This is a genomic window from Neisseria oralis, assembly GCF_045062685.1.
GTDB classification, from domain to species: Bacteria; Pseudomonadota; Gammaproteobacteria; order Burkholderiales; family Neisseriaceae; genus Neisseria; species Neisseria oralis.
Map to the genome: position 1 here is coordinate 115344 of NZ_JBJGEB010000002.1, position 115343 is coordinate 230686.

At 52.1% G+C, this 115343-nt stretch carries 109 protein-coding genes and 1 other RNA gene (2 of these 110 cut by a window edge); 58 read left to right on the forward strand and 52 right to left on the reverse strand.

All coding sequences use genetic code 11. The features are described from left to right. Positions 1-25, reverse strand: the 5' end (the start) of a protein-coding gene (locus tag ACI43T_RS02480) for an HP0495 family protein (RefSeq protein WP_293278577.1). 245 nt of this gene lie to the left of the window's left edge; the window shows 25 of its 270 coding nt (coding positions 1-25); the start codon lies at positions 23-25; its stop codon lies off the left edge, out of view. Positions 26-264: 239 nt separating this feature from the next. Between ACI43T_RS02480 and lon the strand changes: the two genes are divergently transcribed. The 4 genes from lon (at position 265) to ACI43T_RS02500 (ending at position 4855) form a co-directional block, all read left to right on the forward strand. Continuing rightward, on the forward strand, positions 265-2718 hold the full coding sequence (gene lon / locus ACI43T_RS02485) for an endopeptidase La (protein WP_377080348.1): 2454 nt from the start codon (positions 265-267) through the stop codon (positions 2716-2718). Between the two features lie 190 nt (positions 2719-2908). Beyond that, positions 2909-3178, forward strand: coding sequence for an HU family DNA-binding protein (locus ACI43T_RS02490; RefSeq protein WP_009173542.1), 270 nt, complete (start codon positions 2909-2911; stop codon positions 3176-3178). Positions 3179-3345: 167 nt separating this feature from the next. Continuing rightward, positions 3346-3987, forward strand: a complete 642-nt coding sequence (locus tag ACI43T_RS02495; RefSeq protein ID WP_405385447.1) for a riboflavin synthase subunit alpha — start codon at positions 3346-3348, stop codon at positions 3985-3987. A 1-nt stretch (position 3988) separates the two neighbouring features. Beyond that, positions 3989-4855, forward strand: coding sequence for an ATP-binding protein (locus tag ACI43T_RS02500; protein WP_405385448.1), 867 nt, complete (start codon positions 3989-3991; stop codon positions 4853-4855). A gap of 48 nt (positions 4856-4903) precedes the next feature. Here ACI43T_RS02500 and ACI43T_RS02505 read toward each other — a convergent pair whose 3' ends face one another. Beyond that, entirely contained in the window at positions 4904-5347 is a 444-nt protein-coding gene (locus ACI43T_RS02505; protein WP_405385450.1) for a Spy/CpxP family protein refolding chaperone, read from the reverse strand. Between the two features lie 266 nt (positions 5348-5613). On the opposite strand from ACI43T_RS02505, the gene rpe reads away from it, so the two are divergent. Next, entirely contained in the window at positions 5614-6291 is a 678-nt protein-coding gene (gene rpe, locus ACI43T_RS02510; RefSeq protein ID WP_314105951.1) for a ribulose-phosphate 3-epimerase, read from the forward strand. A 77-nt stretch (positions 6292-6368) separates the two neighbouring features. On the opposite strand, the gene efp is transcribed toward rpe, so the two are convergent. Both efp and ACI43T_RS02520 read right to left on the reverse strand, forming a co-directional pair. After that, positions 6369-6929: an elongation factor P gene (efp, locus tag ACI43T_RS02515; RefSeq protein WP_009173537.1), complete on the reverse strand. Its 561-nt coding sequence runs from the start codon at positions 6927-6929 to the stop codon at positions 6369-6371. 37 nt (positions 6930-6966) lie between these two features. After that, complete coding sequence (locus ACI43T_RS02520) at positions 6967-8115, reverse strand: elongation factor P maturation arginine rhamnosyltransferase EarP (RefSeq protein WP_405385539.1); 1149 nt, start codon at positions 8113-8115, stop codon at positions 6967-6969. A gap of 160 nt (positions 8116-8275) precedes the next feature. Here ACI43T_RS02520 and grcA point away from each other — a divergent pair, with 160 nt between their 5' ends. Beyond that, positions 8276-8665, forward strand: a complete 390-nt coding sequence (gene grcA / locus ACI43T_RS02525; RefSeq protein WP_009173535.1) for an autonomous glycyl radical cofactor GrcA — start codon at positions 8276-8278, stop codon at positions 8663-8665. A 162-nt stretch (positions 8666-8827) separates the two neighbouring features. On the opposite strand, the gene ACI43T_RS02530 is transcribed toward grcA, so the two are convergent. Together ACI43T_RS02530 and ACI43T_RS02535 are read right to left on the reverse strand one after the other, a co-directional pair. Further along, positions 8828-10291: a surface lipoprotein assembly modifier gene (locus ACI43T_RS02530; RefSeq protein ID WP_405385451.1), complete on the reverse strand. Its 1464-nt coding sequence runs from the start codon at positions 10289-10291 to the stop codon at positions 8828-8830. Between the two features lie 126 nt (positions 10292-10417). After that, positions 10418-12379, reverse strand: coding sequence for a hypothetical protein (locus ACI43T_RS02535; RefSeq protein ID WP_405385452.1), 1962 nt, complete (start codon positions 12377-12379; stop codon positions 10418-10420). A 496-nt stretch (positions 12380-12875) separates the two neighbouring features. Between ACI43T_RS02535 and ACI43T_RS02540 the strand changes: the two genes are divergently transcribed. Further along, complete coding sequence (locus ACI43T_RS02540) at positions 12876-13184, forward strand: hypothetical protein (protein ID WP_009173532.1); 309 nt, start codon at positions 12876-12878, stop codon at positions 13182-13184. A gap of 18 nt (positions 13185-13202) precedes the next feature. Beyond that, entirely contained in the window at positions 13203-14234 is a 1032-nt protein-coding gene (ruvB, locus tag ACI43T_RS02545) for a Holliday junction branch migration DNA helicase RuvB (protein ID WP_377081889.1), read from the forward strand. A 79-nt stretch (positions 14235-14313) separates the two neighbouring features. Here the strand turns inward: ruvB and ACI43T_RS02550 are convergent, their stop codons facing one another. Continuing rightward, a complete protein-coding gene (locus ACI43T_RS02550) occupies positions 14314-16545 on the reverse strand; it encodes a TonB-dependent receptor (RefSeq protein ID WP_405385453.1) in 2232 nt (743 codons plus the stop codon). Between the two features lie 252 nt (positions 16546-16797). Here ACI43T_RS02550 and ACI43T_RS02555 point away from each other — a divergent pair, with 252 nt between their 5' ends. From ACI43T_RS02555 to ACI43T_RS02565, 3 genes are all read left to right on the forward strand, one after another. After that, positions 16798-18567 (forward strand): ABC transporter ATP-binding protein/permease, encoded by a 1770-nt coding sequence (locus tag ACI43T_RS02555; RefSeq protein WP_405385454.1) that lies wholly within the window; start codon positions 16798-16800, stop codon positions 18565-18567. 235 nt (positions 18568-18802) lie between these two features. Beyond that, positions 18803-20113 carry a DUF2130 domain-containing protein gene (locus tag ACI43T_RS02560; RefSeq protein WP_405385455.1) on the forward strand — a complete coding sequence of 437 codons (1311 nt, stop codon included), beginning with the start codon at positions 18803-18805 and terminating at the stop codon, positions 20111-20113. 57 nt (positions 20114-20170) lie between these two features. After that, on the forward strand, positions 20171-21421 hold the full coding sequence (locus tag ACI43T_RS02565; RefSeq protein WP_405385456.1) for a multifunctional CCA addition/repair protein: 1251 nt from the start codon (positions 20171-20173) through the stop codon (positions 21419-21421). A gap of 63 nt (positions 21422-21484) precedes the next feature. On the opposite strand, the gene ACI43T_RS02570 is transcribed toward ACI43T_RS02565, so the two are convergent. After that, positions 21485-22084, reverse strand: coding sequence for an MlaC/ttg2D family ABC transporter substrate-binding protein (locus ACI43T_RS02570; RefSeq protein ID WP_405385457.1), 600 nt, complete (start codon positions 22082-22084; stop codon positions 21485-21487). A 187-nt stretch (positions 22085-22271) separates the two neighbouring features. Here ACI43T_RS02570 and ACI43T_RS02575 point away from each other — a divergent pair, with 187 nt between their 5' ends. Then, complete coding sequence (locus ACI43T_RS02575) at positions 22272-22475, forward strand: tautomerase family protein (RefSeq protein ID WP_293277890.1); 204 nt, start codon at positions 22272-22274, stop codon at positions 22473-22475. Between the two features lie 15 nt (positions 22476-22490). Here the strand turns inward: ACI43T_RS02575 and ACI43T_RS02580 are convergent, their stop codons facing one another. Together ACI43T_RS02580 and ssrA are read right to left on the reverse strand one after the other, a co-directional pair. Next, a complete protein-coding gene (locus ACI43T_RS02580) occupies positions 22491-23495 on the reverse strand; it encodes an adenosine deaminase (RefSeq protein WP_377081468.1) in 1005 nt (334 codons plus the stop codon). 109 nt (positions 23496-23604) lie between these two features. Beyond that, positions 23605-23968: a transfer-messenger RNA gene (ssrA, locus tag ACI43T_RS02585) on the reverse strand. A 159-nt stretch (positions 23969-24127) separates the two neighbouring features. Here ssrA and ACI43T_RS02590 point away from each other — a divergent pair. Continuing rightward, positions 24128-24616, forward strand: a complete 489-nt coding sequence (locus ACI43T_RS02590; protein WP_293277892.1) for a DUF1841 family protein — start codon at positions 24128-24130, stop codon at positions 24614-24616. 85 nt (positions 24617-24701) lie between these two features. Here ACI43T_RS02590 and metW read toward each other — a convergent pair whose 3' ends face one another. Both metW and metX read right to left on the reverse strand, forming a co-directional pair. After that, complete coding sequence (gene metW / locus ACI43T_RS02595) at positions 24702-25283, reverse strand: methionine biosynthesis protein MetW (RefSeq protein ID WP_009173522.1); 582 nt, start codon at positions 25281-25283, stop codon at positions 24702-24704. After that, the gene (gene metX / locus ACI43T_RS02600; protein ID WP_405385458.1) at positions 25280-26419 is read right to left on the reverse strand and encodes a homoserine O-succinyltransferase MetX; all 1140 of its coding nucleotides are present in this window, start codon (positions 26417-26419) and stop codon (positions 25280-25282) included. Before metX ends, metW begins: the two co-directional genes overlap by 4 nt. A gap of 121 nt (positions 26420-26540) precedes the next feature. On the opposite strand from metX, the gene ACI43T_RS02605 reads away from it, so the two are divergent. Continuing rightward, positions 26541-26741: a protein MIGRI gene (locus tag ACI43T_RS02605; RefSeq protein ID WP_308025152.1), complete on the forward strand. Its 201-nt coding sequence runs from the start codon at positions 26541-26543 to the stop codon at positions 26739-26741. A gap of 58 nt (positions 26742-26799) precedes the next feature. Here ACI43T_RS02605 and prfH read toward each other — a convergent pair whose 3' ends face one another. From prfH to ilvA, 3 genes are all read right to left on the reverse strand, one after another. Then, complete coding sequence (prfH, locus tag ACI43T_RS02610; protein WP_405385459.1) at positions 26800-27423, reverse strand: peptide chain release factor H; 624 nt, start codon at positions 27421-27423, stop codon at positions 26800-26802. A gap of 14 nt (positions 27424-27437) precedes the next feature. After that, the gene (locus ACI43T_RS02615; RefSeq protein ID WP_405385460.1) at positions 27438-28577 is read right to left on the reverse strand and encodes an RNA ligase RtcB family protein; all 1140 of its coding nucleotides are present in this window, start codon (positions 28575-28577) and stop codon (positions 27438-27440) included. A gap of 423 nt (positions 28578-29000) precedes the next feature. Then, a complete protein-coding gene (gene ilvA, locus ACI43T_RS02620) occupies positions 29001-30527 on the reverse strand; it encodes a threonine ammonia-lyase, biosynthetic (RefSeq protein WP_405385540.1) in 1527 nt (508 codons plus the stop codon). Between the two features lie 252 nt (positions 30528-30779). Here ilvA and ACI43T_RS02625 point away from each other — a divergent pair, with 252 nt between their 5' ends. Next, positions 30780-32138, forward strand: a complete 1359-nt coding sequence (locus tag ACI43T_RS02625; RefSeq protein WP_405385461.1) for a D-alanyl-D-alanine carboxypeptidase family protein — start codon at positions 30780-30782, stop codon at positions 32136-32138. A 96-nt stretch (positions 32139-32234) separates the two neighbouring features. Here ACI43T_RS02625 and ACI43T_RS02630 read toward each other — a convergent pair whose 3' ends face one another. Beyond that, positions 32235-33944, reverse strand: coding sequence for a proline--tRNA ligase (locus tag ACI43T_RS02630; protein WP_405385541.1), 1710 nt, complete (start codon positions 33942-33944; stop codon positions 32235-32237). 249 nt (positions 33945-34193) lie between these two features. Here ACI43T_RS02630 and ACI43T_RS02635 point away from each other — a divergent pair, with 249 nt between their 5' ends. The 4 genes from ACI43T_RS02635 to ACI43T_RS02650 all read left to right on the forward strand — a co-directional run bounded on the left by ACI43T_RS02635 (position 34194) and on the right by ACI43T_RS02650 (position 38301). Further along, positions 34194-34613: a hypothetical protein gene (locus tag ACI43T_RS02635; RefSeq protein WP_405385462.1), complete on the forward strand. Its 420-nt coding sequence runs from the start codon at positions 34194-34196 to the stop codon at positions 34611-34613. A gap of 208 nt (positions 34614-34821) precedes the next feature. Continuing rightward, positions 34822-35661 (forward strand): S-formylglutathione hydrolase, encoded by an 840-nt coding sequence (gene fghA, locus ACI43T_RS02640; RefSeq protein ID WP_405385463.1) that lies wholly within the window; start codon positions 34822-34824, stop codon positions 35659-35661. 114 nt (positions 35662-35775) lie between these two features. After that, complete coding sequence (gene mutL, locus ACI43T_RS02645; protein WP_405385464.1) at positions 35776-37770, forward strand: DNA mismatch repair endonuclease MutL; 1995 nt, start codon at positions 35776-35778, stop codon at positions 37768-37770. 6 nt (positions 37771-37776) lie between these two features. After that, the gene (locus ACI43T_RS02650; protein WP_405385465.1) at positions 37777-38301 is read left to right on the forward strand and encodes a hypothetical protein; all 525 of its coding nucleotides are present in this window, start codon (positions 37777-37779) and stop codon (positions 38299-38301) included. 79 nt (positions 38302-38380) lie between these two features. Here ACI43T_RS02650 and argB read toward each other — a convergent pair whose 3' ends face one another. After that, entirely contained in the window at positions 38381-39268 is an 888-nt protein-coding gene (gene argB / locus ACI43T_RS02655; RefSeq protein WP_377081558.1) for an acetylglutamate kinase, read from the reverse strand. Positions 39269-39451: 183 nt separating this feature from the next. Here argB and ACI43T_RS02660 point away from each other — a divergent pair, with 183 nt between their 5' ends. The 5 genes from ACI43T_RS02660 to ACI43T_RS02680 all read left to right on the forward strand — a co-directional run bounded on the left by ACI43T_RS02660 (position 39452) and on the right by ACI43T_RS02680 (position 43641). Then, on the forward strand, positions 39452-39922 hold the full coding sequence (locus ACI43T_RS02660) for a macro domain-containing protein (RefSeq protein WP_405385466.1): 471 nt from the start codon (positions 39452-39454) through the stop codon (positions 39920-39922). A gap of 36 nt (positions 39923-39958) precedes the next feature. Beyond that, entirely contained in the window at positions 39959-41089 is a 1131-nt protein-coding gene (locus ACI43T_RS02665) for a M14 family metallopeptidase (RefSeq protein ID WP_405385467.1), read from the forward strand. A gap of 89 nt (positions 41090-41178) precedes the next feature. Further along, a complete protein-coding gene (gene lgt, locus ACI43T_RS02670; RefSeq protein WP_405385468.1) occupies positions 41179-42033 on the forward strand; it encodes a prolipoprotein diacylglyceryl transferase in 855 nt (284 codons plus the stop codon). A 126-nt stretch (positions 42034-42159) separates the two neighbouring features. Next, the gene (ttcA, locus tag ACI43T_RS02675) at positions 42160-43119 is read left to right on the forward strand and encodes a tRNA 2-thiocytidine(32) synthetase TtcA (protein WP_405385469.1); all 960 of its coding nucleotides are present in this window, start codon (positions 42160-42162) and stop codon (positions 43117-43119) included. 30 nt (positions 43120-43149) lie between these two features. Next, entirely contained in the window at positions 43150-43641 is a 492-nt protein-coding gene (locus ACI43T_RS02680; RefSeq protein ID WP_293277906.1) for a DUF456 domain-containing protein, read from the forward strand. A 65-nt stretch (positions 43642-43706) separates the two neighbouring features. On the opposite strand, the gene ACI43T_RS02685 is transcribed toward ACI43T_RS02680, so the two are convergent. From ACI43T_RS02685 to ACI43T_RS02710, 6 genes are all read right to left on the reverse strand, one after another. Further along, the gene (locus tag ACI43T_RS02685; protein WP_405385470.1) at positions 43707-44369 is read right to left on the reverse strand and encodes a UPF0149 family protein; all 663 of its coding nucleotides are present in this window, start codon (positions 44367-44369) and stop codon (positions 43707-43709) included. A gap of 53 nt (positions 44370-44422) precedes the next feature. Then, on the reverse strand, positions 44423-45217 hold the full coding sequence (locus tag ACI43T_RS02690; protein ID WP_405385542.1) for a TrmH family RNA methyltransferase: 795 nt from the start codon (positions 45215-45217) through the stop codon (positions 44423-44425). A gap of 128 nt (positions 45218-45345) precedes the next feature. After that, positions 45346-45942, reverse strand: coding sequence for an RseA family anti-sigma factor (locus tag ACI43T_RS02695; protein WP_405385471.1), 597 nt, complete (start codon positions 45940-45942; stop codon positions 45346-45348). 2 nt (positions 45943-45944) lie between these two features. Beyond that, on the reverse strand, positions 45945-46544 hold the full coding sequence (gene rpoE / locus ACI43T_RS02700) for an RNA polymerase sigma factor RpoE (protein ID WP_009173504.1): 600 nt from the start codon (positions 46542-46544) through the stop codon (positions 45945-45947). Between the two features lie 70 nt (positions 46545-46614). Further along, positions 46615-47931: a tRNA lysidine(34) synthetase TilS gene (gene tilS / locus ACI43T_RS02705; RefSeq protein WP_405385472.1), complete on the reverse strand. Its 1317-nt coding sequence runs from the start codon at positions 47929-47931 to the stop codon at positions 46615-46617. An 81-nt stretch (positions 47932-48012) separates the two neighbouring features. Further along, positions 48013-48972, reverse strand: coding sequence for an acetyl-CoA carboxylase carboxyltransferase subunit alpha (locus tag ACI43T_RS02710; RefSeq protein ID WP_009173502.1), 960 nt, complete (start codon positions 48970-48972; stop codon positions 48013-48015). A gap of 200 nt (positions 48973-49172) precedes the next feature. On the opposite strand from ACI43T_RS02710, the gene ACI43T_RS02715 reads away from it, so the two are divergent. Further along, positions 49173-49574 (forward strand): RNA-binding S4 domain-containing protein, encoded by a 402-nt coding sequence (locus tag ACI43T_RS02715; protein ID WP_297956454.1) that lies wholly within the window; start codon positions 49173-49175, stop codon positions 49572-49574. An 83-nt stretch (positions 49575-49657) separates the two neighbouring features. Here the strand turns inward: ACI43T_RS02715 and ACI43T_RS02720 are convergent, their stop codons facing one another. The 4 genes from ACI43T_RS02720 to ACI43T_RS02735 form a co-directional block, all read right to left on the reverse strand. After that, positions 49658-50779 carry a hypothetical protein gene (locus ACI43T_RS02720; protein WP_405385473.1) on the reverse strand — a complete coding sequence of 374 codons (1122 nt, stop codon included), beginning with the start codon at positions 50777-50779 and terminating at the stop codon, positions 49658-49660. 352 nt (positions 50780-51131) lie between these two features. Next, positions 51132-52880, reverse strand: coding sequence for an exodeoxyribonuclease V subunit alpha (recD, locus tag ACI43T_RS02725; protein WP_405385474.1), 1749 nt, complete (start codon positions 52878-52880; stop codon positions 51132-51134). Between the two features lie 103 nt (positions 52881-52983). Then, positions 52984-53673, reverse strand: coding sequence for a lipoprotein-releasing ABC transporter ATP-binding protein LolD (gene lolD / locus ACI43T_RS02730; protein WP_377081023.1), 690 nt, complete (start codon positions 53671-53673; stop codon positions 52984-52986). Then, positions 53666-54916, reverse strand: a complete 1251-nt coding sequence (locus ACI43T_RS02735) for a lipoprotein-releasing ABC transporter permease subunit (RefSeq protein ID WP_009173497.1) — start codon at positions 54914-54916, stop codon at positions 53666-53668. Before ACI43T_RS02735 ends, lolD begins: the two co-directional genes overlap by 8 nt. Before the next feature lie 209 nt (positions 54917-55125). On the opposite strand from ACI43T_RS02735, the gene ACI43T_RS02740 reads away from it, so the two are divergent. Beyond that, positions 55126-55410, forward strand: a complete 285-nt coding sequence (locus ACI43T_RS02740; RefSeq protein WP_009173496.1) for a hypothetical protein — start codon at positions 55126-55128, stop codon at positions 55408-55410. Positions 55411-55572: 162 nt separating this feature from the next. Here the strand turns inward: ACI43T_RS02740 and recR are convergent, their stop codons facing one another. The 3 genes from recR to ACI43T_RS02755 all read right to left on the reverse strand — a co-directional run bounded on the left by recR (position 55573) and on the right by ACI43T_RS02755 (position 58561). After that, positions 55573-56178, reverse strand: coding sequence for a recombination mediator RecR (recR, locus tag ACI43T_RS02745; protein WP_308022226.1), 606 nt, complete (start codon positions 56176-56178; stop codon positions 55573-55575). 78 nt (positions 56179-56256) lie between these two features. Beyond that, positions 56257-58089, reverse strand: a complete 1833-nt coding sequence (locus tag ACI43T_RS02750; RefSeq protein WP_405385475.1) for a SurA N-terminal domain-containing protein — start codon at positions 58087-58089, stop codon at positions 56257-56259. Positions 58090-58210: 121 nt separating this feature from the next. After that, positions 58211-58561, reverse strand: coding sequence for an arsenate reductase (locus tag ACI43T_RS02755; RefSeq protein ID WP_009173493.1), 351 nt, complete (start codon positions 58559-58561; stop codon positions 58211-58213). A 158-nt stretch (positions 58562-58719) separates the two neighbouring features. Between ACI43T_RS02755 and ACI43T_RS02760 the strand changes: the two genes are divergently transcribed. From ACI43T_RS02760 to htpX, 4 genes are all read left to right on the forward strand, one after another. Continuing rightward, the gene (locus ACI43T_RS02760) at positions 58720-59364 is read left to right on the forward strand and encodes a hypothetical protein (protein ID WP_405385476.1); all 645 of its coding nucleotides are present in this window, start codon (positions 58720-58722) and stop codon (positions 59362-59364) included. A 115-nt stretch (positions 59365-59479) separates the two neighbouring features. Continuing rightward, complete coding sequence (locus ACI43T_RS02765) at positions 59480-60388, forward strand: Dyp-type peroxidase (RefSeq protein WP_405385477.1); 909 nt, start codon at positions 59480-59482, stop codon at positions 60386-60388. Positions 60389-60473: 85 nt separating this feature from the next. Further along, on the forward strand, positions 60474-64109 hold the full coding sequence (gene recB / locus ACI43T_RS02770; protein ID WP_405385478.1) for an exodeoxyribonuclease V subunit beta: 3636 nt from the start codon (positions 60474-60476) through the stop codon (positions 64107-64109). Positions 64110-64343: 234 nt separating this feature from the next. Next, a complete protein-coding gene (htpX, locus tag ACI43T_RS02775) occupies positions 64344-65183 on the forward strand; it encodes a protease HtpX (protein ID WP_009173489.1) in 840 nt (279 codons plus the stop codon). Between the two features lie 84 nt (positions 65184-65267). On the opposite strand, the gene ACI43T_RS02780 is transcribed toward htpX, so the two are convergent. The 7 genes from ACI43T_RS02780 to ACI43T_RS02810 all read right to left on the reverse strand — a co-directional run bounded on the left by ACI43T_RS02780 (position 65268) and on the right by ACI43T_RS02810 (position 73076). Then, entirely contained in the window at positions 65268-66611 is a 1344-nt protein-coding gene (locus ACI43T_RS02780) for an aldehyde dehydrogenase family protein (protein ID WP_405385479.1), read from the reverse strand. A gap of 195 nt (positions 66612-66806) precedes the next feature. After that, positions 66807-67472: a MarC family protein gene (locus tag ACI43T_RS02785; protein ID WP_009173487.1), complete on the reverse strand. Its 666-nt coding sequence runs from the start codon at positions 67470-67472 to the stop codon at positions 66807-66809. Between the two features lie 2 nt (positions 67473-67474). Next, positions 67475-68593 (reverse strand): rod shape-determining protein RodA, encoded by a 1119-nt coding sequence (gene rodA, locus ACI43T_RS02790; RefSeq protein ID WP_377080520.1) that lies wholly within the window; start codon positions 68591-68593, stop codon positions 67475-67477. A 1-nt stretch (position 68594) separates the two neighbouring features. After that, on the reverse strand, positions 68595-70652 hold the full coding sequence (gene mrdA / locus ACI43T_RS02795; RefSeq protein ID WP_405385543.1) for a penicillin-binding protein 2: 2058 nt from the start codon (positions 70650-70652) through the stop codon (positions 68595-68597). A 5-nt stretch (positions 70653-70657) separates the two neighbouring features. Further along, positions 70658-71161, reverse strand: coding sequence for a rod shape-determining protein MreD (gene mreD, locus ACI43T_RS02800; protein WP_293277920.1), 504 nt, complete (start codon positions 71159-71161; stop codon positions 70658-70660). 4 nt (positions 71162-71165) lie between these two features. Beyond that, a complete protein-coding gene (gene mreC, locus ACI43T_RS02805) occupies positions 71166-72026 on the reverse strand; it encodes a rod shape-determining protein MreC (protein WP_293277921.1) in 861 nt (286 codons plus the stop codon). A 12-nt stretch (positions 72027-72038) separates the two neighbouring features. Beyond that, positions 72039-73076 (reverse strand): rod shape-determining protein, encoded by a 1038-nt coding sequence (locus ACI43T_RS02810; protein WP_009173482.1) that lies wholly within the window; start codon positions 73074-73076, stop codon positions 72039-72041. Positions 73077-73304: 228 nt separating this feature from the next. Between ACI43T_RS02810 and gatC the strand changes: the two genes are divergently transcribed. From gatC to ACI43T_RS02835, 5 genes are all read left to right on the forward strand, one after another. Beyond that, on the forward strand, positions 73305-73595 hold the full coding sequence (gene gatC, locus ACI43T_RS02815; protein WP_405385480.1) for an Asp-tRNA(Asn)/Glu-tRNA(Gln) amidotransferase subunit GatC: 291 nt from the start codon (positions 73305-73307) through the stop codon (positions 73593-73595). 152 nt (positions 73596-73747) lie between these two features. Next, positions 73748-75205 (forward strand): Asp-tRNA(Asn)/Glu-tRNA(Gln) amidotransferase subunit GatA, encoded by a 1458-nt coding sequence (gatA, locus tag ACI43T_RS02820; RefSeq protein ID WP_405385481.1) that lies wholly within the window; start codon positions 73748-73750, stop codon positions 75203-75205. After that, a complete protein-coding gene (locus ACI43T_RS02825; protein ID WP_377080529.1) occupies positions 75205-76077 on the forward strand; it encodes a VirK/YbjX family protein in 873 nt (290 codons plus the stop codon). Before gatA ends, ACI43T_RS02825 begins: the two co-directional genes overlap by 1 nt. Before the next feature lie 100 nt (positions 76078-76177). Continuing rightward, positions 76178-77608, forward strand: a complete 1431-nt coding sequence (gatB, locus tag ACI43T_RS02830) for an Asp-tRNA(Asn)/Glu-tRNA(Gln) amidotransferase subunit GatB (RefSeq protein ID WP_377080531.1) — start codon at positions 76178-76180, stop codon at positions 77606-77608. Between the two features lie 137 nt (positions 77609-77745). Beyond that, entirely contained in the window at positions 77746-78384 is a 639-nt protein-coding gene (locus ACI43T_RS02835) for a DedA family protein (protein WP_405385482.1), read from the forward strand. Between the two features lie 66 nt (positions 78385-78450). Here ACI43T_RS02835 and ruvX read toward each other — a convergent pair whose 3' ends face one another. From ruvX to ACI43T_RS02850, 3 genes are read right to left on the reverse strand one after another with little or no spacing between them, the layout of a single operon-like run. Beyond that, positions 78451-78912 carry a Holliday junction resolvase RuvX gene (ruvX, locus tag ACI43T_RS02840; RefSeq protein WP_405385483.1) on the reverse strand — a complete coding sequence of 154 codons (462 nt, stop codon included), beginning with the start codon at positions 78910-78912 and terminating at the stop codon, positions 78451-78453. Continuing rightward, entirely contained in the window at positions 78905-79453 is a 549-nt protein-coding gene (locus tag ACI43T_RS02845) for a YqgE/AlgH family protein (RefSeq protein ID WP_009173475.1), read from the reverse strand. The genes ruvX and ACI43T_RS02845 overlap by 8 nt, the downstream gene beginning before the upstream one ends. Before the next feature lie 9 nt (positions 79454-79462). Beyond that, positions 79463-80017: a CreA family protein gene (locus ACI43T_RS02850; protein ID WP_405385484.1), complete on the reverse strand. Its 555-nt coding sequence runs from the start codon at positions 80015-80017 to the stop codon at positions 79463-79465. A 211-nt stretch (positions 80018-80228) separates the two neighbouring features. Between ACI43T_RS02850 and ACI43T_RS02855 the strand changes: the two genes are divergently transcribed. From ACI43T_RS02855 to radA, 3 genes are all read left to right on the forward strand, one after another. Continuing rightward, positions 80229-81995 carry a peptidoglycan DD-metalloendopeptidase family protein gene (locus ACI43T_RS02855; protein ID WP_405385544.1) on the forward strand — a complete coding sequence of 589 codons (1767 nt, stop codon included), beginning with the start codon at positions 80229-80231 and terminating at the stop codon, positions 81993-81995. 198 nt (positions 81996-82193) lie between these two features. Then, positions 82194-83672, forward strand: coding sequence for a S41 family peptidase (locus ACI43T_RS02860; protein WP_293277929.1), 1479 nt, complete (start codon positions 82194-82196; stop codon positions 83670-83672). A 128-nt stretch (positions 83673-83800) separates the two neighbouring features. Beyond that, positions 83801-85180, forward strand: coding sequence for a DNA repair protein RadA (radA, locus tag ACI43T_RS02865; protein ID WP_405385485.1), 1380 nt, complete (start codon positions 83801-83803; stop codon positions 85178-85180). A 76-nt stretch (positions 85181-85256) separates the two neighbouring features. Here radA and ACI43T_RS02870 read toward each other — a convergent pair whose 3' ends face one another. Then, a complete protein-coding gene (locus tag ACI43T_RS02870) occupies positions 85257-86036 on the reverse strand; it encodes a ferredoxin--NADP reductase (protein WP_405385486.1) in 780 nt (259 codons plus the stop codon). Between the two features lie 91 nt (positions 86037-86127). Beyond that, the gene (locus ACI43T_RS02875) at positions 86128-87285 is read right to left on the reverse strand and encodes a trans-sulfuration enzyme family protein (protein WP_405385487.1); all 1158 of its coding nucleotides are present in this window, start codon (positions 87283-87285) and stop codon (positions 86128-86130) included. Between the two features lie 181 nt (positions 87286-87466). Between ACI43T_RS02875 and folE2 the strand changes: the two genes are divergently transcribed. From folE2 to ACI43T_RS02900, 5 genes are all read left to right on the forward strand, one after another. Further along, complete coding sequence (gene folE2, locus ACI43T_RS02880; RefSeq protein ID WP_040668752.1) at positions 87467-88240, forward strand: GTP cyclohydrolase FolE2; 774 nt, start codon at positions 87467-87469, stop codon at positions 88238-88240. A 396-nt stretch (positions 88241-88636) separates the two neighbouring features. Continuing rightward, positions 88637-89407, forward strand: a complete 771-nt coding sequence (locus tag ACI43T_RS02885; RefSeq protein ID WP_009173467.1) for an endonuclease/exonuclease/phosphatase family protein — start codon at positions 88637-88639, stop codon at positions 89405-89407. 103 nt (positions 89408-89510) lie between these two features. Next, complete coding sequence (locus tag ACI43T_RS02890; protein WP_254654888.1) at positions 89511-89846, forward strand: hypothetical protein; 336 nt, start codon at positions 89511-89513, stop codon at positions 89844-89846. A 41-nt stretch (positions 89847-89887) separates the two neighbouring features. Further along, complete coding sequence (locus ACI43T_RS02895) at positions 89888-90472, forward strand: aminodeoxychorismate/anthranilate synthase component II (protein WP_405385488.1); 585 nt, start codon at positions 89888-89890, stop codon at positions 90470-90472. Positions 90473-90565: 93 nt separating this feature from the next. After that, on the forward strand, positions 90566-91099 hold the full coding sequence (locus ACI43T_RS02900) for an inorganic diphosphatase (RefSeq protein WP_405385489.1): 534 nt from the start codon (positions 90566-90568) through the stop codon (positions 91097-91099). 320 nt (positions 91100-91419) lie between these two features. Here the strand turns inward: ACI43T_RS02900 and aroA are convergent, their stop codons facing one another. Next, positions 91420-92715: a 3-phosphoshikimate 1-carboxyvinyltransferase gene (gene aroA, locus ACI43T_RS02905; RefSeq protein ID WP_405385490.1), complete on the reverse strand. Its 1296-nt coding sequence runs from the start codon at positions 92713-92715 to the stop codon at positions 91420-91422. A 120-nt stretch (positions 92716-92835) separates the two neighbouring features. Here aroA and ACI43T_RS02910 point away from each other — a divergent pair, with 120 nt between their 5' ends. The 3 genes from ACI43T_RS02910 to ACI43T_RS02920 all read left to right on the forward strand — a co-directional run bounded on the left by ACI43T_RS02910 (position 92836) and on the right by ACI43T_RS02920 (position 96689). After that, entirely contained in the window at positions 92836-93492 is a 657-nt protein-coding gene (locus ACI43T_RS02910) for a TIGR02117 family protein (RefSeq protein ID WP_405385491.1), read from the forward strand. A 154-nt stretch (positions 93493-93646) separates the two neighbouring features. Continuing rightward, positions 93647-94882 (forward strand): MFS transporter, encoded by a 1236-nt coding sequence (locus tag ACI43T_RS02915; protein WP_009173461.1) that lies wholly within the window; start codon positions 93647-93649, stop codon positions 94880-94882. Beyond that, positions 94863-96689 carry a trehalase family glycosidase gene (locus tag ACI43T_RS02920; RefSeq protein ID WP_405385492.1) on the forward strand — a complete coding sequence of 609 codons (1827 nt, stop codon included), beginning with the start codon at positions 94863-94865 and terminating at the stop codon, positions 96687-96689. Before ACI43T_RS02915 ends, ACI43T_RS02920 begins: the two co-directional genes overlap by 20 nt. Positions 96690-96820: 131 nt before the next feature. Here ACI43T_RS02920 and ACI43T_RS02925 read toward each other — a convergent pair whose 3' ends face one another. The 3 genes from ACI43T_RS02925 to purM all read right to left on the reverse strand — a co-directional run bounded on the left by ACI43T_RS02925 (position 96821) and on the right by purM (position 99641). After that, positions 96821-97465 (reverse strand): acetyltransferase, encoded by a 645-nt coding sequence (locus ACI43T_RS02925; protein ID WP_009173459.1) that lies wholly within the window; start codon positions 97463-97465, stop codon positions 96821-96823. 179 nt (positions 97466-97644) lie between these two features. Further along, complete coding sequence (locus ACI43T_RS02930) at positions 97645-98415, reverse strand: DUF6796 family protein (RefSeq protein ID WP_405385493.1); 771 nt, start codon at positions 98413-98415, stop codon at positions 97645-97647. 191 nt (positions 98416-98606) lie between these two features. Beyond that, a complete protein-coding gene (gene purM / locus ACI43T_RS02935) occupies positions 98607-99641 on the reverse strand; it encodes a phosphoribosylformylglycinamidine cyclo-ligase (RefSeq protein WP_405385494.1) in 1035 nt (344 codons plus the stop codon). A 241-nt stretch (positions 99642-99882) separates the two neighbouring features. Here purM and ACI43T_RS02940 point away from each other — a divergent pair, with 241 nt between their 5' ends. Genes ACI43T_RS02940 through mog form a run of 4 tightly spaced genes read left to right on the forward strand, consistent with a single transcriptional unit; the run spans position 99883 to position 102511 of the window. Further along, the gene (locus ACI43T_RS02940; protein WP_308023616.1) at positions 99883-100953 is read left to right on the forward strand and encodes an AI-2E family transporter; all 1071 of its coding nucleotides are present in this window, start codon (positions 99883-99885) and stop codon (positions 100951-100953) included. Between the two features lie 58 nt (positions 100954-101011). Next, positions 101012-101185 carry a hypothetical protein gene (locus ACI43T_RS02945; protein WP_009173455.1) on the forward strand — a complete coding sequence of 58 codons (174 nt, stop codon included), beginning with the start codon at positions 101012-101014 and terminating at the stop codon, positions 101183-101185. A gap of 22 nt (positions 101186-101207) precedes the next feature. Further along, complete coding sequence (locus ACI43T_RS02950; protein WP_009173454.1) at positions 101208-101930, forward strand: S-methyl-5'-thioinosine phosphorylase; 723 nt, start codon at positions 101208-101210, stop codon at positions 101928-101930. A gap of 8 nt (positions 101931-101938) precedes the next feature. Further along, entirely contained in the window at positions 101939-102511 is a 573-nt protein-coding gene (gene mog, locus ACI43T_RS02955; protein ID WP_405385495.1) for a molybdopterin adenylyltransferase, read from the forward strand. A gap of 62 nt (positions 102512-102573) precedes the next feature. Here mog and pip read toward each other — a convergent pair whose 3' ends face one another. Further along, on the reverse strand, positions 102574-103512 hold the full coding sequence (gene pip, locus ACI43T_RS02960; RefSeq protein ID WP_405385496.1) for a prolyl aminopeptidase: 939 nt from the start codon (positions 103510-103512) through the stop codon (positions 102574-102576). 105 nt (positions 103513-103617) lie between these two features. Here pip and yciA point away from each other — a divergent pair, with 105 nt between their 5' ends. Then, on the forward strand, positions 103618-104055 hold the full coding sequence (gene yciA / locus ACI43T_RS02965) for an acyl-CoA thioester hydrolase YciA (RefSeq protein WP_293277943.1): 438 nt from the start codon (positions 103618-103620) through the stop codon (positions 104053-104055). Positions 104056-104195: 140 nt separating this feature from the next. On the opposite strand, the gene bfr (ACI43T_RS02970) is transcribed toward yciA, so the two are convergent. Then, positions 104196-104669: a bacterioferritin gene (gene bfr, locus ACI43T_RS02970; RefSeq protein WP_377079837.1), complete on the reverse strand. Its 474-nt coding sequence runs from the start codon at positions 104667-104669 to the stop codon at positions 104196-104198. A 28-nt stretch (positions 104670-104697) separates the two neighbouring features. Then, positions 104698-105162 (reverse strand): bacterioferritin, encoded by a 465-nt coding sequence (gene bfr, locus ACI43T_RS02975; protein ID WP_009173449.1) that lies wholly within the window; start codon positions 105160-105162, stop codon positions 104698-104700. Positions 105163-105636: 474 nt separating this feature from the next. Between bfr (ACI43T_RS02975) and typA the strand changes: the two genes are divergently transcribed. The 3 genes from typA (at position 105637) to ACI43T_RS02990 (ending at position 109452) form a co-directional block, all read left to right on the forward strand. Continuing rightward, complete coding sequence (typA, locus tag ACI43T_RS02980) at positions 105637-107448, forward strand: translational GTPase TypA (RefSeq protein ID WP_405385497.1); 1812 nt, start codon at positions 105637-105639, stop codon at positions 107446-107448. 372 nt (positions 107449-107820) lie between these two features. Next, positions 107821-108891 carry a magnesium/cobalt transporter CorA gene (gene corA / locus ACI43T_RS02985; RefSeq protein ID WP_405385498.1) on the forward strand — a complete coding sequence of 357 codons (1071 nt, stop codon included), beginning with the start codon at positions 107821-107823 and terminating at the stop codon, positions 108889-108891. Between the two features lie 75 nt (positions 108892-108966). After that, positions 108967-109452: an acyl-CoA thioesterase gene (locus ACI43T_RS02990; RefSeq protein WP_009173445.1), complete on the forward strand. Its 486-nt coding sequence runs from the start codon at positions 108967-108969 to the stop codon at positions 109450-109452. A gap of 88 nt (positions 109453-109540) precedes the next feature. Here the strand turns inward: ACI43T_RS02990 and ACI43T_RS02995 are convergent, their stop codons facing one another. Further along, complete coding sequence (locus ACI43T_RS02995; protein ID WP_405385499.1) at positions 109541-111085, reverse strand: L-lactate MFS transporter; 1545 nt, start codon at positions 111083-111085, stop codon at positions 109541-109543. Positions 111086-111354: 269 nt separating this feature from the next. Here ACI43T_RS02995 and nadE point away from each other — a divergent pair, with 269 nt between their 5' ends. After that, positions 111355-112146, forward strand: a complete 792-nt coding sequence (nadE, locus tag ACI43T_RS03000) for an NAD(+) synthase (protein WP_405385500.1) — start codon at positions 111355-111357, stop codon at positions 112144-112146. 87 nt (positions 112147-112233) lie between these two features. Here the strand turns inward: nadE and ACI43T_RS03005 are convergent, their stop codons facing one another. Next, positions 112234-112605 carry an Mth938-like domain-containing protein gene (locus ACI43T_RS03005; RefSeq protein WP_405385501.1) on the reverse strand — a complete coding sequence of 124 codons (372 nt, stop codon included), beginning with the start codon at positions 112603-112605 and terminating at the stop codon, positions 112234-112236. A 27-nt stretch (positions 112606-112632) separates the two neighbouring features. Here ACI43T_RS03005 and ACI43T_RS03010 point away from each other — a divergent pair, with 27 nt between their 5' ends. Genes ACI43T_RS03010 through ACI43T_RS03020 form a run of 3 tightly spaced genes read left to right on the forward strand, consistent with a single transcriptional unit; the run spans position 112633 to position 114519 of the window. After that, on the forward strand, positions 112633-112788 hold the full coding sequence (locus ACI43T_RS03010; protein ID WP_293277951.1) for a hypothetical protein: 156 nt from the start codon (positions 112633-112635) through the stop codon (positions 112786-112788). After that, positions 112785-114092, forward strand: coding sequence for a homoserine dehydrogenase (locus ACI43T_RS03015; RefSeq protein WP_314105503.1), 1308 nt, complete (start codon positions 112785-112787; stop codon positions 114090-114092). Before ACI43T_RS03010 ends, ACI43T_RS03015 begins: the two co-directional genes overlap by 4 nt. Continuing rightward, positions 114085-114519: a hypothetical protein gene (locus tag ACI43T_RS03020; RefSeq protein WP_314764208.1), complete on the forward strand. Its 435-nt coding sequence runs from the start codon at positions 114085-114087 to the stop codon at positions 114517-114519. The genes ACI43T_RS03015 and ACI43T_RS03020 overlap by 8 nt, the downstream gene beginning before the upstream one ends. Before the next feature lie 92 nt (positions 114520-114611). Here ACI43T_RS03020 and ACI43T_RS03025 read toward each other — a convergent pair whose 3' ends face one another. Continuing rightward, positions 114612-115343: the 3' portion of a sugar transporter gene (locus tag ACI43T_RS03025; protein WP_405385502.1), read on the reverse strand. Its footprint extends 462 nt past the window's final position; only the last 732 of its 1194 coding nucleotides appear in the window; its start codon lies off the right edge, out of view; the stop codon is at positions 114612-114614.

A 115343-nucleotide genomic window follows, 5' to 3' on the forward strand; every position in this document is an offset into this window, starting at 1 on the left:
TAAGTACGGAACGGTCGGTCGGCATATTGATTATTCCTTTATCCGAGGCCGTCTGAAAACCGATTTCCCAAGTTTCCCGAGATGGCCTCCGATTGTTAACATATGTGGCGCGTATTTTAACGCAAAAATATGGCATGGGCCATAAAAACGGCCAGTTGTAAAATGGGCTTGCGAAAGCCGTTTATCAAGCCTTGAAATACTTGAAATAAAATACTTCAGCCCAACTTACACGACAAACCGATTTTGAACCGATAGAGATTGAATATGGCAACAACAGACAAACATTTTGAGGAATACAGCGCACTGGCCACCTTACCCCTGCGGGACGTCGTGGTATATCCGCACATGGTGCTGCCGCTGTTTGTAGGCCGCCCCAAATCGATTGCCGCACTTGAAGCGGCAATGGGTAACGACGAACCCGTATTTTTGCTGGCACAGCTTAACCCCGATACGGAGGAACCGGAGCCTAAAGACCTGCATGCGATGGGTACGGTTGCCCAAGTATTGCAGGTATTGAAACTGCCCGACGGCACGGTAAAAGTGTTGGTTGAAGGCATACGTCGCGCCCGCGCCCTGACCGTTGAAGACACCGGACAGCTTTTCTTGGCTCATATCGAAGCAGTCAACGAATCCGTCGACGAACACCATCCGGATATGGAAGCATTGCGGCGGACGTTGCTTTCCCAGTTCGAGCAATATGCCAAGTTAAACAAGAAAATTCCTGCCGAAGTCGTATCCACTATCAACAGTATTTCCGAAAACAGCCGTCTAGTCGATACTATCGCCGCGCACCTACAATTAAAGTTGGAGCAGCGTCAGGAAATTTTAGAAACACCTGGCATTTCTGACCGTATGGAATTTCTACTCGGTCAGTTGGAGTCGGAACTCGACATTATGCAGGTCGAAAAACGCATCCGCGGCCGCGTGAAACGCCAAATGGAAAAGTCCCAACGCGAATACTATCTAAACGAACAGGTCAAAGCGATTCAAAGGGAATTGGGAGAGGAAGACGAACGCGGCGAACTGGATGCGTTGGAAGCAAAAATCAAAGAAGCGGGCATGACCAAAGAAGCTGAAGAAAAATGCCTGTCCGAATTGAAAAAGCTGAAAATGATGCCGCCTATGTCTGCGGAGTCTACCGTCGTACGCAACTATATTGACACTTTGCTCGAACTGCCGTGGAAGAAAAAATCCCGCGTCAGCAAGGACATTGCCAAAGCTGATTTGGTTTTGAACGCCGACCACTACGGTTTGGAAAAAGTCAAAGAGCGGATTTTGGAATACCTCGCCGTCCAAAAACGTATGGACAAACTCAAAGGTCCGATTCTGTGTTTGGTCGGACCTCCGGGGGTGGGTAAAACCTCATTGGGCGAGTCCATTGCGAAAGCCACAGGCCGACAATATGTCCGCATGGCTTTGGGTGGTGTGCGTGATGAAAGCGAAATCCGCGGCCACCGCCGCACCTATATCGGTTCCATGCCTGGAAAAATTCTGCAAAACATGGCTAAGGCAGGCGTAAAAAACCCATTGTTCCTACTCGACGAAATCGACAAATTGGGCAATGATTTCCGAGGTGATCCGGCCAGTGCGCTGCTTGAGGTGCTCGATCCCGAACAAAACAACAAGTTCGCCGACCACTATGCCGAAGTGGATTACGATTTGAGCGACGTGATGTTTATCGCCACATCCAACAGCCTGAACATCCCCACGCCTTTGCTCGATCGCATGGAAATTATCCGTCTGTCCGGCTATACGGAAGATGAAAAAATCAATATCGCCATGCAATACCTTGTGCCGAAACAAATGAAGCGCAACGGTGTTAAGGAAGGAGAACTGGCTGTCGAAGAAAGTGCAGTGCGCGACATTATCCGTTATTACACCCGTGAAGCAGGCGTGCGCTCGCTTGACCGTGAAATCGCCAAAATCTGTCGAAAAGTAGTGATGCAAATTACTTTGGCTGAAGACAAGAAAAAAGCATCCAAAACCGGAACGGCAAGCAAAGCAAAACCGAAGGTAATCAAAGTCAATGAGAAAAACTTACATGACTATTTAGGAGTGCGCCGTTTTGATTACGGCGTCGCCGAAAGTGAAAACCGTATCGGTCAAGTTACAGGTTTGGCTTGGACGGAAGTCGGTGGTGAGTTGTTGACGATTGAAGCGGTTGCTTTGCCTGGCAAAGGCACGATTCAATGTACAGGGCAGTTGGGCGATGTTATGAAGGAGTCCGTCTCGGCGGCGTGGTCCGTGGTACGTTCTCGTGCCGAGTCAGTGGGTTTGCCTCCCGATTTCTACGAGAAAAAAGATATCCATGTCCATGTGCCTGAAGGCGCAACTCCGAAAGACGGCCCAAGTGCAGGCATTGCCATGACTTTAGCGATGGTTTCCGCTTTCACCAAAATCCCGGTGCGTGCCGATGTGGCAATGACAGGTGAAATCACACTGCGCGGTGAGGTGTTGCCAATCGGCGGCTTGAAAGAGAAACTGCTGGCAGCATTGCGCGGTGGCATCAAACATGTTCTGATTCCCCACGATAATGTTAAAGACCTGGAGGAAATTCCCGATAATGTCAAAACCGGCTTGACCATTCATCCCGTCAAATGGATTGACGAAGTCTTGGCACTGGGTTTGCAATACCAGCCGGAACCGTGGAAAGAACCCGTTGCTACTGATTTATCGAAACCGAAGCCGAAATCAAGGACGAAAGCGACCCAACATTGATTTTGTAGGAATGTGTTGTAAAAGATGTCGGTTTGGCTTGAAAGCCTATAAAACTGAAGGATTCCGCATCTTTTTACTTGACACGGTAATTTCGTAATTGCTATAAAGCACAAAGGTACTCAAAGTACGGAAAAGCCCGAATATTCGGGATTCTTAATTATTATTTGTCAATGATAGGAAGGGACTGATTGTGAACAAGTCTGAATTAATCGAAGCAATTGCTCAGGAAGCCGGCATTTCCAAAGCTGCCGCCGCTAAAGCTCTGGATGCTACAACCAACGCCGTAACCAACGCATTGAAAAACGGAGACACTGTAACTCTGGTAGGTTTCGGTACCTTCTATGTGGGCGAACGCGCCGAACGTCAAGGCCGCAACCCCAAAACCGGTGCTCCCCTGACTATCGCTGCTGCTAAAACTCCTAAATTCCGTGCAGGTAAAGCCTTGAAAGATGCTTTGTAATTTTACGGAAACAATTAATTGATTAAGGCTGAAAATCCATTGCGGTATCTTCGGCCTTACATTTGAGAGACAAGGCCGTCTGAAACATTTTTCAGACGGCCTTGTCAGTATTTAAAAATGTTACAATTAAATCCTTCAGCCAAGATAGGATTAGTAGGGATAAATATATGTTTACCGGCATCGTACAAGGGATGGGACAAATTGTCCGTATTCAGGAGCCTTCTGCAGATTTCCGTACACATATAGTGGATTTGCCGCCGGAAATAGCAGATGATTTGCAAATCGGTGCTTCTGTAGCCAATAACGGCTGTTGCCTGACTATTACTGAGATTGATGGAAACAGGGTAAGTTTCGACTTAATGGGAGAGACATTGTCCAAAACCAATTTAGGCCGTCTGAAAGAAGGAGATATGGTGAACTTAGAGCGTGCGGCCAAATTTGGGGATGAAATCGGCGGACATTTGATGAGCGGTCATATCATAACCACCACACGGATTACTCGCATCAAAGAAAACGATTTTAACCGTACTGTCTGGTTTACTCTGCCTGATTTATTAAAACCATATATCCTGACCAAAGGTTTTGTCGGCCTAGACGGATGCAGTCTGACCATAGGCGATGTAACCGAAACAGAATTCAATGTACATTTAATTCCTGAAACCTTAAAGCGCACATTATTCGGCGGCCGTCGGGTAGGGGATACGGTTAATGTTGAAATTGATCCGCAAACTCAAACTGTTGTCGACACGGTTAAACGTTTTATGAAACAACAACGGCAGATGATAGATATAGGCCGTCTAGAGAATTAATATGAAAATATCTAAATTATTAAAGAAAATAAATTCTGTTATTGACCAGTTGGATGTCCTCCTACCTCCCGAACAGAACAGAATCGACTGGTCGGCGTTAGCTTACCGCTGGCAGAGTATAGGCAAACAAGGGATTCTTGAAAGTCTGCCAAACCCGCATACCTTCCCTTTGAACCGGCTGGCGGCTGTTAATTCTCAGACTGAACGGCTCAAACGAAATACCGAGCAATTTCTAGCCGGGCGTCCCGCAAACAATGTTTTAATGAGCGGTGCCCGTGGTACAGGTAAATCTTCATTGGTCAAAGCATTGCTGCACGAATATTCGGAACAAGGTTTGCGACTGATTGAAGTCGACAAGAGTGATTTGGTCAGCTTGCCTGCATTATTAACCTTGTTGGAAAAGCGCAAAGAAAAATTTATTGTATTTTGTGACGATTTATCGTTCGAGTCAGGTGATGAAACCTATAAAGCATTGAAAACTGCTTTGGATGGCGGTCTATCGCAAAGGTGCAATAATGTTTTGGTCTACGCCACATCCAACCGCCGCCACCTGATGCCGGAATATATGGATGAAAATGTAGGGACGACGGGAATACGGGGAGAAATCCATCAAAAAGAAGCCGTTGAAGAAAAAGTATCGTTATCCGACCGTTTTGGTTTATGGTTGAGCTTTTATCCGTTCGACCAAAATGACTATTTGCTGGCAGTAGAAAACTGGTTGAACGATTTTGAGGTTCCGTTTGACGAAACCGCTAAAAAAGCGGCACTTATGTGGGCACAAATGCGAGGCAACCGTTCAGGCCGTTCTGCTTGGCAATTTGCTTGTGATTGGGCGGGGCGCCTGCCTGAACAACGCATATTGGATTGACAAAGGGCACTTTACGTAAACCGTAAAGTGCCCTTTGTCAATCATTGGTTATCTCAGGCAAGTAGCAAGCCATTGCTGGCGTTGGCGGTCGTTTAATAATTGATAAAACCGGTATTGGATTGCCAATTCGTCCACCGCAAAATCCATATTGGGCAGATAACGGTTTTCCACATAATCGCGGGCGGCATTTTGGTCAAACATATTGCCTGAAAGAATTTTAATAATAGTCTGACGACGGGTTCTGTCGGAACGTACGGTTTTACGGTAAGCTTTATCAGCAGCCTGACGGTATTCTGAACGGATTTTGCGTAGTGAGTTTTGTTGTGATTGAGTCAGCCCCAATTGGCGGACGTCGCAATTCGGATAAAAATCATCCAGTTGCATTGAAGAAACAGGCGCTGCATAAATCAGACTGCTGTAAACCAGCAGAAAAACGGAGAGGAAGTGAGGGACGAAATAAGGTTTTAACACAGCAAACACGGCATTTTCCAAATTTTCAGTATGGCGTGGAATATAACGGATAAGCGTGTGAAAAGCGGTATCAACAGGGTTAACTTTAGTTAATGCGTTATGATTTTAATAAAAAATTCAGATAATGAATGCTTTTATTTCAAATATTTATAAACAAGGTTATTATCATTACATTTCAGACGGCCTTTGGAAAAGCATTACAAAAATACTTAAAACATTTGCGGTTTGGGATAGAATGAAGTCTAAAACTGATTGCGCATCACAAACATTTTGAATGGAGAAAAGTTATGAATACATTTCGTATCGCACCCAGTATTTTATCGGCCGACTTTGCCAAATTGGGAGAGGAAGTCAGCAAGGTAATCGATGCAGGAGCGGATTTGATTCATTTTGACGTTATGGATAACCATTATGTGCCCAATTTGACCATCGGGCCGATGGTCTGTTCCGCCATCAAGCCTTATGCAACCGTACCTGTTGACGTTCATTTGATGGTGGAACCGGTTGATGATTTGATTCAGTCATTCGGTAAAGCAGGGGCGGACATTATCACTTTTCATCCCGAAGCCAGCAAACACATCGACCGTAGCTTGAGTTTGGTTAAAAGCATGGGTTGTCAGGCCGGTTTGGTATTGAATCCTGCAACACCTGTTAATCTGATTGAAAATGTATTGGACAAGCTGGACATGGTTTTATTAATGTCGGTCAACCCGGGATTTGGCGGTCAGAGTTTTATCCCTCATACGCTGATTAAAATCAGGCAGGTAAGGGGAATGCTCGACAACTACGAATCTCAAACCGGACGACGTATTGCTTTGGAAGTGGACGGTGGTATTAAAACTGGAAATATTGCCGAGGTAGCAGCAGCAGGTGCAGATACTTTCGTAGCAGGGTCCGCTATTTTCAGTCAGCCGGACTATAAAGCAGTTATTGACGAAATGAGGAAAGAGTTGGCTAAGGTATAACTGTGTTCACTAGCCAAAAGGCCGAAGGCCGTCTGAAAATAATTTCAGACGGCCTTTGTTGCAAAAATCAGACTTTATCAAGCACGTTTGCGGAACTCACCGGTACGGGTGTCGATTTCTACCTTGTCGCCAGTTTCGATGTAAGACATCACTTGGATTTCAGTACCCCCGACCAGGCGCGCAGTTTTCATCACTTTGCCTGAAGTATCACCTTTAACTGCCGGCTCGGTATATTCCACTTCGCGCACGATAATAGTAGGTAGTTCTACGGAAATAGGATTACCTTCGTAGAAGGTTACTTCACATTGATCTTCCATGCCATCGACAATGAATTTCAGTGCATCGCCGATGTTTTCGGCTTCTATTTCGTACTGGTTGAACTCCTCGTCCATAAACACATACATAGGGTCGGCAAAGTAGCTATAAGTACAGTTTTTGCGGGCCAAAACGACAACATCAAATTTGTCGTCCGCTTTATAAATAGTCTCGGTAGCCGCGCCGGTCAGCAGGTTTTTCAGTTTCATGCTAACCTTGGCCGAGCTGCGGCCGCCTTTGATATATTCGCTTTTTTGTACGACCATAGGATCATTGCCAACCATGAATACATTGCCGGCACGCAATTCTTGTGCAGTTTTCATCGTGCTATTCCAATCAAATCAGTCAAAAAATAAACGGCTATTTTAACGTATTTGAAACAAATTTGGCTAGCTTTTCCAATGCGCTGGGCTGGTTGAACAGGAAATTCTGCCAGCCTTTGGCCGCCTGTTGCCATCTAAAAGATTGTTCCCGCAAAATCTGCCAAGCCTGCAAACGGTTTTTATCGGATAAAGTAATCGCACCGTTCAATTCATCAGAAAGCAGCCTGTGTGCGGCAAAAACATCTTTCGGATAAAAAACACCTGCTTTCTCCCAAAAAGCATGGAGTTTGTCCAGATGTACCATCTCATCTTGCGGATAAATATGCCAGAAGAAAGGCTTGGCCGAAAACTGGGCTCGGACGAAGCTGTCTTCCCCGCGTACGATTAGGCCGTCTGAAAGGTGCAACAGCTTGTCAAAATCATTCTGAGGAACAAATGGAATCTTTACTAGCTTTACACAGGCCGTCTGAAAAACATCGCCGTCCTTTGTTAAGACATCAATAGGAAGCACGCCGTCGGTTTTCAAACTGTCAATAATTTGGTGCCCTGCAAGCAATAAAGTGATGGGTCGATTATCCAACTGCCACATTTGCAGCCATTTAGACCAAACCGGACTGTAGTAGCCAAATAAAAACCATTCGGACGATGATTTTTCCGGTAAATTCAAATGCCGTCTGAATTGTATTTTGTTATAGAGACAGAGAGAATCGTAATCCCGTTCCCGAATTAGACCGCCACTACGTTCACCAAAGCCCATGAACCAAAAATACTTCCGCAATCCGTCTGCTTGTAATGACGGCATTGCGTGGAGCCGTTCGTTGCTGTCCTCTGCGCTCAAATATTCCCAGTTTAACCATAATGGCTTGTTTTTTCTTATAATACATAAAACGTTTTCAGAAAGATTACAGGCGAAAGTTTCAATGACGACCTGAGGAGGATTAATCGAAATAACATCTTGCGCACAACCAGCCTGCCATTGGTGAATATAGACATTTTCAAATAAACATGGAACAGAGGGCAGGGCAGGGCAGAGGGTATGTAACGCGTTTAAATCGTCAATCCATAAATGTACTTCCCAACCTAGCTCATGATACAAACATTGGGCCAGCCGCCATGAAACGCCTATATCTCCAAAATTATCAATGACATTACAAAACAGCCAGCAGTTTATTTTCTTAGATTCCATAGCCATTTTAACTCATAAAATAATTATTCATTTTAAAACAATATGTTATAGTTCATCGCGTAATTTTAGATAATTTGATTTTAGTCAAATAATATTCGCTGAGCAGGTATAGAATATTACATGAAAAATATTTTTTCCAAAGAAATCAGAAAGGTCTATGATGATTAAAGGTATCCAAATCACCGGTTCTACCAACAATGCTCTGTTAAATTCATTTTGGTTGCTTGACGACCAAACCAACGAAACACGTTGTTTAGTTGCCAAAGAAGAAAGCGGATTCGCGGCAGATGCAGTTGTCTCATTTTCTGAATTGGGTGAAGTGTCTTATAAAGAAATTCCAGTTGATGTTCACGCACGTCCGAAAGTTGAAGGCGGTCAGCATTTGAATGTTAATGTATTGACCCGAGAAACATTAGAGGATGCCGTAGCCAATCCTGATAAATATCCGCAGTTGACTATCCGTGTGTCGGGTTATGCGGTTCGCTTCAATTCGCTGACTCCAGAACAGCAACGTGATGTGATTACCCGGACATTTACCAATAGCCTGTAAGGAAATAAGATAGCCGGGCAGTAAGGCCATCTGAAAATTATTTTCAGATGGCCTATAAATTTGTACCAATAAAATTTAACATAATATACATTATGCGAATTTAAATAATCAGTTACTTAGTTTTCACATGTGTCCATCCAATCTTTCATCGCCAACTCATTTTCAGAACGTTTTCTCAAAATCTATAAACACACGATTTTTAGTATAACTATGAAGTTCGTTAATATTGCTGTTATTGTTTGTATATCGCCAATTTAATCTCGGCGTAATTCCTAGAAAACTAAGTTTATTGTGCCAGAGGCTTAAATTGGTAACCACTACATTATCTGTACGATGACGGTCGGTAAAGACGTAATGTTTTCCATCAAAGCGTTCATTGTAGTGATTGATGATAAGGCGGCTATTGAAATTTTCACCCCAAATTTGCCCCCAACCTAAGTAACCTCCTATCCGTTTGGAGCTGCTGCCTGCGAAATTTTCAACTTTGTCACGCGCATAATTCAAACCTCCTAAGAAATAGGTTTTATCATTCATCAGGTAGGTCGCCCCAAATCCAATCTGATAATCTTTCCCTTGTCGTTTGGTATATGCATAATCTTTTTGTGCAAAGGTTCCGTTGGCAGATAGACGTAAATTTGGTTTTATCCAACGTGAAACACCTAAATCTACACCTGTACGCGTGTAATAAGGATGATTTCCGTAGCGACGCTTTTCTAAAAATGGCATAACAAAACTATCTGTTTTAAAACTTTTATTTTTATAACCAAGACTGACCTTTGCTGTTTGATCATCATAATCATGATTATTCCAATAGCTAACACCATCGACATCGCCTGAAAGAGCAAAATAATGGTTGTTTTTAAGATTGATATCTCGATCAACGGATAGGGCGTAGGTAAAACCATGCCCTTTTTGTGGCAGATAATCAGAATTTTTTTCAAAAGCCAAGTTACCAAACTGAGGAAGATGAATTTCACGCTCAGCTGAAACGTTGTTGATATTGTTGTCTTGGGTGTAACTCAGACTGCCTGAAAATTGCCATTTATTTTGCCCCATAGCGTTTTCATAAAGGGCAATAGTAGGAAGGACATCTTCTGGTAAACCTTGCTTTTTGGCGGCATCAAATTCATGTTGTGAATTACGGGTTTGCTTATCCTCATAAAGCATAGCAGCTAAGTCTAGACGGACGGCAACAAGATTAGGATGTCGAACAAGAATATTACGGTAAAGTGTAATGGCTTTTTGATGTTTTCCTTGCGAACGCCAAATTGCGCCTTGCGCATAATCCAATAAAATTGGGTCATACCCATCCCATTTACGATATATAGGCAAGAGCTGCTCTGCAGCAATATAGTTTCGCGCTTGCAATGCTTGATTTAACAAAGGTTCGGCCAGCTCTGGTTGTTTGGCTAGATCATCTAATGTCAATGTTTGAGTATGCTCATTCAAAGAAGCCTTGACACCATTCAAAAGGGAGGTGCCTACCTCCGGTGGTTTAGGAATGGCCATTTCTTGGATTCTTTCCATCTGGCGATCGGCTTCAGTTTCAGGGTTAGCAATGGTTTCGGCAGTAACCATTATGGGAAATAATATGCCCGCAATAAAAATGAATTGATTAGATTTCATGAGTATATTTTTCAGAGAATTCAGGATATTTTAAGTTGCCCCTCCAATTGTGCTAGAGGGGTTTGCTTGGAAAATAATAAGCAGCAGATGCAAAGCTTCTGCTGCTTATTTCTTTGGGTAAGCGTCTTAGCGTTTGCCGATGAAACCGATATTGTTTTCGCCATGGCTGGTAGTGATTTTTAACAAACCACCAACTTCTTCAGCATTTGGACCGGCAAAACGTACGTTACCTTGACCATAAATTACTTTATTTTCACCTGGATTTTTTCCTTCCATCCAGACAGTAACATTTTGAGCAACTTGGCTTCTACCCACTAGAGAAACTTTTTGGCCTGCGCTTGCAGAAGGCATTCCACTCCCTGTTTTTACATTACCGCTGGCAAAATATACATTACGTTTGTCATCTAGGCGACGGTTGGTAATCTCGCCATTAAAGGTAACGTTATTGCTTAAAACAGTATTATTGTAAGCTATATCTGGTTCATGGAACTGCGCAGTCATGTTCATTATGCCGTCTTGTTTACCATCTCGGCTAGAATAGGCAACGCCTGTATATTTGGCAGATAAACCTTTTTTAGTCTTCATGTCATAGACATTGGCAACTATACCATTTTCAGTAGCAACTCGGTCGAAAATGCCGATGTTAAAAGGATTATTGAGTCCATAAGTGCCATCGCCATTTTTATAGCGCCATGCATTTAATGAGAGATATTGTTGATTGAAGCCATTAGCTTGTCCAACGTCATAGGTATAAATCGCACGAATTTCATTTGTCTTGCCATAGTTTAATGCACTGAACATTTCGGCAATTACACGTTTATTTTGGAATGCACCGAATGCTTTATTGTCATCAATACCGACATGGACTGAATATAAGGATACCTGCGTCATTTGTCCGTTATCGGCTACAATTTTTAGGCTGCCATCTTTTTGTGTAACCATAAAGTAGCTACCTGGTGCGAAGTGATATTGCTTGCCAGCAGACCATCCTAATGCTTTGAGTGCCTCTGCACGTTCCGGATGGGTTTTTGCTGATTCTGCACTAACTTCAAATGTAGTTGATTTTTTTAATGTAAAACGATATGCATATTCACCGTTTTGGTTAACATATAATTCATCGTCTGGATTATTGTTAAAATAACGATTTAAAGAATGTGCATATTGATAACCGCTGCTGGGTTCGGTAGTTACAGTCCATACAGGATTATTATTTGCATCTAATTTGTATTTCACGTCTGTTAATACACGGTGGCCTTTATCCAATTCAGTTTCATTATCGGCATTAGTAGCAAAATTATTAAACCATTTTGTATAACGGCTACCGCCTACACTATCTAATTCTAGCTTGCTGGCAGTTTGATCTAAGATGTTAACGCTCCTGCCATTTTTAACTAAGATGCCATTTTTATTGCGTTTATCTACACCAATCAGATTTTTTGCACTTAATGGCGTATCAATCTCATCATAACCGGCTCTCTTCGCAACATAACCATCTGTATAGTTAGTAAAGTAACGCGTTGCTACGCCCCCTAATATCACTGTTTGAGGGCGCAAAAGTTTAGTTTTATCTTTTCTATAAGCGGATGTCAAAAGATGAGAGGTAGGATAATCATGTGGACCTTTAGCTGTCTCTAATAATGGAGTCGCACCTAAGTTATTTGCAATGAAGCCGGTGTTCACTTCAGTTTGATTAAATTGTTCAGTTTTTATTACATCACTTAGTTTTAGTGTGGTCAGTTTATCCTGAATGCCTTTATTTAATAATGATGTTTCTTTGTTGATGTTAGTTTTATTACCCTTATCGGTATTACCCTTATCGGTATTACCCTTATCGGTATTACCCTTATCGGTATTACCCTTATCGGTATTACCCTTATCGGTATTACCCTTATCGGTATTACCCTTATCGGTATTGCCCTTATCGGTATTGCCCTTATCGGTATTGCCTGTATTGATATTATTGGATGCTATAGACAGATTTCTTGCTGAATCTGATACTTCATTCGAACTGCTACAAGCTGCCAAAACTGCAGCACAAATACCTGTTAATACAAAATGGATAATAGGCAATTTATTCTGAGTACGCATAAATAATCCTCATTTAGTTGAAATGATCTTTATTTAATTTAAAGTCTTTTTAAGTGATAAGACTAGATATAAACAGTATTTATAATAATGTATTATTATAAACGAATACAAATACACTTACTTAATTAAATTTTGTTAAATATGGTAAATATAATTACTGTTTCTTGAGTCTGCCAGATAGTTTTTAGTTTCCATAACGATCCCTTAGGAGCAGTTCCTGCAGGGTAAAAAGTACCTATAAATATATTAATGACTGATGTACTAATACATTAACCTTATGAATTTTGTAATTTTTCTTGACTAAAGTAAATAGACTAAACTATGATTCAAACGATATCATAAAATTTTGTATCCAAGTACATTTGCATATACCTAGATACACACTCTCCTCTTCTTCTAAATATTAATAACTATCTCAGGAAATTCATTTTTTGATGAATTTGTCGTTTAAATATGACTGGTTACGTTTATTAATATAATACACATTATATTTATCATGCTTCATATTGATATACTCCAACAAAAAATTTCCAACGAAGATTATCGACGCTTGATTATCGGTAACAGCAAAGATTTTAGTGAAAACGAATCAAATCTCTTGCATGAAATCCTAAACAAGTTTGAGTTTGATGTCATACAGGAACAAGCACTGGTCCAGGCTGTTATACAGCAGGTTCGGTTTGACCCTAATGCGTTTCATATCGACAGCGACGATGAGGATATAACTGGAATTTGCCCGCACTGCATTAATCCGCCCATGCCACCGCTGCGCGATTATTTAGCGTGGCGTGAGATGCGTGGATAACTTATTGAAAAGATTATTATGCTGCAAACAGACAACCTTAGCGCAGATCGGATGCAACGTATTATTACGGCGCAAAATCTCTCTTCCCAAGAAGAATTGTTAGAACGCGCCCTGCGTCCGAAAACTTTAAACGATTATATTGGGCAAACTAAGGCGAAAGACCAGTTGGCCATTTTTATTCAAGCGGCTAAAAAACGTGGCGAAGCTTTGGATCATACGCTTTTATTTGGTCCCCCCGGATTGGGTAAGACGACGTTGGCACATATTATTGCGAAGGAATTGGGCGTTAATCTGCGCCAAACCAGTGGTCCTGTTTTGGAACGTGCCGGCGATTTGGCCGCGCTGTTGACTAATCTTGAGCCACACGACGTTCTTTTTATTGATGAAATTCACCGTTTAAGTCCTGTTGTAGAAGAAATACTCTACCCTGCTCTCGAAGATTACCAACTCGATATAATGATAGGCGAAGGTCCTGCCGCAAGGTCGGTAAAAATCGATTTGCCACCGTTTACGCTGATTGGTGCCACTACCCGTGCAGGAATGCTTACTAATCCGTTGCGCGACCGTTTCGGTATTGTTTCACGGTTGGAGTTTTACGAAAACAAAGATTTGGCAACGATAGTCAGCCGTTCGGCACAATTGCTGCAACTGAACATGGGTAGCGACGGTGCAATGGAAGTAGCCAAGCGCAGCCGTGGAACGCCGCGCATTGCCAATCGCTTATTGCGTCGTGTGCGTGATTATGCAGATGTAAAAAACAATGGCGTTATTGATGCTGAAATTGCCGATGCTGCCTTAATTATGTTGGATGTTGATGCACAGGGACTGGATGTGATGGACAGAAAATTTTTGGAAGCTATCCTGCACAAATTCGGCGGCGGGCCGGTAGGATTGGATAACATAGCGGCTGCAATCGGAGAATCAACCGATACGATTGAAGACGTCATCGAACCTTATCTGATTCAACAGGGATTTTTGCAGCGTACGCCCCGCGGCCGTGTGGCAACCGAACGTTCGTATCTGCATTTCGGATTAAAAATTACGGAATAATGCGGGTTTATAAACATTTAAAATAAAAAAGGCCGTCTGAAAACAGTTTTCAGACGGCCTTTTAGATACTTGAAATAGATTAGAAATCCAATTCCGCTTTCAACCAGTAAGTACGCGGCATACCGACGACGGCGAAGCTGCGGTCGTATTGGCCGCGCTGTACCTGCCAGTAGTTTTTGTTGAACAGGTTTTCCACCGAACTGCTGACGGTCAGGGTATTTTTGCCCAGCTTGGTTTTGTAGCGCGCGCCTACGTCAACCAAGGTATAGGACGGGAAGGCGTATTGTTTTTGCGTGTCTTGGTATGACTTGCCGAAGTACGAAACGTTGCCGTTTAAGGTCAGACCTTTGGCAAACGGGGTATCCCATTCCACGCCCGCTTTGGCAATCACGCGCGGGTTGGCAACTTGTACGCCGTTAACAAGATTGTCGGCATAATTCGGATAATCTTTTACGGTTGATTGCAGATACATCAAACCAAAGCTCGGACGCAGGGTTTTATTCAACAAGTTGGCATAGGTATTGAACTCGATACCGCGGCTGCGTTCCATGCCTTGCTCGGAACCGCTATAAGCCAAGCCTGCATTTTTGCGCGCTGCGAAGTCAGTACCTGAAGTCGTTTTGCCGAGCCAGTAACCCGGGCGTTTGATTTGGAATGCGTTCAGCGTCGTTACGAAATTACCCCAGTTTTTGCGTACACCGACTTCAAATTGGCGGCTGACGCGCGGATCAGCCATCGTCACATGGCCATCGTCATCGGTACGGATGTCGGACGGCTCCAAATCTTCCATATAGTTGCCGTAAACCACCAAATCAGGCTGCGGAACCCATGCCGCCATCAACATCGGACTGAAACGGCTCGCATCTGCTTTGCGGCCGTTCAGTTTGTTTTTCTGTTCGACAGCTTGAAAACGTCCGCCCAAAGTGAGGCGGTATTTATTGTCGGCAAAACCAAGCGTGTCAGATACCGCCAAACTGTTTACTTTAATTACGGTATCTAGTGAAGGCGTTGCACTCCAAGCGCTGCCTAAGTTGGAATCCAATTTCGCCAATTGGGTCGGAATATCAAGGCGTGGATTGATTTCTTCGCTTTTCGTTTGACGTACACCTTGATAAGTGGTGCGTTTGCGGTCGATACGGTCAAATGCGGTACTCCAGTTGTGACTTACCGGACCGGTTTCAAATTCGCCGCGCGCAGTCAGATTCATACTGAGCGTTTTGAAACGCTGGTCGGTCAAACGCGCGCGACCTGAATTGTAGGTCAAACCGCTGCTTGTAACGGTAGGAGAGGCGAAATTACCGTAATAGCGCGCATCGTTGTAGCCTATGCCGCCTGTAATTTGAGCATTTTCAAACGCATCCCATTCGAAGGTCAGCATATTCGTTTGACCGCGCGTATTTTGAGCCTGCCAGCTCGGAGCGAGATTCACTTTACCTTTAGGTGCGTCAAACAAGCGGCCGTTGGCATTTTGAATATCTTGGATACGCGCGCGGCCGCCGTTGGTTTTACGTTTCGCATAGATGGAGTCGAACGCTACGCGCAGTTTTTCGCCGCGGTAGTCGGCATTCAAGGCAAATTCTTTGTTGTCTTCGCTGTAACCGTGGCGCGGGGTGTCGCCGTGGCGCAGTTTGCCGTTGGCGCGCACGCCGAATTCTTTGTTTTCGCCGAAGCGTTGGCCTAAATCGAATGTGCCTTGGGCGCGGTTGTTGCTGAACCAGCCCAAACCGATTTTGCGGTTGCCTTCGTCCGCGGCTTTTTTGGTTTCGATATTGACGGAACCGGATACCGCGCCTTCAGGGTCCATGCCGTTTACGGCGGTGGACGCGCCTTTAATCAGTTGCGCGGAGCCGACTTGCACGCTGGCCGTGCCTTGCGTGCCGTACATACCTGCCAAACCGTTGACGCTGAATTGGCGCGCATCAAGCTGATAACCGCGGAAATACAGGCCGGTCAGCGTGTTGCTTTCTCCGCCAAACTGCCAAACGGAAGCGTCTTTTTTCGCTACGGCATCCACCAAAGTACGCGCTTCGGTGTTGTTGAGGGCTTGTTCGTCGTAGTTGACGACGGTAATCGGCGCGGTAAAGGCGTTTGCTTTACCCAATACGCCCAAGTTCACGCGGTCGCGCAAGTCGCCGTCGCTGGCGATGGAGTAAGAACGGGCAGCTTTGACGCGTTTGGCGTCGGCGCGGACTTCCACTTGCTGCAATTCCGTCTGCTGCGCATTGGTAGCGGTGGTCGCGGCTGTTTCTTCTGCCGCATAAGAGAATGTGCTCATAATCAAGAGCGGCATCAAGGCTAATCTACTTTTCATATATTCCTTCGGATGTCTAAAATTTTGAGTTAAAAATCACAAAGTAATTTTGCTTCGGAATTATATTTGATAACATTCTGCTTTTCTATAACAATGAACAATAATTGTTTTTAAAAATAAAAAATGCAACACCAAGCAAAAAGGTTTTTAAGCAGATAATGCTAAAAATTGTACCTTATTCACTTAAATATATTCATATTTTATAAACTGCCTCTTTTCAGACGGCCTCACTGAAAACCGAAACATACCAATATGCAAAAATGGCAAACCGAGCTTTATTCCACGCCGTCTTGGCTGTTACAGACCTTATTGATGGTCGCCGCCGCCTCGGCGGTAATTCTGTTTTTGGCACGCGAAACGCGCTTCGGGCGCGAGTTTGCCTATATCCTGCGGCTGTGCCTAACGCCGAAAAGCGCGGTCAAAATCTTGTTGCTGATTACGGCGATGATTGCGCTGCTGCTGACCGAAGTGCGGCTGAATGTATTGAGTACCTTTATGTCCAAAGGGCTTTACGACTCGATGCAGGATTTGAACGCCTCCGCATTTTGGATGTTTGCAGCGATGAACGCGGGCGTGGTGCTGGTGCGGGCGTTTAACAACGTCGTCAACGACTTTCTCGATCAAGGCTTGGCGATTAAATGGTCGGAGCGGCTCAATGAAGTGCTGACAACGCGCTGGCTTGCCGACAAAAACTACTACCGCCTGCAAATGCGCCGCCATGCGCCGGACAATATCGACCAGCGTATCCAACAAGATGCGCAGGATTTCATCGCATCGACCATAGAATTTGTGCGTGGCATGGTCAATTCGGTCGTTACTTCGCTGGAATTTGCCGTTGTTTTGTGGGGCTTGGCGGGCATCCTGACCGTGTTCGGCTTCGACATTCCGCACGGCATCGTTTGGTTTGTCTATATGTTTGTGATTTTGGCGACCTTTATCGCCATGTGGATAGGCAACCCTCTGATTCGTTACAACTATGAAAACGAAAAACTCAACGGCGACTACCGTTACTCCCTCATCCGCGTGCGCGACCACGCCGAAAGCGTGGCGTTTTACAGCGGCGAACAACACGAACACGATCAGCTTGCCGACCGCTTCAAAGCCATCATCCGCAACCGTTGGCGCATCGCCCGCCAAAGCGTCTGCTTAAGCGGCTTTAACGACATGTTTACTAACGGAATCAAGCTCTTCCCCATTATTTTGCAAGCCCCGCGCCTGTTTGCCGGACAAATCAAAATCGGCGACATCCAGCAGACCGTCCAAGCCTTCTCCCGACTGCAAAACGCCCTCTCCTTCTTTCGGCTGTTCTACAACAAATTCACCGCCTACCGCGCCCGACTGGAGCGTCTGTACGGCTTTTTGCTGAGTACGGAAGAACAACACAGCGCGCAGCAACCCGACATTACCGAGGTTTCAGACGACCTCTCGCTGGAAAACGTCGCCCTGTTCCGCCACAACGGCGAAATCCTGTTGAGCGGCATCAACGTCAACCTCAAAAGCGGCGATTCCCTGCTGATACGCGGTCCGAGCGGTTGCGGCAAAACCTCGCTGCTGCGCGCGCTGGCGGGGCTTTGGCCGTTCGGCAGCAGCGGCAAAGTCCGCCGTCCGCCGCATCAAGACATCCTCTTCCTGCCGCAACGCCCCTACACGGCGCAAGGCAGCCTGCGCGACGCGATTTGTTATCCCGACATCGACAAACAGCATCCCGAACTAGCCGAAGCCATGAACACCTGTCGTTTAGGTTATCTCATTGATAAATTGGACAAAACCGACGACTGGCAACACAAACTCTCCCCCGGCGAACTGCAACGCGTCGCCTTCGTCCGCGCCCTGCTCTCGCAGCCCAAAGTCATCCTGCTCGACGAAGCCACCGCCGCCTTGGACGAACCGACCGAAGCCCTGCTCTACCGCGCTTTGAAACGTAAACTGCCGCAGAGCATCATCATCAGCATCGGCCACCGCAGCACGCTCAACGAGTTTCACGATTTTCAACTTGATGTCGGCAACGTAGCTTGCGATTGAATTTATAGTGGATTAACTTTAAACCAGTACGGCGTTGCCTCGCCTTGCCGTACTATCTGTACTGTCTGCGGCTTCGTCGCCTTGTCCTGATTTAAAGTTAATCCACTATAAAGCAACAGGGTCGTCTGAAAACCCGTAAGGGTTTCGCCAAAACGAGCGTAGCGAGTTTCGCTAAAACTTTTTCAGACGACCTTTCTGCTAAAATGACACGCTTCAAATACAAGGGAAACCCGCCATGCACGAAATCAAATGCCCGCACTGCCACACCGCGTTTACCGTCAACGAAGCCAGTTACGCCGACATCCTGAACCAAGTCCGCACCCAAGAATTTCAAACCGAAATCCACGAGCGTCTGCAACAGGCGCAGATGCAGTTTCAAAGCGACATGCAGCTTGCCCAAGCGCAGGCGCAAAATCAGTTCGACAAAATCCTGGCCGACAAAAACCACGAAATCGCCGCCCTATCCAACCAAATCAATGCCTACGAAAAAGACAGCAAACTCGCCGCCGCCGAAATCGAAGGTCGTCTGAAAGCGCAAATCGCCGAACAGGACAAATTGATTGCCGAGCTGAAAGCGCAGGCAAAATCGCTGGAAACGGCGAAAAACATGGAAAAAGAGCTGGAAATCACCAAAGCCGTTGCCGAAAAAGAGCGCGAATTGGGCAATTTGAACACGCAGCTCATGCTGCAATCCAAAGAAAACCAGCTGGAAAAACAAAGCCTGCGCGAAAAATACGAAGCCGAACTCAAACAAAAAGACGAAACCATCGCCTTCTACAAAGACTTCAAAGCCAGACAGTCCACCAAAATGATAGGTGAAAGCCTCGAGCAGCACTGCGAAACCGAATTCAACCGCATCCGCACCACTGCCTTTCCCCAAGCCATCTTCGGCAAGGACAACGACGCCAAAACCGGCAGCAAAGGCGACTACATCTACCGCGAAACCGACGAAGAAGGCAATGAAATCATCTCCATCATGTTCGAGATGAAAAACGAAAACGACGAAACCGCCACCAAAAAGAAAAACGAACACTTTTTCAAAGAGTTGGACAAAGACCGCAGAGAGAAAAACTGCGAATACGCCGTCCTCGTCTCACTCTTGGAAGCCGACAGCGACCTCTACAACAACGGCATCGTCGATGTGTCCTACGCCTACCCGAAAATGTACGTCGTGCGCCCGCAATTCTTCATCCCCATCGTCTCCCTGCTGCGCAACGCTGCGCTCAATTCATTGAAATACAAACAAGAATTAGCACAAATGCGCGCGCAAAACATCGACATCACACACTTTGAAGAAGACTTGGACAAGTTCAAAACCGATTTCGCCCGCAATTACGAACTCGCCAGCCGCAAGTTCCAAACCGCCATCGACGAAATCGACAAAACCATCAGCCATCTGCAAAAAACCAAAGAAGCCCTGCTTTCTTCGGAAAACAACCTGCGCCTTGCCAACAACAAAGCAACCGACCTGACCGTCAAAAAATTAGTGCGCAAAAACCCGACCATGAAGGCCGCCTTTGCCGAGCTGGAGAAAAAAGAGGATTGAGGCCGTCTGAAAACTGCCGAACCCAATCCATTATTTTTAATTCGGAATATACAAATCATGAAAACCTACCTCGTCGGCGGCGCCGTCCGCGATTATCTTTTAGGTTTGCCCGTCAAAGACCGCGACTGGGTGGTCGTCGGCGCCGACGCGCAAACCATGCTGGCGCAAGGCTTCCAGCCGGTCGGCAAAGATTTTCCCGTGTTCCTCCACCCTGACACCCACGAAGAATACGCCCTCGCCCGCACCGAACGCAAAACCGCCAAGGGCTATGCCGGTTTCAGTTTTCACGCCGACAAAGACGTTACGCTGGAGCAGGATTTGATGCGCCGCGACCTGACCATCAACGCGATGGCGCAGGATTCAGACGGCCTCATCGATCCCTTCGGCGGACAACAGGATTTGGCGGCGGGCATTTTGCGCCACGTTTCCCCCGCCTTTGCCGAAGACCCCGTCCGCATCCTGCGCACCGCCCGCTTTGCCGCGCGCTACGGTTTTGAAATCGCCAAAGAAACTATGAAACTGATGCGGCAGATGGTGGAAAACGGCGAAGCGGACGCTTTAGTCGCCGAGCGCGTCTGGCAGGAGTTGGCGAAAGGTCTGATGGAAAAAAATCCCCGAAGGATGATTGAAGTGTTACGCGAATGCGGCGCGCTCGAAGTCTTGCTGCCCGAAGTCGATGCCCTCTTCGGCGTGCCGCAACGCGCCGACTATCATCCCGAAATCGACAGCGGCATCCATACCCTGATGACGCTGCAACGCGCCGCCGATATGGGTCTGAGCCTGCCCGAACGCTACGCCGCCCTGCTGCACGATTTGGGCAAAGCCAAAACCCCGCCCGACATCCTGCCCAAACACCACGGACACGACCTCAACGGCGTTGAACCCGTGCGCGAAGTCAATCAGCGGCTGCGCGCGCCGAGACACTGCGCCGAGCTTGCCGAACTTGTCTGCCGCTGGCACATCATGTTCCACCAAGTGGGGCAGCTCAAAAGCAAAACCATTCTGAAGGTTTTGCAAAAAACCGACGCCTTCCGCCGCCCCGAACGTTTCGCCGCCGCCCTGAACGTCTGCATTGCCGATACGCAAGGCCGTCTGAACCGTGAACACACGCCCTACCCCCAGCGCGCGCACTGGCTCGCCCTGCTCGAAGCCGCCAATCAGGTGGATTCGGGCAAAATCGCCGCCGAATGCCGCGCGCAGGGAAAAGCCCACCTCATTGCCGAACAAATCGACCGCGCACGGCTGGAACGGATTACCCCGCTGCAAAAAGCGTATCAACTCGATTCGGCAGACCTTAGCCATTATTGATCCGCCGACAAATGCAAAAAGGCCGTCTGAAACAAGGTTTCAGACGGCCTGATATGATTGGATTTACTGTTTTTTCAAACCTTTAGCCTTCACCGTGGCAATCGTGCCGTCGATGCCTTTCTGTTTAATCAGTTCGGCAAACTGATTGCGGTAAATCGTTACCAGACTCGCACCGTCCAGGCGGATGTTGTAAACCTTGTAAACCGGACCGGATTGGTAAAGCTGATAGGCGACTTCGTATTTCACGCCGCTTTTGGTCTGGATTTCGGAAAACACGTCGAATTTGTTACCGTTGGCGGTCATTTTCGGCAGCAGCTTCACTTGCGCGTCGGCCGCGCCGACCAAGGCTGAATGCGAATACATGCCGATAATCATCTCTTTGAAGGCATTAATAAATTCGCTTTTCTGTTTGTCGGTAAACTCGCGCCACGGCGCGCCGACCGCCAGCGCGGAAATGCGCTCGTAATCCAGATAACGGTTGGCGTAATTTTCAATCTGTTTGATTTTCTGCTGCTCGCTCAGAGAGCTGTCGCGCGCGATTTTCAATACGGTATCGATATTCTGCTGCGCCTGCACTTGGGCGGGGTGGGACTGGGCGGCAGCATACGGAGCCACGACAGCCATCGGCGCCGCCAATATGAAGGCAGATAAATAACGGTTCATCGTTCATCCTCAAAAGGAAGTTAAAATACGCGCCATTGTAAGGTTTTCAGGATTAGGAAATTTTAACGGAATGTAAAACGAAGAAAGGCCGTCTGAAAACGGCGCATCCGGCCTTTACAGACACAACAGGGCTTTTATTTTCAGACGGCCTGAAATATCATGGCTGCCTGACTTACGGAGGACCATTATGCCTTATGTGAACATTAAAGTAACCGGCGGCAGCGAAGCGCCCACCGCCGAGCAGAAAGCCGAATTAATAGCGGGCGTTACCGAGCTGCTGGCGCGGGTATTGGGTAAAAATCCTGAAACGACGGTGGTCGTTATCGACGAAGTGGATATGGAAAACTGGGGGATAGGCGGCGAGAGCGTGGCAGTAAGACGGCGGAAATAACCGTCGCCCCTGCACTTAGGTGAGACACGAATCGACGGCGGCGCACCATGCGGCTTTTTCTTCGCTGCTCAGAAACGATGCGGCAAACGAGTTTTTACATAGCGTGCGGATGTCGTCTTCCGTCAGTCCGAGGGCAGCGGCAAGCGCGCTGAAATTCCGGTTGACGTAGCCGCCGAAGTAGGCCGGATCGTCGGAATTTACCGTAACCAGTACGCCGTTTTGCAACATACGGCGCAAGTTGTGTTCGGAAAGATTGCCGACGACTTTCAGCTTCAAATTGCTCAACGGGCACACCGTCAGCGGCATTTTTTCCCGAATCAGCCGCTGCATCAGCCCGGCGTCTTCTTCCGCACGCACACCGTGGTCGATGCGGGAGACTTTCAGCAAATCCAACGCCTCATAAACATATTCCGGCGGCCCTTCCTCGCCGGCATGTGCCACGGTCAGGAAACCGGCTTGCCGTGCGGCGGCAAATACGTTTTGAAATTTGGACGGCGGATGGCCGACTTCGCTCGAATCCAATCCGACGCCGATGATGTGTTCCCGATACGGCATGGCCTGCGCCAACGTTTCGAATGCGTCCTCTTCAGACAAATGGCGCAGGAAACACATAATCAGCGCGCTGCTTATGCCCCATTCCTTATGGGCATCGTCGCAGGCACGGCGGATGCCGTTCAGCACGGTTTCAAACGCCACCCCGCGCGCGGTATGCGTTTGCGGGTCGAAAAAAATTTCGGTGCGGACGACGTTGTCTTCGCGGCAGCGCAGCAGGTAGGCGCGGGTCAGGTCGTAAAAATCCTGTTCGTGCAGCAAAACGGCGGCGGCCGCATAGTAAATGTCGAGAAACGATTGCAGGTTGTGGAAATCATAGGCGGCGCGCACTTCGTCCACATCGGCATAGGGAATGCAGACGCCGTTGCGCCGGGCGATTTCAAACATAAGCTCCGGCTCGAACGTGCCCTCGATATGGACGTGCAGCTCGGCTTTGGGTAAGGCGCGGATTAAGGCGGAATGCGGCATGGGTCGGGTTCCTTGCATATCAGGCCGTCTGAAAAATCGTGTTCAAACGGTTTGGGATAATGAAACACCCCGAAACTGCCGTTTCGGGGTGCCGGTTCGGAATCGGTACTGGTGGAGGCGGGGGGAATCGAACCCCCGTCCGAAAGTCCTCTACAAAGCGTTCTACATACTTAGTCTTGCCTATTTGGAAATCTCACCTTCCTTGCGCCGACAGACAGGCTCTCGGAAGGCCAGTTACCTTAAATCTTATTCCCCGCCAAGTAACCCGACAGGAAACCAGTCAATGTAAAATGACGTTGCGGTAGCTTGCGCTACACAGCCCATTGACCAACTGCTGCAACGGCAGGCCTTAAGCGGCCAGTGCGTAAGTTTCGTCGTTTGCGACTATTTAAGTTCAGTGTTTTACGGGAAATCTGAGACCCCGGTATGCCCGCATCTGCTTCGCAACCCCCGTCGAAACCAAGATCGCCCCCAGATATTAGGAAGCACGCATTATACGCGGCTTGCCGCATTTTGCCAACGCGCGGGCGAAAGTTGGAAGCGTTGCCGGAAAACGTTTAAGATACCGCAAAACATTTTTTTTCAGACTGCCCCGATAACCGAGAGGCCGTCTGAAAGCGAGGAAACCGAATATGTACGATGTCAACACCCATGACGTGCGCCGCTTTTTCGCCCATGTCTGGCAACACCGCTTCTCACCGCTGCAACTGGACGGCTTGCAGCAAAAAGCCCTCAGAATCATCGAGGCCCATCCCGAATACGGCCCTTATCTGGAAGATATCGAACAATATCTCGATAAGGAGTGGAGGCCGGAAGACGGCGAGGGCAATCCGTTTCTGCATATGTCGCTGCACCTTTCGCTTCAGGAACAGGCCGCCATCGACCAGCCGCCGGGGATACGCGCCATCCATCACCGGCTCTGCGCCCGCCACGGCGGCGACTGGGTGCGCGCCGAACACGAAATGATGGATGCACTGGCGGAAACGCTGTGGGAAGCCCAGCGTTACGGCCGCGGATTGGACGTCAACGCCTACATGACCCGCCTGCGCAAACTCATCGGGCTGGGGCCAGAGGAACAGGCGCGGATTAATCCGCATGAAGTCGCGTCAAAAAGCGAATGATAAAAGCCGCGTTTCGGATGTCTATAGATAAAGAGGCCGTCTGAAAATTTTTCAGACGGCCTCTTTATCCGTATCGTCCCGATTACTACCCTACCCTGTAAAACGCCAGGCTTCCGAGCAGGTTCGGCAGATGTCTGACCCGTTTGTTTCCGGCCATGACCGCGCGTTCGAGCACGCGGATATTGTTTTTTGCACACAGCAAATCAAAGTCTTTCAGCGTGCACCAATGGATATTCGGCGTATTGTACCAATGGTAAGGCATCCGTTCGGAAACCGGCATATGGCCGCCCAGCGCAATCTGAAAACGGTTGCGCCAATAACCGAAATTCGGGAAGGTAACCACGGCTTGTTTGGCCACGCGCATCAGGCCGCGCAGTATCATTTCGGTGTTCTGCATCGACTGTATGGTCTGGCTCAGCACGATGACATCGAAAGTATTGTCGCCGAACTCTTCCAGACCCTGCTCCAAATCGGCCTGAATGACGTTCACGCCGCGCGACATCGCTTCGATTACGCTGTCGGTATCGATTTCGACGCCGTAGCCGCTGCATTCCTTGTGTCCGACCAGTGCCGCCAGCAATTCGCCGTTGCCGCAGCCCAAATCCAAAACGCGGCTGCCTGCGGGAATCCAGTCGTAAATCAGTTGTAAATCGTCGCGCAGGTTCATGGCTGCAACTCCTGATGGACATTATTCATATAGGTGCGCACGGCACGGATGTAGGCTTCGTCTTCCATCAGGAAGGCATCGTGGCCGTGGAAAGACTTGACTTCAATATACTGCACCGGCTTGGCGGCGGCAATCAGCGCCTTGACCAATTCCTTCGAGCGTTCGGGTGAAAAACGCCAGTCGGAACTGAAGCTGGCGACGAAAAACCGCGCCTGCACGTCTTGCAGCGCCCTAGTCAGATTGCCGCCGAAATCCGCCGCCGGATCGAAATAGTCCAGTGCTTTGGTCATCAGCAGATAAGTGTTGGCGTCGAACTGTCCGGCGAACTTGTCCCCCTGATAACGCAGGTAGGATTCGACTTCAAATTCAACGTCGTAACCGTATTGGTAACCGTTTGAACGCAGATCGCGCCCGAATTTTTTGCCCAATCCGTCTTCGGCAAGATAAGTGATGTGCCCCATCATGCGGGCGATGCGCAGGCCACGGGTCGGCGTTTTGCCCTGGCGCGCATAATGCCCTTCGTTAAAATCGGGGTCGGTCAGAATCGCCTGCCGCGCCACGTCGTTGAACGCGATGTTCTGCGTCGAGAGTTTGGGGGCGGACGCGATAACCAGCGCATGGCGCACACGCTCAGGATAGGAAATCGTCCATTGCAAAGCCTGCATACCGCCCAAGCTGCCGCCGACAACCGCCGCCCATTGCCGGATGCCCAGATAATCCGCCAACAACGCCTGCGATTTCACCCAGTCTTTAACCGTAACCAACGGAAAATCCGCACCGTAGTCCCGACCTGTTTCGGGATTTTGCGACAACGGGCCGGTACTGCCGTGGCAACCGCCCAGATTGTTCAAGCCGACCACGAAAAACCGTTCCGTATCAATTGGTTTGCCAGGCCCCACCATACTGTCCCACCAGCCCGGGTATTTGTCTTCCGCCGAATAACGGCCGGCAACGTGGTGGTTGCCCGACAAGGCATGGCAGATAAGTACGGCGTTGCTTTTTTCGGCGTTCAACATACCGTATGTTTCAATCATCAAGTCGAAACGCGGCAAGTTTTGTCCGTTCTCCAACGGGAGCGGCGTTTCAAACGGGATTTTCTGCGGTACGCCAAACGCCGCAGAGGTATTTTTACTCATGTTTGTTCCAACTGGTGCGGCAAAAAAGTTATTATAGCGGTTTGAAAATGGTTTGTGCATGGAGCCTGCCACGGTTTCAGACGGCCTTTTTAAACGAAAAACAAACGCCCACGGATTTGCCATGATAGGCCGCCTCCTCCGCCTCTTTTTCTTCTTCGCCCTAATCGCGCTGGTTATCCACCGCCTGTGTAGCCGCCGCCAGAAACGCACCCTGCGCGAAATCGCCTCCATCAGCGCATGGGTGCTGCTCGGAGCGTCTGCCGCAACATTGGTGTGGTATTTGATATTGCTTTATTTCAAACATATTCCGGATTCGTATTGAACAAATGAGAAAAGGCCGTCTGAAACGACTGTAAACACCGTTTTAGACGGCCTTTGGCTCAAACCCGCTTTTCCTGAAAAGTTGTTCCGACGAACGTCCGTTTCGGATTACCGCGCTCCACCTGATAAAGCTGACTGTGTTGTGCGCGGGCGTAATCGTCAGCCTGTCCGGCATGATGTTCCGCCAACTTTTGCGCCAGCAGGGTCAAAGCCAATTTTTTGTTGGCATGCTGACTGCGTTCGCTTTCGACCCGCACGGAAATGCCGCTTGCCTTATGAGTGGCACGCACAGCACTTTCAGTTTTATTGACGTGCTGCCCGCCTTTGCCGCCCGAACGGCAGGTTTGAAACTCAATTTCGCTTTCAGACGGCATTTCAGGCATATCGGGCATGCGGAAAACGCCGATATACCAGTTTTTACGCGGATGTTTCGGACGGACGGGGCTGGCGCACACCCATTGGAGCGAACCTTGCCAACGCTGTGCCAGAGTTTCGGCATGTTTGCCGTCCAATTTAAGCACCGCCGACATAATGCCGTGTTTATCGGCAGTTTCGGAGATGATTTCCACCCCGACACCTTCCACCTTCGCCTCGGCAAGCAGCCTGCCCAATACGAAACGGGCAAAGATGCGGCATTCGGCAGGCCCTTGCGCGGTGGAAATTTGCAGATAAATTGTTTGCATATTTTGCTTCATATTTATTCTCTACATCCGCCGCTGGTTTTGTAAGTTAAAACGGGTTTGAACCGGGCGACCAATTCAATCAGACCTGCGTTTTTCATGGCTGAAATGACGCTGTCTATGTTTTTATAAGCCTGCGGAGCTTCTTCAAAAATCAAAGCCTTATCCTGACAAACGACCACGCTGCCGAATGCGGTTTGGCGCAGGCTGTCGGCGGAATATTTGTGTGACAGGCGGCCTTTGCATTCGCCGCGCTGCCATTTCCGTCCTGCGCCGTGTGCCAACGTGTTCAGCGAAATTTGGCAATCTTGGGTCGGCAGAACCAGATAGCTGTAATCGCCGCGCGAGCCGGGTATCATGACCAGACCTTTATCGGCGGGCGTTGCGCCTTTTCGGTGCAGCCAACCGGTTTGTCCCGCGATTTCGGTTTGTTCGAGGAAATTGTGATGCACGTCGAGCAGGCATTCGCCTTCCGTGCGCCAGCGGTCGAGCATTCTGGCGGCAATCAGACGGCGGTTTAAACGGGCGAACTCAAGGGCTGCCTGATGTTCGGCAAGATAGTCCGCCGCAGCCTCGCTGCCTTCCGCCAAACCTTGATGGCCGTAGGCTTCGATGTGGCGTCGCAAAATCTGCTGCCCCAGTCCGCGCGAACCGCTGTGTACCAACAACTGCAAACGGTTTGAATCAAAGGCAGCGGGAAGCAAATCGTCGCGGTAAACGGTTTCAACGGTTTGCAATTCGGCAAAGTGATTGCCGCCGCCGATGGTGCCGACAGCGAGGTCGTCTGAAAACGGATAATCGGATGCGGATTCTCCAAGCAAGGCTTCTTGTTCGTCTTGGCTCAAAGGCGTATCGATGTTGCCAAGCTGCTTGGCGAGTTTGGTCGGTTTGAGCTTGGCGGCGGACAAATCCGTTTGCCAAAACGCCATGCCGCAGCCGATATCGTTGCCGATGAGCGCGGGGTAAAAATGGTGTTCGCTGAAAAACGCCGCGCCGACGGGATAACCGCGCCCCGCGTGCAAATCAGGCATACCGGTTACGCGCAGCATGTGCGGCAGCTTGGCGGTGGTTTCGAGTTGAGCGACGGCGTTGCCTTCAATCCAGGTTTCCGAATCAGTGATGATGTGAATATGATGGGGATTTTGATAATTGCCCATGTGTATGCTTTCTCTAAAACGGACAGATGGCAAAACGTGTCCAAACCGACAAAACAAAAAAGATGTCCGGTTTGAAAATATACCGACTGCCGTCTGACGTTTTCAGACGACCTCTGTCCGATTGATGGGAAAGCAGCCCGAAGCGGGCGATATGGGAAATGCGGGAACGCGTTATTCGAAAATCAGATCGACGCTTGGGCTGCAAAGAATGTGATTTGAGCAGATTGAAGTGTTGCGTGTCATGGCTGCTCCTTTCTTTGCGTATTAAAATTAAAAACAAACAAATTATAAAAATATTCGGTTATTTAAACAAAATTCATTGGTGTTTTATAGCCGAATATATTGCAAAATTACAACAAAAGGCCGTCTGAAACGACTGTGAACACCGTTTCAGACGGCCTTTTTCATCAAAAACCAATCAAATCAAGCCAAAAAGAGTTTGTAGGCGGCGTTTCGGGTTTCGTCCTGATAAAAGTAGCCCAATCTTTCCAAAAACTGCTCGAAGGCTTGCCCGTCTTTCGGCGGTACGTCGATGCCGACCAGAATGCGGCCGTAATCTGCACCGTGGTTTCGGTAATGGAACAGAGTGATGTTCCAGTCGCTTTGCATGTGGTTGAGAAAACGTGCCAATGCGCCCGGCCGTTCGGGAAATTCAAAGCTGATCAGGCGTTCGTTCTGTACTTTGTCGGTGCGGCCGCCAACCATGTAGCGGATATGGATTTTGGCGATTTCGTCGTCGGTCAGGTCTTGGTTGGGCAGGCCGGCGGCGGCCAGTTGCTGGCTGATAACGGCTAGGTCGCGCGAACCGGCGGTTTGAATGCCGACAAAGATATGCGCGTTTTTGTCATCACCGTAGCGGTAGTTGAATTCGGTGATGTTGCGATTACCTAACAGATTGATAAACTTTAGGAAACTGCCGGGTTGCTCGGGGATGGTTACGGCGAAAATACCTTCGTTGCCTTCGCCCAGTTCGCTGCGTTCCGAAACATGGCGCAGGCGGTGGAAATTGATGTTGGCGCCGCTGGTAACGGCTACCAATGTTTGTCCTTCCACGCCGTTGCGCTGAATGTAGGCTTTCAAGCCGGCCAACGCCAAGGCACCGGCCGGTTCCATGATGCTGCGGGTATCGTCGAAAATATCTTTAATGGCGCCGCATATGGCATCGGTATCGACGGTGATGATTTCGTCGAGCAGGTCGCGGCAGAGGCGGAAGGTTTCGTCTCCGACGACTTTTACGGCGGTGCCGTCTGAAAACAGGCCGACATCTTTCAGATGCACGACACTGCCATGTTCCACCGACTGTTTCATGCCGCAGGAATCGTTGGTTTGTACGCCGATGACTTTAATATCGGGGCGGACTTGCTTGATAAATGCGGCCACGCCCGCCGCCAGCCCGCCGCCGCCTATTGGGACGAACACGGCATTGATTTTGTCCGCGCGCTGGCGCACGATTTCCATACCGACGGTGCCCTGCCCCGCAATCACATCGGGATCGTCAAACGGCGCGATATAGGTCAGGTTGTCTTTTGCGGCCAGTTCCATCGCATGGTCATAGGCATCGTTGTAAGACACGCCTTTGAGCACTACTTCGGCTCCGCGGTTTTTAACCGCATCAATCTTAATCTGCGGCGAGGTTTCAGGCATTACGATGACCGCGCGGCAACCCAGCCGTTGCGCCGAGAGCGCCACCCCCTGCGCATGGTTGCCCGCGCTGGCGGCAATCACGCCGCGAGCCAGCGACTCTTTCGGCAGTTTGGCCATTTTGTTGTATGCGCCGCGGATTTTGAACGAAAAAACAGGCTGTAAGTCTTCGCGTTTGAGCAGGATATTGTTTTTCAGACGGCCTGAAAGGCTGCGCGCCTGCTCCAAAGGGGTTTCGACCGCCACATCGTAAACGGAAGCAGTCAGGATGCGGATGAGGTAGTCGGAATAGGATGGGCGGGTGTTCATCATCGTAATTATCGGAAAATCAAGGTTTGCAACAAGCCGCATTAACAGTGTGCAGACGTTTTGCAACCGAAGCGGCGAAAAGGTAAAACCATACCCCCGAGGCCGTCTGAAAGCAAGAAAAATCTTAGCAAAGCCTTGGTGAGTCGGTATAATGACCGCCTTGCAAAAGCAGGACGCCCGCCCGATAAGCCGATAGGAATACGGCCCGCCGGTCAGTCCGATAACGATATTCCGATTTACAGATTTGAAGTCATGAAGAAAACGCTACTCAGCCTCACACTCGCCGCACTTACCGCAGGAAATACCGCCGCTGCGCCGCAACAGGCCGCTCCGGCCAAAAATCAGGCCGCATCCGCATCCGCACCGACCGCCGCCAAAGAAGCGAAACCGGCCGACCGGCCCGCCTCCGCCCCTGCTTCCCAAACAGCTTCGGAACCGGCAAACCAAACCGCTTCCGCAGCCGGAGCGGAAGCCCGACCTTCCGGAGCACTCAGCCCCGCCGCCGTGCCGCAAATTGCCGCAACCGCCTTTATCGTCAAAGACTTGCAAAGCAATCAGGTGTTGGCCGCCAATAATCCCGATAATCTGATAGAGCCGGCATCGTTAACCAAGATGATGACCGCCTATCTGACTTTCAAAGCCTTGGAAGACGGTACGCTTAAAGCCGACGAAATGCTGACCGTTTCCGACGCGGGCTGGCACACCGAAGGCTCGCGTATGTTCCTGAACCCGCATGTTCCCGTCAGCGTCAGCGACCTGCTCAAAGGTATGATCGTCCAGTCCGGCAATGATGCCGCCATTACTTTGGCCGAAGCCATCGGCGGTGTCGGCAACGATTCGGAACAAACCGAAACGCCCAAACCCCCGCTGGAAAATTTCGTCGCCATGATGAACATGGAAGCCAAACGCCTGGGCATGAATCACACCCGTTTCAACAACCCTACCGGACTGGCTTCCGAAAGGCATTTGTCCACCGTCAGCGATTTGGCGCTGCTGGCCGCCGCCCTGATTCGGGATTATCCGAAATACTATCCGATATTTTCGCTTAAATCGTTCAGATACAACGGCATCGAACAGCCCAACCGCAACCTGCTCCTTTTCCGCGACAGCAGCGTCGACGGCTTGAAAACCGGCCATACGGAAAGCGCAGGTTACAACCTCGCCGCCTCCAGCAACCGCAACGGCCGCCGCATTATCACCATCGTGGTCGGCGCCGAATCCACCGAGGCGCGCGCTTCCGAAAGCGGCAAACTGCTCAACTGGGCGTTGCAGGCGTTCGACACGCCGAAACTGTATGACGCAGGCGAAGTGATTTCGCAGGTCAAAGTTTATAAAGGTAGTGCCAACGCGGTGAAAATCGGCTTTGCCGACGATACCTACATCACCATCCCGCACGGTTCCGGCCACCGCATCAGGCCCGTGTTGGAAACCGAACAGCCCGTACTCGCGCCGATTGAGAAAGGCAGCATTTTAGGCAAACTGAAAATCATGAACGGCAAAGAAGTCTTGGCTGAAAAAAATGTCGTCGCGCTGACCTCCGTCGAAGAAGACAACTGGTTCGGCCGGACTTGGGACAGCATCGTCCTTTGGTTTAAAAGCGTGTTCGGCTGAAATAAACGCATCTACCTGACCGAGCCGAAGGTAAAATTAAAGGCCGTCTGAAAAACTGTTTCCGGTTTTCAGACGGCCTTTTGTCATTTGCCGATATTATTTCAACGCTGCCAGCACTTTCGCGGCGATTCCGCCTGTCGGTACAGTCTGCGCTTCGTTGTCGCGGCGTTCGGCGTATTCGACATTGCCTTCTTTCAAGGCACGGTCGCCGATGACGATGCGGTGCGGGATGCCCAGAAGCTCGGAGTCGTTCAGCAGCACGCCTGCGCGTTCGTCGCGGTCGTCGAGGAGGACATCCGCGCCTGCCGCCAGCAGTTCGGCGTAGATTTTGTCGGCGGCTTCGCGCACGGCGTCTGATTTTTTGTAGTTCATCGGTACGATAACGACTTCAAACGGTGCCATCGCTTTGGTCCAGATGATGCCTTTTTCGTCGTTGTTCTGCTCGATGGCGGCGGCAACGACGCGGGTGATGCCGATGCCGTAGCAGCCCATTTCCATGATTTGTGATTTGCCGTTGTTGTCGAGGAAGTTTACGTTCATGGCTTGGGTGTATTTGTCGCGCAATTGGAAGACGTGTCCGACTTCGATGCCGCGCGCCAGTTTCAGACGACCTTGTCCGTCGGGGCTTTCGTCGCCTTCAACGACGTTGCGCAAATCGACAAACTCAGGCTCGGCGGCATCTCGACCGAAGTTGAAGCCGGTATAGTGGTAGTCGTCTTCATTCGCGCCGATAACCCAGTCCGCGCCTTTTTCAGTAGCGAAATCGGCATAGACTTTGCCTGTGAAGCCGACGGGACCGAGCGAGCCGCCGTTTGCGCCGAACTGCGCGCGGATGGCGGCAGGATCTGCCATGGTTAGCGGCGATTTCACGCCTGCGAGTTTTTCGGCTTTGATGTCGTTGAACTCATGGTCGCCGCGCAACAGCAATAAGACGATTTCGTCTTCGTTTTCGCCTTCGACCACGATGGATTTCAGTGTTTTTTCAATCGGAATGCTGAGGAAATCAACCAATGAATCAATGGTTTTAACGTTCGGCGTGTGTACTTTGGTCAGCTCTGCCTGAGCAGCCGCGCGTTCGCCTTTGAGCGGCAAGGTCGGTGCCAGCTCGATATTGGCGGCGTAATCGGAAGTGTCGCTGTATGCAATCACATCTTCGCCGCTTTCCGCCAACACTTGAAACTCGTGCGAACCGGTACCGCCGATGCTGCCGGTGTCTGCGGCGACGGGACGGAATTCCAAGCCCAGACGGGTGAAGATGCGGCAGTAGGCGTCGTACATGGCATCATAGGTCGTCTGAAGCGAGGTGTAGTCGGCATGGAAGGAATAAGCGTCTTTCATGACGAACTCGCGCGCGCGCATCACGCCGAAGCGCGGGCGCACTTCGTCGCGGAATTTGGTTTGGATGTGGTAAAAGTTTTTCGGCAGCTGTTTGTAGCTGTTGATTTCTTTGCGCACGATGTCGGCGATGACTTCCTCGCAGGTCGGACCCATGCAGAAATCGCGGTCGTGGCGGTCTTTCAGGCGCAGCAGTTCTTTACCGTAAAATTCCCAGCGGCCGGATTCCTGCCACAGTTCGGCAGGCTGCACTACCGGCATCAGCAACTCCACGCTGCCCGCGCGCGCCATTTCTTCGCGCACGACGTTTTCAACTTTGCGCAACACGCGCAGCCCCATCGGCATCCAAGTATAAAGGCCGGATGCGTTGGCTTTAATCAGACCGGCGCGAATCATCAGCTTGTGGCTGGCAAGCGCGGCTTCGGCAGGGGCTTCTTTCAGGGTGGAAATGAAAAATTGGCTGGCTTTCATGGTGTGTTTTTCTGTGTAAAAAAGTAAGCGCGTATTGTAACGCGAAACCGTTTTTCCGGTCATCGCTTTCATGGCTTTTCCTGCCAAAAACGGCGCATATCCGGATTTTTATGCTGTTGAAAAAGGAGGCGGCAAGAAACGTTTGAAGGTCGTGTCAATCTGTTTTTATACACAATCCCACACTCTTTTGTTTTGCTTGGAAATTTAGTTTTGCTTACTGACCGAGCATAACAAAATCAGCATAACCATATGATTTTAATATATTTAAATATTGAATATTTTTTAGGCAGAAGTAAGCGGTGTCTGTCGCCAAAGGATTTTTCCGACTTACTCCGAATTTATCCACACGGTTATCCACAAAGTTTGTGGGTAACAATTACCGCGCCGGCAAAGCGAATTCATTTTGAATTGCCGCTCTGCCGCATTCAGGCAAAACAGCCGCCTGAGTTCTTAACATTTTTCTTCATGCCAAACGGCAATACCAAACGTACTTTTTTATCTGAGTCGCATTTTTTTATTATGGCGGCACACTTAATCCGCATAGCGCAAAAAAAGGCGGCCCGACAGCCTGTCAACCCATTTTTATACACAATTTTCCACTACCTTGTTTTACTTGAAAATTTATTTAGAAGGTGCTTTTTTAGTTCCAATTATTATGCAACTAATTGATTTACAAATGATTTAATTTTGCCTATTTTTCAGGCAGCAATATGGAACTTTTGTCGCTAAAGGATTTTTCCGACTTACTCCGAGTTTACCCACATAGTTATCCACAGAGTTTGTGGGTAGATTTTTATGACCAATCATTAAAGCCGGCAACTGTCTTTCAGACGGCCTTTCTGCTATATTTCTTTCGTTTTCCGATAGAAAGAACGCCATGTCCCTCAAACTGCTTTCCCGTGCCAAAATGTTCAACGGCCATCAGGAGCAATATTGCTGCTTTTCCGAAACCTGCCGAACCGATATGACCTTCGGCATCTACCTGCCGCCGCAAGTATTGAAAGGCTATCCCGCGCCGGTTTTGTATTTTTTGTCGGGATTGAACAGCGACGGTTCGGAACTGATACGCCAAACCGGCATCCAGCGTTTCGCCGCGCAATGGAACATCATCGTCGTTTTTCCCGACACCTCGCCGCGCGGCAGCCATATCAGCGACAGTACGGACGAGTTTATCGGACAGGGCGCGGGATTTTACGTCGATGCAGCCGAACAGCCGTGGGCGGCGCATTATCGGATGTACAGCCATATCAGCCGCGAACTGCCCGATTGGGTGGAACGGCATTTCCCCGCCACCCAAGAACGCAGCATTGCAGGTTTCAGCATGGGTGGGCACGGTGCGCTTTCCATCGCCCTGAAAAATCCCAGCCGCTATGCCGCCGTTTCCGCGTTCGCGCCCTTGTGCCATCCGACCGCCAGCCGAGGCGGAAAGCAGGCGTTTGCCGCCTATTTGGGCAAGGAGTCGGATGCTTGGCAGGCATACGACAGTACATCGCTCGTTCAGACGGCCTCCCGCAAACTGCCGATACTCATCGACCAAGGCGGCGCCGACCCGCTGTTCCCCGACGAACTGCAACCCGAAGCCTTCGTCAACGCCGCCCGCGCCAACGGCTTCAACGTGCAATACAAAGTCCGCCCCGGCTACGGACACGATTATTTCTTCATCGCCAGCTTTATCGATTCGCATATCGAATTTCATGCGGAGGCACTGGGTTTGTAAGATATAAAGCTTCGGCAGGCCGTCTGAAACGTGAAAACGGGATGATTTTTCAGACGGCCTTTTCCTTTATATAATGGATGCCCGTCTCCGTTTTTGAAACGAAAGTATCCGCATATGTCCCGAATCGCCGCCCTGCCCGACCACCTCGTCAACCAAATCGCCGCCGGCGAAGTGGTCGAACGCCCCGCCAACGCCCTCAAAGAAATCGTCGAAAACAGCATAGACGCAGGCGCGACGGCGATTGAAGTCGAGCTGGCAGGCGGCGGCATCCGCCTCATCCGCGTCAGCGACAACGGTGGCGGCATCCACCCCGACGACATCGAACTCGCGCTCCACCGCCACGCCACCAGCAAAATCAAAACCTTAAACGATTTGGAACACGTCGCCAGCATGGGCTTTCGCGGCGAAGGCTTGGCAAGCATCGCCTCCGTCAGCCGCCTGATCCTGACCAGCCGCCAAGACGGCAGCGCACACGCGACCCAAGTCAAAGCCGAAGACGGCAAACTCAGCAGCCCCGCCGCCGCCGCCCATCCCGTCGGCACCACCATCGAAGCCGCCGAACTTTTCTTCAACACCCCCGCGCGGCGCAAGTTCCTCAAATCCGAAAACACCGAATACGCCCACTGCGCCACCATGCTCGAACGCCTCGCGCTGGCGCATCCGCACATCGCCTTCTCGCTCAAACGCGACGGCAAGCAAGTGTTTAAACTCCCTGCCCAAAGCCTGCATGAACGCATAGCCGCCATCGTCGGCGAAGACTTTCAGGCGGCATCCTTAGAAATCGACAGCGGCAACGGCGCACTGCGGCTCTACGGCGCCATCGCCAAGCCCACCTTCGCCAAAGGCAAAACCGACAAACAATATTGCTTCGTCAACCACCGCTTCGTGCGCGACAAAGTCATGCTCCATGCCGTCAAACAGGCATACCGCGACGTATTGCACAACGCCCTCACCCCCGCCTTCGTCCTCTTCCTCGACCTGCCGCCCGAAGCCGTGGACGTCAACGTCCACCCCACCAAAACCGAAATCCGCTTCCGCGACAGCCAGCAGGTACACCAACTCGTGTTCCACACCCTCAACAAAGCCCTCGCCGACACCCGCGCCGACTTAACCGAAAGCGTCGGCAACGCAGGCGAAGTGTTGCACGAAATCACAGGCATCCGTCCCGCGGCAACGTCGTCTGAAAACGAGCATAGCGGGTTTCACCCAAACCCGACCGCGTCGTCTGAAAACATTTTCGCCGCCGCACCAAGCGCACACGCTCCCGAACCGCGCAGCGCCTTCAGTTCAGGCAAAACCGCCCCCATGCCCTATCAGGCAGCACGCGCACCGCAGCAACGCAGCCTGTCCCTGCGCGAAAGCCGCGCCGCCCTCAACACCTACGCCGAACTTTTCAAAAACACCGCAGCCGATGAAGCAGACATAGAGCTGGCACAATTCGAACAAGCCCGCTTCGGCACCACATCCGCCACGTCGTCTGAAAACCCCGCACGCAGCTTTTCAGACGACCCCAAACCCGAACTGCCGCCGCTCGGCTTCGCCATCGCCCAATTATTAGGCATCTACATCCTCGCCCAAGCCGAAGACAGCCTGCTGCTCATCGACATGCACGCTGCCGCCGAGCGTGTCAACTACGAAAAAATGAAACGCCAGCGGCAAGAAAACGGCAACCTGCAAAGCCAACGCCTGCTCATCCCCGTTACCTTCGCCGCGTCCCACGAAGAATGCGCCGCCCTCGCCGACCACGCCGACGCACTGGCAGGCTTTGGTCTGGAACTGTCCGACATGGGCGGCAACACCCTCGCCGTCCGCGCCGTCCCCGCCATGCTCGGCAAAGCCGATGTCGTCTCGCTTGCCAAAGACGTATTGGGCGAACTCGCCCAAGTCGGCAGCAGCCAAACCATCGAAGAACACGAAAACCACATCCTCGCCACCATGTCCTGCCACGGCTCCGTCCGCGCCGGCCGCCAGCTCACCCTGCCCGAAATGAACGCCCTCCTGCGCGACATGGAAAACACCCCGCGCAGCAACCAATGCAACCACGGCCGCCCGACCTGGGTAAAACTGACGCTGAAAGAATTGGACGCACTGTTTTTACGCGGACAATAATGAAGTATGGCCGAAAGACATAAAGGCTGTCTGAAAAACCACCGATACGGATTTTCAGACAGCCTGTTTATAAAAAATTCGATTATGAACAAAATCGCCCTTTGCATCCCACTCATCTTGTTCACGCTGCCCGTTTATGCGGAAAAAACAAGCTACAACAAACCTGAATACTGGCGACTAATCCACTCCGACCCCGCCCAAGGAAAATCCATATACGGCAACACACTCGTCCGTTCACTTTCTCCGGGGAATTCGATAATAGAAATACGTTACGAAAAACCTAAGCCGATTATTCCGAACGAAACGATAAACGGCAGGAGTCGAATCATTGGCAAGGATTACGTCAAAACCCGTTTCAAATTCCAAATCGACTGCAAAAACAAAGAAATCTCATATGAAGAGAGCGCATTTTTTGACAGCAAAGGTAAACTCAGTGCATACGAAATCTTGCCGGTCGAAGGGTTAAAATGGCATAAAATAAAAATCGGTTCGACTGCCGAAAAATTCTACCGCTTTACTTGCGAATTCTGAGGGATGTGAGATTAAGGAATACAAAAGGCCGTCTGAAAATTCTTTCAGACGGCCTTTTAACTTTAAATCCGCTCAATACTCAATCCTGTCCCAGAATCATCGAACCGATGCCCGAATCGGTGAAAATCTCCAGCAGCAGCGCGTTGGGGACGCGGCCGTCGATGATGTGGGTGGCCTTCACACCGTTGGTGGCGGCTTCGAGTGCGGAACTGATTTTCGGCAGCATTCCGCCGTAGAGCGTGCCGTCGGCAATCAGCCCTTCGATGTGCATCGGGGTCAGATTGGTCAGAAGGCGGCCCTGTTTGTCTATCACGCCGGCGATATTGGTCATCATCAGCAGTTTTTCGGCGCTCAATTCTTCCGCCAGCCTGCCCGCCACCAAATCGGCGTTGATATTGAACGCCTCGCCGTGCCTGCCTACGCCGATGGGGGCGACCACGGGGATTCTGCCCAAACTGATCAGGTCTTTAATCAGCGAAGTGTCTATGCTCTCGATTTCGCCGACCTGCCCGATGTCCGCCTGTCCGCCTTCCGGAGTGTCCAGCAAAAGTTTCTTGGCCCGGATAAAGTGGCTGTCGCGGCCGGTGATGCCGACGGCTTTGCCGCCGTGGTTGTTAATCAGCGAAACGATTTCTTTGTTCACATGGCCGCCGAGCACCATTTCGACGATGTCCATCGTTTCGCCGTCGGTAACGCGCATTCCCTGCACAAATTCCCCCTCTTTGCCGACTTTACCCAGCATATCGTTAATCTGCGGGCCGCCGCCGTGGACCACCACGGGATTGATGCCGACCAGTTTCAGCAGGGCGACGTCTTTGGCGAAACCTTCTTTCAAACGCGGCTCGGTCATGGCGTTGCCGCCGTATTTGATGACGATGGTGCAGCCGGAGAAGCGGCGGATGTAAGGCAGGGCCTCGGAGAGGATTTCGGCTTTGGCTGCGGGGGAGAGGTGTTCGGTCTTATTCATAATTTCGGTCTTTTCTGTATGGCCGCATAAGGTGCAGGTCCGATTATGGTAATGCCAAAGGCCGTCTGAAACAAGCCGGAACGAGGCCGTCTGAAAACGGGATACGCCCGTTTCAAGGCTGATTTTCGCGTGTAAACCCGCTATAATGGCCGCTTGTGATTCCATTCCCGATTCGGAGGCAAGATGAAGAGCATTCGTGGAAATCTGCTTGCGCTGGCACGGTCCGGCCGGTTTGACGTCATCATCCACGGCTGCAACTGCCGCCACGCGATGGGCGCGGGCATTGCCAAACAGATTAAAGACAGCTTTCCCGAAGCCTGGGCCGCCGACTTGGCCACGCCCGCCGGTGCAGAGAAACTGGGACAAATCAGCAGCGCCGAAACCGATTGCGACGGCCACCGTCTGACTGTCGTCAACGCCTACACTCAGGACGACTGGCAGGGAGACGGCGTTTTACTGGATTACGGTGCGCTGCGCCGCGCCATGCGCGAAGTGAAACGGCGTTTCGGCGGCAAACGCATCGCCTATCCGAAAATCGGCGCCGGACTGGCGCGCGGCGACTGGTCGAAAATCGCCGCGATTATCGACGAAGAGCTGGCCGGCGAAACGCACACACTGGTGGAATACGGCGATACAGACACAGAGGCCGTCTGAAACACACACATCCGCATCCCAAACTTAGGAAAAACCATGATTAAAATCAGCACACAATTCGACGCAGGTTCTGTTACCGTCAAAGATTCGTCCGACCCGGACAATATCCGGCTGGCACTGCGTCCCGACAACGCCTCGCACTTTGCGCAATGGTTCTATTTCCGGCTTCAGGGCGCGGCCTACCAGAATTGCGTGATGCACTTTGAAAATGCGGCGGATGCGGCCTATCCCCAAGGCTGGGAAGATTATCAGGCTTGCGCTTCCTACGACCGCCAAAATTGGTTCCGCGTGCCGACGACATACGAAAACGGCGTGCTGACCATCAACCATACGCCGCTGTCCAACAGCGTGTATTACGCCTATTTCGAACCCTATTCCTACGAGCAGCATCTGAACCTTTTGGGCGACGCGCAAGGCAGCGGGCTTTGCCGCATCGACGACTTGGGCAGTACCGTGCAAGGCCGCGACATCAACCTGCTGACCATCGGCAATCAGGCCGAAAGCGATCTGAAAATCTGGATTATCGCCCGCCAGCATCCGGGCGAAACGATGGCGGAATGGTTCGTCGAAGGCCTGCTCGGCCGCCTGCTCGACCCGCAGGACCCGACCGCGCGCACCCTGCTCGACCGCGCCACTTTCTACATCGTACCGAACATGAACCCTGACGGCTCGGTATTGGGCAACCTGCGCACCAATGCAGCAGGCGCGAACCTCAACCGCGAATGGGAAAATCCGACTTTGGAGAAAAGCCCCGAAGTATTCCTCGTGCGCGAAAAAATGCTGGAAACCGGCGTGGATTTGTTCCTAGACATCCACGGCGACGAAAGCCTGCCGTTTGTCTTTGTCGCCGGTACGGAAGGCGTGCCGAACTACAATCCGCGCATCGCCGCGCTGGAAACGCAGTTCAAAACCGCCCTGCTCTCCGCCAGCCCCGACTTCCAAGACGAATACGGCTATGAAAAAGACGCGCCCGGTCAGGCGAACATGACGCTGGCGACCAACTGGGTGGGCAACCGTTTCGGCTGCCTGGCCTTCACGCTGGAGATGCCATTTAAAGACAACCTCAATCTGCCCGACGACGATTTCGGCTGGAACGGCCAACGTTCTTTGCGTTTGGGCGAAGCCATGCTGTCCGCCGTTTTGCAAATTTCGGCCGATTTGTCCTGATTTGAACCCGAAGGCCGTCTGAAAACCGTCCGCCCGATGCGTGCGGCAGTTTCAGACGGCCTCAACCGCATCGCAAGGAACCTACCGATATGATGATTCACCCGCAGTTCGACCCCGTATTAATCAGCATCGGCCCGCTCGCCATCCGCTGGTATGCCCTGAGCTACATCGTCGGCTTTATGCTGTTTCTGTGGCTGGGCCGCCGCCGCATCGCGCAGGGCAATACATTGTTCACGCGCGAAATGCTCGACGACTTCCTGACTTGGGGTATCCTCGGCGTCATTATCGGCGGCCGTCTGGGTTATGTGCTGTTTTACAAATTCTCTACCTATATCGACCATCCGCTGGATATTTTCAAAGTATGGGAAGGCGGTATGTCGTTTCACGGCGGTTTTCTAGGCGTGCTTGCCGCCATGTGGCTGTTTAGCCGCAAACACAAAATCAGCTTTCTGAAAACCATGGATTTCGTCGCCCCGCTCGTCCCGCTGGGGCTGGCTTCCGGCCGCATCGGCAACTTCATCAACGGCGAACTCTGGGGCCGCGTTACCGACATCAACGCTTTTTGGGCGATGGGTTTTCCGCAAGCGCATTACGAAGATGTGGAAGCCGCCGCGCACAATCCGCTATGGGCAGAGTGGCTGCAACAATACGCCATGCTGCCGCGCCATCCGTCGCAGCTTTACCAGTTCGCACTCGAAGGCATCTGCCTGTTTATCGTATTGTGGATTTTTTCGAAAAAAACGCGCCCCGACGGGCAGGTTGCCTCGCTGTTTCTGGCCGGATACGGCTTTTTCCGCTTCCTCGCCGAATTCGCCCGCCAGCCGGACGACTATCTGGGCTTGCTGACGCTCGGTCTGTCTATGGGGCAGTGGCTGAGCGTCCCGATGATTGTCTTGGGTGCAATCGGTTTCGTCTGGTTCGGCAAACGCGGCAAAGCCGTCTAATTGCCTGTGCCGAAAAGGCCGTCTGAAAATTTCAGACGGCCTTTTTTACACATACGGTCGGGGCGGCGGTTACTTTTCCTGTAAAATACCGCCCTGTTTCATTATTTCAAATTCCAAACCGCCACCATGTCCAAAAAAACCAAACAAGAATTAGAAAACAACAAACTCAGCAAACGTTTGCGCCACGCCGTCGGCGATGCGATTAACGATTTCAACATGATAGAGCCGGGCGACAAAATCATGGTCTGCCTCTCCGGCGGCAAAGACAGCTACGCCCTGTTAGACATCCTGCGCCAGCTCCAAGCCAGCGCGCCGATTGATTTCGAACTGGTTGCCGTCAATCTCGACCAAAAGCAACCGGGCTTCCCTGAAGAAGTATTGCCGACCTATCTTGAAAACATTGGCGTACCGTATAAAATCGTTGAAGAAGACACCTACTCCACCGTCAAACGCGTGTTGGACGAAGGTAAAACAACTTGTTCATTATGCAGCCGCCTGCGCCGCGGCATCCTCTACCGCACTGCAAAAGAATTGGGCTGCACCAAAATCGCCTTGGGACACCACCGCGACGACATCCTCGCCACCATGTTCCTGAATATGTTTTACGGCGGCAAACTCAAAGCCATGCCGCCCAAACTGGTGAGCGACAACGGCGAACATATCGTCATCCGCCCGCTGGCGTATGTGAAAGAAAAAGATTTGATTAAATACGCCGAACTGAAGCAATTCCCGATTATCCCGTGCAACCTCTGCGGCTCGCAGCCCAACCTGCAACGCCAAGTCATCGGCGATATGCTGCGCGATTGGGACAAACGCTTCCCCGGCCGCATTGAATCGATGTTCTCCGCCCTGCAAAACGTCGTTCCTTCCCATCTGGCCGACACCGAACTTTTCGATTTCGTCGGTTTGGAACGCGGTCAAGCCTTGAAACACGGCGGCGACTTGGCGTTTGACAGCGAAAAAATGCCCGAACGTTTTTCAGACGGCCTCGAAGAAGACGGCAGCGAAATCAAAATCGAACCGCAAAAAGCAGAACGCAAAATCATCAATATTTTGGCCAACAAGCCGAAAACCTGCGGCGCATAACGTGCCGTCTATTCTGAAACAGGACGAAACATGACTACGATTTTAATCCTCTTGGGGCTGATAGCCGTACTCGTCGGCCTGCTCGGTACCATTTACCCCGCCATCCCGGGTCTGGGACTGATGTTCGGCGGCGCGTGGCTGCTGGCTTACGCGGGCAACTATCAGGTTTACGGCACGAATACGCTGATTTTTATCGGCATCGCGGCCGCCTTCGGCATGGCCATGGACTATGTTTCGGGCGTACTGGGGGCAAAATACACCGGCGCAAGCAAACAGGCTCTATGGGGCGCGTTCATCGGCGGTATTACCGGCGCCTTCCTTTCCCTGCCCGGCCTGCTGCTCGGCCCGCTCGTCGGTGCGGGAGTTGGCGAGTTCATTGCCAAACGGGATATGTTGCAGGCAGGCAAAGTCAGCGTGGGTACGTTTATCGGCTTCATCATCGGCATGATTGCCAAAGTCGGCTGTGCGCTGGCCATTGTCCTGACCCTGCTGTCGGTATGGATTTTCAACTTGTTTACCTGACCCTAAAATAAGAAGAGGCCGTCTGAAATAGTTTTCAGACGGCCTCTTCTTATTTTGCGGGACAATCAGCTTAATTTACCGCAACAGGCTTTGTATTTCTTGCCGCTGCCGCACGGGCACGGGTCGTTGCGCCCCACCTTCGCCTCTGTGCGGCGGACGGTTTTCGGCTTGTTGATAATAGCCTGCCAGTAAAAATAAATATCCAGCAGCGTATGAGGCAAATCGGATTCCAGTTCCGTCAGCTCGGAATCGGTCAGATGCAGGACGATTTCGCCGTTTTCCTCCTCGTCGTAAATACCGCCCAAGGCCATAATCGGACAAAACAAATCCTCAAATTCTTCTTGATTGACCGTTTCAAACCAATTGGTAGGCACCACTTCCAGCGCATAAAGATAAGCGTTGCACCAAGTATAAAAATCAGGATTGCCCGCATTGTCTTCATAAAGCCATAAATCGGGCAAGTGTTTGCCCGACATCTGCCTGCGCATATCCACCGCTAGCGCCAATACCAGACGCTCCACCTCCGTCCGCTCTTTGGCTTCAAACAGTGCTTCCTCCCCCAATACTTCAGGCAACCAGTCTTCAGGGGTCAACGCATCCGGGCCGGAAAGCAGCGCCATCATGAAGCCCTGTACTTCGTCGGAACGCATGGTGTTGTGGGTTAAAGATTTTTCGTCCAGCAATTCCATCAGTCGTTTGCGGGAATGTTCGTCAAAATGATGCTGCATTCTTTTTCCTTATCGTTTTCAGACGGCCTGCGGCCATCCTCTATTAGATTTTTTCAAATTAATTGCTTGGCCTGCCTCTGCCGCATCTGCTCAAACAAACAGACGGTAGCGGCCATCGCCACATTCAGCGATTCGGTCTTCCCCTCCATCGGTATTCTGACGCAGCCACTGACTTGGTCTAAAATATTATCGTCCACGCCGCTGCCCTCATTACCGAAAATCCAAGCAGCCGACTGATGCAAGTCCAGATTATAGAGGTTATGGTTGTTTTGATGATGTAGTGCGGTCGCCCAAACCTTATCCTGATACGATGAAATCCACTGCGCCAAACGCACTTCCGTATGGATTTTCAACAGAAAATGCGCACCCATCGCGGCACGCAGCACTTTCGGCGACCATACGTCCGCACTGCCTATTCCGACAACCAAACATCCGACACCCGCCGCCGCCGCACTGCGCATCACCGTACCGACATTGCCGGGGTCTTGTATCCTGTCCAACACCACGCAGTCGCCGTTTACCGGCCAAGCATCCTGTGCGGGAATATTAATCAGCGTCATTATGTCATCCGCTTCGCTCAAACTGGTAATTCTAGACAAAGCAGCATTCGCCACTGAAGTAACAGCCTGCTCAGGCAACGCCGCAATCAACGCAAGGATTTCCCGCTGCTGCAATTTTGATTCGGGGATATAAACCTGCACAGGCGTCAATCCGGCCTGCAAATAAGCCTGCAACAGATGCACGCCTTCCAAAACGGTCTGACCGGACGCCCTGCGGGCCTTAGCCTGCGAAAGCAGCTTGGACAAATACTTGAGCCGGTCGTTTTGCGCGGATGTAATCAGCTTCATGGGCTGCATTATATAGCCGTTCTCCTGAAGAACCAATATTGCCGCTATCGTTTTCAGACGGCCTTCAAATAGTAAAAAGCCCCTGCTTTCCAAACAGAGGCTTTCTATCTTCCGAAGGGCAACCGAAATCAATCTACGATGGTCTGCTGACGCTGCTGCGACACATGTTGAGATTCGATATGCACGGCAGACTGGCTTTTCGGTTTCTCTTCAACGTTACTCGGCATAACGGGAGCAACTACCGGCGCGGATGCCGATTTCGCATCAGGCTTACCGCTCACTTCCACCACTTCGGCGCGTGCCGGACGCTGCTGTTCCACCGCAACGGGGGCAACATCTGCCTGCTCGGTCTGCGGCAAAAGCTGCCATACGGAAACCGCTACCGCCGCCACACTCGCCGCTATGGCAAAACCCTTAAACGCGTGATTCGACGCTTGTACAGGCAGTTCTTTAACCGGTTTAACTTGTCCCGCCTCATAAAGGCGTTTGTTTTCCAAACTGATTTCGGCTAAAGTCACCATAAAATTCGAGCTTTGGGCAAAATCGAAATCTTTACCCATGCCTTCTTTGCGGCTTCTGAGGCAATCACCGATTAAATGGTACTCATACCATTTTTGCGACGCTTCTTTATCGGCCAAAAGTTTATCCAGAATTTCTTCGGACAAACAGTCGTCATCCATTGCAATGGAAATATATTTGAATTTATCGTTTATTGTTGTCTGCATTTCTACCACCTTTGGTTCTCGGATGTATCCAACAAAGGCCTTAAGTCTTTTGCGATTACTTCGCGCGCACGGAAAATCCGCGAACGCACCGTACCGATTGGACAATCCATTATCTGAGCAATTTCCTCATAAGACAAACCGTCCATCTCCCTTAAGGTGATGGCTTTCCGTAAGTCGTCTGGCAGCTTGGAAATAGCTGCTTCAACAGTTTGCAATATTTCCCGATTGACCATTTCGGCTTCCGGCGTATGGTAATCCGCCACCTGATCGGACAAATCGAGAACATCCCCTTCTTCGTTGGCGGCTTCTGCACTAACAAACGGCCGCTTTCCCGAAGTAATTAAAAAGTTTTTCGCTGTATTGATGGCGATGCGATACAGCCATGTATAAAAAGCACTTTCTCCGCGAAAACCCGGCAAAGCGCGGTATGCTTTAATCATTGCCTCTTGCGCCACATCATTTACGTCATGTTCGTCTTTAACAAAACGGGTAATCAGTCTGAATAAGCGGCGTTGGTACTTTGACATCAACATTTCAAACGCTTTTTGTTCGCCTTGTTGCGCGCGCTCTACCAGCATTTGATCGATTTTACGATCATTCATATCTAACCTTTATAATTAACTGCATTATAAGTCATAATTCAGCAAAGCGTTCGTGCATTGCTGAGACAGCTTATTTGTAATTTAGTTCCGTAATATACTCTTGATACTCAAAAAAAACAGGGATTACCCCATTTTCAACTTGGAAATCTACGCCGGCCCTGAGGTTAGCAACTGCAACACACTCTTTATCGGCATTTATGATAATCGGCCAACTTTTTCGGACGAGCGGTAGGATATGGTATTCCTGCAACACTTTCTTTACCGGCTTTGTTCCGCAATCTAATTTAATTACATCACTATTATTCATGTTACGGACTATCCCTTCCTGTGCCAGCAACTCTTCCGACAATCCGAAAGGGCTAGGTTGTAAAACAAACCCGTTGTCCAACAGGATATCTTTCAGACGGCCTCTGATGACTTTTCCTTCGGATTTGGAAATTTTGTCCATTTTTTGCCGCAGCAGAGGGAACAGGCTTCCACGATACGAATAAACCGTTCCGGCAGGGAGCTTCCATTCGGCCTTATCCGATTCCATCAATACCCGTTCAAAGTCCGAAATACTGCTTTGCGAAGGTATTCCCAAACCGTGTTGCAACACAAAATGCCGCAATACATGGCGGCGGCGCCTGCTGCCCAAATTTCGCCATTTTGCTACGGAAAACCTACCGCCGCCGTACACAAATTCATAATCCTGCCGTACGATTTCGTCCAGCAGCTCCAAATCTTCCTGTAACGAACGGATATTGGACAAAATATGCCGGTCGAAATGCGGTATCCGTCCGCGCCATGCCGGTAAGGCTTCGTTGCGTAACCAGTTACGCAGATAGGCCGAATCTTTGTTGCTCTCGTCTTCGATAAAATCCAAATGATGCAGATCGGCATAATGCTGCAAGTCGCTACGGGTGAACGGAAGTAACGGCCGCCATATTTTCGTTTCAGCGTTTAAATCCCGCTGTTGCGGCATAGCGGCCAACGAACGCAGCCCGCCTCCGCGTGCAACGGCAAGCATAAAAGTTTCTACTTGATCGTCTTGATGGTGGGCCAACGCCAAAATATCGCTGAGGCCGTCTGAAAATACACGATAACGCTCGGCGCGGGCCGCCGCCTCGATACCCGAATTTCCTTTTTTGACCCGAACATGTGCAATACGGATAGGAATGCTCAAACGGTTGCAGTAATCAAGGCAAAATTCCGCCCAATCATCGGCGTTCGGGCTCAGTCCGTGATGAACATGTACGGCGCGCAGTGAGAAACCATGTTGTTGCCTCAAACAGGACAGCATATGCAGTAATACGACCGAATCCAGCCCTCCGCTCAAGCCGACTTCAATATCTTTGCCAGATAAGGATGGCGTTTCATTCATAAACAGGCATTCGAGCAAATCCATATTTATCCTTTTTCAGACGGCCTCAAAAAAAGCAGGCAGGCGACTTTCTACGCCTGCCTGCTCAAATACTGCTATTTTCTATTATTTTTCAGTGAACTGCCCATAAGCCATGATGCGGTCGAAACGGCGGGACAACAAATCGGCCATCGGGATGGACTGAGCTTCGCGAAGCTGTTCTTCCAACACCGCTTTAACGTTTTTCATAGCCGTTTGCATATCACGATGCGCACCGCCCAACGGTTCATTGATAATCCGGTCGATTAACCCCAAATCCAACAGACGTTTGGCGGTAATACCCAAAGCCTGAGCCGCATCGGCCGCTTTCTCTGCGGTTTTCCATAAAATCGAAGCACATCCCTCAGGAGAGATAACCGAATAAGTCGAATATTGCAACATATTCACATAATCGCCGACAGCAATCGCCAATGCGCCGCCCGAACCGCCTTCGCCGATAATCGTGCACAAAATCGGTACGCGCAGGCGTGTCAGTTCATACAGGTTTCGGCCGATGGCCTCGGACTGGCCGCGCTCTTCCGCACCGATACCCGGATATGCCCCGGGCGTGTCTACAAAAGTCATGACCGGCAAATTGAATTTTTCCGCCGTCTGCATCAACCGCAAAGCCTTCCGATAACCTTCGGGGCGGGGCATACCGAAATTGCGGCGGATTTTCTCTTTGGTGTCCCGACCTTTTTGATGGCCGACAACGACAACACTTTGGCCGTTGAACCGCGCCAAGCCACCGACGATGGCATGATCGTCCGCATAATGGCGGTCGCCGTGCAGTTCCTCGAAATCAGTGAAAAGCGTATTTATATAATCATAGGTATAAGGACGCTGGGGATGGCGGGAAACCTGTGAGATCTGTGCCGGTGTCAATTTGCTGAAAATTGATTTGGTCAAATCGTTGCTTTTCTTTTGCAGCCGTGCGATTTCATCGGAAATATCAACGGCCGACTCACCTTGCACAAAACGCAACTCGTCGATTTTATTGGTTAATTCGGCAATAGGTTGTTCAAAATCCAAAAAAACAGGTTTCATATTTATGAATCTTTCCACTGAATAGAATTCCGCCGCCATCATACGCCATACAGGAAGTTTTGGCAGTAGTTTGATGGTGGGAAAAATATGATTTTTATTAAAAAATCAAAGTATATTTATGTCGTTAGAGTATCAATACTGATTTTGTCCGCCGTATCTTATGATAAACTGGGTATCAGTTCAATCACTTCGTTCAAATCATGAAAAACGATCACGACACTGGCACTATGCGCTTGGACAAATGGCTTTGGGCGGCACGTTTTTTCAAAACGCGCGCGCTGGCTCAGAAGCACATCGAATTGGGGCGGATTTTAGTTAACGGCATGAAAGTCAAAAACAGTAAAAACATCACGGTCGGCGACACCATAGACTTAACGCTCAATTCATTACCCTACAAAATCAAAGTCGCCGCCCTCAACCATCAACGTCGTCCGGCCCCCGAAGCCCGTTTGCTCTACGCAGAAGATATGGACACAGCGGCACGGCGCGAACAACAAAGGCTGCTGGATCAGGCAAGCCGAGTCAGTGCTGCCTATCCCGACGGGCGCCCTACCAAGCGCGACCGCCGCCAACTTGACCGGATGAAGCGGGAAAGTTGGTAACAAAATCTTAATGAGGCCGTCTGAAACACTTGCAAATAAAAAACAGGCAGATTTTCCTGCCTGTTTTTTATTCGAGGCATCATTTAGAAATTATATTCCAACTGACCTCGGATTACGTTGACGTCTTGTTTTTCTGTTCCCACAGTAGGCGTAACCTGTTTGCCTGCCAAATAAAAACCTTTGAGCTTCCAGTTTTTCCACGGTATATAGGTTGCGCCAATTTGTACACCCTGTACGTTTTTACTGTAATCCTCAACCGAAGATACCCCGGAAAGCGAACCTACACGGCGGTAGTTCAAAAATACGTCATAAGAATTACGTTCTTTCCAATCGGCCAATTTGTAACGGACTTCAGTAAATATCCCGTCATTTTTGATTTTTTGGCCTGCGTCGTTGTAGGCCTTGATATTCGATTTGCTGACGGCTGCCATCCAATACCAATCATCGTTAAATTTGATGTCGGTACCGATTTCCCCGAAAACCGCATTTTTCTTCGAACCGCGGACATCAAGGTCTTTCATATAAGTGACCGTTGCTCCCACATTGATTTTTTCGTTAATTGGCAATTTGCTTTGCACGGAAGCAAAATGTTTGCGCCGCCCGCCGATGCCCCAAACATTGTCGTTCAAGTTACCTGTACGGCGGCCCGCCATAATTTTCGTCGGCAGTACTTTATTGTCAAAAAACAATTCGCCACCAGTTACTTCGGTATCCCAAACACGGCCGTAAGATGAAAATGCGCCGAATTTACCTACACGGGCTTTAATGTTGTTATAAACCGTCCCTTCCGCATAAAGTTTATTCATCGGTACATCATGATCGCCGTTGAATTTACCGGTTTCCAAATCTATATTCGGCTCGATCTGGCTGACCAATTTCCAGTCTTTATACAGTTTGGCACGCAGCCAAAATTCGGCATTAAAATTGCTGTTGGTATTTTTGGGTGTCGGATTGCTGGTACTGTTGTTTGCGTTGATGTCCTTATTATCCACACGTACGCGGAATGTACCGTTAACGGTCAGCAAATCATTGAAGATACTGATTTTATCGTCGTCTTTACGGACAATGCTGCCAGAATTGACATAATCGTTGGTAGTCGCCAATGAGGTGCTGTCTTTGCCGCCATCAGCAGTTTCTGCCGTGGCTGCAAGTGGGAAAGCCGCAAGGACAGCCAGTGTACAAGCAAGTTTTTTTTGGTTTTTCATAAAAATCTCCGGATTATCGAGGATAGAAACTGCAACATTATTACTTTTTCCGCTTCCGCCATCGGCGAAAACCGCGTTAACTATCGCCGGATGACATCGATGTCATCCGGCTGCAAAAATAAAACGCTTATAACTCGTCCCCTGATTAATTTATGTAAACATTATGTCTATAATCCTATGTAGTTTAATATATTCAGTCAAGTGAGTTTCACAAAATGTCCGAAATTTAAATACACTCTAAAAAATATTTGAATTTAGGTTTCAGCCAGCAACCATCATACAAATTGCCCTGTTCATGGAACCTCATGACTAGAACATAATCGGAAACCAATAATTAAAAGGATTTAATTATTTAAAACAAGCTATTAACCATATCATATAACGCCGTGCGCCGGATTCTGACAGTTTCTACCGCTGCGGTCATTTCCTGTTTCGAGCCGAAAAACACAAACCGTTTGCGCGCGCGCGTGATGCCTGTGTACAACAGCGCATTATTTAAACCGGAGAGACTGTCTTCATCATATGCCGATGCGACTGACGGCGGCACCAACCACACCTCGCGGTATTCAGAACCTTGGCTTTTGTGCACAGTCATAGCGAAGGCGGTTTCATGTGCAGGTAATCGGCTGACCGCCGTTTTTCTGAAACCCTCCATATCCGGGAAATAGGCAGCAAGCCCGTTGGCAGATGCCGTATCAGGCATAACCAGGCCGATGTCGCCATTAAATAAGTCCTGTATGTAGTCGTTGCGCGTAACCATGATAATTTGTCCGGCAAACCACGGGGTTTCTTCTGTTGCCCGTCCGAACCGTTGTAAATGGCGGCAATAGGTTTCATTGAATATTTCGGCATCTTTCCGCCATGCCGCCAATACTGCTACATCCGCCGCATGGCCGTATGCCAGCGCAACATTGCCGCTATCTACTGCCTGCCAATATTTTTCATGCCGTTGATACAACAACTTCGCTTGTTTTTTTACATCCGTCTGCATAACTTCCAGTTCTTCTGGAAACCTGCCGAACTGTGCCCAAGCCGATTCTGCATCTTTTGCAATGACCGCCCGTGCAAGGCAGCCGATGCCGCTGTCCGCACCGAAACGGTGGCTGACTGTAAGTCGTGCGGAGTTTTGCGACAACGGAACCGCTTTCTCGTCATCCACTAAAAAGCCATGTTCCGGCAGATATTCTGCCAATTTACCGGCTGTTTCAGACGATAAAACGGTATCTTGGGACAAAGCTGCCAAAACTGCTCCGGCACCGACCGACGGAAGTTGGTGTTCGTCGCCCAAAAAAATCACACGACAACCGTCGGGAACGGCGCGCAGTAACTGCAACAGCAATGAGGTATCCAGCATCGATGCTTCGTCTACCACCAAAACATCATAAGGCAGCGGCCGCCATCTGTTGTAGGCGGATTGCATTTGCGGAGGACGCAGCTCCAGCAAGCGGTGCACCGTCTGCCCTTCAAGCCGTACTAAATGACTGTAGATTTTCTCCGGCAGGCTGAAGCCGTCTAATGCGCGGTGCAGCGCACGAGCCATATGTGCGGCGGCTTTTCCGGTCGGCGCGGCCAATGCAATGCGGGGAAGCTGTCGGCTGTTGCTGCATATCAGTCCCAAAAGTTTGGCAACCGTGGTTGTTTTACCCGTCCCCGGACCGCCGGTAATCAACATAAACGATTGCAGTAATGCCAATGCTGCCGCGTCCCGTTGGCCTTCACTGCCTTTGTCTGCGAACCAACCGTGCAGGTTTTGCGCGGCCTGCATCCAATCTACTTTTTCCGCAGAGGGATGGGCAAGACGGCAGATTTCTGCGGCCAAATCCCGTTCTAGCTGCCACATCCGCCCCAGAAACAACCGTCTGCCTTGCATAACCAAAGGCATACCGCCCTGCCTGCCGACGATATTTTCCGCTGACACCAACTGCTCCGCTTCATCATCCGTCAACCGGATATAGGAATGCCCGTCCTGCAACGCGGCAAACAGGCGCAAGACATACGGCTCGGCTATTCCCGCTTCCGCAGAAGCGAAGCGTTGCAGGAAATCCAAAGCCGACTGCGCGGCAGACTGGTTCAAATCATTCTTTTCAACTGAATTGTTCATAATTTAATCCTGTAAAAAGGCCGTCTGAAAAGCATTATCCGATTCCCTATGCTTTCAGACGGCCTCCGGCGTTTGTCCCTAAAACAATGTTTATTTCATTATTTTACGCTTGCGTTTTATCGTGCAGATGCCCGTCTTTCATCGTCAGCACCCGCTCAAACCTGACGGCCAGTTCGTCATCATGCGTGACCACAATCAGGCTGGTATTCAGTTCGTTTTTCAAATCCAACATCATATCCAGCACGTTTTGTGCGTTTTTTCGGTCGAGATTGCCGGTCGGTTCGTCTGCCAGCAGGCATTTCGGGCGGGTTACCAAAGCTCGGGCGATTGCCGCACGCTGCCGTTCGCCGCCGGAAAGCTCGCTCGGACGGTGCAGGACACGTTGCGCCAAACCGACTTTTTCCAGCATCGCCACAGCCTGGGCTTCCGCCTCTGCCTTTGGTTTTTTGCCGATAAGCAGCGGCATCATCACATTTTCCAAAGCCGAAAATTCGGGTAGCAGATGATGGAACTGGTAAACAAAACCCAGATACTGGTTGCGCAAATGTCCCAACTGTTTTTGATTCAACTGCCCCAAATCACTGCCCATCAAGACAATGCGCCCTTCAGACGGCCTATCCAATCCGCCGAGGATATGCAGCAGCGTCGATTTGCCGCTGCCGGACGAACCGATGATACTGACGCTCTGCCCTTGCGAAACTTCCAAATCAAGGCCGTTCAAAACCTGCACGCTCAAAGCACCGTCGTCATATTTCTTAACGACTTTTTCACACTTCAAAATGACATTATTCATAGCGCAGAGCCTCCGCAGGTTGGGTTTTCGCCGCACGCCAGCTCGGATAGAGCGTGGCGATAAACGACAATGTCAGCGATATGAGTGCAATTACCGCCACATCGCGCGCATTGACATCGCTGGGCAGGTAGTCGATGAAATATATTTGGGAATTAATCAGGTGCACGCCGAACAATTCCTCAAAAAATTTCACGATTTGACCGACGCTCATCCCCAGTGCGACGCCGAAAACCACGCCGGTCAATGTACCGAAGAATCCCGCAAACGCGCCCTGTACCATAAAAATCTTCATCACGCCGCCCGGAGCCAGGCCCAATGTACGCAAAATCGCTATATCGGCCTGCTTCTCCGTAACCGCCATGACCAACGACGAAACAAGATTAAACGCCGCTACTGCGATAATCAACGTCAGGATAATGAACATCATACGTTTTTCCAGCTCGACCGCCTCAAAATAACTGCGGTTGTTAAACGTCCAGTCGCGCACCCATACTTTGTCCTGCTGTCCCGCCGGAATCAGGTTGGCGATAAAGTCGGGCGCATTTTGGGGATGGGCCAGTTTCAGGCGCAGCCCGCCGACATTTTCACCAAGGCGGTATAACACCTGCGCATCTTTAATATGTGTCAGTGCCAGCGAATTGTCCACTTCATACACCCCCGTTTTTACAATACCGACTACGTTAAACTGCTTCAAGCGCGGCACGACGCCGGCAGGCGTTACATTACCTTCCGGCGTGATGACGGTAACTTTGCCGCCCTTCTCCGTGCCCAGCGCCTCGGCCAACCCTTCACCAAGGATGATGTCAAACCCGCCCGGTTTCAAATCATTGAAGCTGCCCGAAGGCATATTGTCGCCGTAATCCACCACGTTTTTTTCTTCGTCCGGCAAAATACCGCGTATCTGCACGCCGCGCACTTCGCCGGCGTTCGCCAACAATGCCTGATCCGAAACATAAGGCGCACTGGCCAATACTTCTTTTTTCCCCTTCACGAATTGCCGCAGATTCTGCCAGTTTTCGCCGCCGCCATTGTCGTAATAACCGATTTCCGCATGAGGCGCCACATTCAAAAGCTGGCCGCGGATTTCCTTTTGAAAACCGTTCATCACCGACAGCACCACAATCAGCGCCATCACGCCCAATGCGATGCCGGCTATCGACACCATGGTGATAAACGACATGAAACCGTTGCGCTTTTTCGCCCGCAGATAACGCAGGCCGATCCAAGTTTCCAAAGAAGCCATTTTTATCAAAGCTGCCTTATGAATGAAAAATAAAACGCGTATTGTACCGTAAAACCGACAGGCCGTCTGAAAGCATACCGGTTGGGCGGGAAGACTGTTAAACGGCGAAAAACGCAGTAAATCAGGCCGAAAAACTTGCCAAAACCGCAAACCGCCCTTATTCTTGATTCCAAGGGCGCAAGTCTGCGTCTGTCAAAAAGGAAAACTCAATGAAATTTAATAAATTCTTGGCGTTAACCGCCGCTGCCGGCTTGGCTTTCAGCGTTAATGCGTATGCAGCCAAGGAAATTAAAATCGCATCAAACAACACACCATACAGTGAAGCCGACGTGCAGAAACTGGCCGCCACTGCCACAGGCATGGGCGTGAAAGAGCCTGTCAGCCTGAATGCCGCCGGCGGTACCGTTACCGTATCGGGCAGCAGCGCTACCAAGTGTACCTTCAAGGTGGGTGCGGGCGATACGCCGCAGATTCAGGGCGTAAGCTGCAAATAGTCAGCCCGTCAGCCAAATTAGAGGCCGTCTGAAAAATTTTCAGACGGCCTTTTGCCATGTCTTTTTGTTGACCTCCTCCGCTTGCGGTAAAAAAGCACCTGTGATTCCGATTGGCTCTACAAACCCGCAGGCCGTCTGAAACCTGCACCTGCGGCTTTCGGGTTATTCCTTTATCGAACGCCGCTCGTATACGGCCTGCGCCAATGTCCCTGCATCCACATATTCCAGTTCGCCGCCCAAAGGAATCCCCCGTGCGAGACGGCTGACTTTGTACGGCAGGTTTTTAAACAGCTCCGCCAACACATAGGCCGTGGCATCCCCTTCTGCGGTGAAATTGGTGGCGATGATGATTTCCTCGGTTTCGCTGTTTTGCAGCCGTTCGATCAGTTTGTCGAGCGCGACGGCGGATAAATCCATTCCTTGAGCAGGGCTGATTTGCCCCATCAGCACAAAATACAGGCCGTCGTGGCAATTTGCCGCTTCCATATTGGATACGTCGGCGGGCATGTGCACTATCATCAGCCGGTGCGGATTACGGTCGGGATCGCTGCAAATTCCGCACAACTCCTCCTCGCAAAAGGTGTTGCACAGTTTGCAGTGGTGCACCAATCTCAGGGCATTCTGCAAGGCGTCGACCAATTCCTGCGCCTCTTCGCGCTTATGCTGCAAAAGCTGGTGCGCCATGCGCTGTGCGGATTTGGGACCGACATTGGGCAGGACTTTCAACGCATTAATCAGGCGGGTAAAGGCATCGGGTTTCTTGTTCATGGTTTCAGACGGCATCTGTGGTCAAACGGGATTTCAAAAGCGAAACAAAACGGCCGGTATTTCCGGCCGTTGCAGCGTTTACTCGGAAGCGGCGTTGATTTTCTGCCCCCCTTCTTTCCGACCAATGTTTTTACTCAGATAACGTAACAGGTTGTTGAACGTACTGTTTACCTGTTGCTGCATCAGAAGCTGTTTGGCGGCGGGTATCTGCTGGGCGACGTTTTCCGGCGGTGTAACGGCCTGCACTTCCACAATCACCGGCGCGGGCAGCCCCTGCAACATCACGTAGGCGGGTTTGTCTTTGGACGGGCGGGCTTTGGCCAGCTCGCTGTAAGCTTCGGGCGGCATGGACTGACGCGCCTGTTCCGCCGTCAGTTTGGTTACGGGCGACCATTGCAGTTCGGTTTTCTTACCCGCCTGCAAATCGGCCAATGCGGCCCGGGCCTTTTTCTCGGCCAGCTTGACTGCTTCCGAACGAAGATAGGCGGCACGCACATCGTCTTTTACTTCGGCAAACGGCGCGGTTCTCTCTTCACGCACTTCTTTGACGCGGACGACCCATACGGTGTTGTCGTTGATGGTAATGGGTTCGGAATTGTGTTTTTTCTTCAAAACATCATCGCTGAACACTGCATTAATCAGTTCCTGCGGCATACCTGCCGCCGCACCGTTGGCCTTGGTCAGCCACTCGTCGGACAATTTGACTTCCAGTCCCAACGCTTTGGCGGCCTCTGCCAAACTGTTGGGATTGTTGAAAGCGGCTTCGCCCAGTTTCTCTTTGGCGGCATTGAATCCGGCGGCGGCTTTTTTCAGTTTCAACTCTTTTTCCAATTCGGCTTTTTCCTGCTCGAATACGGGTTTGTCCTGAATATTCAGAATTTTGATGATGTGGTAACCGTAGGCCGTCTGAACCACGTTGCTGATTTCGCCTTTCTGCATCGAGAATGCGGCGTTTTCAAATTCCGCACCCAAGCCACCGTCTTTCGGCATAAAGCCCAAATTGCCGCCGTTGGACGACGAGGCGGGGTCTTTGGAATATTGTTTGGCCAATGCGGGGAAGTCGGAAGGCTTCGCTTTTACCATCGCCAGCACTTTTTCGGCTTCCGCTTTCGCCGCCGCACGTTCTTCCGCACTGGCGTCCTGCGCCACGGGGAACAGGATGTGTGCGATTTCGCGGCGCGGCGGCAGTTTGTTGAACGCCTGACGCAACTCCGCGTCGCTGACGGTCTGTTTGTCGGCCAATGCCTGCGTGGTCAGCGCCACCAGCTCGATTTTCACGGCCTGCGGGATAATGTAGTCTTTTTTGTTGGCATCATAGTAGCGCTGCAATATCGCATCGTCGACTTTAATCTGTCCGGCAAAGGCTTCCGGATTGAACGTTACCGAACGTACGGTGCGTGCCGCCTGCGCTATGTTGACCAACTGCGCAGCCTGCGCATCACTGACGATGGTGCCGTTCTGTACCAGGTTTTGCAGATTTTGGAACAAAAACTGGTCGCGGATTTCTTCAACAAACTGGTCTTCGCTCATACGGCGCTGATTGAGATACTGGGTCAGCAGCGCCTGGCTGAACTTGCCGTTTGCATCGTGGAAACTCGGATCGTCCACGATAATTTGCTTAATCTGTTCTTGCGATACGGCGATGCCCATCTGTTTCGCACCTTGGGTCAGATACGCGCGCTGCAACAACGATTGGAACACGGCGTCGCGCGGCTGTTCGCCGCCTGAGGCCTGTATATTTTGCATGGCCAAGTTCAGGTCGTGGTCGCTGATTTTCTGATTGCCGACTTTGACGATATAGTCCGAATCAGGATTGGCAACAGTACTGACACCGAAACCGACGAAAGTCAGTGCAATCAATCCCAACAGGATTTGGGCGGGGCCTTTGTATTTTTCTACAGTATGGAACATGTTTTCAATTCAGACGGTGATTAATGGCAAAGGCGCATTTTAGCGTGTTTTCACCCGACATGCACCTTTCAGACGGCCTCCGCAAACCGTCGGGCCGTCTGAAGGGCTTGCCGCGGAACGGCTAGCGGCCGAACAGTGTCCGGTAGGATTCTTCGGAAAAGCCGACGTGAAAGCCGCCGTCCTTATCCAATACGGGTCGTTTGATGATACTGGGCTGCTCCGCCATCAGTTTGACGGCCCCCTGCGGGTCGGCTGCTTCCGCCTGCTGTTGCGGCGTCAGTTTGCGCCATGTCGTACCGCGTTTGTTGAGCAGCGCATCCAAAGGAATCTGCGTCAGCCATGATTCTATCAATCCGACGGAAGGCGGCTGCTTTTTGAAGTCGACAAACTCATACGCTAGGCCGTTGGCCGCCAGCCAGGCGCGGGCTTTCTTAACCGTGTCGCAGTTGGCGATACCGTAAATAACCGTCATTTCCTATCCTTGTCGCTTGCAGTGAAAACCGGCATATTCTACCGAGCAACGGAGCGATTTGTCCCGTCTGTCGAGAAAAATGCCGGTTTGCGGTTTCTTTTTCGGCAATAAACTTCTAGAATGGAGGCGTTTTCCAACCCGCATTTTTACGGAGTTTAATGATGAAGAAAACCGCAGCCGCCGTTGCCGCCCTGATGCTTGCCGCCTGTTCGGGAGACAGCCCGAGCAACGCCCTGTTTGAAAAAACCATCAACAATTACGCCAAAAAAGAAGGCGTCTGCCTGCCCCTGCTGCTGAACGTCCAAGACCCTTGGGGCGTGGAATCGTTCACTCCCGTGGCCTTGGGCAGCACTACCGTGAAAATCGCCGAAAAAGACAGCAAAGGTAACCGCATCAACAAAACCGCACTGAAACAGATGGAGCTGCTTGAAGACGAAGGTTTTTACGACGAGGCCGAATCTGAAACGCTGACCAAAACCGGCGGCGGGGAGAAAATCAGGCTGTCCGTATACAAACTGACCCGGAAAGGCACGGAACAGGTGCGCGGCGGAGAAGCCGAACCGCGTTTCTGCATCGGCCTTCAGAAAGTGGAAAAAATCAACTGGTACACCGAACCCGCTTCCTCCAACGGCATGACCGTTGCCCGTGTTTCCTACAAAGCGCGCATGGAACCGGAAAAATGGGCGGAAAAACTGATTCGGGCGGGCGGCGGTAATATGCCGTTTGACAACAAGGCCGCCGAACAGACCGCCGTATTGGTTAAGACCAACAAGGGATGGAAGGACATGCGCGAGCTGAACTGACCTGCCGCCTTCCGGCCGAAATGCTGCGGATGCCGTTTCAGACGGCCTCCGCAGTTTAGTTTATACGTGATAAAACATAAAATAATCGATAAATAACCAATAAGGAGTCCGAATCATGAATCATCCCCAAACAGCCATCATTCCCGACCACTGCAAAGCGGGCATTTTTATCGAAGCTGACATTCTTGCAAACAGGCAAAACGACATCAAAACCGCCTGCCGCGAAAGCCTGAAAGCACTGAAAGCCTTGCAGGACAAATATCCGGAAGACTCGCTCGGCATGACCGTTGCCTTCGGCAGCGACGCCTGGGCGGCTTTCGGCCATAGCGGAGAAGGCAGCGAAATCAAACCCTTCCGCCCGTTGGGCGGCGGTCTGGCTCCGGCCACGCAGCACGATATTTACGTCCATATCCAGTCCATGCACCAAGACACCGCGTTTGCCTTGTCGCAATCCGTTTTGGCCGCATTCGGCGGCAGCATCCGTATCGCCGGCGAAGTCCACGGTTTCCGTCTGCTGCAAGAACGCGGCTTGGACGGTTTCGTCGACGGTACGGAAAATCCGCAGGGCGACGATAAAGTCCGCGATGTCGCCATTATTCCCGAAGGCAGGCCCGATGCGGGCGGCAGCTACGTCCTGCTGCAAAAATACCGCCATGACCTGAAAAAATGGGACGCCGTGCCCGTTGCCGAACAGGAGGCGTCTATCGGCCGCAGCAAGGAAAGCAACGAGGAATTCAGTAAGGAAGTGCGGCTGCCCGACTCTCATCTCGGACGCGTCAATCTGAAGGAAAACGGCGTCGGCCTGAAAATTGTCCGCCGCAGCCTGCCGTTCGGCACGGTCAGCGGCGAACACGGCCTGATGTTTACCGCCTACTGCCACACCTTGCACAATATCGAAGCGCAGTTGGTCAGTATGTTCGGCGAAACCGACGGTAAAACCGATTTGCTGCTGAGGAACCTGTCCGCCGCCGTATCGGGAGCCTATTACTACGCGCCGTCGGTAGAGCGTCTGGAGAACCTGTAACCAATGGCCCGGAGGCCGTCTGAAAAAGCGCATCTGGATTTTTCAGACGGCCTCAGCAACCGTTTTCGCTTCCAGTCAGAATCTTATGTCCGAAAAAGCCCAAACATTCGACCCGCTGAACATTCCGATTGAAGGTACCAACCTTATCGAAGCCTCCGCAGGCACCGGCAAAACCTACGGCATCGCTGCGCTGTTTACGCGGTTGGTGGTGCTTGAACGGCTGCCGGTGGAAAGCGTGCTGGCGGTTACCTTTACCAAGGCCGCCACCGCCGAACTGAAAACCCGCCTGCGCGCCCGTTTGGACGAAGTGTTGCAGGTTTTGGAAAATATTTCGGATGCGGAAAACGGTTCAGACGGCCTCGACGCTTATTGTGCGGCACACCATCCGGACGACGCGTTTCTGCCCGCGCTGCTGCGGCGGGCTTTACGGCAGGAAAGCCGCAGCCGGCTGATTGTACGCCTGAAGGCCGCCATCGGCCAGTTCGACAACGCCGCCATCTACACGATACACGGCTTCTGCCAGCGGATACTGCGCGATTATGCGTTTCTGTGCAGTGCGCCGCTCGATGTGGAACTGACCGAAGACAACCGCGACCGCCTGCTGGTTCCGGCCCAAGATTTCTGGCGCGAACGCATCAGCGGCAACCCCGTCCTTTCCAAACTGGTTTTCAACCGCCGCTATACGCCCCAAACCATGCTGGCGCAAATCCAAAAGTTTACCGGCCGCCCCTATCTGGTTTTCAGACGGCCTGAAAACACATTGGAAGCCGCGCAACAGTCTGCACAAGCCGCTTGGGAAAGCATCCGTAGCAAGCTGCCCGAACTGGAAGCGGCTTTCTGGCGCATCCATCCCGCATTGAACGGCAGTTCATACCGCGGAAATACGTTTACCAGCGTCTTTGCCGAACTCAACGCCGCCGCCGGATACGAATCGTTGCCCAAACTGAGCAAAACAACCCATGAAAAGCTGCCGATGTTCTCAGCCGAAGCATTGGAAAACGGCCTCAAAAAAGGACAATCGCCCGACGCTGCCGCCTTCGCCGCTTTGCAGGAACTGGCAAATTTCGGCCGCGATTTAAATTCCGCCGCCGAAGCCGAACAAAATACCCTTACCCTGCTCTGCCTCGAGCTGCTCGACTATCTTGCCGACGCGCTGTCCGAACAAAAAAAAGCCCGCCGCGAACGCGGTTTCGACGATTTGCTGCTGGACGTACATCACGCCCTGACCGACAATCCGCACGCCGAAACGCTGGCGCAAACCGTCGCCCGAAACTGGCGCGTCGCCCTGATTGACGAATTTCAAGACACCGACCCGCTGCAATACGAAATCTTCCAGAAAATCTTTATCGCGCAAGGCAACCCGCTGTTCCTCGTCGGCGACCCCAAACAGGCGATTTACAGCTTCCGCGGCGCCGACATCTATGCCTACCTCCAAGCCGCCGAAGACGCGCGGCACCATTACACCCTCGCCACCAACTACCGCAGCCACGCCAAGCTGGTCGACAGTATCGGCATACTGTTCCGCCGCAAAAACCGCCCGTTTGTCTTGGAACGCATCGACTATGCCGACGTCGGCGCTGCGCGGGAAACAAGCAGGCTCACCCCCGCACGGCCGGCCGTTCAGGTGCGCTGGCTGCACGGTGCCGATACCGAACCGCCCAACAAAGACATCCTGCGCAAACGCGCTGCCGAATACTGCGCCGACGAAATCGCCGCCGCGCTCAACGATGCGGAGGAAGGCCGTCTGAACTTTAAAGACCGGCCGCTGCAATCGGGCGACATCGCCGTATTGGTTCGCACGCACAACGAAGGCAGCATGATTGCCCGCACACTGAAAAACCGCGGCATCCAAAGCGTGCTGCTGCACCGCACATCCGTGTTCGCCTCAGCCGAAGCCCGTGCAACCGCCTCCCTGCTCGAATTCTGGCTCGACCCGCGCCGTACCGAGCCGCTGCGTTTTGCCCTGGCCGGCGTGTTGTTCCGCTATACCGCCGACGAACTGCATGCGCTCAACCGCAACGAAGCCCGACTGCTCGACTGGATGGATTCCGCACAAACCGCCCACGAACAATGGAAACAGCAGGGTATCTACGCCGCCATGCAGCATTTTTCCGCCCGACACGGCATTGAAGCCCGCCTTCTGTCGCAAGACGGCGAACGCAGCCTCACCAACTACCACCAGATTCTCGAACTGCTCGCCGAAGAAGATGCGCACAACCGCAATCCGTCGTCGCTGTACCAATGGCTGCTGGAACAAATCAGTCTCGCCTCCGGCGACAAAAAAACTTCCGGCGAAAACGACCTGATACGGCTGGAAAGCGACGAAGCACTGGTTAAAATCGTAACCATGCACGCTTCCAAAGGTTTGCAGTATCCGCTCGTATACTGCCCCTTCGTTTGGGATGCGCAACCTCTCAAATCCGGCGACTGGCAGATACTCCACCGCAGCGGCGGCGCAGCCGAACTTCTGGCCGGGCACCAGCTTGACGATGCAGACCAAGCCCGTCTTGCCGACGAAGAAACTTCCGAACGCCTGCGCCTGCTTTACGTCGCCCTCACCCGCGCGGAAGAGCAGCTCAATATCTATGCCGCCTGTTGCGACGGCACTCCCGACAACACTTTCGCCTACCTGCTCGAAGGCCGTGCGGACAGCAGCCGCGGAGAAACCCAAAAAGCCTATCTCCACCGAAAAAGCGGCAAGGGCGGGAAAACCGCCCTGATGCAGATGCTGGAAGACAACTGGCGGCAGTTTATCGCTCACGCTCCCGATAACACCGATTTCGCCTTCGCCGACAAAGCCCCCGCAGAAGCCGCCTCGCAGAGCAGACGCGGCGGCGGCATAACCTACCGCGCCGCCGTCATTCCCGAACGCAGTTTCGACATTGTCCGCCACACCAGTTTTACCGGCCTCAGCCGCCACGTTAAAACCCGCGACGACGAACGCGAAGAATTGCAACCCGCCCTCGACCCTGCCGAAAATATCGAAAGGCCGTCTGAAAACATTGTTTCAGACGGCCTGACCGATGCAGAAGACATCCATCATTTTCCGCGCGGCACCAATGCCGGTATTTGCCTGCATGAAATACTGGAAAAATTCGACTTCTCCCTCTCCGCCGCCGAACAAGCCGAAACGGTGCGGGAAAGCCTCTCCCGCTACGGCTTCGAACCCCGATGGCAGCCTGCCGTCCATACCATGCTGGACCACTGCCGCCTCGCCCCGCTGACCGCGGCGTATGCGCTTGCCGATATTCCGCCGCAAAACCGCCTGCCCGAAATGGGTTTCACACTCTACATGGAAGACTTCGGACTTGAACGGTTGCGCGCATGGTTTGCCCGCCCAAACAGCGGCCTGCCGCCCGAATGCGCCGAAGCCGCCCGAATGCTCGATTTCAAAGACGTACAAGGCTTCCTCAGCGGCTTCATCGACATGGTTTATCAAGATTCAGACGGCCTCGTCTGCATCATAGACTACAAATCCAACCACCTCGGCAACAATGCCGAAGCCTACACTCCCCAGGCCATGAACGAAGCGATGGCGCACCACCACTACTATCTGCAAGCCTTGATTTACGCCATCGCCGTCGCCCGTTACTACGCACTTCGCCGCCGCCCCTTGCCGCGAATCGCCGTCCGCTACCTTTTCCTGCGCGGGCTGGACGGCGGGAAAAACGGCGTCTGGAGCTGGAACATAGACACCGCGGATTTAACGGAATGGTTGTGAACAATCCGGGCCGTCTGAAAGCTCATTTCCAAGCAGTCCGATATAAACACAATCCTTTGATTAAAATAATAATTTATTAATTATCGCATATTAGGCTATTCAGTTTTGCATACCTTTTCAAAGCCTGTATTTCCAGTTTACAGCCTTTTTGCGACAATACCCCCTATTCGTCAGGGGAGTTTTCTACCTTGGCGGAGAAGATAAATACAAACCGCATACCAAAAGGAAACAACGGTGAAACGCATTTTTCTGTTTCTTGCTACCAATATCGCCGTATTGGTCGTCGTCCGCATCATCTTGGCCGTCCTCGGCATCAACGGCACCGACCAAGTCGGCAGCCTCCTGGTTTATTCCGCCGTAGTCGGTTTCAGCGGCTCGATTATTTCGCTGCTGATGTCGAAAACCGTCGCCAAAAATTCCGTAGGCGCCGAAGTCATCACTACGCCGCGCAACGAAGAGGAAGCGTGGCTGCTGGAAACCGTAGCCGCACAGGCCTACCAATGGAACCTGAAAACGCCCGAAGTAGCCATCTACCATTCTCCCGAACCCAACGCCTTTGCCACCGGTGCGAGCAAGAACAACTCCCTTATCGCCGTCAGCACCGGCCTGCTCGACCATATGCGCAGGGACGAAGTCGAAGCCGTCCTCGCTCATGAAATGGCGCACGTCGGCAACGGCGATATGGTTACGTTGACCCTGATTCAGGGGGTGGTCAACACTTTCGTCGTCTTCCTTGCCCGTATCGTTTCCAGCATGATTGCCCGCAGTAACGACGGCAGCTCTTCACAAGGAACCTATTTTTTGGTCAGCATGGTGCTGCAAGTTGTTTTCGGTTTCCTCGCCAGCATTATCGTGATGTGGTTCAGCCGCCAGCGTGAATACCGTGCCGACGCGGGAGCAGCCAAACTGGTCGGAGCGCCGAAAATGATTGCCGCACTTCAACGGCTGAAAGGCAGCCCCAGCGACTTGCCGCAGGAAATGAATGCAATGGGTATCGCCAGCGACACCCGCGATTCGCTGTTGAGTACGCACCCCTCGTTGGATAACCGCATCGCCCGTTTGAAGGCCCTTTAGTCTGTTCCGCGGGTTCTATTACCCATACGAAAAGCTGCCGGAATAATCCTCCGGCAGCCTTTTTGTTTTCAGACGGCCTTTTGGCTACTTCTGCCAATAAGTCTTCACGTTAACGAACTCATACAGGCCGAATTCGGATAATTCCCTACCGTAGCCCGAATCTTTCACCCCGCCGAAAGGCAGACGCAGATCGCTGCTGGTATGACGGTTGATGAATACCGAACCCGCATGGATTTTTTCAGCGAAGCGCCATGCTTTTGCAGTGTCCGCGGTATAGATGCAAGCCCCCAAACCAAAAGGCGAATCGTTGGCCAGTTCGACAGCATGTGTTGCACCTTTCGCCCGCAACAACATGGCAACCGGACCGAATACTTCTTCACGGTATACGCGGCAATTCGGATTGACATGATCCAATACCGTGGCGGGATAAAACCAGCCGCCACCATCGGGAACAGTGCCGCCGAGTAAGCATTCCGCACCGTTATCCAATGCATCTTCCACTTGTTCGTGCACCCTCAAGCGCAAATCGGCGCGGTGCAGCGGAGCCAGCGTCGTGTCCGCATCCAACGGATTACCGGTTTTCAGTTTGGCGCACTCTGCAAGGAAAAGCGGGATAAATTTTTCGGCAACGGCTTGGGTTACGATAATTCGTTTGGCTGCATTGCAGGATTGGCCCGCGTCACGGAAACGCGAATAACAGGCCTCTTTCGCCGCTTGGGCGAGATCGGCGTCCGGCATGACGATAAAAGCGTTGCTGCCGCCCAACTCCAATACGCTTTTTTTCAGATGGGCTCCGGCATGTGCAGCCAAAAGGCGGCCGGTAAAGGTCGAGCCGGTGAATGCCATCGCGTCGGTATGCTCAATAGCCTTCAGCGTATCGAGTTCATCCAGCCAAGCGGGAATGACAGGCAGCCCGCTGCCGATGATGTCGAACAATGCGGCCGTTACGCGGGAGACGCTGGGAGCAGGTTTAACCGCACAGGCATTACCCGCGCACAACGCAGGAACGGCAAAACGTAAAACCTGCCAGACGGGATAGTTCCACGGCATCACAGCCAAAACCACGCCCAACGGTTCGAAGCGGACTTGGCTAAGGCTTGCCTGAGTGGCAATGGTTTTATGTGCCAGCAGTTCAGGGGCAAGACGGGCATAGTAGCGGATGAGTTCGACCGATTTATTCAACTCAGCCCTGCACTCGCGCAGACAGCGACCGACTTCCTCACACATCATTCGCGCCAACTTGTCCTGATTTGCTTCCAAACGGGCGGCAAAATCGCTCAATAATGCCGTGCGTGCGGTAACGGGTAATGTAGAAAACGATTGTTGTTCGATTCTGAGACAGTGCAGTTTTTGCAGAAACGACTGCCATGACTCGGCTTCGCGGCGGCAGAGTTCCGAACCGTCGGCTGGATTGTGACTGAGAAACAAAATCGGCTCCTTTGTTTTGCTTATCGTTGTTATTGGAAAAACGTATTATATGATGAGGCCGTCTGAAAATGTAGTGCATTGTAGTGAACACTGTTTTCAGACGGCCTCCCAAAATGTGCCGGATTAGGATACAAGCATTAAGGGGTTGCTTCACTTTGCATGTTTAACGCCGATTTCCTTTATAAAATGGAAACATTATGAAATAAGCTGCGGGAAAATCGCTTTTAGTCCCGCCACGATAATTTCCACCGACACGGCGGCCAGCAGCATACCCATAATGCGGTTGAGTATCGTCAGACCGGTATCGCCTAAAAAGCGGCTGATACGGGAAGATGCCATCAGTACGGCATAACAAATCAGGCTGATGAGCAGGCCCGCCGCAATAATGGAAATAATGTCCCAATAATTTTTGGCTGCCGAGGCATAAATAATCACGGTAGAAATACCGCCCGGACCAACCATCATCGGAATAGCAATCGGCACTACGGCGATAGCGTTGATATTTTGGTCATTTTTAGGTTGCTGTATGGTGATTTCCGCTTCTTCCGAAGTGCCTAAATCGGGTTTTGCCGGATTACTGTTGCCGTTCATCATGGAAATGGCAATCAACAAAACCAAAATACCGCCGCCCACTTGGAACGAACCAACGCTAATGCCCAGAAGTTTCAGCAAAAAGCCACCGGTCAGTGCAAAAACAGTAATGACGATGAAAACAGTCAGTGCAGCAACCGAAGTGATTTTACGCCGTTCCTTCGTATTATGGTTGCGCGTCAAATCAAGATAGATGGATAAAGCGCCGAAAGGATTAATCAACACCATAAAAGCCAGTATCAGCTTTGAAATCTCAACACCCAAACCCATACTTACTCTTTCCCTTTAAATCTGTTTTCGTTGCCTATGCTCATCAAAAGAGCCAATATCATCATGATGGAGAGTGTTGCCGTACCACCATAGCTGACCAGAGGCAGCGGTACGCCGACGACAGGCAGGATACCGCTGACCATCCCCATGTTTACGAACGCGTAACAGAAAAACGTCATGGTTAGCGCACTTGCCAAAGCGCGGCTATACAATGTTTCCGCCCGTGCGGCGATAATCAGCCCGCGCGCCAAGATAATCAAATAAACCAAAAGCAGCAATACATTACCGATAAGCCCGAATTCTTCTCCGAACACGGCAAAAATAAAGTCGGTCGTTGCTTCCGGAATATAGTCGAGATGGGTTTGCGTACCGTTAAGCCAGCCCTTGCCCCAAATACCCCCCGAGCCGATGGCAATCATCGACTGGATAATGTGGTAGCCTGCACCAAGCGGGTCTTGCGTCGGATCAAGCAACGTCAGAACACGGGTACGCTGATAATCATGCATACCGAAATTCCATAGCAGAGGCAACATACCGATAAACCCGATTACGGCAACCAATATGGCTTTCCACGGCAAACCTGCAAAGAAGACGACCAGGAGTCCCGAAGCCATAATCAGTGTTGCAGTCCCCAAATCGGGTTGTTTCAAAATTAAGGCGACCGGAATCATCACTATCAACAGTGCGGCGAAATAATGCTTCCAGTTGAGACTGTCCTCATAACGCTGAAAATACCATGCCAACATAACCGGCAACGCGATTTTCATAATTTCGGACGGCTGAATGCGCGTAAATCCAAGATTCAGCCAACGTGTGGAGCCGTTTACAGTAACCCCCGCCACTTCCACACCTATCAACAGCACCACACCCAATATATAAAACGGCGGTGCAAATTTTGCTATTGCCTGCGGGCGGATACGGGCGATAACCCAAAGCAGCATAAACGATAAAACCGTATGCAGGGTTTTGTTTTCAAGTTGGCCGAATTCCTGCCCGTCGGCAGAATAAAGCAGGAAAAGGCTCATAACGTAAATCAGCAACATGGCGAAAAACAGCCATGAATCGATAGGCGACCAAAGTTCCCGCTTGATTTTGCCTAAAACCTTGACTATTTCATTCACTTCATTCCCCTTGTACCGCACTTGCCGCCGCCGTGCTTTCCGCATCAGCATTAGCATTGGTATTGATGCCATAGGCCGTCTGAAAAACCGTTGGAGCCGTCATACTTCTTTCGGAATGCCTGCCGCCGGAAATATTTTCCGCAGGAGGCTGTATACCCTGCTTCAGGTTGAGCATATAAAAATCCGTCAGACTACGTGCCAGCGGAGCGGCACTGGCTCCCCAACCTCCGTTCTCCAGAAGTACGGCAATGGCAATTTCCGGTTTTTCCAATGGAGCGAACGAAATGAACCAAGCATGGTCGCGGTGGCGTTCGGCAAGAGCGGCAGCATTATAACTGCGTCCCTGTTTAATCTGTACCACCTGCGCCGTACCGGTTTTCCCTCCCATGCTGTATGCCAATCCTCCGCCGATACGGTGTGCGGTTCCGCCCGGTTGCAGCACTTTCTCCATAGCGCGCTTGACGTACTCGAAATTATCTTTTTTAAAAGGTATGGTCTTCGCCGGATTCGGATTGATTCTAGTGATTTCTCTGCTGCCGTAATTCAACAGTTCTTTAGCAAGATGCGGCTGATAAACCACGCCGTCATTGGCCAATGATGCAGTGGCATGAGCCATTTGCAGGGGGGTATAGGCGTTGTAGCCCTGTCCGATACTGACAGAAACCATCTCCCCCGGCATCCATTCCCTTGCCGCCTTATTTTTGGATTTGGCAAACCGTTTAGCTTTCCATTCCCTACTCGGTAATACGCCGCGATACTCGTTCGGCAGGTCTATGCCGGTTATAGAACCGAAACCGAATTCAGCCAATTTGGGACTGGCTTTGTCTATGCCCATTTCGTAACCTAAACGGTAGAAAAACGTATCTGACGAAACCTGAATAGCCTTGCTCAAATTTGCTGAACCGTGGCCCCTGCGCACCGAATCCCGGAAGACATGGCGGCTACCCGGAATGCTCCATGCCCCCGGAGCAGGAATGACTGTATTTTGCGTAATTTTTCCACTTTCCAACAAAGCCATACCCATAAACGGCTTAAACGTAGAACCTGGCGGATAAAGCCCTTGCGTTACACGGTTAATCAACGGTCGCTGCCAGTCTTCGTTCAATGCCTTCCATGTATCTCCGTCGATACCGTCAATAAACAGGTTCGGATCGAACGAAGGCTTGGAAACGAATGCCAAGACATCACCGTTTTGCGGATTGATGGCAATCAATGCACCACGCCGACCTTCCAACAGGCGGTCTGCTTCCAACTGCATACGGATGTCCAGCGTAAGACGCAAAGTTTGCCCCATTTTCGAAGGAACGTTTTTCAATACACGTACGACATTACCGTAAGCATCTTTTTCCACCTCCTGATAACCGGGCACGCCGTGCAACTGGTTCTCATAATATGCTTCTAAACCCGACTTACCGATATGGGTACTGCCGCGATAAAGTGCGGTCAGGTTATTTGCATCCAACTGCTCTTGATCTCGGTCACTGATGCGGCCGATATAGCCTAGGAAATGTGAAGCTAATTTCCCATAAGGGTATTCGCGGAAAGTGCGCGAATTGATTTCCACACCTTTAAATTCATGCAGATGTACTGATAATTTTGCAGCTTCTGCATCGGTCAGCCTTAGTTTCAAAGGGATATTTTCAAATTTGCGGTAAGCAACACGAAATTTCTCAAAACGTTTCAAATCAGTTTTACTGATTTCCACATACGCACCCAATGCCTGAATCAAATCCTCCATCCTACCTTCAATCTTGCTCGGAATGACTTCCAACGAAAAAGCAGGATAGTTTCTAGCCAACGACACGCCGTTTACATCTACAATATCCCCACGAGCCGGAGGCGTAGGGATAAGCGTAATACGATTACTGGACGCCTGCCCCGAAAACTCATTGCGATGCAGTATCTGCAAATAAACAAACCGGGCAAACAACAGACTGAAAAAAAACAGAATCAGGGCGAAAGCGACAATCAGCCGTAACCTGAAATCGCGTTTCACCCTTAAAGCCGCTTCCTGCTTATCAATCTGTTTGGCGGGTCGGTCAGATTTAATCTTATTCATTGGCATTACCGACGGATTCTGCGGAGATTGACTATCATCTGTATCAACTGGCTGAACAGAGGCCAAAGCAACGCTCCGACAATCGGAGCAATAAAACTTTGTAACGTAATGATTTGACGATTGAGAAAAAGACGCGCCACCACCAATACCGTCTGATTACATAACAACAACGCCAGTACTACGAGAATCTGCATAACATGGCCATATAGCATGATTTGACGGTGATAACGCAAAACGAAAAAAACCATCACGGTATAAGATAAAGCGTGCAACCCCAAAGACGCAGCCGTACCGACATCAACTAAAAGACCGATAAGAAATGCCGTCCCCATGCCAATTCGATTAGGTAAATACATAACCCAATAAAGTAAGGCCAATGCTGTAAGTTCCGGCAACCAGAAAAATACATCGAAAGGAAACGGCATAAAATCAAGCAGTATTGCCATAAGGAAACTACCTATGACGATGCGCAACGGAATTTCCCGATATGAATCTTCAAAATCACTCATAGATTTATTGCTGAGGTTTAGTTGTCTGGGATTTCGGCTGAGAAACAACCAGCACGAAGCGGCTACCACGTAAAGCGGCAAACGGAGAAAGTGAAGCGGTATAGTACGGCGAACCCGAAGATCGCTCTATGGTATCAACCGTCGCAACCGGAATACCGGCCGGATATACGCTGTCCAAACCGGAAGTCAGCAAAATATCCTTCGCCTTCAAATCAGATGCAGAGGGAAAATAGCGTAAATCAAGTTTATTGCCACCGCCGTAAAGCAGGTTGCGTTCACCTGTGCGGGCCACCATGACAGGTACAATGCTCTGACTGCTATAGAGCAGCGTTACTTCGGAACTGTACGGCAGTGCTTGGGTAAGTTGCCCTACCAGTCCATTTTGGTCAATAACAGCATCTCCCGCCTTCAAACCATCCAAGCTGCCTTTATTGATAATCAACTTATCCGATAACGGATCTTTTCCGCTCGAAATAACTTCGGCACCGGTAACATCATTAATTCCCGCCTGCTGCAAACGGTAAAGTTTTCTTAATTCGTTCAACTCGCTCAAATTGACTTCGTCTCGTTGCAAACGGGTTTTCAGACGGCCATTTTCTTCCAACAGCAATCTGTTTTGCTCGATAAGCCCGCTCTGGGATTGGGCCAGGGTGCCTATATATTGGTACAGTCGCACCGGTTGGTTGGAAAACCACTGCATCGGATAAAGCACTACCGAAGCTGCCTGCCTAATATACTGTACGGCCGCCAAACGGCTGTCCAAAATCATTAATGCCACGCTAAGCGCGGCATAACCGACAAACCTGAAAAAAAGCTTGCCACTGTTTCTTTCGTTTCCGGCAAAACGCCAAGACGGCTGTCCCATCACCTTTCCGCCTTACATGTTTTCAACGAACACTGCATTTAAAGTCCCTATATAATCCAAAGCCTTACCTGCTCCGTATGCAACACAGTTCAAAGGCTCTCCCGCAATACCGACCGGTAGTCCGGTAGCATCTGCCAACAGCAAATCCATACCCTTGAGCAAAGCACCACCGCCGGTCAAAACCAACCCGCGATCGGCAATATCGCCCGCCAGTTCAGGCGGAGCGAGTTCCAATGCCAGTCTGACGGAACGTACAATCTGATTCAGTGGTTCGCTTAATGCCTCGCGCACTTCATCTGAAGTTACTGCCATTGATTTCGGCGTACCTTCCGCAAGGCTGCGTCCTTTAACCGTGATGGCCGTTGTTTTATCGTTTCCGAACACCGTACCGATTTTCTTCTTAACTTCTTCCGCCGTAGTTTCTCCGATAATCACTCCGCGGTTACGGCGCAGATGATGCACGATAGCTTCGTCAAAAGTATCTCCGCCAACACGGACGGAATCGGAATATGCCAAACCGTTCAACGACAAAATACCGATTTCGGTCGTACCACCGCCGATATCCACTACCATCGAACCGGCGGCATCTTCAATGGGCAGCCCTGCACCTAAAGCGGCAGCCATCGGCTCTTCAATTAAATAAACACTTGCCGCACCGGCTGCGAAAGCAGAATCGCGGATGGCTTTGCGCTCTACTTGGGTGGAGCCGCCCGGCACACATATAACCACGCGCGGAGGTACAACCATTCTTCCGCCTACTGCTTTCTTAATGAGCAGACCAAGCATTCTTTCAGTAATATCAAAGTCCGCAATCACACCGTCTTTCATCGGGCGCACGATATGGATGTTGCGCGGGGCGCGCCCCTGCATTTTTTTTGCCTCCGTACCCACTGCAACGATAGCATCCCTGCCTCCGGAGGTATTCTGTATGGCTACGACGGACGGTTCGTCCAACACAATCCCCTTATCCCTAAGATAAATCAAGGTATTGGCGGTACCCAAATCAATAGCGATATCATTGGAAAAGTAACGTGAAATAAATTGAAACATGAAAATACCTGAATGCGCGGGTAAAAACCCAAACGTGCGATAGTACCCTATTGTCAAAACATATCGGCATAGATATTTTCAGACGGTTCCTATAAGGTACAAACGGAGACCCTTTCCAAAAACGCCATGCCGCCATATCGGTTTTCAGTTATAATTCTTCATTTCCGCGAAGACGGACACAATCATACCTTATTAAGGTCGGATTTACTATTCAGACAAGGATTTTTTATGGCTTTAACACTAAATGACGTGGAAAAAATCGCTCGCTTGTCCCGCCTGTACCTTAACGACGGCGAAAAAGCACAGACATTGCAAGAGCTAAACGACATCTTCGCCATGGTCGAAAAAATGCAGAGTGTAAACACCGACGGCATCGAACCGATGGCGCACCCGCATGAAGCTGCCCTGCGCCTGCGCGAAGACAAAATCACCGAAACCGACCGTGCCGCCGAATATCAGTCCGTCGCCCCCGAAGTGCGCAACCGCCTATATATCGTGCCACAAGTAATCGAAGAATAATTTTTCAGACGGCCTTTATCCTAATCAAGGCCGTCTGAAAGCATACTTCAATCTCCATCTGTCAAACCGATTGTTTGAAGCATTCTACGTGTTTGAAATCCAAACAATAAATATTTGAGGCCGTCTGAAAAGCCCTTCCGGAAGAATAATTTATGACCCGATATACCCTCACCCAAGCCAGTCAACTACTCCAATCCAAACAAATCTCCGCCGTCGAACTGGTAACCGAATACCTCGCCGCCATTGCTGCGCAGAACCCGGCTATCAACGGCTACATCACCCTCGACCAAGACAAAACCCTCGCCGAAGCCCGTGCCGCCGACGCACGTATCGCGCAAGGTAATGCTACTGCACTCACTGGCGTACCCATCGCCTACAAAGACATTTTCTGCCAAACAGGCTGGCGCAGCGCGTGCGGTTCCAAAATGCTGGACAACTTCGTTTCGCCCTACACTGCCACCGTCGTTCAAAACCTGCTCGACGAAGGCATGGTAACGCTCGGCCGTACCAATATGGACGAGTTCGCCATGGGCTCAACCAATGAAACCTCGTTCTACGGCGCGACTAAAAACCCGTGGAATCCCGAACACGTTCCCGGCGGTTCATCTGGCGGTTCCGCAGCCGTCGTTGCCGCACGCCTTGCTCCTGCCGCGCTCGGTTCGGATACCGGCGGCTCCATCCGCCAGCCCGCATCACACTGTGGCATCACCGGCATCAAACCTACCTACGGCACGGTTTCCCGCTTCGGCATGGTCGCCTACGCCTCCAGTTTCGACCAAGCCGGTCCGATGGCGCAAACCGCCGAAGACTGCGCGATTTTGCTCAATGCGATGGCGAGCTTTGACGAGCGCGATTCCACCAGCTTGGAACGCAGCAAAGAAGACTACACCCGCGATTTGGACAAACCGCTCAAAGGCATGAAAATCGGCCTGCCCAATGAATATTTCGGCGAAGGCGCGGATGTCGATGTGCAGGCTGCTTTGCAAAGCGTCATCAACCTTTTAAAAGCACAAGGTGCGGAAACCATTGAAGTTTCCCTGCCGCAAACCGCCCTATCCATTCCCGCTTACTACGTCCTCGCTTCCGCCGAAGCCAGCACCAACCTTTCCCGCTACGACGGCGTGCGTTACGGTCACCGTGCCGCAAAATTCAACGACCTTGAAGAAATGTACAGCAACACCCGCGCCGAAGGCTTCGGCAGCGAAGTCAAACGCCGCATCATGATCGGTACTTATGTGTTGTCGCACGGCTACTACGATGCCTATTACTTGAAAGCTCAAAAACTGCGCCGCCTCGTTGCCAACGATTTTCAGACGGCCTTCGCGCAATGCGACTTCATCCTTGCTCCGACTGCGCCCACCGCCGCCCCGAAACTCGGCAGCGACATCCACGATCCCGTGCAGATGTACCTTTCCGACATCTACACCATCGCCGTGAATCTGGCCGGATTGCCCGCCCTGACCCTGCCCGCAGGTTTCAGCAACAGCGGACTGCCCATCGGCGTACAATTTATCGGCAACCACTTCTCCGAAGCTAAAATCCTCGGCGCGGCGCATCAAGTACAGTTGGCGAGCGATTGGCACACCCAAACCCCTGATGGAAAAGCATAATGCCGGAGCAGTTTGTTTTTCCCGATTTCGAAACCGTATATAAGGATGCGCCGAAATTTCAAATCCAGCATTTGAAATTCTCCTTACGCAAATTGTTTACACGGCGACAAGTCAAAGATTTTGAAAAATTTGTCAACGCCTCCGCGCCGCGCCGTACTTTTTTCCAAAGGCGGCCGCAAGATGCCTATCCGTTGATACACGCCTTTGTCGACCAACGCTTCAACAGACGGCGCAGGCTGCAAGTCATGAAAGAAGACCTGCTAACAGCCGAAAAACTGTTCGGGCAGGAAACGCTCGTCAATATGACGACGCGCAAATTCCATGTCGTTCTGGCGCATCTTTCAGACGGCCTGACTTTATGGCTGAACCGGAACGATAATTGCGTGGATGAAGGAATGTGGTCGCTATCCTTGCGCGATAGCGAAGGAAAACGTCTCTACATGGCTACCTTCGCCCTAGTTGACGGCAGATTGCTGGCCGCTTCCATCCAAGGCCCCGCAGGGGAAGAAGCTAAAGACCTTGTACGCAGCCTGACCAAACAACTCCACGGTCTGCGCCCGCAGCAACTGATGGTAACCGCCCTGCAATATTTTTCGACATCGCTCAATTTGGGCGGCGTTATCGGCATTGCCCAAGAGCATCAGGTCAAACTGCGCTGGCGGCTGAAGAAACGGGTCAAAATGAATTACGACCTGTTTTGGCAGGAGAACGGCGCAACGCTCGAAAGCGACGGCTACTGGCATCTGCCGCAAATCCCGCCGCGAAAAGACTTGGCAGAAATCGAAAGCAAAAAGCGTTCGATGTACCGCAAACGTTACCAAATGCTGGATAACATGGCGGCCGAGATGCAGGCTTGCTTTCAGAAGACTTGATTCTGCGTTTTCAGACGACCTTTGCCATTTAAAAAACAAACAGGTCGTCTGAAAACGGCTGACCACTTTATATTATTGACATCAAAAGAAAGAACCTCTTATGACTTGGGAAACAGTAATCGGCTTGGAAATCCACGTCCAATTAAACACCCAATCCAAAATCTTCAGCGGCGCATCGACTGCATTCGGTGCGGAACCCAATGCACACGCCAGTGTGGTGGAATGCGCGCTGCCGGGCGTGCTGCCGGTGATGAACCGCGAAGTCGTTGAAAAAGCCATCAAATTGGGCTTGGCTTTGGATGCGAAAATCAACCAGAAAAACGTGTTCGACCGCAAAAACTACTTCTATCCCGACTTACCCAAAGGCTATCAAATCAGCCAGTTAGATCTGCCGATTGTCGAACACGGCAAATTGGAAATTGTGGTCGGCGACGCGGTGAAAACCATCAACGTAACCCGCGCACACATGGAAGAAGATGCGGGCAAATCCGTGCATGAAGGCTTGAACGGCGCAACTGGTATCGACCTGAACCGTGCCGGCACGCCGTTGTTAGAAGTGGTATCCGAACCCGAAATGCGCTCCGCCGCCGAAGCCGTTGCCTACGCCAAAGCCTTACACAGCTTGGTAACCTGGCTGGACATCTGCGACGGCAATATGGCGGAAGGTTCGTTCCGCGTTGATGCCAACGTATCCGTGCGTCCGAAAGGTCAAGCGGAATTCGGCACGCGCCGCGAGATTAAAAACCTCAATTCCTTCCGCTTCTTGGAGCAGGCGATTAATTACGAAGTGGAAGCGCAAATCGAGATTTTGGAAGACGGCGGCAAAGTACAGCAGGCAACCATGCTGTTCGACCCTGAAAAAGGCGAAACCCGCGTGATGCGCCTGAAAGAAGACGCGCATGACTACCGTTACTTCCCCGACCCTGATTTGCTGCCCGTCATTATTTCAGACGGCCAGTTGCAAAAAGCCAAAGAAGAAATGCCCGAACTGCCGAAAGAAATGGCGGTACGTTTCGTGGAGGATTACGGCGTATCCGACTACGACGCGCGCCTGCTCACCGCCAGCCGCGCGCAGGCTGCCTATTTTGAAGAAGCCGCCAAAGCCAGCGGACAAGGCAAGCTAGTTGCCAACTGGATGAACGGTGAACTCGCCGCCACGCTGAACAAAGAAGGCATGGAACTTGCCGGCAGCCCGATTACCGCCCCACGCCTCGCCGCGCTGGTAGGTAAAATCGCCGACGGCACTTTAAGCAGCAAATTGGCGAAAAAAGCCTTTGAAGCCATGTGGGCGGAGCCCGAAGCAACCATCGCCGAAATCATTGAAAAACACGGCTTGCAACAGATGACCGACACGGGGGCGATTGAAAAAATCATCGACGAAGTGCTGGCTAACAACGTCAAATCGGTGGAAGAGTACAAATCGGGTAAGGAAAAAGCCTTCAACGCGCTGGTCGGCCAAGTAATGAAAGCCAGCAAAGGCAAGGCCAACCCGCAACAAGTCCAAGAATTGATGAAATCGAAATTGGCTTAAACTTTGAGACTGAAACGGCTGTATCACTGTTTTTCAGACGGCCCCGTTATTCCGTATCTGTACATGATTCCGTTTTGGAACCTTTATCCGACCCGTCGTTCGGCTTAGAAACCTCAACCCATTTCAGGAACCCGACCGTGATTGGTACCGTTATCGATTTTATCCTCCATATCGATCAGCACCTTACCGCACTTTCCGCACAATACGGCATGTGGATTTACGCGATTCTGTTTTTGATTATTTTCTGTGAAACGGGTTTGGTTGCCACGCCATTCCTGCCCGGAGACTCTTTATTGTTTGCCGCGGGCGGAATTGCCGCTGTCGGCGGGATGAACATTCATATCATGGTGCTGATTCTGCTGGTTGCCGCTATTTTGGGCGATGCGGTCAATTTCATGATTGGCAAATATTTCGGCGCAAAGCTGTTTTCCAATCCCGATTCCAAAATATTCCGCCGCGCCTATCTGGAAAAAACCCATGCGTTCTACGAAAAACACGGCGGCAAGACCATTATCATTGCCCGTTTTGTTCCGATTGTGCGCACCTTTGCCCCGTTCGTGGCCGGTATGGGCGACATGCATTACGGCAGGTTTATCCGCTACAACATCATCGGCGCGCTGGCATGGGTATTGCTATTTTCGTATTTGGGTTATTTCTTTGCCAATATTCCCTTAGTAAAAAACAACTTAGGCTTGGTTCTGGGTGCAATCATCGTTATTTCCATCCTGCCGGCCATAATCGAAATAGTACGCGCCAAATATGCGGCAAAAAAATAACCGGCGATTCTGGCAAACAAAAGAGGCCGTCTGAAAAATTACTTTCAGACGGCCTCTTTACCAAAATCAATCTATTTCTTCGCGGCCATTAAAATATTCGACCGCCCCACCTTCAAAAAAACCCTGCAAAATGGCTTGTGCGGCCACTTGGTCAAGCACGGCTTTTTGTTTGCGGCCGAACACTTGGGCTTCGGCCAACAGGCTTTCCGCATATAGCGACGACATCCGCTCGTCTACCCAATATACTGGCCGCTTGAACCTGCCCTGCAACCGCCTGCCGAATTTCCGGCTCAGTCGGGTCAGTTCGTGCTCCGTACCGTCGACATGTACCGGCAAGCCGACTACGAATTGCACGGGCTGCCATTCGTCGACCAGTTTCGCCACCGCTTCGAATTTGGCCTCGTTGCTGCCGCCCGTTACCGTGGTAAGCGGATGGGACAAACCTACCTCCGCATCACCTTGCGCCACACCGATTCTCACTTCGCCGAAATCGAAAGCCAACGTCGTACCGGCAGGCGCTTTAAGCATGTCCCGCTCCGCAAATCAGAGAAGCAGGTTCGATGCCCAGCTTGGCAAACGCCGCGCTATAACGGTTTTCATACGGCACATCGAATAAAATCCCTTCATCGGCAGGCACGGTAAGCCATACGTTATCTGCCAATTCCTGCTCCAACTGGCCTTTTCCCCAGCTCGAATAACCGATGCTGACCAGCGCCTTGGCGACCTTTTTCGGGTCGGCGAGATTTTCGATAATATCGCGCGAAGACGTCAATGCGACATCTTCCGTAACCGCCATACTGCTTTGCCAGTTGCCGATCGGCGTATGCACCACATAACCGCGATCGACATGTACCGGCCCGCCCATCATCACGCTTTCGTCTTGAAAACGCAGCGGAATATTGCGGTCGCTGGCTGCAAAAATCAAATCCATCGTAACCGGCGAGGGTTTGTTGATAATCAGCCCCAAAGCGCCGTCTTCATTATGTTCGCAGATATAGACCACGCTGCCGTCGAAAAACGGATCGTCCATATCCGGCATCGCAACTAAAAAATGATTGGCTAAATTCATGTCGTTTCTTTACCGTTTGGCAGCCGCAGCCACGTCAACAACGCACGAACCGAAAATCTGCCGGTTCGGCACCCCCGCAATCTCCCGCTCGTCCGCCTTTTGGCCGTTGTAGCAGGACACCGCGCTCAACGAATTTTTCGGCGAACCTTGGATAATCTTGTCGCTATACACCAAATAAGCAAAAGCCTTACGCTTCCCATCGTAATAGCGGATAATCTGCTGGCTCTTAAAAGCCACGCTGGCGCTGCGTTTGAACACTTCCTTAGGCTTGTTTACCGCCTCTTCGCGATAACGGATAATGTCCGCCGTCTGCACGCACGACACCGAAGCATCGCTGGCATCTTCTTCCAAGTTGACCGTTTCCTTCAAACCGCCCTTTTTCGCGTAAGAAATATAACAGGCCACTCCCTTAACATCGGGGTCGTCAAAACCTTCCACTTCGATACGGTCGTTTTTACCCAGCATATTGAATACCGTACTGGCCCTGCCGATTTTATCTGCATCGCTGCCGCCGCAGGCCGCCAATATCAGGGCGGCAACCGCTATAAATAATTGATGTCTCATTCTGATGGATTAAGATTGTTGGTTTGACACGGATACTATATGAGGCTCCCCGCAGATATTGCAAGCCGACCAGGCAAGGTTTCAGACGGCCTAACAGCCTACGTTCATACCAGCCGCAGCCTTTCGAACAAATTGCCACCCGCCCGCTGCAAACAGTATAATTCCGCATTGTCCTCCATCTTTTCATTCATTATTTTCACAAAACATCATGATGCGTTACAAACCCCTCTTACTCGCCCTGTTAATCTCGTTTTCCGCTCCCGCATTTGCCGCCCACAACGCCGCTAAAAGCAAGGAAAACAAAGCCCAATCCGTCAAAGAACAAAATATAAAAAGCAAAAAAGACACCGCCAAGGCAAGCGGAAACAAAACTTCGAAACAAACAGTCGGAAAAACCTCCGGCAAAAAAACGGATGCAGACGAACCGGCAGGCAAACAATCACGCAAAGGAAAGGCGGACAATAAGAAAAACGACACACGGCAGGACAAAGAAGACGGTAAAACCACCAAACGGGACAAATCCGAAAAACAAGAAAACCCGAAAAGCCGCAAAGGAAAGGAAACACTGAAAGGAAAAGAGAAAACCGACGAAGACAAACCGTCGGCCAACGTCAAAAAAGAAACGGCCAAAGCAGACCGGAAACACAAACAAGATACCGACCAAGATGAAGGCGGCAGAGGCAGAAAAGCCGCAAAGAAATCGGACAAGCAGGCCGAACGGCAGGAAAATAACGAGCAACAACCCGATGCCGTTATCGGCAAAAACGGCACACCTCAGATGCGCGCCGCCGTTACTGCGGCAGCCAATGATTTGGAAAGCAAAAAGGCATTGCACAACCGCGCCGACGCATTGCTGGTCCACGTTGCAGCCACATTGCGCCAAACGCGTAACGACCTTGCGGGCATCAACCGGCAGCAGCGGGACGCCTGGGACAAATTCCAAAAGCTGAATGCCGATTTAGGCCGTCTGAAAACCGAAGTTTCCAGTATGCGCGCGCAGATTTCCCGTTTTGTATCGGGGAACTATAAAAACAGCCAGCCCAATGCGGTTGCCCTGTTCCTGAAAAAAGCCGAACCCGGCCAGAAAACCCGTTTCCTGCGCTATACCCGCTACATCAATACCGCCAACGAACAGGTCATACGCGATTTGTCGAAACAGCAGCAGGAATTGGCCGCACAGGAAAATAAAATCAATGCCGAACTTACGCGCCTGAAACGCCTTCAGGCCGGCGTCCAGTCCGCATTGCGCAAGCAAGGTGTGCACAACACCGCCGAGCAAAACGAAAGCCGCCGCCAGAATGCGCAAATGGCAAAGGACGCCCGAAAACTGCTCAACCGGAAAGACAGCGAGCAGCGGTTGAACACCTTATTGGACAACCTCAACAAACGCAAAGCGGAACAACACAGAAAAGAGGCCGAGGCGCGTAAAAAAGCCGCCGAAGCGCGCTTGGCTGCCGCAGATAAAGCGCGCAAAGCCAAGGCGGCCGAGCAAAAATCGACGGACAGCCAGTCTGCCACGTCCGGTCTAACCGCCGAAGACATGAACCTGCGCGCGCCCGTTACCGCGGGCCATTACATTTCCACCAACCCCAACAGCTTCAGCCGTATGCAAGGCCGTCTGAAAAAGCCGGTTCAAGGCACATTGGCAGGACTGTTCGGACATGACCGCGGCGACGGCGAAGTATGGAAAGGCGTGTTCTACCAAGCCGTTCCTTCGACCGTCAGCAGCATTGCGGCCGGTACGGTCGTTTATGCCTCCGAACTGGAAGGCTACGGCAAAGTCGTGGTTGTCGACCACGGCGAAGGTTACGTCAGCATCTATTCGGGGCTGGGCAGTATTTCCGTTGCCGACGGCAGCCGGATTGACGCCGGTGCGCCCCTAGGCATCAGCGGCGTACTGCCGGGCGGCGAAGAAGGCCTGTATTTGGAAATCCGCTACAACGGTCAGAATATGAACCCGCTCTCCTGGATAAACTGATTTTCAGACGGCCCGATGCCGTCTGAAAACCCGCCGGACACACAGCCAGCCACATCTATCGGATAGCATAACGTTATACTTTGATTAGCATTTTTTTACCCGAAAGCAGTTGTTTCACGCGCCATAATCGCATAAAGTACAAAACTTACGTTTTCAGGCCGTCTGAAAACTCAGATAAGAAAGAGAAAGTAAAAAATAATGTCGAATTCCACTTTGAAAAAAGTCGCACTTTACACTCTGGGCGCATTCAGCGGCGTCGCACTCAGCCTCAGCCTACAAAGCTTTGCAGCCGAGAAGGCAAAGAAAGAAGAATCCCTGCCGGTACAGTCCATCCGCACGATGGCGGAGGTATACGGCCAAATCAAAGCCAACTATTATCAGGACAAACCCGATTCCGAGCTGTTCGAAGGCGCCATGAAAGGTATGGTCGCAGGCCTCGACCCGCATTCGGAATATATGGACAAAAAAGACTATGCCGACCTGAAAGAATCCACCAGCGGCGAATTCGGCGGTTTGGGTATGGAAATCGGACAGGAAGACGGTTTTGTCAAAGTTATCGCCCCGATTGAAGATACGCCCGCCGAGCGGGCCGGCGTGAAAAGCGGCGACTTCATCGTCAAAATCGACGACGTATCCACCCGCGGCATGACCGTCAGCGAAGCGGTTAAAAAAATGCGCGGCAAACCGGGTACCAAAATCACCCTGACCCTGTCGCGCAAGAATGCCGACAAGCCCATCGTCGTCAACCTGACCCGCGCCATTATCAAAGTCAAAAGCGTGCGCCACCACTTGCTCGAACCCGGCTACGGCTACATCCGCGTTTCCCAGTTCCAAGAACGCACGGTTCCGGGCATTACCGAAGCGGCCAAGGATTTGACCAAGCTCAACAAAGGCCCGCTGAAAGGCCTGATTCTTGACTTACGCGACGATCCGGGCGGCCTGCTCAACGGCGCGGTCGGCGTGTCCGCAGCCTTTTTGAAACCCGATGTCAACGTCGTCAGCACCAAAGGACGCGACGGCAAAGCAGGCATGGTGCTTAAAGCCACGCCCGAAGATTATCTGCTGTCCGCCGGCAAAGACCCGCTCTCAGGACTGCCGGCCGAGTTGAAAACCATCCCGCTGACCGTGCTGATCAACTCAGGTTCGGCTTCCGCTTCCGAAATTGTGGCCGGCGCGCTGCAAGACCACAAACGCGCCGTCGTAGTCGGTACGCAGAGTTTCGGCAAAGGTTCGGTGCAAACCGTTATCCCGTTGTCCAACGGCAGCGCGGTCAAGCTGACCACCGCCCTGTACTACACGCCGAACGACCGCTCCATCCAAGCGCAGGGTATCGTGCCCGACATAGAAGTCAAAGACAAAGACCGTGCCTTCGAAAGCCGCGAAGCCGACTTAATCGGCCACATCGGCAACCCGAACGGCGGCGAAGATGTGAAAAGCCGCAGCGATTATCAGGAAATCGATAAGTCGGAAGCAGGCAAAACCGACGGCAAGGGCAAACAGGACAAGAAAAAAGACGAAGCCGACCTATCGTCGCGCCGCATCCCGAATCCGGCCAAAGACGACCAGCTCCGCAAAGCGCTCGAATTGGTCAAAAATCCGGCGGAATGGCAAAAATCCTTAGGCTTGGCAGCGAAAAAACCCGTTCAGAAAAAAACGAAAAAAGACGAGGATAAATAACGGCGGCCGCACAGGCCTACCCGTTCTCGTCCCCACCAAACAGGCAAAGGCCGTCTGAAAATTACTTTTTCAGACGGCCTTGGGATTTGTCGGCATACCGGCCGGTTCCAATTATCAGGGAAAACATCATGGCAAAAGCCCCCAAAACCATCTACCAATGCACCGAATGCGGCGGCACTTCCCCGAAATGGCAAGGCAAATGCCCGCATTGCGGCGAGTGGAACACGCTTCAGGAAAGCCTAGCCGCGCCAGAGCCTAAAAATGCCCGTTTCCAATCTTGGGCGGCAGATACCTCGACCGTCCAATCCCTCTCCGCCGTTACCGCCACCGAAGTGCCGCGTAATCCGACCGGCATGAGCGAACTCGACCGCGTATTGGGCGGCGGTTTGGTCGATGGCGCGGTCATCCTGCTCGGCGGCGACCCCGGCATCGGCAAATCCACGCTGCTGTTGCAAACCATCGCCAAAATGGCGCAAAGCCGTAAAGTGCTGTACGTTTCCGGCGAAGAATCCGCCCAGCAAGTCGCCCTGCGCGCGCAACGTTTGGAACTGCCCACCGAAGGCGTGAATCTGCTTGCCGAAATCCGTATGGAAGCGATTCAAGCGGCGTTGAAACAGCATCAGCCCGAAGTCGTCGTCATCGACTCCATCCAAACCATGTATTCCGACCAAATCACTTCCGCCCCAGGTTCCGTATCGCAGGTGCGCGAATGCGCCGCCCAACTGACGCGTATGGCGAAACAGATGGGCATCGCCATGATACTGGTCGGACACGTTACCAAAGACGGCGCGATTGCCGGCCCGCGCGTATTGGAACACATGGTCGATACTGTGCTGTATTTCGAGGGCGACCAACATTCCAACTACCGCATGATACGCGCCATCAAAAACCGTTTCGGCGCGGCAAACGAACTGGGCGTGTTCGCCATGACCGAAAACGGTTTGAAAGGCGTGTCCAACCCGTCCGCCATCTTCCTTGCCAGCTACCGCGACGACACGCCCGGTTCGTGCGTTTTGGTCACGCAGGAAGGCAGCCGCCCGCTTTTGGTTGAAATTCAGGCATTGGTCGATGACGCACACGGCTTCACCCCCAAACGCCTCACCGTCGGCCTCGAACAAAACCGCCTCGCCATGCTGCTCGCCGTCCTCAATCGCCACGGCGGCATCGCCTGCTTCGACCAAGACGTGTTCCTCAATGCCGTCGGCGGCGTCAAAATCGGCGAACCCGCCGCCGACCTCGCCGTCATCCTCGCCATGCTCTCCAGCTTCCGCAACCGCCCGCTGCCTGAAAAAATGGTCGCCTTCGGCGAAATCGGCCTAAGCGGCGAAGTCCGCCCCGTCGCACGCGGACAGGAGCGGCTCAAAGAAGCGGAAAAACTCGGCTTCAAACGCGCCATCGTTCCCAAAGCCAATATGCCGCGCAATCCGAAAGAATTTCCCAATCTGGAAATCTTCGGCATCGGCAGCTTGCAGGAAGCGGTGGATATTTGCCGGAACGCAGCCGAATAAAGGATTAAAAACAAGCGAAAGGCCGTCTGAAACGATTTTCAGACGGCCTTTTATACCGGCTCCAAGCGATTAAGCCTCAGAAACCGTTTTCCATCATAATCTGTCCGGGCAGGCGGTTGCGGTGCATGGCAAACCCCATGTCGAGCAGCGTTTGGAAGGTGTCCTTCACCATCGCTGGATTGCCGCAGACCATAAACCGCGTGGCGGCGGTATTAAATTCCATACCCAGTTTCGCGGCCAGTTCGCCGCTTTCCAGCAATGCGGGAATGCGTTTGCCGCTTAATGCACCTTCGGTCTGCTCGCGGGTGGTAACCGGCGCGAACCGGAATTTGCGGTAGTGTTCTTCAATCAGAGGATGTTCCACCAACGCGGCCAGACGGTCGTTGAAAATCAGCTCGTCGGCATAAGACACGGAATGCACCAGCGAAATGCTGTCGAAGCGCCGCCAGACTTCGGGCTGCTCCAAAATGGACAGAAACGGGGCGATGCCGGAGCCGGTGCACAACAACACCAAATCTTTGCCGTCGGGGAAACGTTCGGGCAGTAAAAAGCCGGTGGCGGTTTTGTCGAGCAGGATGGCGTCGCCCTCTTTCATAACCGCGAAACGGGCGGACATCGGCCCGCCTTCGATTAATACGGCGAAATATTCGAGCGTGTCGGCGTATTCGGCGGACACGACGGAATAAGCGCGCCAAATGAAGCCTTCGCCGTCGCGGAAGCCGAGACGGGAAAATTGTCCGGCGGAAAAACGGTAAGACTCCGGACGGCTGATGGCAAAAGTCATCAGTTTGGGCGTATGGTGTTTGACCCACAACACGGTTTCTTCGGTGAATTTGGCTTCTGGTGAGGCTGCCATGCTTGTCGTTCCTAGGATGGGGGTTTTCAGACGGCCTTTATTATAGCAGAGGCCGTCTGAAAATCTTTCAGACGGCCTCTGGGATTAGCGGTTACAACGTCGAATCCAAAGCCTTGGAAATATCGTTCCAAATATCGTCCGCATCTTCGATACCGATGGAGAAACGCAGCAGGCCGACTTTGATGCCCATTTCCATTTTCACATCATGCGGTACGCCGCTGTGGGACTGGGAATAGCAATGGTTGACCAGACTTTCGACGCCGCCGAGGCTGGACGCCATTTTGACCAGTTTCATGTTTTTAATCACGCTGTTTGCCGCTTCGCGCGTGTCGTTTTTGAGGTAAACCGTTACCACGCCGCCTATGCCTTTGGGCATTTGGGTTTTCGCCAGTTCGTAGTGTTCGTGCGACGGCAGGCCGGGGTAGAACACTTTTTCCACGGCGGGATGGGCTTCGAGGCGGCGGGCGATGTCGAGCGCGTTTTTGCAGTGCGCTTCCATGCGCAAAGCGAGTGTTTTGATGCCGCGCAACACCAGCCAGCAGTCCATCGGGCCGGCAATCGCGCCGGTATGCACCATCATGTCGTGTAGCGGTTTCGCCAGTTCTTTGGTTTTGACGGCGACGATGCCCATCAATACGTCGGAGTGGCCGCAAAGGTATTTGGTGGCGGAGTGGAACACGATGTCGCAACCCATTTCCAAAGGTTGTTGCAGATACGGCGTGGCGAAGGTGTTGTCGATGCCGACCAATGCGCCGGCAGCGTGGGCTTTGGCGGCAAGCGCTTTGATGTCCACTAATCTCAAAAGCGGATTGGACGGGGTTTCCAGCCAAACCAGTTTCACACTGTGCGCGGCAAGCAGCTCGTCCAAACGGTCGGGGTTGCCCAAATCGGCAAAGACGACGTTTACGCCCCATTCTTTATAGACATCAACCAGCAAGTCATACGCACCGCCGTAAATATCGGCGACGGCGACGATGGTATCGCCTGGACGCAAGAATGTACGCCACACGGCATCGATGCCCGCCATACCGCTGGAAAAGGCAAAACTCGCCGCCCCGCGTTCCAAATCGGCAACCGTGTCTTCCAAAACCTGACGGGTCGGATTGCTCAGGCGCGAATAGCGGTAGGGAACCTGCTCGCCGATTTCGTGCAGCGCGAACATACTGTTCTGATAAATCGGCGGCATCAGCGCACGGTTGTGTTCGTCGCAATCGTAGCTGGAATGGATGGCTTTGGTGGCGAATTTCATCTCGGTTCGACCTTGTAAAGATGTGAATAATTCAGGATTCTATCACTATCCGAAAAATAGAAACAATCAATGCGGGCAAGGTTTGCAAGTGATATAATCTCGCATTTGCAAAACGGACGGCATGAATCCGTTTCCAAACGACACACACCCCAGCAATCCGACAATTAAGGACAAACACCGCATGAACGCCATTGCAGACGTGCAATCCAGCCGCGATTTACGCAATCTGCCGATTAACCAGGTCGGTATCAAAGACCTGCGCTTTCCGATTACTTTAAATACCGCCGAAGGCAGCCAATCCACCGTCGCCCGCCTGACCATGACGGTTTTCCTGCCCGCCGACCAAAAAGGCACGCATATGTCGCGCTTCGTGGCGTTGATGGAACAACAAACCGAGGCTTTGGATTTCGACAGGCTGCACAAACTGACCGCCGAAATGGTTGCGCTTTTAAACTCTCATTCCGGCAAAATCAGCGTTTCCTTCCCCTTCTTCCGCAAAAAATCCGCCCCTGTTTCCGGCATCCAATCCCTGCTGGACTACGACGTTACCCTGACGGGCGAAATCAAAAACGGCGCATACAGCCATAATTTGAAAGTCATGGTACCCGTAACCTCTTTGTGTCCGTGTTCCAAAGAAATTTCCCAATACGGCGCGCACAACCAACGCTCGCACGTTACCGTCAGCCTGACCGCCAACGCCGAAGTCGGTATCGAGGAAATCATCGACTGCGTGGAAGCGCAGGCAAGCTGTCAACTTTACGGCCTGCTCAAACGCCCCGACGAGAAATACGTTACCGAAAAAGCCTATGAAAACCCGAAATTCGTGGAAGACATGGTGCGCGATGTAGCCACCGCGCTGATTGCCGACGGGCGCATCGAAAGCTTCATCGTCGAAAGCGAAAACTTCGAGTCGATACACAACCACTCGGCTTACGCCTATATTGCTTATCCTTAAGCGGATTCTTGTTGTCGCGAAATCAAATAGCATCCAAAACAGAAGCATACGAAACCGCATAGACAAACAACCTAAACGACTCCTACAAGTCAGACTGGAAACTACGCAATCAATCTGCCCTCCCTTAATTCGCTACAAAACTTCAATTCCAACGCAGATTTGTAGTTTTTCGAAATGTAACAGCCAACCGGAACTGCCCTACAAGCATTTTTACCAAAATGAATAGTGAAGAAATACGAAACAGAAGACACAGCCGACCTCGCGGCCGTCTGAAAGGTTTTTCAGACGGCCTGCCTATATTTTACACATCCCGTCAAAACCTGCCGCTGCCGCAGGTGTTATACTATAAAAATAACAACCATTAATATAAACAGACCGCACAAAACGAGGCACATTATGTCCCCAACACCCGTTACCGTAACTTCCTACAACATGCACAAAGGCATGTCGGCACTCAACCGCAAAGTACAGCTTAATAGTATGGCCGACGCGCTGCATGATTTGCGTTCGGACGTATTTTTCTTACAGGAAGTACAGGGCAGGCATCAGGCGCGCAGCAATAAGATAGACGGTTTTCCCGAACAGCCGCATTACGATTTTCTGGGCGAGCGGCTGTCGTATAACCGCAGTTACGGCAAAAATGCCGTTTATCCGCAGCGACATCACGGCAATGCCATTCTGAGCCGCCTGCCGATTGAAACGCTGCATAATCTGAACATCACCGTCAACCGTTTGGAACAGCGCGGCGTGCTGCATTGCGAAGTGCTGCCCGAAGGTTGGGAAACATCGCTGGTATGTCTGTGCGCCCACCTCAACCTGCGCGAACCCGACCGCGCCAAGCAATACCGCGCTATTTTCGAGTATGTCAGTATGCACGTCGACCCTGCCAGCCCGCTGATTATCGCCGGCGATTTTAACGACTGGCGAGAAAAATCTGCGCTGTCGCTGGGAAAGGCCTTGAATTTGGACGAAGTGTTCGTCGACGGCAACGGTCGCCGTCCCAAAACCTTTCCTTCCCGTATGCCTTTTTTAAGCCTTGACCGTGTGTATACCCGCAATTTGGAAGTGCTTGATGCGCAAATCCACAACAACAAACACTGGCAGCACCTCTCCGACCACCTGCCTCTGAGCGTAAAAGTCAGGCCGAAACTGAAATTGCCGAGATAGGCCGTCTGAAACCATGCTCAAATGGAGCCGGCAGCCGGATTCGGCGCGGTGGCGGTAAGTGTGTTATATTGTCCCCATCATTCGACCGATGCCGAAAAACATTATGGAAACAGAAGATTATCTAAGCCGTATGCCATTTACCATTGTGTTTATCGACCCATTGCACAATGACTTTCAGGGCAGCAGCCGGAAAATCAACGAATATATCGGCCGCATTCCCGCAGCACTGCCGCGGCTGCACCAGCCGAAATTTGCCGAAAAGATCCTCGAAATGGCCGCCCACTGCTGCAATATGCGCGTCGTCGTCCGCAACGCCGATTCCCTGGTCAAACACGAACTGCATTACATCGTCCGTAACGGCGTGTTCTGTAGCGACGAAAAAATGTGGACGTTCATCAACGATCCCGACAATCTGGCGGTAGTCGTCAGTCAGCCCTGAAACAACCGCGGAATCCTTCCAAACCGTTAAGTTATCCGAAAATGCTACTCTTTATCGACAATTACGACAGCTTTACCTATAACATCGTGCAATATTTCGCCGAACTCGGCCAAAACGTCGAAGTTAGCCGCAACGACGATATTACTTTAGAAGCAATCGCCGTATTAAAACCGCGATACCTGGTCATCGGTCCCGGCCCGTGCACGCCGAAAGAGGCGGGTATTTCCATCGCCGCCATACGGCATTTCGCCGGCAAACTGCCCGTAATGGGCGTGTGCCTCGGCCATCAGGCGATAGGCGAAGCGTTCGGCGGCGACATAGTGCGCGCGCAGACACTGATGCACGGCAAAGTGTCGCCCGTGTTCCACCACGGCAAAGGTATGTTCAAAAACCTGCCCGACCCCGTAACCTGTACCCGTTACCACAGTCTTGTCATTGACCGTGCCACATTGCCCGAATGCCTCGAAATCACTTCATGGACGGAAGACAATGAAATCATGGGCGTGAGGCATAAAAATTATGCCGTCGAAGGCGTACAGTTCCATCCCGAAGCACTGCTAACCGAATACGGCCATGACATGCTGCGTAACTTTTTAGAAGAATTCAAGGATTTTAAAGCGGCATAAACGGCGGACGGCGGCCCGTTTTTCAGACGGCTTGCAAGCTGCTATACTTTCGCCGTTTGCACCCATCTATATTTTTAGCGATAAGGAAACAACATGGCAGATTTCAATAAAATCCTGACCCCGGGCGACGTAGACGGCGACATTATCAACGTAGTCAACGAAATCCCCGCCGGCAGCAACCACAAAATCGAGTGGAACCGCAAACTGGCGGCTTTTCAGCTCGACCGCGTAGAGCCCGCGATTTTCGCCAAACCGACCAACTACGGCTTTATCCCGCAAACACTGGATGAAGACGGCGACGAGTTGGACGTATTGCTGATTACCGAGCAGCCGCTGGCAACCGGTATTTTCTTAGAAGCCAAAGTTATCGGCGTGATGAAATTCGTCGACGACGGTGAAGTGGACGACAAAATCGTCTGTGTGCCCGCCGATGACCGCAACAACGGTAATGCCTACCAATCGTTGGCCGATTTACCTCCGCAGTTGATTAAGCAAATCGAATTCCACTTCAACAACTATAAGGCCCTGAAAAAACCGGGTTCCACTAAAGTAGAACACTGGGGTGATGTTGAAGAAGCCAAACAGGTTATCAAAGAATCTATCGAACGCTGGAACAAACAGGCATAAAGTTTAAAATACGGATAGATAAAAGATCCGTGTTACACATTTTCAGTATAACTTTCCATAACAAAAAGGCTGGTATACGGTAGCGTACCAGCCTTTTCATAACAAAGAAAATTATTAAGTGGGTACACCTAACCCACTCTAAGTAGAAAAAACAGCCTAAATACACGTCCTACAAAACAAACTAAATGAAAACTACGCAACTAAATCGATAAACCTCTTAATATCTGCATAATCTATTTCCCCAAACAAGGTTTATGGCTACCTCCCACCAACCTAAACTATTACCGCAATAAGGCTCCTTATTGTTTTGTTGTTTTATTTCACCCTGCCGCCAATCCGGCAAAGGTATCGAAATACGTCGGAAAAGTTTTATGCGTACATTTTGGGTCGTTGATAACGACCGGTACGCCCATCAGCGAAACCAGTGAGAAGCACATGGCGATGCGGTGGTCGTCGTAAGTGTCGATAACGGCATCGGTACGCAACTGTTCCGGCGGTGTAATGCGGATGGCTTCCGGTTCTTCAACGACCACTGCGCCGAGTTTGCGCAATTCCGCCGCCATCGCTGCGATGCGGTCGGTTTCCTTTACCCGCCACGAACCGATATTGCGCAGCGTACATGGCGCATCTGCGGCCAGTGCAACCACTGCCAGCGTCATGGCCGCATCGGGAATATGGTTCGCATCCAAATCGAAAGCTTGGACAGGGCGTGTTTCAGGGCGCGACACTTCGATGAAATCGTTGCTCCATAAAACGTCTGCGCCGATTTTTTCCAATTCGCGGGCAAAAGCAACGTCGCCCTGTATGCTGTTGCGGCCGATTCCGGTAACGCGCACGGGCACGCCCGTTATCAGCCCTGCCGCCAGAAAATAAGACGCACTGGACGCATCGCCTTCCACATACAAATGTTCCGGCGCATGATAGCGCGCGCCGGCGGGAATCTTGAACACGCGATAACCTTCGTTGGCCACATTCACACCGAACCGCGCCATCAGTTTCAGAGTAATATCAATGTAGGGCTTGGAAATCAGTTCGCCAACTATCCTGATTTCAAACGCCTTTCCGGTCAGCGGCAGCGCCATCAGGATTGCAGTCAGGAACTGGCTGGACACGTCGCCCCGAATCGGGATTTCGCGCACGCCGCTGTCGGTACGTTCGTTGATGTGCAGCGGCGGATAGTTTTCCCTGCCCTCGTAGCGCACGTCCGCCCCCGCAATCCGCAAAGCGTCGACCAAATCGCCGATGGGGCGTTCGTGCATACGCGGTACGCCGTGCAGGCTGTAACTGCCGCCCAATACGGCCAACACGGCGGTCAGCGGGCGGAAGGCCGTACCTGCGTTGCCGAGGAACAAATCGGCGCTGCGGTTGGGAAAGCGCCCGCCCGTTCCGTACACTTTCAGACGGCCTCCGTCCAAAAATTCGATTTTCACCCCCAAAGCCGCCAGTGCGTCCAGCATACGGTCGGTATCGTCGGACTTCAGCAGCGAATGGATTTCGCAAACATTGTCAGACAGCGCGGCCAACAGCAGCGAACGGTTGCTGATGCTTTTGGAACCGGGCAGCGCGACGGCGGCGGGTTTGGTTTTAACGGCGGGAAGGCGGATAGATTCGGTCATGGCAGGACTTTACAGGAATGGTTGCAAGCCGAGCCATTATACGCGATGGGCGGTATTGTTTAAACGCTCCGCCTTCAGTACACTTCAGGCCGTCTGAAAACCGAGTCTGCCGCTTTCGCTATGAAAAAACGCTATAAAGCTGCATTATTCCTGCCAGCCGCTGCCGCCGCTTATTTTCTGGCGGCATGGACGCTGTCGTCGTTTCGCGTCAACGACAGGCAGTCCGGCGGGGAAATTACGCTGTTCCTCGTCAGTAACGGCACTCATGTCGACGTTGTGATGCCGTTAAAAAATAACGTGTTCGACTGGACGCAAACCGTCAGCCCCGCCGACAGCGGTTTGGGCGATTCCGGAACGGAATATATCGGTTTGGGTTGGGGCGAACGCAATTTTTATCTGAACACGCCAAGCTGGGGCGACCTGACTGTCCCGACCGCACTGCGCGCCCTGAGCGGCTTCAACCGAACCCTGATACACGCCACCTACTACCCGTCCGAACCCGCCGAAAACGAAAACACCGTCAGATTCTCCGCCTCTCCCGAACAATACCGGCGGCTGGCCGAAGCGTTGCGCGACGGTTTCCGGCTGCAAAACGGCCGCGCGGTGGCCGTCGCCGGCGCGCATTACCACTCGAACGACGCGTTTTATGAAGCCGAAGGCCGCTACCACCTTTTCAATACCTGCAATACCTGGCTAAACGGCAAACTCACCCACAGCGGCATGAAAGGCGTGGTGTGGACGCCGTTTGCCGGCCCTTTGCTGGACAGTTACCGCTGAAAATATCGGAATAATATGCAAAGGCCGTCTGAAAAATTTCAGACGGCCTTTTGCCGATTGCTTGCCAGCCATGTTGTTTTCGTTTAGATTATTAATCGTAGCCATAAATATTTTTTATAACTACGACATATCCCAACTTTCAAAGAATCTGAACATGAAACATTTCGGCATTAAACTTGCGTTATTTATCAACTACTTCGTATTCGCCATCCTACTCAACAGCGTCGGCATCGTTATCAAACAATCCTTGGCCAATTACGGCGTTACGGAAACGGAAGCCAGCATTCTGGAAGCCTTCAAAGACCTGCCGATTGCCATCGTTTCGTTTTTCGTGGCTTCGTTCCTGCCGAAATTCGGTTATAAAAACAGTATGCTGTTGGCCTTGGCCGTGGTATTCGGCGCATGTCTGTATATGTACACCGGCAACAGTTTCACCGCTTCGAAGGCACTGTTCCTCTGCATCGGCGTCGCATTCGCCTTTATCAAGGTATCGGTTTATTCGATGATAGGCCTCTTTACCGAGAGCAAAGAGCAACACAACAGTTTCATGAGTTCCATCGAAGGTTTTTTTATGGTCGGCATCGCGTCGGCCTATTTCCTATTCCCCGCTTTTTTCGACGGAAACAATCCTGATGCGTGGCTGCGGGTTTATCTGCTGCTGGCAGGGTTGATTGCCATTGCGTTTTTCCTGCTGTTGTTTACCAAAATCGATGTGGCGATTCCAAAATCGGAAGGCAGACTGATTGACGATTTCACGGGGATGATCAAACTTATCGCCCTGCCCCTGACGATTTTCTTCATCTTGAGCGCGTTCTGCTTTGTGATGGTCGAACAGGGCATCATGACGTGGCTGCCGACTTTCAACGAACGCGTTTTATCTTTGAACGACACCTTGAGCGTGCAAATGGCGAGCATTTTGGCGCTTTCCTTGGCCGCCGGACGTTTTCTGGCCGGACAGGCGGTCAAGAAGCTGCACTGGTTAAAAATCGTCTCCGTATGCCTGTTGGTTGCCGCCGCCATCGTGGCGTTCGTCCTGCCCCAGGCCCTCAACGCCGGCCCCCGCACTATCCATGCGTTCAGCGAAATTCCCGCCATTGGTTTTATCTTCCCGCTCATCGGCCTGTTTATCGCGCCGATTTATCCGCTTTTAAGCTCAGCCACCCTGTCTGCCCTGCCGCAACGGATGCACAGCTCCATGACCGGCCTGATTGTGATTTTTTCCGCACTGGGCGGCACGCTCGGTTCGCGTATCATCGGCATGTTGTTCCAGCATGTCGGCGGTGCGCAGGCCTTTTATTTCATGCTGGTGCCGATAGCCGTCTTACTGGTTACGCTGACGCTGCTGAACAAATTTATCAAGGATTATGAAAATGCGCATCCGCAAAACTGAAACCCTGGCCGCCCTGCTCGCCCAAGAAGACACCGACGGCAGCAACACCATCACCGTTGACGATACCGGCCCGAAGTCCTTCACCGTAAAAGGTGAAGACGGCGATGCATTGCAAGTGGACGGCACCTACTACCTGGCCAACTTGTTGCAGGAAATCTGGCTCGGAAACGGGGTGCTCGAACCGGAAAAAGTGTTCATGAAACCGCTGGAGCGGGTGGACTGCCTAATACAAAACCACTACTGGCACACCCTCAGCCGCCGGATGAACGCCGACAACATCCTGACTGTCTTGTCCGACGAGAAACGCAGCAGCGACAAAGCCTATCTGTATGTCCCCGCCGCCGATGCGGACGGGCTGGCGTACTACCGATCCATCAGTGCCGCCCATCCGCAAATCGAAATCGTCGAATTGCCCGCCCCGCCGTTTTCAGACGGCCTCTTAGCGGAAATAGACCGCAAACCGGGCCTTTTGGCGTTGAAATACGATTCCGAAAGCGGCAGCCCGCTGCCTTACGTCGTCCCCGGCGGCCGCTTCAACGAAATGTACGGCTGGGACAGCTACTTCATCGGCCTCGGACTGATGGCGCACGACCGCTACGACTTGGCCAAAGGCATGTTGGAAAACATCGCCTACCAAATCAAATACTACGGCAAAATGCTCAACGCCAACCGCAGCTACTATCTGACCCGTTCGCAGCCGCCGTTCTACACCCCTTATCTGAGCGCGTTTTACCGCCGCTACCGCGACCGCCTGCCTGAAAGCTGGCTGGACGAGCATTTGGGCATAGCCATCGACGAATACCTCGATGTATGGATGAACCCGCAAACCCACCTGTTCGCCGACATCGGGCTGAACCGATACTTCGACGAAGGCCGCGGCAGACCGAAAGAAACCGAAACCGGACACTTCGATTTCATCCTGAACCGCTTTGCCGCACGCCACGGCATTTCCGCGCAGGAATTGGAACAGGCCTACGACGGAGGGAAAATCCAAGACTCGGAGCTGGACCGCTATTTCGTTCACGACCGCGCCATGCGCGAAAGCGGACACGACACCACCACGCGGCTGGACGACGTATGCGCCGATACCGCCTGCGTCGACCTGAACGCCATACTCTACCGCGTCGAAACCAACATCGCCGCCCTGCTGGACGACTACTATCCGCAAGGCTTTACCCTCAACGGCGAAGTACATACCGCGGCAGGCTGGCAGGAAAAAGCGCAGGCGCGCCGCCGTGCCGTACAGCAATATTTGTGGAACGAGGAACACGGCACCTTCTACGATTACAACGTCTCGCGCGGCAGCCAGAACCATTTTGTCTCCGCCACCAATCTGTTCCCGTTGTGGGCGGGGCTGTGCAGCCGCGAACAGGCGGAAAAAACCGTCAAAAGCCAGCTTCCCGCACTCCTGTGCCGCGGCGGCATCGCCTCCTCCGCCCCGATAAGTGCGGAAATTTCCGGCCCTGAAAGGCAATGGGACTACCCCTACGGCTGGGCACCGCATCAAATCCTGATTTGGGAGGGGTTGGAACGTTACGGCTTCAAAGAAGAAATGCAGCGCGCCGCCTTCTCATGGGTAGGGATGATTATTCGCGCCACCGTAGAATACAACGGCCTGATACCCGAAAAATTCAACGTCGAAAAAGGTTCGCACAAAACCGACGTCGAATACGGCAATGTCGGCGCGATATTCGATTATGTCCCGCAGGGTGGCTTCGGCTGGACCAACGCGTCGCTGGTGCTGGGCATAGCCAGACTGACCGATGCGCAAAAGGCAGAACTGGACGCATTGGCCGATAAGGTCTGACGCGCCGTTGCGTCTGATTTCCCGATTGATATTGGAAAGGCCGTCTGAAAACTTTTCAGACGGCCTTTGTATCTTGTCCGGCGGGCTGCCCTACCCCCGCCATATCGCAAGGAAGCGGAATTCGGGCGGCCTCAGTTTTCAGACGGCCTGATTAAGGGTTTGGCCGGATTGCCCGCCACCGTCAGGCCGTCTGAAATATCTTTGACCACCACCGCGCCCGCGCCGACAACGGCGTTTTTACCGATGCGTATCTGTTGGCGGGTGCACGCGCCTATGCCGACCCACGCGCCGTTGCCGACCTGCGTGCCGCCCGCCAGATGCACGCCCGGGCTGATGTGGACGAAACCGCCCAGCCGGCAGTCGTGATCGACAGTGGCCGCGGTGTTGATGATGGCGCCTTCGCCGATGCGGCTGTCGGGCTGGACGACCGCCTGCGCAAACACCACACTGCCCGCACCGATTTCGACATTGGGCGCGATGACAGCGGTCGGATGAACGATGACCGGCTGGTTAAAACCCATGGCGACGAAACGGCGGTGCAGATGCGCGCGTACGTCGTTGCTGCCGACGGCGATTGCCAAGTCATATTCGGCCGGCCGCAGACTCATACCGAGCAGGTCGGTACCGCCGATAACCGGCAAACCGAACACTTCGCCTCTGGCTTTGTCATCGAGAAAAACGATTTTCGTCCAGCGGGCGGCCATCGCTGTGGCGGCGACAACTTTGCCGTGCCCGCCCGCGCCGACGACGGCGAGCTTCTTACGGGGTGTCAACATGTTTTTTTCCCAACGGTTTCGATAACGGAGGCCGTCTGAAAACGGAAAACTGCACCAGACGGCTTGATACAACGAAATGATGTGTGATGGGTTTGGGACGAAACGGCGGATTACCTGTATTACAAGCATCGGCGCCAAGGCGGATGATTGCCGTCCGGCAAAGGCGGCACCGTTTTATTTCAGCCCGGCTGCATCCCCATTCCCCGCCTGCGGACACACGCCGCCGCACAAACAAAAAACACCAACTGCGCCAGATTGAACGTCGCCCCGCCAAGAGCGGCGGCAACGGGCGATTGCGGAAACAGGCTGCACGAAACCGCAATAACCGTTCCTACCGGCAACGGATTGCACCACGCGGCGGCACGCGGAAGCAGCGTCCTGCGGCGCAGCGTCTGTATCAGCAACAGCAGCCATCCCGCCGCAATCGAACCGACCGAAGCCATCCAGTGCACCGCCAGCATCCGGTAAAAATGGCGGAACAGCGCCAGCAACGCCGGATAATCGTCCGGCGCGGCATTCAGCAGCACTTTGGCGGCCATACCCGTGAAATAGAAACCGGCATGTCCCAAAGGCGATAACGCATATCCGAAAAACAGCACTGCAAAACCGACCTTGGCCGTGCGTCCGGGCCACATCAGCCGGTAAACGCCGAATGCCGCCGCCAGATACAGCGCCGCAGAAAACGTCGCCGGCAACACGCCCCACAGCAGCCGCTCGGGCGAGCCGGCCTGCATCAGCACGGCAAAATCCGCCGCCTCGCCCAACTGCGGCGCCAGCGTCTGCGAAAGCAAAGGATAACGTTCCGGCGTCTGCACGAATCCGACCAGCAACATATCGGCAACAGTCCAGCACACTGCCGCTGCAATTCCCGCCCAAAGCAGCAGAGAAAGTCGGGAAACAGCGGTTTCAGACGGCCAAACCCCAACGGATGCTTCATTTTGATTTTGCATATTATGGAATCCTGTCGGGGTATTCTCGACAATGAAATAGACTATTAAACGGGAAGATAAGTTCTCAAATTATCGGTACGTCCTATGATATTTTCGCAAAATTTTCGATAACCGCTTAAATTCATAGGGAAATAATATAAGGCCGTCTGAAAACTATTTCAGACGGCCTCAAATCATTCCGGTAATTAAAATCAGGCAACCTGTGTCTGATGTTCGTCGCCGTTTCGCCCGCGGATAACGCCCAAACGGTAAACGGTTTCGCCTTGTTCGGTTAAGAATGCCTGCACCGCGTCGGCATCTTCTTCGGCAACCACGACCACCATGCCGATGCCGCAGTTGAAGGTGCGGTACATTTCTTGCGTTTCCACATTGCCTGCCTGTTGCAGCCATTGGAACAGCTTGGGCAATTCCCATGCTTTGGCATCGATTTGGGCGACGGTGTTTTCAGGCAGGATGCGCGGCACGTTTTCGGTGATGCCGCCGCCGGTGATGTGCGCCATGCCTTTGATGGTGAATTTTTCTAAAGCAGCGAGGATAGGTTTCACATACAGGCGGGTCGGGGCGATGATGGTCTCGCGCAGGGTTTTGCCGTTGTCAAACTCGGCGTCCAAATCGGGATTGTCCCGCGCGATGATTTTGCGGACGAGGGAGTAGCCGTTGGAATGGGCGCCGTTGGAAGCCAGACCCAACACAATGTCGCCTGCTTTGATGCTGCGGCCGTTGATGACGCGCTCTTTTTCGACCACGCCGACGGCAAAACCCGCCAAGTCGTATTCGCCTTCGGGATACATGCCGGGCATTTCGGCGGTTTCGCCGCCGATAAGGGCGCAGCCGGATTCTTCGCAGCCTTGGGCGATGCCTTTAATCACGTCGGTAGCGCGGGCGACGTCGAGTTTGCCGCAGGCGAAATAGTCGAGGAAGAACAAAGGTTCTGCGCCTTGAACCAAAATATCGTTGACGCTCATGGCGACGAGGTCGATGCCGACGGTGTCGTGCTTGTCCCAATCGAAGGCGAGTTTGAGCTTGGTGCCCACGCCGTCGGTGCCGCTGACGAGTACGGGATTTTGGTATTTTTTGCTGATTTCGACCAATGCGCCGAAGCCGCCCAAATCACCCAACACTTCGGGACGCATGGTGCGTTTGGCAAAAGGTTTGATGTTTTCGACCAGTTGATCGCCTGCGTCGATGTCGACGCCTGCGTCGCGGTAGCTGAGTGGAGTGCTCATTGTCGGGATTCCTTTTCGGGTTTGGAGGCCGTCTGAAACGCTGTTTGCAAACGGTGCGGCTGAAAATTCAACGGCCGTTTATTCTACCTTATTTTGCATCGCGCGGCTTCGCGCGGCGGAAATTATTTCAGGCCGCACCACCGTGCCGCCCAATCCGGAAAACCGCGCCGAATGCCGCCGGAACACGCAAAATGCGGGCGAACTGTTATACTTGTGGCCGTCTGAAAACTTGGATTGCCGTATGTATCAAAAGAAAACGCGCGGTGCGAAGCCGTGGATTATTATGGGTTGCGTGATTGCGGCGTTATTGTGGCTGCTTTACGCGCTGGGCGACATCCTGACGCCGTTCGTCATCGCGGCAGTGCTGGCCTATGTGCTGAACCCGCTGGTGGAATGGCTGCAACTCAAGCGCTTCAAACGCGGTGCGGCGTCGATGATGGTGATGGTGTTCGCATTGTCGGTGCTGCTGGCTTTGACGCTGATTATCGTACCGATGCTGATTAACCAGTTCAACAACCTCGTGGCACGGCTGCCGCAGATTACGGCTTTCGTGCAGAACACGCTGCTGCCGTGGCTGAGCCGGTATGCGGGCAGATATATCGAACTGGATACCCAGTCGATTGTAGGCTGGCTGCAATCGCATACGGGCGAGTTGAGCGGCACGCTGCAAAAAATCATGCCCGAAGTGATGAAGCAGAGCGGCAACGTCATCAGCGGCGTGAGCAACCTCTTCCTGCTGCCGTTTCTGCTGTATTACTTCCTGCTCGACTGGAGGCGCTGGTCGCAGGGCATCAGCAAACTGGTCCCCCGCCGCTTTATCGACACCTATTCGCGCATCACCGGCAATATGGACGAGGTTTTGGGCGAATTTTTGCGCGGGCAGTTGATGGTGATGCTGATTATGGGCGTGGTTTACGGTGTCGGGCTGATGCTGACCGGATTGGATTCGGGCTTCGCCATCGGCATGATTGCCGGTATTTTGGTGTTTATCCCGTATTTGGGCGCATTTACCGGCCTCTTGCTGGCGACGGTTGCCGCTTTGCTGCAATTCGGCACATGGCACGGCCTGATTATGGTGTGGGTGGTGTTCGGCATCGGCCAGTTCCTCGAAAGCTTTATCGTTACCCCGAAAATCGTCGGCGACCGCATCGGCCTGTCGCCGTTTTGGGTCATCTTCTCTCTGATGGCTTTCGGGCAACTCATGGGCTTCGTCGGCATGCTCGCCGGCCTGCCGCTTGCCGCCGTAACGCTGGTATTGCTGCGCGAGGGTGCGGCCGCCTACTTCGGCAGCCGTTTTTACAAACACAAATAAACCGAGGCCGTCTGAAACCCGATTTTCAGACGGCCTTCTAAACCCTCTTCCAACCGCCATGATGAACAATTTTGCACTTTGGTTTTTATCCGGTTTCATGTCGGTGCTGCTATGGGAAGTGCTTCCCGTAGACGACGGATACAGCTTTGCGGAAAAAATGAAGATATTAATCCTGTTTTCCATCATCATGACTGTTTTGCAGACCTTTTTCTTTCCGACACTGACGCCCTGAAACCATTTACACAAAGGACAATATGTTAGCCATTATCGGCGGCAGCGGCCTTGCCCGACTGCCCGAACTCACCATTACCGACCGCCGCATCGTGCGCACGCCCTACGGCCTGACCAGCAGCCCCATCCTGTTCGGCAGGCTGGGCGGGCTTGACATCGTCTTTCTCGCACGGCACGGTTTCGGCCATACCATCGCCCCGCACGAAATCAACTACCGCGCCAATATCTGGGCGCTGCATTCCATAGGCGCGGAAAACATCATCGCCGTATCGGCCGTTACCAGCATCAACCGCGAACTCGAAAACGGTTCGCTGGTGATGCCGCACGACCTCATCGACTACACCCACGGCCGCAAAAGCACATTCTTCGAAGGGCAGGAACAGGCCGTCGTCCATACCGATTTCGCCTGTCCCTATTCCGCCGAACTGCGCACTACGCTGCTCGAACACGTCGGCAGCCACGGCACTTACGTTTACAGCGAAGCCGTATACGGCTGCACGCAGGGTCCGCGCCTCGCCACCCATGCCGAAGTGCGCCGCTACCGTAACGACGGCGTGGACGTTTTAGGAATGACCGGAATGCCCGAAGCCGTTTTGGCACGCGAGCTCAACATCGGCTACGCCCACTTCTGCGGCATCATCGGCATGAGCTGCATCACCAACAACGGCAACGGCCGTCCCGATTTCTGCCAAACCGAATCCCATCAGGCCATCGAAAAAATCCGCCGCCTGCTCATCGACTTATAGGACCAACTATGCCCGATACCGTAATCATCGGCCTCGTTTCCACCAGCGACCGCGCCAGCGGCGGCATCTATCCGGACGAAGGCATCCCCTCGCTCAAAGCATGGCTGGCAAAAGCCGTCAGAAACCCCGTCCGCTTCATCGAGGCCCTCGTTCCCGACGAACAGGCCGAAATCGAAGCCGCGCTGAAAAAAATGACCGACGGCGACCGCTGCGACCTCATCTTCACCACTGGCGGCACAGGCCCCGCCCCGCGCGACGTTACCCCGGAAGCCACCCTGAACGTCATCGAAAAAGAAATGCCCGGTTTCGGCGAACAAATGCGCCAAATCAGCCTGTATTACGTCCCCACCGCCATCCTTTCGCGCCAAACCGCAGGCATACGCGGCAAATGCCTTATCGTCAACCTGCCCGGCCGCCCCAAAGCCATCGCCGAAACCCTCGGCGGCGTGCGCGGTGAAAACGGCGGCATCAAAGTGCACGGCCTGTTCAGCGCCATCCCCTACTGCATCGACCTTATCGGCGGCCCCTTCATCGAAACCGACGAAACCGTCAGCAAGGCGTTCAGACCGCAACGGAAATAAAGCGGACAAAAAAGGCCGTCTGAAAACCGATTTTCAGTTTTCAGACGGCCTCAATATCATTTTCAAGACCAATCCGCCCTTTTTTCCATATCTTCCACCGCCCTGACCAACGCTTCCGCCAAAGGTGCGTCAAATGCCGAATGTCCCGCTTGAACCGCGCGCAGTTCGGCTTCGGGGAGCGCCTGCGACAATTCCCACGCGCTTTGCATGGGGGTGCATAAGTCGTAGCGCCCTTGTACGATGATGGTCGGGATAGGGCGGATTTTGTCCGTGTTTGCCAAAATCGCTTTGTCGCCCTTCAGCCAGCCTTCGTTGACGAAATAATGGTTTTCCAAACGGGCGATGGCGAGCGATTGGTACGCGTCTTCATCGACGTCTTGCGGCTCGAAACGGATAAGGTAGCTTTCCCAGTCCGCCCAAGCCTTAGCCGCTTTCAGACGACCTGCTTCGTCTTCGCCGAACAGCATTTCGTGATACGCCGCAATCAGGCCGCCGCGTTTTTCTTCGGCGACGGGTGCGAGGAATTTCTGCCATTGCGCCGGATAAATCTGGCTGACGCCGCCCGCTTCGTTTAACCACGCCGTTTCAGACGGCCTGCACAGGAATATCCCGCGCAACACCAGTCCGGCAACGCGTTCGGGATGGGTTTCGGCATACGCCAGCGACAAGGTGCTGCCCCACGAACCGCCGAACACCAGCCATTTTCGGATGCCCAGCATTTCGCGGATTTTTTCGATGTCGGCAACCAAATCCCAAGTCGTGTTGTCATCGGTGCAGGCGTAAGGCAGCGAACGGCCGCAGCCGCGCTGGTCGATGATGACGATGCGGAACACGTCGGGATTGAAAAAGCCGCGGCAGGCAGGCGATGCGCCTGCGCCCGGGCCGCCATGAAGGAAGATGACGGGCAGGCCGTCGGGATTGCCGGACTCTTCCCAGTAGATTTGATGGATGTCCGATACTTGCAGCAGGCCGCTGCGGATGGGTTCGCGGATGGGGTGCATATCGTTTTTTTCCCGTTTCTTTTCCGAAGGTTGAAATTGTATCATTGGCGGCCTCAAAACAGCGTAGAATACCCGTCTGTTTTGACTCCCAAAAAGGAATACGAAATGCCTCAAAATACCGAATTGCACACCGAACCCCAAGGCGAGTTGCTGCTGCGCACCGTCGCCATGCCGCGCGACACCAACCCGAACCAGGATATTTTCGGCGGCTGGATTATGTCGCAGATGGATTTGGGCGGCGGCATTCTGGCGGCCGAAATCGCACAAGGCCGCATCGTAACCGTGGCCGTGCAGGAAATGAATTTCATCCGCCCCGTCAGGGTAGGCAACGTCGTTTGCTGTTACGGCCGTTGCGTACACGTCGGCAATACCTCGCTGCAACTGAAAATCGAAGTCTGGGTCAAAACACTGATGAACGATCATCTTACGGAAAACCGCCAACTCGTTACCGAAGCCGTATTTACCTATGTCGCCATTGATGCGGAAGGCAATACGCGGCCGATTCCGAAAGAAGGCAATCCGAAGCTGGCGGGACTGCTGTAACAATCAAGACAGGCCGTCTGAAAAATCATTTCAGACGGCCTGTCTTTATCAATCCGGCGGATAAAAAAACGGCATATCAAAAGGATATGCCGTTTTACGCTTAGGGTCGAGAACCGCTATATATGGCAGTGGTTTGTGTTTCAGTCCTCTTGCGCCCCGGTTTGCAGGTAGTTTGCCAAGCCGATGCCGGCAACCAGTTCCTGCTGAGTTTCCAGCCAGTCGATGTGTTCCTCGTTGATGTCTTTCTGCTTTTCCAACAAGTCACGGCTGACATAATCCTGCTTCTCTTCGCACAATGCGATGGCTTCAATTAAGGCCCCGTGTTTTTCCTGCTCCTTCTGCAAATCGCAGGAAAGGATTTCCTCGGCGCTTTCACCAATCAGCAGCTTGCCCAAATCTTGCAGGTTAGGCAGCCCCTCCAGAAACAAAATGCGTTCGATTAAATCATCGGCCGATTTCATCTCTTTGATGGATTGTTTGAAAAAATGTTCGCCCAATTCTTCAAAACCCCAGTTTTTCAGGATACGGGCATGGAGGAAATATTGGTTGATGGTAACCAGCAGCAAACCCAGATTCTTATTTAACTCGCGAATAACCAAACGGTCGCCTTGCATAATCAGCTCCTTTTCCTTACGCGCAAGATTACATCTGGCTTTGCAGGTAGTTTTGCTCGCCTACGAGTTCGATCAGGCGCAGTTGCTGTTCCAGCCAGTGCGCATGGTCTTCTTCGGTGTCTTTCAACTGTTGCAGCATCAGGTCGCGGGTAACGTAATCCTGAGCTTCCTCACACAGGCGGATACCTTTTTTCAGCGCGTCGCGCACTTCATATTCGGTATTCAGGTCGGCCTGAATGCAGGATTTCACATCGGTACCGATATTCAGTTCTGCTCGAACCATCTTGGGCGTACCGCCCAACATCAGGATGCGGCGGATGAATTGTTCGGCATGGGTGGTTTCCTCTTCCATCTCGTGGTTCAACCGGTCGAACAATTTGGTGTAGCCCCATTCGGAATACAGACGGGAATGGATGAAATATTGGTCGCGGGCGGCCAATTCGCCTGACAACAATTCGTTCATGTAGTCTAAAACTGCTTGATTGCCTTGCATAATGTTCTCTTTCTTTATCAAGTGATGCCGTCTGAAACACAGTGTAAAGGCGGCTGGTTAGTGTTGTATTTCGATGTAGTGAATTGTATTCAAGATTTTGGGTTCGCACAATTTTTCTATTTAAAATACAAACAATTATCAAAAATGATACTTGAACAGACAGGCCGTCTGAAAATTCAATTTCTTGTTTTACATGAAATTTTGTTGCCATTAGTATTAAGAATCCATTGCAACATTCAAATTTATTTACCTTCTTTAACCCTTACGATATGGCCATCCGATGCCGTTTTTCAACAATCCCGAAGCGAAAACCGAATAAATTTCCTTTATTTTTAAAACGCTTATGCTATTGATAATTTTTATCGAATGAAAATGCCAAACCGGTTTCCGCCGCAAAATCCGACTGAAGCAATCCGCTTATGTTACAATTCGCAGTTATTTTTTACTCAAGAACATTAAGGCAAGATTCAAGCCATGAAACAAATCCGCAATATCGCCATCATCGCCCACGTCGACCACGGCAAAACCACATTAGTAGACCAACTGCTACGCCAATCCGGCACATTCCGCGCCAACCAGCACGTCGACGATCGCGTGATGGACAGCAACGACATTGAAAAAGAACGCGGCATCACCATCCTCGCCAAAAACACCGCCATCGATTACGAAGGCTACCACATCAACATCGTCGACACTCCGGGACACGCCGACTTCGGCGGCGAGGTGGAGCGCGTTTTGGGTATGGTGGACTGCGTCGTATTATTGGTGGATGCGCAAGAAGGTCCGATGCCGCAAACCCGTTTTGTAACTAAAAAAGCCTTGGCTTTGGGACTGAAACCGATCGTCGTCATCAATAAAATTGACAAACCGTCCGCCCGTCCGAGCTGGGTCATCGACCAAACTTTCGAACTCTTCGACAACTTGGGCGCAACCGACGAGCAATTGGACTTCCCGATTGTCTACGCTTCCGGCCTGTCCGGTTTCGCCAAACTGGAAGAAACCGACGAGAGCAACGACATGCGTCCGCTGTTCGACACCATCTTAAAACACACGCCCGCACCGAGCGGCAGCGCAGACGAAACGCTGCAACTGCAAATTTCCCAACTCGACTACGACAACTACACCGGCCGTCTCGGCATCGGCCGCATCCTGAATGGCCGTATCAAACCCGGTCAAGTCGTTGCAGTGATGAACCACGACCAGCAAATCGCCCAAGGCCGCATCAACCAACTTCTAGGTTTCAAAGGCTTGGAACGCGTACCGCTTGAAGAAGCCGAAGCCGGCGACATCGTGATTATTTCCGGTATCGAAGACATCGGTATCGGCGTGACCATTACCGACAAAGACAATCCCAAAGGTCTGCCGATGTTGAGCGTGGACGAACCGACGCTGACCATGGACTTTATGGTGAACACCAGCCCGCTCGCGGGTACCGAAGGCAAATTCGTGACCAGCCGCCAAATCCGCGACCGCCTGCAAAAAGAGTTGCTGACCAACGTCGCCCTGCGCGTGGAAGATACTGCCGATGCCGACGTGTTCCGCGTATCCGGACGCGGCGAACTGCACCTGACCATTTTGCTGGAAAACATGCGCCGCGAAGGCTTTGAACTGGCAGTCGGCAAGCCGCGCGTCGTGTACCGCGACATCGACGGTCAAAAATGCGAACCTTATGAAAACCTGACCGTGGACGTGCCCGACGACAACCAAGGCGCGGTAATGGAAGAACTCGGCCGCCGCCGTGGCGAACTGACCAATATGGAAAGCGACGGCAACGGCCGTACCCGCCTCGAATACCATATTCCCGCGCGCGGCTTAATCGGTTTCCAAGGCGAATTCATGACCCTGACGCGCGGTGTCGGCCTGATGAGCCACGTATTCGACGACTACGCGCCCGTGAAACCCGATATGCCCGGCCGTCACAACGGCGTACTGATTTCCCAAGAACAAGGCGAAGCCGTCGCTTATGCCTTATGGAATCTGGAAGACCGTGGCCGTATGTTCGTGTCGCCTAACGACAAAATCTACGAAGGCATGATTATCGGCATCCACAGCCGCGACAACGATTTGGTGGTCAACCCGCTCAAAGGCAAAAAACTCACCAACATCCGCGCCAGCGGTACTGACGAAGCCGTGCGCCTGACCACGCCGATCAAGCTGACGCTGGAAGGTGCGGTCGAGTTTATCGACGATGACGAACTCGTTGAAATCACGCCGCAGTCCATCCGTCTGCGCAAGCGTTACCTGAGCGAACTGGAACGCCGCCGCCATTTTAAAAAGCTGGATTAATCCAAACAAATACGGATTAAGCACATAAAAAGGCCGTCTGAAAACGATAAAAACGGAAAATAATTCCGAAATATTGATTTTCAGACGGCCTTTTAACCGTTATAGTGGATAAACTTATTTCAGCTTCACAGAAACCCCGTTTTAGCTTCGCAGAAACTGCGTTTTCTGCCAAGGCATACCATATTGAATTGAAATAAGAAATATACAGCCACCATCATCAGCTTATGCCAGCCCGTTACGCTTTCCTGCGCAGGCTGGAAACTGGGAAAAGTTGAGAATAAAAATAATCTTTAAACCTTTCTGAGAACAACGTAAACCGCTCTTCCCCAATTTCAGACGGCCTCCCCGTTCAAACCATCATCCTTTAAACCTATGAGCCAACAGCCGAACACCGCCGAACAGGCCGAAATCCCGCAAGACCAAACCGTCCCGCGCAGCAATACCGACAACGCGCCGCGTTCCGCCATCCACCAAACGCTTTATTCCGCCGATACGTTTGCCCAGCACGATTATCTCGCGGGTAAAAAACTGCCCGATATCGCCCGCCCGCAAGCGGGGCAGACCAACTGGCTGCATTTCGTCGGCATCAACGACGCCGCGCTGCTCAAACACACGCTGGAGCCTTACGGCATCCACGAGCTGGTCATCGAAGACATCCTCAGCCGCAAACAACGCCCCAAAATCGAAGACTACGACAATTATCTGTTTATCGCCGCTCAGGTTTACCACTACACCGCCGCCGGCAAACTGAATTCCGACCAGGTGTATCTGATTATCGGCAAGGATTTCGTGTTGTCGTTCCAGCAAAAACCGCTGGGGCTGTTCAGCCAGTTGCGCCGCCAAATGAGCGAAAACCTGCGCGGCATCCTCGGTAAAAACACCGCTTTCCTCGCCTATTGCCTGCTCGACCGCATCGTGGACGACTATTTCATCGTTTTAGAAGAGTACAACAACCGCGTCGAAGCCATAGACAAATCCCTGTTTAAAAACGAAAACAGCGACATTCTCGGCAAAATCCACCGACTCAAACGCGATGCCGTCCGCCTGCGCCGCACGCTCTTGCCTTTGCGCGATGTGTTCTATCAGCTTGCCGTACGCGGCGATTTTGCCATTTTCAAAGGCGAATCCACCGTCTATCTGCGCGACGTGTACGACCACAACATGCAGCTTATCGAATCGCTCGACGCCTCGCGCGACATGGTGTTGAGCATGATGGACATCTACCTTTCCTTCCAGTCCAACCGCATGAATCAGCAGATGCGCGTTCTGACCGTCATCACCATCATCTTTATGCCGCTGACCGTCATCACCGGCATCTACGGCATGAACTTCGACAACATGCCCGAGCTGCATTGGCATTACGGCTATTTTATGGTTTTAGGTTTGATGCTGTGCATCATCGTCGGGCTGCTGATTTTCTTCTCGCGCAGGAAATGGTTATGAAAAAGGCCGTCTGAAAAACAGGTTTCAGACGGCCTCCATCCAAACGTACAAACCAGCTAAAAAAGGAACACATCAATGGAACAAACCCGCCAACTCCCTTCACACGAACTCATCATGTCCGAACTGATGATGCCGGACACCGCCAATTTCAGCGGTAACGTCCACGGCGGCGAACTTTTGCGCCTGCTCGACCAAGTCGCTTATTCCTGCGCCAGCCGTTACAGCGGCAACTACTGCGTTACCCTGTCTGTCGATAAGGTCTTGTTTAAAGAGCCGATACACGTCGGCGACTTGGTGACCTTCTACGCCAGCGTCAACTACACGGGCAGAACTTCCATGGAAATCGGCATCCGTGTCGAAGCGCAAAACATCCGTACCGGCGAAGTGCGCCATACCAATAGCTGCTACTTCACTATGGTCGCGGTCGAAGACGGCAAACCTGTTCCCGTCCCGCCGTTGGAAATCACCACCGAACGCCAACGCTGCCGTTTCGACAAAGCCAAAAAACGCAAGGAACTGAGCTTACGTGCCGCCGACGAATCGTCATGCGGTTGCGATTGAAAACACAAACAATCCGGTTTGTACGCTTTTGAAACGATAAAAGGCCGTCTGAAAAATTCTTTCAGACGGCCTTTTGATTGATATGCAGCTATACGCGGAACAAATCCAGCGCTTTGGCAAACACCATCACCACTCCGTAAACCAAAGGAATACTGACGACGGCCCAGCGCCACCAGACGGAAATACCGCCGCGCGATACGTTTTCCTTCAGCAGGTAGGCATCGGAAATCGCCGTTTCGTCATCAGGATTGCCGCTGACGGCTGCTTTTTTGATGTCGGTCTCGTGATGTTTCTCGTGCACCGCCTTGACGCACAGGTTGCACAGCAAACCTGCCACCAGCAATGCCGCCATGATGTACATGGTTACGCCGTACGCTTCGGCCGCAGGCACGCCGCGGTCAATCTGGCCTTGGCGGATATAGTTGACCAGCACCGGACCGATAACCGCCGCCGTCGACCACGCCAGCAGAATCCGGCCGTGGATGGCGCCGACCTGATAAGTGCCGAACAAGTCCTTCAAGTAAGCCGGAATGGCCGCAAAACCGCCGCCATACATGGAAATAATCGCGCAAAATCCGATGATAAACAATACCTTGTTACCGCTCGCCCCGATAGAAGGGATGGCAAAATAAAGCAGTGCCCCCAGCACGAAGAAAACCGTGTAAGTATTTTTGCGGCCGATTTTGTCGGAAACACTGGACCACACGAAACGCCCGCCCATATTGAACAGGCTCAACAGGCTGACGAAACCCGCCGCCGCTCCCGCTCCGACCGCCGCGCTTTTACCTACCGAAACCTCGGAAAACAGTTCCTGAATCATAACCGAAGCCTGTCCCAACACGCCGATACCGGCCGTTACATTGAGGCACAAAATCCAAAACAGCAGCCAGAACTGCGGCGTCTTCATGGCCTGCGAAACATTCACATGATTGTTGCTGACCAGCCTCCCCGCCGATTTCGGCGCAACGTAACCGTCGGGTTTCCAGCCGTCTGCGGGAACGCGGATGGTAAACGCGCCGAACATCATCAGCACGAAATAAAAAATTCCCAACACCACAAAAGTCTCGGTCACGCCGACTGAAACCGGACTGCTGAAAAAACCCATCAAGGCCACCGACAACGGCGAAGCCAGCATCGCGCCGCCGCCGAAACCCATAATCGCCAGCCCCGTCGCCATGCCCGGTTTGTCCGGAAACCACTTCATCAGTGTCGAAACCGGCCCGATATAGCCCAAGCCCAGCCCCACGCCGCCGATAACGCCGTTGCCCAGATAAAGCAGGAAAAGATTGTGCCAGTGCACGCCCAAAGCCGAAATCAGAAAACCGGAACCGAAACAGCAGGCTGCCACAAACATCGCCTTACGCGGACCGACGCGCTCCATCCAAGTGCCGAACAAAGCCGCCGACGCGCCCAGCATCGCCAGCGCGATACTGAAAATCCAGCCCACTGTCGCCAGTTGCCAGTCGCCCGCAGCCGGTTCGCTAATGCCGATTAATTTTGCTAAGGGCGCGTTGAAAACCGAATAAGCGTAAATCTGCCCGATGGCAAGATGCACCGCCAGCGCGGCCGGCGGCACCAGCCAGCGGTTAAACCCCGGCTTGGCGACTGTGGCCTGCCTATCTAAAAATTTCATACCTTCCTCTTAAAATGATATGTGTAAAAATAATCGGTTCGGAATACCGAACCGCATAAATTGTTGACAATATTTTAGCATAGGCCGCCGCCCTGCCCCCGCATTCCAAGCATGAGTTTTTTTAAACCGAAGCGGCAAATAATTTCATACACCTTTCAGACGGCTTCAAAACAAGCTATATTTACAGCCTTCAAACCGTATCCCGCATGGCTTTCAGACGGCCTCCGCATCCGTGGGGCCGTCTGAAACGCCTCGAAAAGGAGTTTCCCATGCAGACCCAAGCCGTCATCGGCCACATCACCGGCTGGCTGAAAGACTACGCCCTCAACGCCCGCGCCAAGGGCTTCGTCGTCGGAGTATCCGGCGGTATCGACTCTGCCGTCGTATCCGCGCTGGCCGCCCGCACCGGCCTGTCCGTCCTGCTTTTGGACATGCCCATCCGCCAGAAGGCAGACCAGTCCGGCCGCGCGCAGGAACACATCCGCGACCTGACACGGCTCTTTCCCAACGTCAGCGGCCAAACCGTCGATCTGACCCCGACCTTCGACACCTTCGCCGCCACCGTCGAAGCCGGCGGATCCGAATTCCCCGACAAACAGCTTGCCCTCGCCAACGCCCGCTCGCGCCTGCGCATGGTTACGCTTTATTATTACGGCCAGATACACGGTTATCTGGTAACGGGCACCGGCAACAAAATCGAAGACTTCGGCGTCGGTTTTTTCACCAAATACGGCGACGGCGGCGTGGACATCAGCCCCATCGCCGACCTGACCAAAACCCAGGTTTATCAACTCGCCGCCGAGCTGGGCGTCGCCGAATCCATACAGAAAGCCGTCCCCACCGACGGCCTGTGGGACACCGAGCGCACCGACGAAGAGCAGATGGGGGCCAGCTATCCCGAACTCGAATGGGCGATGAGCGTATACGGAACGGCCAAGCCCGAAGATTTCGAAGGCCGCCGACGCAAAGTTCTGGAAATCTACACCCGCCTGCACAAAGCCATGCAGCACAAAGTCAATCCGATTCCCGTCTGCACCATTCCGGCGGCGCTGCTGGAATAAACGCCGGACGCGAAACACAATAAAAGGCCGTCTGAAAGATTTTCAGACGGCCTCGACCTTATTATCCGGCAATGAAAGAACGGCATATCAGGGCCACAGCCAAGCCCACACCCTGCGGCCTTCGCCCTGCAACAACATCAGCGTGCGGCAGGCGGAAGCGGTGTTCATACATTCCAGCCCGATACCGTGTACGGCGAGTTCGGCGGCGATTTTCGGATGAAGGAACTGTTGTTGTTCCCCTGTTCCGACCAAAACGATTTCGGGCGGCTCTTCGGAAGAGGCCGTCTGAAAAAAATCTTCCGCCGACAAATCGGACGGTTTTCGCCCGTCCATTGGCCCGACGGTACCGTCTTTCAGCACGACAGGTTCGCGGTATATTTTCCCGCTGATTTCCAACGCCCCGCCGCCGTAGGCGGTAACGGTAAAACCGTCTGCCCCCCGGTTTTCTTCAATCAACATGCCAACTCCGTTTATTCGGTAAAAAAAGTGCAAAAACAACCAATTTCGGGTACGATTAGCGATTTTACCGCCAGCCGCACGCCAACGGCGGCACTATATACCAGTGCGGAAATTTACGCCATACGCCGCCCGAATGCGGCTTCGTCTTATTTGAAAATACGGCTCGACAAGGAGATACAATGAAGCCAGTAAACATCGGTCTTTTAGGCTTGGGTACGGTCGGCGGCGGTACGGCTGCCGTGTTGCAGGACAATGCGGCGGAAATCAGCCGCCGTTTAGGGCGCGAAGTGCGCATTCGTGCCGTCTGCGACTTGAGCGAAGAAAAAGCCCGCCAAATCTGTCCGTCCGCAGCCTTCGTCAAAGACCCGTTCGAACTGGTGGCGCGTGAAGACGTCGATGTCGTCGTCGAATTGTTCGGCGGTACCGGCATCGCCAAAGAAACGGTATTGAAAGCCATTGAAAACGGCAAACACATCGTTACCGCCAACAAAAAACTGCTCGCCGAATACGGCAACGAAATCTTCCCGCTGGCGGAAGAGAAAAACGTCATGGTGCAATTTGAAGCGGCAGTAGCAGGCGGCATCCCGATTATCAAGGCCCTGCGCGAAGGCCTCGCCGCCAACCGCATCCGCAGCATCGCCGGCATCATCAACGGCACCAGCAACTTCATCCTCTCCGAAATGCGCGAAAAAGGCAGCGCGTTTGCCGACGTATTGAAAGAAGCGCAGGCATTGGGCTATGCCGAAGCCGACCCGACCTTCGACATCGAAGGCAACGACGCAGGCCATAAAATCACCATCATGAGCGCGCTGGCATTCGGTACGCCGATGAACTTCCCCGCCTGCTACCTCGAGGGCATCAGCAAACTCGACAGCCGCGACATCAAATACGCCGAAGAACTCGGCTACCGCATCAAACTTCTGGGCATCACCCGCAAAACCGACAAAGGCATCGAATTGCGCGTCCATCCGACCCTGATTCCCGAAAGCCGCCTCTTGGCAAACGTCAACGGCGTGATGAACGCCGTGCGCGTCAACGCCGATATGGTCGGCGACACCTTATATTACGGCGCGGGCGCGGGCGCACTGCCGACCGCTTCCGCCGTGGTTGCCGACATCATCGACATCGCCCGCCTGATTGACGCCGATACCGGCCACCGCGTGCCGCATTTAGCGTTCCAGCCCGCCCAAGTCCAAGCACAAACCATCCTGCCTATGGACGAAATCACCAGCAGCTACTACCTGCGCGTCCAAGCCAAAGACGAACCGGGCACGCTGGGGCAAATCGCCGCGCTTCTGGCGAAAGAAAACGTGTCCATCGAAGCCTTAATCCAAAAAGGCGTCATCGACCAAACCACCGCTGAAATCGTGATTCTGACCCACAGTACGGTCGAGAAAAACATCAAGCGCGCCATCGAAGCCATCGAAGCATTAAGCTGCGTGGAAAAACCGATTATCATGATCCGCATGGAAAGCCTGCATGACTGAGCCGAAAAACGAAACGTCCGCGGAAGAACAGGCGGCGGCGCGTAAAAAGGCAAAAGCCAAAATCCGCACCATCCGCATTTGGGCGTGGGTTATTTTGGCGCTGCTCGCCGCCACCGCCCTGCTCTCGCAGTGCGCCATGTCCAAACCGCAGGCCAAGCGGAACATCATTGAATCCTGCATCAAAAACATTCCGTTTTCCGACAAATGGCAGGCCGATTTGAAGGCGCGCGGCTTGGAAGGACAGGGAGACAAGGTTATCGCGGACTACTGCACCTGTATGTGGGAACGGCCGCTGGACAAGCTCTCCGACAAACAAATCCGCTCTTTCAGCAAAATCAGCGCGCAAGAACAACTCAAGCTGCTCGGCGGTGCCGATGCCTTTGAAGAGCGCGACAGGCAATGCGTCGCAAACCTGAAGGTCAGATAAACGGCGTCCGTTAAAAACATCAAGGCCGTCTGAAAAACAGCAACTCGTTTTTTCAGACGGCCTCTTAATATTCATTGCAATCAGACCGGAGCCTAACCTTTATCCGATTCGATTTTCTCCATAAAGTCGCTGCGGCCGACCAGCAGCCAGCACAACCACAAAGCCGCCGCCGCCAGCAATGCCCCCGCAACCCCGATGGTGTTCAATCCGAACCACACGGTAACATAATGTCCCAACAGCGCGCCGCCGCCGATGCCGACGTTATACAATCCCGAGTAAATCGAACTGGCCACATCTGTCGCATCCGAAGCAAAATTCAGCACTTTCGACATCATGCCCAGACTGACAATCGAAATCGCCATCCCCCAGACGAAACACAACACATAAACCGCAGGTGCATAACCGGCCAGCGGCAGAAGCAGCAGCGTCGCCGACATAATCACCCCGACCGAACCCGTCAGGAAGCGGCGCGGGAATTTGGCGAACCATCTGCCGAAAACATACGAAGCCGCAAATCCGGCCAAACCGTACAAACCCAAGACCAGCGTAACCTGTTCCGGCCGGAAACCGCCGGTTTGCAGCACGAACGGTTCGACATAGCTGTATGCCGTGAAATGTGCCGTGATAACCAACACCGTCAGCGCATACAGCATCATCAGGTTTTTGCGCTTCAGCAAAACCGGCAGGCTGCTTAAAGAGCCGCTGTTCCTGCTCGGCAGCAGCGGCAGGTTTTTCGCCAGAATCATCATCACCGCCGCCGCACAAACCCCGATGAGCAGGAAACTGACCTGCCAACTGAAATACTGGCCGATGACGCGCCCCAG

Coding starts and splice junctions, on each gene's coding strand:
- gatB (WP_377080531.1), top strand. CDS start 76,178: ATGACTTGGGAAACAGTAATCGGCTTGGAAATCCACGTCCAATTAAAC.
- bfr (WP_009173449.1), bottom strand. CDS start 105,162: ATGCAAGGCAATCAAGCAGTTTTAGACTACATGAACGAATTGTTGTCA.
- ACI43T_RS02605 (WP_308025152.1), top strand. CDS start 26,541: ATGATAGGCCGCCTCCTCCGCCTCTTTTTCTTCTTCGCCCTAATCGCG.
- ACI43T_RS02765 (WP_405385477.1), top strand. CDS start 59,480: ATGAATCATCCCCAAACAGCCATCATTCCCGACCACTGCAAAGCGGGC.
- ACI43T_RS02885 (WP_009173467.1), top strand. CDS start 88,637: ATGTCCCCAACACCCGTTACCGTAACTTCCTACAACATGCACAAAGGC.
- ruvB (WP_377081889.1), top strand. CDS start 13,203: ATGCTGCAAACAGACAACCTTAGCGCAGATCGGATGCAACGTATTATT.
- ACI43T_RS02495 (WP_405385447.1), top strand. CDS start 3,346: ATGTTTACCGGCATCGTACAAGGGATGGGACAAATTGTCCGTATTCAG.
- ACI43T_RS02635 (WP_405385462.1), top strand. CDS start 34,194: ATGATTTTAATATATTTAAATATTGAATATTTTTTAGGCAGAAGTAAG.
- ACI43T_RS02850 (WP_405385484.1), bottom strand. CDS start 80,017: ATGAGACATCAATTATTTATAGCGGTTGCCGCCCTGATATTGGCGGCC.
- rpoE (WP_009173504.1), bottom strand. CDS start 46,544: ATGAATGATCGTAAAATCGATCAAATGCTGGTAGAGCGCGCGCAACAA.
- ACI43T_RS02520 (WP_405385539.1), bottom strand. CDS start 8,115: ATGGAATCTAAGAAAATAAACTGCTGGCTGTTTTGTAATGTCATTGAT.
- bfr (WP_377079837.1), bottom strand. CDS start 104,669: ATGCAAGGCGACCGTTTGGTTATTCGCGAGTTAAATAAGAATCTGGGT.
- corA (WP_405385498.1), top strand. CDS start 107,821: ATGAGCCAACAGCCGAACACCGCCGAACAGGCCGAAATCCCGCAAGAC.
- nadE (WP_405385500.1), top strand. CDS start 111,355: ATGCAGACCCAAGCCGTCATCGGCCACATCACCGGCTGGCTGAAAGAC.
- grcA (WP_009173535.1), top strand. CDS start 8,276: ATGATTAAAGGTATCCAAATCACCGGTTCTACCAACAATGCTCTGTTA.
- ACI43T_RS02535 (WP_405385452.1), bottom strand. CDS start 12,379: ATGCGTACTCAGAATAAATTGCCTATTATCCATTTTGTATTAACAGGT.
- mreC (WP_293277921.1), bottom strand. CDS start 72,026: ATGGGACAGCCGTCTTGGCGTTTTGCCGGAAACGAAAGAAACAGTGGC.
- ACI43T_RS02910 (WP_405385491.1), top strand. CDS start 92,836: ATGAAAAAACGCTATAAAGCTGCATTATTCCTGCCAGCCGCTGCCGCC.
- ACI43T_RS02950 (WP_009173454.1), top strand. CDS start 101,208: ATGTTAGCCATTATCGGCGGCAGCGGCCTTGCCCGACTGCCCGAACTC.
- prfH (WP_405385459.1), bottom strand. CDS start 27,423: ATGCAAACAATTTATCTGCAAATTTCCACCGCGCAAGGGCCTGCCGAA.
- ACI43T_RS02565 (WP_405385456.1), top strand. CDS start 20,171: ATGAAAACCTACCTCGTCGGCGGCGCCGTCCGCGATTATCTTTTAGGT.
- tilS (WP_405385472.1), bottom strand. CDS start 47,931: ATGGATTTGCTCGAATGCCTGTTTATGAATGAAACGCCATCCTTATCT.
- ACI43T_RS02685 (WP_405385470.1), bottom strand. CDS start 44,369: ATGCAGCATCATTTTGACGAACATTCCCGCAAACGACTGATGGAATTG.
- mutL (WP_405385464.1), top strand. CDS start 35,776: ATGTCCCGAATCGCCGCCCTGCCCGACCACCTCGTCAACCAAATCGCC.
- ACI43T_RS02615 (WP_405385460.1), bottom strand. CDS start 28,577: ATGGGCAATTATCAAAATCCCCATCATATTCACATCATCACTGATTCG.
- ACI43T_RS02990 (WP_009173445.1), top strand. CDS start 108,967: ATGGAACAAACCCGCCAACTCCCTTCACACGAACTCATCATGTCCGAA.
- ACI43T_RS02575 (WP_293277890.1), top strand. CDS start 22,272: ATGCCTTATGTGAACATTAAAGTAACCGGCGGCAGCGAAGCGCCCACC.
- ACI43T_RS02890 (WP_254654888.1), top strand. CDS start 89,511: ATGGAAACAGAAGATTATCTAAGCCGTATGCCATTTACCATTGTGTTT.
- ACI43T_RS02855 (WP_405385544.1), top strand. CDS start 80,229: ATGCGTTACAAACCCCTCTTACTCGCCCTGTTAATCTCGTTTTCCGCT.
- argB (WP_377081558.1), bottom strand. CDS start 39,268: ATGAATAAGACCGAACACCTCTCCCCCGCAGCCAAAGCCGAAATCCTC.
- ilvA (WP_405385540.1), bottom strand. CDS start 30,527: ATGAACACCCGCCCATCCTATTCCGACTACCTCATCCGCATCCTGACT.
- ACI43T_RS02680 (WP_293277906.1), top strand. CDS start 43,150: ATGACTACGATTTTAATCCTCTTGGGGCTGATAGCCGTACTCGTCGGC.
- ACI43T_RS02760 (WP_405385476.1), top strand. CDS start 58,720: ATGATGAAGAAAACCGCAGCCGCCGTTGCCGCCCTGATGCTTGCCGCC.
- aroA (WP_405385490.1), bottom strand. CDS start 92,715: ATGACCGAATCTATCCGCCTTCCCGCCGTTAAAACCAAACCCGCCGCC.
- recD (WP_405385474.1), bottom strand. CDS start 52,880: ATGAACAATTCAGTTGAAAAGAATGATTTGAACCAGTCTGCCGCGCAG.
- metX (WP_405385458.1), bottom strand. CDS start 26,419: ATGAGTAAAAATACCTCTGCGGCGTTTGGCGTACCGCAGAAAATCCCG.
- ACI43T_RS02740 (WP_009173496.1), top strand. CDS start 55,126: ATGAAATTTAATAAATTCTTGGCGTTAACCGCCGCTGCCGGCTTGGCT.
- gatC (WP_405385480.1), top strand. CDS start 73,305: ATGGCTTTAACACTAAATGACGTGGAAAAAATCGCTCGCTTGTCCCGC.
- ACI43T_RS02590 (WP_293277892.1), top strand. CDS start 24,128: ATGTACGATGTCAACACCCATGACGTGCGCCGCTTTTTCGCCCATGTC.
- ACI43T_RS02845 (WP_009173475.1), bottom strand. CDS start 79,453: ATGAATTTAGCCAATCATTTTTTAGTTGCGATGCCGGATATGGACGAT.
- ACI43T_RS02825 (WP_377080529.1), top strand. CDS start 75,205: ATGCCGGAGCAGTTTGTTTTTCCCGATTTCGAAACCGTATATAAGGAT.
- ACI43T_RS02500 (WP_405385448.1), top strand. CDS start 3,989: ATGAAAATATCTAAATTATTAAAGAAAATAAATTCTGTTATTGACCAG.
- lgt (WP_405385468.1), top strand. CDS start 41,179: ATGATGATTCACCCGCAGTTCGACCCCGTATTAATCAGCATCGGCCCG.
- metW (WP_009173522.1), bottom strand. CDS start 25,283: ATGAACCTGCGCGACGATTTACAACTGATTTACGACTGGATTCCCGCA.
- folE2 (WP_040668752.1), top strand. CDS start 87,467: ATGAACGCCATTGCAGACGTGCAATCCAGCCGCGATTTACGCAATCTG.
- ACI43T_RS02555 (WP_405385454.1), top strand. CDS start 16,798: ATGCAAAAATGGCAAACCGAGCTTTATTCCACGCCGTCTTGGCTGTTA.
- ACI43T_RS02580 (WP_377081468.1), bottom strand. CDS start 23,495: ATGCCGCATTCCGCCTTAATCCGCGCCTTACCCAAAGCCGAGCTGCAC.
- lon (WP_377080348.1), top strand. CDS start 265: ATGGCAACAACAGACAAACATTTTGAGGAATACAGCGCACTGGCCACC.
- mreD (WP_293277920.1), bottom strand. CDS start 71,161: ATGAGTGATTTTGAAGATTCATATCGGGAAATTCCGTTGCGCATCGTC.
- ACI43T_RS02630 (WP_405385541.1), bottom strand. CDS start 33,944: ATGAAAGCCAGCCAATTTTTCATTTCCACCCTGAAAGAAGCCCCTGCC.
- ACI43T_RS02875 (WP_405385487.1), bottom strand. CDS start 87,285: ATGAAATTCGCCACCAAAGCCATCCATTCCAGCTACGATTGCGACGAA.
- ACI43T_RS02695 (WP_405385471.1), bottom strand. CDS start 45,942: ATGCAGACAACAATAAACGATAAATTCAAATATATTTCCATTGCAATG.
- purM (WP_405385494.1), bottom strand. CDS start 99,641: ATGAGCACTCCACTCAGCTACCGCGACGCAGGCGTCGACATCGACGCA.
- ACI43T_RS02530 (WP_405385451.1), bottom strand. CDS start 10,291: ATGAAATCTAATCAATTCATTTTTATTGCGGGCATATTATTTCCCATA.
- ACI43T_RS02755 (WP_009173493.1), bottom strand. CDS start 58,561: ATGACGGTTATTTACGGTATCGCCAACTGCGACACGGTTAAGAAAGCC.
- ACI43T_RS02690 (WP_405385542.1), bottom strand. CDS start 45,217: ATGAAGCTGATTACATCCGCGCAAAACGACCGGCTCAAGTATTTGTCC.
- ACI43T_RS02995 (WP_405385499.1), bottom strand. CDS start 111,085: ATGAAATTTTTAGATAGGCAGGCCACAGTCGCCAAGCCGGGGTTTAAC.
- ACI43T_RS02560 (WP_405385455.1), top strand. CDS start 18,803: ATGCACGAAATCAAATGCCCGCACTGCCACACCGCGTTTACCGTCAAC.
- ACI43T_RS02810 (WP_009173482.1), bottom strand. CDS start 73,076: ATGTTTCAATTTATTTCACGTTACTTTTCCAATGATATCGCTATTGAT.
- ACI43T_RS02785 (WP_009173487.1), bottom strand. CDS start 67,472: ATGGGTTTGGGTGTTGAGATTTCAAAGCTGATACTGGCTTTTATGGTG.
- ACI43T_RS02750 (WP_405385475.1), bottom strand. CDS start 58,089: ATGTTCCATACTGTAGAAAAATACAAAGGCCCCGCCCAAATCCTGTTG.
- ACI43T_RS03015 (WP_314105503.1), top strand. CDS start 112,785: ATGAAGCCAGTAAACATCGGTCTTTTAGGCTTGGGTACGGTCGGCGGC.
- gatA (WP_405385481.1), top strand. CDS start 73,748: ATGACCCGATATACCCTCACCCAAGCCAGTCAACTACTCCAATCCAAA.
- ruvX (WP_405385483.1), bottom strand. CDS start 78,912: ATGCTTAAAGCGCCTGCCGGTACGACGTTGGCTTTCGATTTCGGCGAA.
- ACI43T_RS02650 (WP_405385465.1), top strand. CDS start 37,777: ATGGCCGAAAGACATAAAGGCTGTCTGAAAAACCACCGATACGGATTT.
- radA (WP_405385485.1), top strand. CDS start 83,801: ATGGCAAAAGCCCCCAAAACCATCTACCAATGCACCGAATGCGGCGGC.
- recR (WP_308022226.1), bottom strand. CDS start 56,178: ATGAACAAGAAACCCGATGCCTTTACCCGCCTGATTAATGCGTTGAAA.
- ACI43T_RS03020 (WP_314764208.1), top strand. CDS start 114,085: ATGACTGAGCCGAAAAACGAAACGTCCGCGGAAGAACAGGCGGCGGCG.
- ACI43T_RS02570 (WP_405385457.1), bottom strand. CDS start 22,084: ATGAACCGTTATTTATCTGCCTTCATATTGGCGGCGCCGATGGCTGTC.
- ACI43T_RS02625 (WP_405385461.1), top strand. CDS start 30,780: ATGAAGAAAACGCTACTCAGCCTCACACTCGCCGCACTTACCGCAGGA.
- rpe (WP_314105951.1), top strand. CDS start 5,614: ATGAATACATTTCGTATCGCACCCAGTATTTTATCGGCCGACTTTGCC.
- ACI43T_RS02930 (WP_405385493.1), bottom strand. CDS start 98,415: ATGCAAAATCAAAATGAAGCATCCGTTGGGGTTTGGCCGTCTGAAACC.
- ACI43T_RS02900 (WP_405385489.1), top strand. CDS start 90,566: ATGGCAGATTTCAATAAAATCCTGACCCCGGGCGACGTAGACGGCGAC.
- mrdA (WP_405385543.1), bottom strand. CDS start 70,652: ATGAATAAGATTAAATCTGACCGACCCGCCAAACAGATTGATAAGCAG.
- ACI43T_RS02870 (WP_405385486.1), bottom strand. CDS start 86,036: ATGGCAGCCTCACCAGAAGCCAAATTCACCGAAGAAACCGTGTTGTGG.
- ACI43T_RS02940 (WP_308023616.1), top strand. CDS start 99,883: ATGTATCAAAAGAAAACGCGCGGTGCGAAGCCGTGGATTATTATGGGT.
- ACI43T_RS02915 (WP_009173461.1), top strand. CDS start 93,647: ATGAAACATTTCGGCATTAAACTTGCGTTATTTATCAACTACTTCGTA.
- ACI43T_RS03005 (WP_405385501.1), bottom strand. CDS start 112,605: ATGTTGATTGAAGAAAACCGGGGGGCAGACGGTTTTACCGTTACCGCC.
- yciA (WP_293277943.1), top strand. CDS start 103,618: ATGCCTCAAAATACCGAATTGCACACCGAACCCCAAGGCGAGTTGCTG.
- recB (WP_405385478.1), top strand. CDS start 60,474: ATGTCCGAAAAAGCCCAAACATTCGACCCGCTGAACATTCCGATTGAA.
- typA (WP_405385497.1), top strand. CDS start 105,637: ATGAAACAAATCCGCAATATCGCCATCATCGCCCACGTCGACCACGGC.
- ACI43T_RS02665 (WP_405385467.1), top strand. CDS start 39,959: ATGATTAAAATCAGCACACAATTCGACGCAGGTTCTGTTACCGTCAAA.
- fghA (WP_405385463.1), top strand. CDS start 34,822: ATGTCCCTCAAACTGCTTTCCCGTGCCAAAATGTTCAACGGCCATCAG.
- ACI43T_RS02920 (WP_405385492.1), top strand. CDS start 94,863: ATGCGCATCCGCAAAACTGAAACCCTGGCCGCCCTGCTCGCCCAAGAA.
- ACI43T_RS02925 (WP_009173459.1), bottom strand. CDS start 97,465: ATGTTGACACCCCGTAAGAAGCTCGCCGTCGTCGGCGCGGGCGGGCAC.
- ACI43T_RS02710 (WP_009173502.1), bottom strand. CDS start 48,972: ATGAAACCTGTTTTTTTGGATTTTGAACAACCTATTGCCGAATTAACC.
- ttcA (WP_405385469.1), top strand. CDS start 42,160: ATGTCCAAAAAAACCAAACAAGAATTAGAAAACAACAAACTCAGCAAA.
- lolD (WP_377081023.1), bottom strand. CDS start 53,673: ATGAATAATGTCATTTTGAAGTGTGAAAAAGTCGTTAAGAAATATGAC.
- ACI43T_RS02860 (WP_293277929.1), top strand. CDS start 82,194: ATGTCGAATTCCACTTTGAAAAAAGTCGCACTTTACACTCTGGGCGCA.
- efp (WP_009173537.1), bottom strand. CDS start 6,929: ATGAAAACTGCACAAGAATTGCGTGCCGGCAATGTATTCATGGTTGGC.
- ACI43T_RS02540 (WP_009173532.1), top strand. CDS start 12,876: ATGCTTCATATTGATATACTCCAACAAAAAATTTCCAACGAAGATTAT.
- ACI43T_RS02660 (WP_405385466.1), top strand. CDS start 39,452: ATGAAGAGCATTCGTGGAAATCTGCTTGCGCTGGCACGGTCCGGCCGG.
- ACI43T_RS02715 (WP_297956454.1), top strand. CDS start 49,173: ATGAAAAACGATCACGACACTGGCACTATGCGCTTGGACAAATGGCTT.
- mog (WP_405385495.1), top strand. CDS start 101,939: ATGCCCGATACCGTAATCATCGGCCTCGTTTCCACCAGCGACCGCGCC.
- ACI43T_RS02735 (WP_009173497.1), bottom strand. CDS start 54,916: ATGGCTTCTTTGGAAACTTGGATCGGCCTGCGTTATCTGCGGGCGAAA.
- ACI43T_RS02720 (WP_405385473.1), bottom strand. CDS start 50,779: ATGAAAAACCAAAAAAAACTTGCTTGTACACTGGCTGTCCTTGCGGCT.
- pip (WP_405385496.1), bottom strand. CDS start 103,512: ATGCACCCCATCCGCGAACCCATCCGCAGCGGCCTGCTGCAAGTATCG.
- ACI43T_RS02895 (WP_405385488.1), top strand. CDS start 89,888: ATGCTACTCTTTATCGACAATTACGACAGCTTTACCTATAACATCGTG.
- ACI43T_RS02550 (WP_405385453.1), bottom strand. CDS start 16,545: ATGAAAAGTAGATTAGCCTTGATGCCGCTCTTGATTATGAGCACATTC.
- ACI43T_RS02945 (WP_009173455.1), top strand. CDS start 101,012: ATGATGAACAATTTTGCACTTTGGTTTTTATCCGGTTTCATGTCGGTG.